We start from the raw sequence: 115,343 nt of genomic DNA on the forward strand, positions 1-115,343 counted from the left end.
AGCCCGACGCTCGCCGAGGCCCGCGCGCGGCTCGACGAAGCGCGACAGAACCACGCGGCCGAAGCCGGCGCGACGATGCTGCCGCGCGTCGATGCGAACCTGTCCGCCACGCGCGAGAAGGTCGACATCACTGCATTCGGGCTGCCCGCCAACGTGCCGAATCCCGGGCCGTTCACGCTGTACGACGCGTCGGTGAGCGTGTCGTACGCGCTCGACGTGTTCGGCGGCAACCGGCGCGCGCTCGAGGCGTTGCGCGCCCAGGTCGACTATCAGGCGTACCTGCTCGACGCCGCACGCCTGACGCTCGCGGGCAACGTCGTCGCGACTGCGATCCTGCGCGCGTCGCTCGCGCAGCAGATCGCGCTCACGCGGCAGCTCGTCGACGCGCAAGCCCGGCAGTTGCGGATCGTCGACGCACGCTTCGCGGCGGGCGGCGTATCGCAGGCCGACGTGCATGCGCAGCGCACGCTGCTCGCGCAGACGCAGGCTTCGCTGCCGCCGCTCGCGGCCCGCTACGCGCAGGCCGGCCACCGGCTCGCGATCCTGCTGGGCGCGCCGCCGTCCGGTGCCGGGCTGCCCGACCTCGCGCTCGACGCGCTCACGCTGCCGCGCACGCTGCCGGTCGCACTGCCGTCGACGCTCGCGCGCGAACGCCCCGATATCCGCGCGGCGGAGGCCGTGTTGCACCAGGCGAGCGCGAACGTCGGCGTGGCGACCGCGAACCTGTATCCGCGTTTTTCGATTTCGGCGGGGATCGGTTCGGAACGCACGCGCATCGCGGATATCGTGAGCGGGCTGAATGTGTGGAATGTCGGCCTCGGCCTGACGCAGCCGCTCTTTCATGGCGGCGAGCTGCACGCGAGGAAGCGCGCGGCCGAAGCCGCGTACGACGCCGCGTTCGCGAGCTATCGGGAAACCGTGCTGCTGGCGCTCCAGCAGGTCGCCGACGCGATGCGCGCGGTCGAACACGATGCGACGGCGCTGCAAGCGCGGGACACGGCCGCACGGGAAGCGGCGGCAGGCAACGCGATCGCCGGCGACCGTTACGCGGCGGGCGGGATCAGCGCGTTCGCGCTGCTCGACGCCCAGCGGCAGGCATTGCAGACCGCGCTCGACCGCACGCGCGCGCAGGCCGACCGGCTGGCCGACACGGCGGCGCTGTTCCAGGCGCTGGCGGGGAACTGGATGGATGATGCGGCGCGGTGATCGACACGACGGCGTCGGCGCCGACCGGGCATTGCCGGCCTGCACGTCATGCACCGCATGAGCGGCACACTTGTCGGGCTCGACAGCCGTCGCCGCGCGCTTCCATTCGACGACCATCCATGACCGAACCCGCATACGCGCAACGCGTGCCGCAAATGGAAAAACCGGCCCGAAGGCCGGTTTTCGTACCGCAAGCCGTAAGCGGCGCTCGCGCGCCGCGCGGCATCAGAAGCGGTGGATCAGGCCGACGCCGGCCGCGATCTGGTTCTGCTTCGAACCTGCGCCCACGCCGTCGCCGATCGACGTCGTTGCATTGACGATGCCGCCGGTCAGGCCGCTGATCGTGTTGCCGGTAGCGTGCTGATACGCTTCAACCGCGTACAGGCCCGTGCGCTTCGACAGGCTGTAGTACTGCGACAGCGTGACCTGATGGTACTTGGCCGAGCTCGAGATGCCGTTCGACTGGGTCGCACGCGTGTACGAGTAGCCTGCCGCGAAGTCCCACTGCGGCGCTGCCTTCCAGTGCAGCACTGCGCCCGCCGTGTTGAAGATCGCCGTATTGTGGAATGCCGACAGGTTGCCCGGGATGTACTGGACGTTCGAGTACGACACCGAGATGTCCCACGCCGGCGTGAACTGGTAACCGGCCGTCACGGCGACACGTTGCTGCGACTGTGCCGTCTTGTAGCCGCCGTTGATCGACGACACGGCCTGCTCCGCACCGTTGCCGCTCGAATCCAGACCGTTTTGCGCGGTCGAGTTCGCGCCCCACACGCCGCCGCCGAGCGTCGCGTTGTTGATGCGCTGATAGCCAACCGCGATGCCTGCCGGGCCGTTCAGGTACTGGACCGCCGCGCTCCAGGTCGAGCCGCGGTTGAAGCTGCCTGCCACGCCGCCGAGCGAGTACGAACCGCCGACCGTGAAGCCGTAGAACTTCGGCGACATGTAGACGAGCGAGTTGTTCGCGCGGTAGCTGGTGTCGAGCGAGTCGATATCGCCCGGGTGCGCGCCGTAGTAACCGGTCAGCCAGGTCGTCGGGCTATACGGCGACAGCAGCGTGTAGTACGCGGTGTACTGGCGGCCGGCCGTCAGCGTACCGTACGTCGCGTTGGTCAGACCAACCCACGCCTGACGCGTGAAGATGCCGTTCGTCCATTGCGACGAGCCGTTGTTCGCGTTGAAGCCGGCTTCCAACTGGAAAATCGCCTTCGTGCCGCCGCCGAGGTCTTCGCTGCCCTTCAGGCCGAAGCGGCTGCCTGCCCAAATGCCGGTGGCCATCTGCACCTTCGAGTGACCGCCCGAAACCGCGCTGGTGGCCGACGAGTTGTTCTGCCAGGCGATAGCGTTATCGACGATACCGTACAGGGTCACGCTGCTCTGGGCGTGGGCTGCGGTAGCGGCTGCGAGACCCGCTGCCGTCATGGCGAAAGCGACGCGCTTTTTCATTGATTCTCCGTCCTCAAAGAATGATTTCTTTTCTGGTGTGGTTTTATGACTGACACATGTGCGAGTACATGCCGGTGCGATTCTGACGGATTACCAATCGTTTCCCAACATGTGCGGTCGGTCATCGTATGATCGACGCAACGCGGGGGTTCACCAAACGGTTACATAACACCTGAAAACGCTTACGCAGCGGGCCTTTCCGACATTTCCCGGTGAAAACCCTAGCTTTACATTTTTACTGGTGCATCGCGACCGTCCAATGTCGTCAGACGCCCTCGGCAACAACCTTCTTACGAATGCGCGAGCGCGGCTGACGCCGCGATTCACGCCGCCGCGCAGGATCGCTGACATTCATGACACCCACGTTTCGGGAAGCGAAATCGTGAAAACGTTTCAGTCCGCGTGCGGACCATCGGACGGGAGACGTGAGCGGCCCGGCGAACGCGGGCCGAGGGGCGATGCCGATGCAGGTCGCGCCACGCGCCGGCATCGTTCAGCGCGATTCAGCGCGCGGACGGCTGCGCGATCCGCGCGTTCACCGCGTCGACGAGCGCGGTGATCCGCGCACGGATCGCGGCGTTCGAACCGACGAGCGCGAGCGACGACGCCATGATCCGGTAGATCCGCTTGCGCGGCACCTTCGCCGGCGTCGCCGGATCGAGCCACGCATCGTGGCCGGCCAGCAGTTCGAGCGTTTCGAGGCCGATCATGATCGGCCACAGGCACGCGAGCCGCAGCCGCACGAAGCGGCGCGGAATCGCGAGCGTGTAGCGGCACGCGTCGCGATACTGGTCGAGCGTCACGCGCAGCAGGTCGACCAGCACGCCGCGCGCGCGCGCCGACGCATCGGGTGTCATCAGGTCGGCGACGCCGACGCCGTATGCGGCCAGCACGTCCTCCGGCAGATAGCAGCGGCCGATCCGCAGATCCTTCGCGCAGTCGCGCAGGATGTTGGTCATCTGCAGCGCCTTGCCGAAACGGATGCCCTTCTCGCGCATGTCCGGCACGTCCCAGCCGCGCGCGGCGCGCGTGTGCGCGCCGGTCATGTCGGTCCAGAATTCGCCGACGCAGCCGGCGACCAGGTACGTGTAGCGATCGAGCTCGGCACGGTTCGGCAGCGACGCGACGCGGCCCGACTGTTCGTCGGGGAACGTGCGCAGGTCGAATTCCATCCCCGACGTCAGCGTCGCGACGACCTTGCGGATCGATGCGCAGTCCGCATCCGGCTGCGCGCGCAGCAGCGCGAGCATCGGCTGCATCGAGCCGAGCAGCACGTGTTCGTGCGAATCCGTCTGCATCCGCGTCACGTCCTCGAGCGAGCGCGACAGCGCCGCGCCGTCGCCGAGCCGCTCGACTTCGTTCCGCAGGTCGGTCAGCAGCGCCGCGCGGCGATCCGGCGCGACCAGCGCCGTGTCGGCGATCGTGTCGGCCGCGCGCGCGAGCAGGTAGGCCAGGCCGACCGGGTCGCGCATGCCGTCGGGCAGCACGCGCAGCGTCAGGTAGAAGGAGCGGGAAACGTTCTTCAGCAGGTCGCCGAGCAGGTAGGCGGGATCGGTATGCGTCGTCATGGGTCGGTAAAAATCGGCCGGCGCGGGCCCCGGACGCACGCGGGCGCCGGGCGCCCGCGCCGGCCCGCGAGTCGCCGCATCGCCGTGCGCGGGCGGGTGTCGGCCCGGCGCGGCGATGCAAAAGTCCCGCAAGTTTAGTGCATCCGGCGACCACGCTCGCGATCCGTCCGACGAAGTGGGCGCGTGACCGCCGAACCGCGTCGGCGCGACGATCGCGGCGCCGGCTGGCGGCGACGGGCGGATCGCACCGTCTCGACCGCGACGTGTTCCCGCAATTCTCGCGCCTGACGCGACAACAAAACAGAAAGGCGCAAGTAATACATATGTAATGATCCGGTGCGACGATCGCGTCCCGTTCGCTCACGCGGCCCCGCATCGCCGGACCGCTTGCCCTTTCACCGACTTCCGTTCCGAAGGTTCATCGACATGCTCTTCCCGCGCCCGACCGCCCTGCGCTGCATCCCGTTCGCCTGTGCCGCCGCCGTCCTGCTTGCCGCCTGCGGCGGCGACGACGTCTCGGCGTCCGATTCCGCCCGGCCGATCTCCGCGAAGGTCCAGGTGGTCGGCCATCGCGGCGCGAGCGCGCTGCGCCCCGAGCACACGCTCGCGTCGTACCGCAAGGCGATCGAGGACGGCGCGGACGTGATCGAGCCCGACCTCGTCGCGACCCGCGACGGCGTGCTCGTCGCGCGCCACGAGAACGAGATCTCCGGCACGACGAACGTGTCGACGCTGCCGCAGTTCGCGAGCCGCAAGGCGACCAGGACGATCGACGGCACGCAGCTGACCGGCTGGTTCACCGAGGACTTCACGCTCGCCGAGCTCAAGACGCTGCGTGCCCGCGAGCGCATTCCGCAGGTGCGCCCGGCGAACACCGCGTACAACGACCAGTTCGAGATTCCGACCTTCGACGAGATCGTCGCGCTCGCGAAACAGATGTCCGCGCAGACCGGCCGCACGATCCACCTGTATCCGGAAACCAAGCACCCGACCTACTTCCAGTCGATCGGCCTGCCGCTCGAGGACCGTCTCGTCGACGCGCTGCAGAAGGATCCGTACACGGCGCGCACGGCGACCGTCTACATCCAGTCGTTCGAGGTCGCGAACCTGAAGGCGATCCGCAACCGGATCAAGTCGAGCCAGCCGAACTGGAAGCTCGTGCAGTTGATGGACGAAGCCGGCCAGCGTCCGTACGACTTCGTGAAAGCGAACGACAAGCGCACCTACGGCGACCTGTCGACGCGCGACGGGATGCGCGAGATCGCGTCCTATGCGAACGGCGTCGGCCCGTACAAGACGTCGATCATCGCGGTGGCCGCGGACGGCACGCTGCAGCAGCCGACGTCGTACGTGCGTGACGCGCACGCAGCCGGCCTCGTCGTGCATCCGTATACGTTCCGTCCGGAGAACAACTTCCTGCCCGCGTCGCTGAAGGACGGCGGTACACCGGCCACGCGCAACACCGCGGGCTCGGTGCGCGAGATCCAGGCCTACCTGCGCGCGGGCATCGACGGCTTCTTCACCGACGATCCGGCCGTCGGCCGCACGGCCGTCGATACGTTCAAGCGTTGAGCGCGCTGAACGTGCCGCATACGATGAGCCGCTGAACATCCGGCAACCGGGCGCGGCGCATCGCGTACCGCACGCCGGTTGCCGCGCCGTGGTCAGATCACGCGGAAGTGGTGCGTGCCGTCCCGCTTCAGCTGGTCGACCAGCCCGTATTCCCAGTCGAGATACGCCTGCATCGCGGCGGCCGCGTTGTCGGTGCCTTCGTACGGGCGCCGGTAGCGATCGACGCGCGGCGACGCGAGGCGTGTCTCGCCGTGCTCGAGCGGCAACCCCGCGTCGATCCATGCGGCCGTGCCGCCGGTCAGCACCGAGATCGCCGCGGAAGCCGGCAGCAAGGCGCGCGCGTCGTCCGCCGCGAACCGCGCGAGCAGGCTCGATCCGCACGTGAACACATAGCGCCGCGCCGGCGGAATCGCGGCGAGCGCGTCGCGCAACTGCGCGCGCACGACGAACCACGCGCCGGGGATATGGCGCTTCACGTAGTTCGCGCTGGCCGTCACGTCGACGATCGCGAGCTCGCCAGCGGCCGCCTCCTTCAGCCAGCCCGCGAGCGTCGCGGGCGACACCTCGCTCACCTGCGGCGTCGCGGGCACGTCGCGCGGCGGCTGGCCGCGCTCGGTGAACGCCGCCGTGCCGGCCGGCTCGAGCACCCGCACGTCCCAGCCCATCTGCGCGAGCCACGACGCGGTCATGTCCGCGCGCACGCCGTCGTCGTCGGCGAGCACGATCCGCGCGCCGCGCACGGCCGCGTGATGGTCGGTCTCCTGCACGAGCTGGCCGCCCGGCGTGCCCAGGAAGCCCGGCAGATGGCCGGCCTCGTATTCCTCCGGCGTGCGCACGTCGAAGCGGTACAGCGTGCGGCCCGGTTCGTCGAGCGCGGCGAGCTCCGCGAGCGCGATGCGCGGCACGCCCGCGCGCTCGGCCACCGCGCGCGCGGCGCGGCGTGCTTCCTCACGCTGCGCGGGTGCGATCTCGTCCGGAAAGCGTCGCGCGGCGCCGTGCTCGAGCGTCTGGCCGGCGAGCGTCCAGCCGATCGTGCCGTTGCGCAGTGCCGCGACCGGGTTCGGCACCCCCGCGTTGACGAGCGACTGCGTGCCGATGATGCTGCGCGTGCGGCCCGCGCAGTTCACCACCACCTGCGTTGCCGGATTCGGCGCGAGCGCGCGCACGCGCAGCACGAGTTCCGCGCCCGGCACGCTCGTCGACGTCGGGATGTTCATCGTCTGGTATTCGTCGAAGCGGCGCGCGTCGACGATCACGACGTCGGCCTTTTCATCGATCAGCGCCCGCACCTCCTGCGCGGACAGCGACGGCGTATGGCGCTCGGCCTCGACCCATTCGCCGAACGACTTGCTCGGCACGTTCACGTCGATGAACAGTTCGCCGCCCGCGGCGAGCCAGCCCGCGAGGCCGCCGTCGAGCAGCCGCACGTCGGTATAGCCGAGCTGCGCGAGTTTCTCGGCCGCGCGCGGCGCGAGATCCTCGCCGCCGGCTTCGCCGAACACGACGATCGGCGTGTCGCGGCGCGGAATGCGCGTCCATGCGTCGAGTTCGAGCTTCGACAGCGGAAAGTTGGCGGCCCACAGCGGGTGGCCCTGCGCGTAGGGATCTTCCTCGCGCACGTCGATCAGCGCGATTTCGTCGCGGGCCAGCAGGCGCGCGCGTACGTCCTGGTACGACGCGACGGGGAAACGGGGAGTGGAATCAACGGATTGCGTCACGATGTCTCTGTCGGATTCTGTTGGAGTCGGTGAAGAAAGCACACGGAAAACGGATGCAGCTCGATGCCCGCGGGCGCGCCCTCGCAACGGGGCGCCCGCGACTTGCGGCGTCACGCGTCCGGTCACGCATTCGAATAGCCGGACACGAACGGCTTCACGGTGCCGTCGTCGAGGAACACCGCACGTTCGACCTGGCCGATGTTCGCGCCGTACACGTGGATGCTGATCGACACCTGGTCGTCGAACGCGTTGGTCACGCGATGGACGTCGCCGATGCGCGGCGACACGGCCTCGACGTCGCCCGGCTGCAGCCGTACCGCGTCGCCCGCCGGCACCGGCCTGCCGGCCGCGTCGAGCCGGTACGGTTGCGAAAACTCGCCGCCGCGCAGCATCCCGATCAGACCCCACACCGTGTGGTTGTGGATCGGCGTCGTCTGGCCGGGCCCCCACACGAAGCTGACGACGGAAAACCGCGCGCCGGGATCGAGATGCAGCAGGTACTGGCGGTAACGCTCGGGATCGGGCTGCGCGAACGCGTCGGGCAGCCAGTCGTCGTGCGCGACGAGCGCGGCCAGCAGCGCGCCGCCCTCGTCGAGGATGCGCGCCTCGTTCGCGCCGGACGCGAGCAGCGCGCCCAGCCCGTCGACGAACGGACGCAGCGGCGTCTGCTGCAACGAAAGCGTACTCATCGGCTGCCTCCTCGAATATGATGCCGAATATGATGGATCGTCATGATGCACCCGAAATACCATGCAGAACAAACATGAAAATTAGCGATATCGATGCTTTTGCAGCGGTCGTTCGCGGCCAGACGCTGAGCCAGGCCGCGGCCGAGCTCGGCATGACGCAGCCCGCGATCACGCGGCGCGTGCAGAACCTCGAGGAGGCGCTCGGCGTCACGCTGCTCGACCGCAACACGAAGCCGCCGCGCCCGACCGACATCGGCCTGCAGGTGTTCGAGCAGTGCCGCGCGATCCTGCGCGAAGTCGACGCGCTGCGCGAACTGACGGCCGGCCAGCGGCCGCCCGCCGGCGAATTCCGCGTCGGCCTCACGCAAGGGCTCGGCGAGCTGATGCTGCCCGGCCTGATCGCGCAGCTCGCCGCGCAATGGCCGGCGCTCGCCACGCAGGTCACGACCGCGTGGGGCGGCATGCTCGTCGAACGCGTCGCGCACCGCGAACTCGACGCCGCGCTGGTGTTTCTGGCCCGCGAGATGGTGCTGCCGCCGCAGGTCGAAGGCGAGCGGCTGCTGGCCACGCGGCTCGTCGCGGTCGGCCGCAAGGGCGACTGGCCGCGCCGCAGCTACCGGCTCGCCGACTGCCATGCGCGCGGCTGGGTGCTCAATCCCGACGGCTGCGGCTTTCGTGCGGGGCTGCGCCGCGCGCTCGACGCGCAGGGGCTGCCGATGCCGGTCACGCTCGACGCCTACGGCCGCGACCTGCAATTGCAGAGCGTCGCGAACGGCTTCGGGATCGGGCTGATGCCGCTGCCGCTCGTCGAAGGCAGCCCGCTGCGCGACGCGGTCGACATCGTCCCGCTCGCCGATTTCAAGCCGCAGATCGATCTGTGGCTGCTGCACCGGCAGGACGCCGCGCGCTTCAAGGCGCCGCTCCTGGCCGTGGCCGCGCATGCGCGCACCGCGTTTGCGCTGCCGGCGGATGCGGCCGGGCACGACGAAGCCGCTTGACCACGCGCGACGGCGCCTGCGCGGCGGCGTTGCGTTTGCGTTTGCGTTTGCGTCGGCCTTTGCGTTGGCCTTTGCGCCCACCATCCCGCCGCCCCGCTCACGCATCGCTGTTGCGCCCGGATGCCGGCGCGTCGCGTGACGTTCCGCCCGCTTCCGCGTTCGCGGCAGCGCGTCGCGCCGCCGCGTCGAGCACGGCCCGTCCGGCGGCCACCGCGATCGCATCGTCCTGCGGCGTATGCACGCGGCTGCACAGCACGTCGCGATAGTGGCGTTCGAGCGGATTGTGGCGGCTCAGCCCGTGATTGCCCGACAGCTTCAACGCATGCTCGACCGTGCGGATCGCCTGTTCCGTCACGGTCCGCTTGACGAGGCCGCTCGTCGTCACCGTCGGCGGGTCGCCCGCATCGGTGCGCGCGATGTGCTCGTCGAGCAGCACGCGGTTCGCATGCAGCCACCCCTCGATCTCGCCGACGGCCTCCTGCACGCGCGGCAGCGTCGCGAGCGGCGCACCGAGCCCGCTCGGCGCGCGCGTCGTCGCGAAATCGAGCAGCCAGTCGCGCGACGCGCGGGCGACCGCGTCGTAGAGGCTGCCGAGCAGCGCGACCATCCAGGCCTGCTGGTCGGCCTGCGCATCGACATCCGCATGACTCGCGGCCGACACGGCCCACGCATCGGGCGCGCGCACGTCCACCGCATGATCCGCGGGCAGCCGCACGTCGTCGAACACCACCTCGTGACTGCCCGATGCGCGCAGGCCCAGGTGATTCCAGCTTTCGATCACGCGGATGCGCGCATCGACTTCCGTGTCGCGCTCGCGCCGCACGAGGAACACGCCGACGCGCGGCTCGGGTTCGTCCGTGCGGGCCCACACGGCCAGCCAGCGCAGCGCAGGAATGCCGGTGCTGTACAGCTTGTGGCCGGACAGCCGCCAGCCGTCGCCGTCGCGACGCGCGATCGTTTCGGGCAGGCCGCCGCGCGACGGCGAACCGAGCGCCGGCTCGACGCGCAGCGCGTTGATCAGCGCGCCGTCGGCAACCGCGCTGTCGAACACCGCACGCCGCAGGCGCGCGGGCCAGCGGTTGTCCGCGCGGCCGAGCGCGCGATGCTGCAGATAGGTCATCGTCAGCACCAGCGCGGTCGCCGGATCGGCGCGCGCGACCGCGGCCACGATCCGGCTCGCCTGCGCGAGCGTCGCGCCCGCGCCGCCGTGCTCGCGCGGCACGACCTGCGCGATCAGCCCGGCGCGATGCAGCCGCGCGAAATTCTCGTGCGGGAAACGGCCGTCGACGTCGTTGCGGGCGGCGTCAGCCGCGAGTTCGGGCGCGAGACGCGCGAGCAGCGCGGTAACGCGCGCATCGTCGGCAGGCAGGTGGCGCAGCGACGACTGGGACGACTGCGGCGATAGCTGCGATAGCGGCGAGGAAGCGGCAAGGCTGGCGGACATCGGTACGGATTCCCTCGGTGACTGGGTAACGGGATAAAACGTCGTGGCGAAGATCGCTCGGCGAATGGCGGCGGTGGCTCGTGGAGACGGCGGCGATCGGCGCTGGATTCGCCGGGGGCGCGTGGCGTGGATCCGAGGTGCTCGCGCACGCATCCGCCGCACACCTCTGCCTTCGACCCGAGCCGCTGCTTCCGAACCCGATGCCGATCCGGCTCCCGTCGTGTTGATCCGGCGCGCAAGCCCCGCTCGACACGCAGCCGGCGCCCCGTCCGGCCCGATCGTGAGCCCATAGCGTATGCGCAACGCACACGCGCCCAAACCATGCAAATCTGATATTCAATTCGGGATTGATTATTTCCGTTCCGCATGATCCCGGCGGTAATCTGCGCTCCATTCCCGCCCGGCCGGCCCTCGCTGGCCGCGCCGGGCCGTCCTTGCATCGGAGACCCAGATGAGCGTCGAATTCATCGGCATGATCCAGAGCCAGAAGCAGTCGGAAATCCATCCGCCTGCCGGCCCCGTCGTCGACCCCGACTACGTGCGCGACTTCGCCCGCGCCCACGAAACGGCCGGCTTCGACCGGATCCTCGTCCCGCACCACTCGACCGGCCCGTCGGCGACGCTGACGATCGCGTTCGCCGCCGCGGCGACCGAGCGCATCCACTTCATGCTCGCGCATCGCCCCGGCTTCACCGCGCCGACGCTCGCCGCGCGGCAGATCGCGACGCTCGACCAGTTCAGCCGCGGCCGGCTCGCCGTGCACTTCATCTCCGGCGGCTCGGACAGCGAGCAGCAGCGCGACGGCGATTTCCTCGACCACGACGCACGCTACGCGCGCACCGACGAATACCTCGGCATCCTGCGCCGCATCTGGACCGACACGCAGCCGTTCGATCACGACGGCGCGCACTACCGCTTCACGCAGGGTTTTTCGGAAGTGAAGCCGTTCCAGAAGCCGCACGTGCCGATCTACTTCGGCGGCGCCTCGGAAGCGGCGCTGGAAGTCGCCGGGAAGCACGCGGACGTCTATGCGCTGTGGGGCGAATCGCTCGACCAGGTGCGCGACCTGACGACGCGCGTGCGCGCCGAAGCCGCGAAGCACGGCCGGCAGGTGCGCTTCTCCGTGTCGTTCCGGCCGATCCTCGCGGCGACCGAAGACGAAGCCTGGGCGCGCGCGCACCGGATCCTCGACGAAACCCGCCGGCTGCGCGAAGCGGCCGGCCTCGCCACCGGCGGCCCGCAGCAGAGCGAAGGCGCGCGGCGCCTGCTCGCCGCGGCCGAACGCGGCGCGCGCGTCGACAAGCGGCTGTGGACCGAGATCGCGAAGCTCACCGGCGCGCGCTCGAATTCGACCGCGCTGGTCGGCACGCCCGAACAGGTCGCCGACGCGCTGCTCGACTACTACGACCTCGGCGTGACGACGTTCCTGATTCGCGGCTTCGATCCGCTCGAAGACGCGATCGACTACGGCCGCGAACTGATTCCGCGCGTGCGCAGCGCCGTCGCGGCACGCGACGCGGCGCGCCGCGCGGCCTGACGCACGGGGAGATGCCGACCATGTCCGCCGTCCTGTCTTCGTCCTCGCCCGTGCGCACCGCGTCGGGCCTCGTCCTCGCCGACACGCCGCGCCAGCATTTCTGGTTCGATCCGCCCGCGCCGCGCTTCGACGTCGCCGCCGAGCGCCGCCACCGGCAGGAGCGGCTCGCGGCCGCGTTCCGCCTGTTCGCGCGCTTCGGCTTCGCGTCGGGCCTCGCCGGCCACATCACCGCGCGCGACCCGGAACTGCCCGACCACTTCTGGGTGAATCCGCTCGGCGTGCATTTCTCGCAGATCAAGGTGTCGGACCTGCTGCTCGTCAATTCGCGCGGCGAAACCGCGATCGGCAACCGGCCGCTGAACAAGGCCGCGTTCGCGATCCACGCGGCGATTCACGACGCGCATCCGCACCTCGTCGCGGCCGCGCATACGCATTCGACCTACGGCAAGGCGTGGTCGACGCTCGGCCGCCCGCTCGACCCGCTGACGCAGGACGCGTGCGTGTTCTACGAGGACCACGCGCTGTTCGACGACTTCACCGGGATGGTCGTCGATACGAGCGAAGGCGCGCGGATCGCGGATGCGCTCGCGAAGCCCGACGGCACCACGCACAAGGGCGTGATCCTGAAGAACCACGGCATCCTGACGGCCGGCCCGACGGTCGAGGCCGCCGCGTGGTGGTACATCGCGCTCGACAACGCCGCGCACACGCAGCTGCTGGCCGAAGCGGCCGGCACGCCGCAACCGATCGATCATGCGACCGCGCGACACACGCACGGCCAGATCGGCGGCCCCGACGGCGCATTGCACGCGTTCGACAGCCTGTTCGCGCGCGTCGTCGCCGACGAACCCGACCTGCTCGACTGAGCGCCCGCCGCACGACCGGAACCGGAGACCACACCATGACCAAAACCACCGCACCCGCGCCGACCGGCGCCCATGACGACAAGCGCCGCCGGCTGCTGCGCGCGGCCGGGGCCGCCGCGCTCGCCGCACCGGCGATCACGCTCGGCCGCAAGGCCTGGTCGGCGCCGCCGCTGAAGAAGCTCACGTTCGCGTGGAACCAGAACGCGTTCTGCCTGACGCCGATCGTCGTCGCGCAGGAGAACGGCTTCTTCGAGAAGAACGGGCTGAAGGTCGAACTGATCAACTACAGCGGATCGACCGACCAGCTGCTCGAATCGATCGCGACCGGCAAGGCCGATGCCGCGGTCGGGATGATCCACCGCTGGCTGAAGCCGCTCGAAGCCGGCTTCGACGTGAAGATCATCGGCAGCTCGCACGGCGGCTGCGTGCGGCTGCTCGGGTCGAAGACCGCGGGCGTGACGACCCTGCAGGCGCTGAAGGGCAAGACGGTCGGCGTCAGCGATCTCGCGGCGCCCGGCAAGCATTTCTTCTCTATCCTGCTCGCGAAGAACGGCATCGATCCCGAACGCGACATCACGTGGCGGCAGTATCCGGCCGACCTGCTCGGCGTCGCGGTCGACAAGGGCGAGATCCAGGCCATCGCCGACGGCGACCCGAACCTCTATCTGCTCGAGAAGCGCAGCAACGGCGCGTACACCGAACTCGCGACGAACCTGTCCGGCGAATATGCGCGCAAGGTGTGCTGCGTGATCGGCGCGCGCGGCGACCTCGTGCGCAACGACCGGCCGGCGGCCGCCGCACTCGCGCGCTCGATCGTGCAGGCCACCGAGTACACGCACGACAACCCGAACGAAGCCGCGAAGGCATTCGCGAAGTATTCACCGAAGATCAACCCCGACGACCTGCGCAAGCTGTACGCGACGCTGACCTACTCGCACCATCCGACCAACGTCGACCTGCAGCAGGAAATCGCGTTCTACGCGGACGACTTCCGCCGCATCAGCGTGCTGAAGAAGAGCACCGACCCGCAGCGCTTCGCGCAGCAGGTCTATGCGAACGTGCTGGGGTGACGCGATGTCGACGATCGAACACGCGTCCGCCGCGCGCACCGCGTCCACCTCGGGCAATGCCGCCACCGCGGCGGCGCCCGCGACTGCCGCGTCCCGTCCCGCGTGCACGGCCTGCGACGCGACGCTCGCGGCCGAAGCCCGCCGGGCACGCAGCTGGCCGACCGGCGTCGTCGCGGCGCTCGCGTGGGCCGCGCTCGGCGCGGTGACCTACGTGTGGCCGAACCGCGTCGTCGGTTTCACCGACTGGGCGTACACCGACACGTTCGGCATCGCCGCGTGGGCGATCGGCGCGCTGCTGCTGGCCGCCGCGACGCTCGGCCATCGCGTGCCGGCCACGCGTGCGCGGCTCGCCCGCGTGCGCCCGGCCGGCCCGTGGCTCGTCGCGCTGCCGCTCGTGCTCGCCGTGTGGGAAGTCGTCACGGCCAAGACCGGCTGGCTGCCGACGCCGTTCTTCGCGCCGCCGCAGGCGCTGATCGAGGTCTACGCCGACGACTGGCCGCGCCTTGCCGGCAGCGCCGGCAACACGCTGAAGCTGCTTTCCCTCGGGTTTGCGTACGGCGTCGCGGTCGGGTTCGCGGTCGGCGTATCGATCGGCTGGTCGCGCCGCATCGGCTACTGGGTGCATCCGGTGCTGCGCGTGCTCGGCCCCGTGCCGGCCACCGCGCTGCTGCCGCTCACGTTCTACTTCTTCCCGACGAGCTATTCGGCCGCCGCGTTCCTGATCGCGCTGTCGACCGGCTTCCCGGTCGCGGTGCTGACGTGGTCGGGCGTCGCGAGCGTAAACCGGCAGTACTACGACGTCGCGCGCACGCTCGGCGCGAACGCGCGCTTCCTCGTGTTGCGCGTCGCGATTCCGGCCGCGCTGCCGCACGTGTTCGTCGGCATCTTCATGGGGCTGAGCGCGTCGTTCACGGTGCTGGTCGTCGCCGAGATGATGGGCGTCAAGTCGGGGCTCGGCTGGTACCTGAGCTGGGCGCAGGGCTGGGCATCGTACGTGAACATGTATGCGGCGCTGATCGTGATGGCGCTGCTGTTTTCCGGGCTGATCGCGCTGCTGTTCGCGGTGCGCGACCGTGTGCTCGCGTGGCAGAAAGGAACCGTCAAATGGTAAGCGCCGCCGTTCTCGAATCGTCCGTTGCCACGCCGCCCGCCGCGCTCGACGCCACGGCGCCGCGCGGCGCGCGCATCGACATCCGCCGCGTGAGCCATGCGTTCGACGGCCCCGGCGGCCCGCTGCCGGTGCTCGACGACGTCACGCTGTCGGTCGCGGCCGGCGAATTCGTCGCGCTGCTCGGCCCGAGCGGCTGCGGAAAATCGACGCTGCTGCGGCTCGTCGCGGGCCTCGACGCCGCACGGCAAGGCACGATCGCGCAGGACGGCACGCCGATCGAGCGGCCCGATCCGTCGCGCATCGTCGTGTTCCAGGATCCGACGCTCTACCCGTGGCGCCGCGTGCGCGCGAACGTCGCGCTCGGCCTCGAAGCGCGCGGCGTGGCCCGCACGTCGCAGCATCGCGTCGACGATGCGCTCGCGCGCGTCGGGTTGCAGGAATTCTCGAACGTGTTTCCGCATCAGCTGTCGGGCGGGATGGCGCAGCGTGTCGCGCTCGCCCGCGCGCTCGTCAACGATCCACGCCTGCTGATCCTCGACGAACCGCTCGGCAAGCTCGATTCATTGACGCGGCTGACGATGCAGGCCGAGTTGACCGCGCTGTGGCAACGCGACGGGTTCTCCGCGCTGCTCGTCACGCACGATGTCGAGGAAGCGCTGTTTCTCGCGCAGCGCGTGATCGTGTTCGGGCCGCGGCCCGCACGCATCGTCGCGGAACTGCGTGTCGACCTGCCGTATCCGCGCCATCGCGGCGACCCGCGTCTCGCCGAACTGCGTCACGAAGCGCTGCGGCATCTCGGACTCGATGCGAGCTGGTAGATGCGCAGTGCCTTTCGCAGGATGGCCGGTGCGCGGCAAGGGCCGCGCCGATGAACGCGCCGCCGTTCGCCGACTGGGCACTCCTGTTCCTGCAACTGCTGTATCGCGCACAGATCGCGTTGGCCCGGGTGCTGCATGCGATCGGCCTGACCGGCAATGCCGACGGACAGGCCGCGTGGCCCTGGGCACACCGCATCGCGCTCGAAACGCTGCGCATCGACGCGGGGCTCACGCGACAGCTTGCATTCGCCGTCGCAATGACCACGCTCGCCGCGGCGCTCGGCTGCATCGCACTCGTGTCGCGCAAGTGGCGGGCGGCAGCGGCGATCGCCGCGCTGGCCGTCGCGTGGTTCGCGCCGTGGCCGCCGGCGTCGCTGTGGCTCGCGCCGGCGGCGCCCACGAGTTTCCAGCGCAGTCCCGCCGCGTTTTCCGTCGTGAACCTGATGCGCGGCGCGCATCTGTATGCGCAGCATTGCGCAGCCTGTCACGGCGCGGACGGCCGCGGCGAGGGCCCGCTCGCGGCGAGCCTCGCGCATTGGCCGCCGACCTTCGCGGGCGCACTGCTTGCCCGCCGGCTCGACGGCGAACTGTATTGGCGCATGCGCCACGGTACGCGCGACGCGCGCGGCGCGGCTTCGATGCCGGGCTTTGCCGCGACGCTCGGCCCGGCGGACACCTGGGCCGTGCTCGATTACCTGAAAGCGCTGTCGGCCGGCAGCGGCGCGCAGGCGGAAGGGGCGTGGCCCGTGCCCGTTCCGCTGCCGGCGCTCGACGTGCGCTGCGGCAGCGCCGCGCCGCAACCGCTCGAGCGCTGGCGCGAAGGCCAGCGTGTGCGCATCGTCGCGCTCGCGCCGGGCGGCACGCCGCCTCGGGAAGACCCGCGCTGGCAGACGCTGCTCGTCACCGCCGGCGATCCGTCCACGCCGCCACCGCCGGTCGGCACGCGCGCGAACTGCGTCGCATCGACGCCCGATGCATGGCAAGCGTTCGCGACGATTGCCGGCGTGCCGCCCGCTGCGTTCGGCGGCACGCAACTGCTTGCCGACCGGCGCGGCTGGCTGCGGGCGCGCGCGTTGCCGGGCAGCGCGGGCTGGTCGGCCGACGACTTGCTGTGCCGCTCCGATGCCGCGGCGCGAGCGCCGGCCGACGCCGCGAACGTCGATCCGCTGACCGCGCTGCTGCTGCGCGTGGACGCTGAACCCGTACGCGACGTGCAGGCCGGGCTCCCGCATTGAATCCCTGAACCGTTTTCCCGACGAACCGAACTTCACGATGAATCCGACCCGACGCCACTTCCTCGCGCAAGCGAGCGCCCTCGCCGCCGCCACCCTCGCCGCCGCGCCGGCCACGCTGCATGCGCAATCGGACGCGCGGCCGCTGCTGCGTGCCGGCGACCAGAAAGGCGGCCTGCGCGCGCTGCTCGAAGCGGCCGGCGAACTGAACGGCCTCGCGTACGACATCGCATGGACCGAATTCCCGGCCGCCGCCCCCCTGGCCGAAGCGCTGAACGCGGCGGCCGTCGACTGCGGGCCGATCGGCGACGCGCCGGTGATCTTCGCGCTCGCCTCGGGCGCCCGCATCAAGGTGATCGGCGCGAACCGGTCCGACCCGTACGGCACCGCCGTGCTCGTGCGGCCCGACGCGACGCTGAAGGACGCCGCAGACCTGAAAGGCAAGCGCATCGGCACCACGCGCGGCTCGATCGGCCATTTCGTCACGTTGAAGGCGCTCGACGCGGCCGGCCTGCCGTCCGACGCCGTCTCGTTCCGCTTCCTGCCGCCGGCCGACACGATGCTTGCGCTCGCAACCGGTTCGATCGATGCGTGGGCGACGTGGGAACCCTATACGGCCCTCGCGGAAACGAGCGGCCGCGCGCGCGTGCTCGTCAACGGCCGCGGCCTGTGGTCGGGCTTCAGCTACATCGCGGCGACCGACGCGGCGATCGCGTCGAAGCGAGAGGTGCTGCACGACTTCCTGCAACGGGTGGTGCGCGCGCAGGTCTGGTCGTACCGGCACGTCGACGCGTATTCCGCGGCACTCGCGCGCATCATCGGCATCCCGCCGGCGGCGGCGAAGCTGCAGTTCGAGCGCCGCAACACGCGCTGGCAGCCGATCGACGCGACGGTGATCGCCGGGCAGCAGCGCACGGCCGACTTCTACCTGAAGGCCGGGCTGCTGCGCCAGCCGCTCGACGTGCGCACGACCTTCGACCTCGGCTTTCCGCTGGCGTGACCGGTCGCGGCCGTGCGGCGGCCGGCCACCGCCCAAACGGCTTTCGCACGATCTGGCACAATCGCGATTCGACCATCCTGCCCATGTCAGCCAGCGTCATGCCAGCCATCTCCGAACTCTTTGTCTACCCGATCAAATCCTGCGCCGGCATCGTGCTGTCGCGCGCGCAACTGCTCGAAACGGGCCTCGCGTACGATCGCCACTGGCTGATCACCACCCCGGACGGGATGATGATCACGCAGCGCACGCACCCGCGCCTCGCGCTGATCCGCACCGCGCTCGAGCACGACGCGCTCGTGCTGAACGCGCCGGGCATGCCCGAGATCCGCACGCCGCTCGACGGCGACGCGACGCCGGCCACGCCGAAGATGGCCGCGACCGTCTGGCGCGACACCGTCGACGCGATCGACACGGGCGCCGCGACAGCCGCATGGCTCACCGAATTCCTCGGCACGCCGCTGAAGCTCGCGCGCTTCGGCGCGGATGCGCGCCGCGGCTGCAACCGCAAATGGACCGGCGACATCGACACGCACACGCAGTTCGCGGACGGCTATCCGCTGCTCGTGATCGGCCAGTCGTCGCTCGACGACCTGAACGCGAAGCTCGTCGCGAAAGGCGCGCCGGCGATTCCGATGAACCGCTTCCGCCCGAACATCGTCGTGTCGGATCTCGATGCGTACGAAGAGGATTTCGTCGAGCATCTCGACGCCGAAGGCGACACACCCGTGCGGCTGCGCCTCGTGAAGCTGTGCACGCGTTGCCCGATGCCGACGATCGACCAGGTGACCGGCGCGCCGAACCCGGCGTGGCCGCACGAGCCGACCGACACGATGCAGACGTATCGCGCGAATCCGAACTACGACGACGCGCTGACCTTCGGCATCAATGCGATCGTGGTCGAAGGCGCGGGAGCCTGGCTGGAGGTCGGGCAATCGCTCGAGGCGGAGATCGGATTCGGCGATTGAGCGACTGAGCGGGGCGGCGGACGGCGCGTCGTATGCATCGCCGCCGAGGGCGATGCGTCGAAGACATCCGCCGCGACGTTGCCGGCGCGCCCACCTCCCTCCCTCGGAGATGCCGCTCGCCGCCATTCGCTCACATTCGCCGCGATTCTCCGCGACCAAGCGAACCAGCCCTTCTACTGCGCCGCCGCCGGCACCGTCGGCAACATCACCGTCACGATCAACCCGCCTCCCGCCGCATCGGCCAGCGTCACGCTGCCCTGATGCACGCGCGCGATCTCGCGCACGATCGACAGCCCGAGCCCCGTGCCTTCGACCGTCTGCGTCTTGCTGCCGCGATGGAAACGCTCGAACACCGCGTCGCGTTCGCCGGCCGGAATGCCCGGCCCGTTGTCGATCACGTCGAGCCGCGCATGGTCGCCATCGCGCGACACGCGCACCGTGATCACCGCGCGGTCGCCCGAATAACGAATCGCGTTGTCGATCAGGTTGCCGATCAATTCGCCGAGCAGGTCCGGTTGGCCGAGCACGTCGACATCCGCCTCGTGCTCGAAGCCGAGATCGATGTCGCGCGCGCGCGCGACCGGCGACCAGTCGAGCGTCACGCTGCGCGCGAGCCGGTGAAGCGCGACCGGCTGGTGCGCGACCGCCTGGCCGCTGTCCGAATCGAGCCGCGACAGCGACAGCAGCTGCTGGACGATCTTCACGGCCTGCCGCACCGCGCCGTTCACGCGCCGCAGATGCACGTTCACGCGCGGCTGCTCGTCCGGCCGCAACGCCAGCTCGACGCCGGCCTGCACCGCCGCGAGCGGGGTCTTCAGCTGATGGGCCGCGTCCGCGAAGAAACGCCGCCGCGCGACCTGCATCCGCTGCGTGCGGCCGATGTACTGGTTGATCGACTCGACGAGCGGCGCGAGTTCGCTCGGCATGCCGCCGGTATCGAGCGGCGTCGGATCGCCGTCGCTGCGCGCGGCGACCGTCGCCGACAGCCGGTTCAGCGGCCGCAGCCCGCGCCCGACGCCGAGCCACACGATCCCGAGCGCGAGCACGACGAGCAGCCCCTCCTGCAGCAGCGAGCCCATCAGGATCTCGCGCGCGAGCGCCTGGCGCGCCTCGATCGTCTCGCCGACCATCACCCACACGATGCGCGTCTGCGCGGTCGGCACGTCGTGCACCGGCACGCGCAGCGCGGCCATGCGCAACTGCTCGCCGCGATAGACGACGTTGTAGTAGCGCGTGACGAACAGCGTGCCGTCGCCCTGCGGCAGCGGCAGGTCCGGATAGCCGGTGATCGTGCGGCCGTTGTCCTCGCGGATCAGGTAATAGATCTTGCCGCCGTCGCCCGACTCGAACATTTCGAGCGCGAGATACGGCAGGTCGACCTCGATCTCGCCCTCGTTGAACCGCACGCCTTCGCGGATCGACTTCAGCGACGACGACAGCGTGCGGTCGAACGCGACGTGCGCGGCGCTCATCGCGCGCTGGTACGTGAGCCACGAGTCGAGCGCGAGCAGCCCGAGCAGCGGCAGCAGCAGCCACAGCGCGACCTGCGCGCGCAGGTTCGGGCGTGTCACCATGCTGCCCGCCGGGCTGCACCGACCAGCGTGGCGGAAAACGCGTGCGGCCTCGCTCCGCGCCCGTGCAGCCGGCCGGCTTTGCCAGGCCGGCCGCGGATGGCTGGCGCGCCCGCGGCAAGCAGCGAACGTGCCGATCCCGCGCAGCGCTTTGGCGCGTACCGCGGCCCCATGCAAAGAAGGCAAGCCCGGCGGTGATTCATCCGGCCGCCTTCGCTTCGAGCAAGTATCCGAGGCCGCGCAGCGTGACGATCGCGACACCGGTGTTCTCCAGTTTCTTGCGCAGCCGGTACACGTAGATCTCGATCGCATCCGCGTTGACCGACTCGTCGAGCCCGAAGATCTTCTCCGACAGCGTCTCCTTGTTGATCGCGCGGCCGTTGCGCAGGACCAGCACCTCCAGCACCGAGCGCTCGCGCGGCGTGAGCGGCAGCGGTTCGCCGGCGAGGTGGAAGCTGCGGTCGATACTGTCATACGAAAGCGGCCCGCACTCGACCCGCGAATGCTCGTGGCCGAGGCTGCGCCGGATCAGCGCGCGGGCGCGCGCCTCCAGCTCGGTCAGCTCGAACGGCTTCGCGAGGTAATCGTCGGCGCCGAGATCGAGCCCCTTCACGCGGTCCTCGACCGAGCCGTGCGCGGTGAGGATCAGCACCGGCACCGGATTGCGGCGCGCGCGCAGCCGCCGCAGCACCTCGAGCCCGTCGAGCTTCGGCAGCCCGAGATCGAGTATCACCAGCGCGTAGTCCTGCGTGCGCAGCACGTGATCCGCCGCCTCCCCGTCCGCCATGTGATCGACCGCGAAGCGCGCGGCACTCAGCGCGTCGTTCAACGACTGCGCAAGGTTCGGGTTGTCTTCGACGAGCAGCACACGCATGGGGACCTCGGGAAATCCATGACACAAAGGACACTATTGTGAACCGAAATGAAAGCAGGCTGAAAGTGCCTCGCAATTAACATCCGCGTCACTCGAACAACACACACGCATAACTGGAGGAAGACATGCCGTTTGCACCGAAGCAGCTCGCCGCCGCGCTGGCGATCGTCCTGGGCACCGCCGCCGGCGCCGCCACCGCGCAGGTTCCGGCCGGGTATCCGGGTAACTACCAAGGTGTCGTCGACGCCGCGAAGAAGGAAGGCAAGCTGATCGTCTACTCGACGACCGACACGGGCCTCGTGCGCCCGCTGATCAAGGACTTCGAAAGCCTGTATGGCGTGAAGGTCGAGTACAACGACATGAACAGCACCGAGCTGTACAACCGCTACATCAGCGAGAACGCCGCGAGCAGCACCAGCGCCGACGTGCTGTGGAGCTCGGCGATGGACCTGCAGGTCAAGCTCGTCAACGACGGCCTGATGACGTCGTACGATTCGCCGGAAAGCGCGAACGTGCCGCAATGGGCGCAATACCAGAAGCAGGCGTACGGCACGACGTTCGAGCCGCTCGCGATCGTCTACAACAAGCGGCTGATTCCCGAGAACGAGGTGCCGAAAACGCGCACCGACCTGATCAAGCTGCTCACGTCGCAACCCGACAAGTTCAAAGGCAAGCTGACGACGTACGACGTCGAGAAATCCGGCGTCGGCTTCAACGCGCTGACGCAGGACGCGCACCTGAACGAGAAGGTCACGTGGGAGCTCGTGAAGGCGATCGGCGCGACCGGTCCGAAGCTGCAGTCGAGCACCGGCGCGATGATGGAGCGCATCTCGTCGGGCGAGAACCTGATCGGCTACAACATCATCGGCTCGTATGCGTACGCGAAGGCGAAGAAGGACAAGTCGATCGGCTACGTATTCCCGAAGGACTACACACAAGTCGTGAGCCGCCTGGCCACGATCTCGAAGAAGGCGAAGAACCCGAACGCCGCGAAGCTGTGGGTCGACTACCTGCTGTCGAAGCGCGGCCAGACGCTGATCGCGAACCAGGCGAACCTGTACGCGATTCGCACGGACGTGACCGGCGAAACGTCGGCCGCGAGCCTCACGAAGGAACTCGGCGATTCGCTGAAGCCGATCCCGATCGGCACCGGCCTGCTCGTCTATCTGGACCAGTCGAAGCGGCTCGCGTTCCTGAAGCAATGGCAGCAGGCGATCAAGAGCTGATCCACTGATCGGCTTCGGCCGACCGACGGCCGCCCGCCGCACGCCGCGCGGGCGGCCCCCTTCCCCTTACCGACTTCCTAGAGGCGGCCATCCGGATGGCCGCAGGGGCGAACTCATGCTTTCAACCAGCACACGCGGAGCGGCGCCGGCCGTTCCGCCCACCACCGGCCAGGGTGGCGCGATTCCCGCGCTGCAGGTCAGCAACCTGCAGCCGCTCGCCGGCATGCTGCGCTGGATCGTCGTCGCGGTGCTCACCGTCGCGGTCGCGCTGCCGCTCGGCTTCATCCTGTTCCAGAGCCTGCTGTCCGCGCCGTTCTTCGACGCGAACAAGACGCTCGGCGTCGAAGGCTTCCGCTTCATCTTCACCGACCCGGACTTCTGGTCGGCCGTGAAGAACTCGTTCATCATCGCCGGCGGCATGCTGTTCATCTCGATCCCGCTCGGCGGCATCCTCGCGTTCCTGATGGTGCGCACCGACCTGCCCGGCCGCCGCTGGCTCGAGCCGCTGCTGCTCACGCCCGTGTTCGTGTCGCCGATGGTGCTCGCGTTCGGCTACGTGGTCGCGGCCGGCCCGGTCGGCTTCTATTCCGTTTGGTTCAAGGAACTGTTCGGGGTGCATAACGTACCCTGGAACGTGTACTCGATCTTCGCGATCACGATGATCGTCGGCCTCACGCACGTGCCGCACGTGTACCTGTACTCGTCGGCCGCGCTGCGCAACCTCGGCTCGGACGTCGAGGAAGCGGCGCGCGTGACGGGTGCGCGGCCGTTCCGCGTCGCGCTCGACGTGAGCCTGCCGATGACGATGCCCGCGCTGCTGTTCGCCGGCGTGCTCGTGTTCTTCCTCGGCTTCGAGGTGTTCGGGCTGCCGCTCGTGCTCGGCGATCCGGAAGGCCACCTCGTGCTCGCGACCTACCTGTACAAGCTGACCAACAAGCTCGGCGTGCCCTCGTATCACCTGATGGCCGCGGTCGCGGTGTGCATCGTCGCGATCACGTTCCCGCTCGTGCTGCTGCAGCGCCGCCTGCTGAAGACCGCGAACCGCTTCGTCACGGTGAAGGGCAAGGCCGGCCGTGCGACGGTGCTGCCGCTCGGCGTATGGCGCTGGGTCGCGCTCGCGATCGTCGCGCTGTGGCTGATGCTGACGGTGATCGTCCCGATCTCGGGCATCGTGCTGCGCGCGTTCGTGACCAACTGGGGCGAAGGCGTCGCGCTCGCCCAAGCGCTGACGCTGCAGAACTTCATCGAGCTGTTCGAGCAGGACAACCTCGTGCGCGCGATCGTCAACACGCTCGGCATCGGCGTGATCGGCGGTGCGCTCGCGATCGGCTTCTACTCGCTCGTCGCCTTCGCCGGCCATCGCCGCAACGACTGGGCGACGAAACTGCTCGACTACCTCGTGCTGCTGCCGCGCGCGGTGCCGGGCCTGCTCGCCGGTCTCGCGTTCCTGTGGATCTTCCTGTTCGTGCCGGGCCTGCGCGAGCTGAAGAACTCGATGTGGAGCATCTGGATCGCATACACGGTCGTGTGGCTCGCATACGGGATGCGGCTCATCCAGAGCGCGCTGCTGCAGGTCGGCCCGGAACTCGAGGAAGCCGGCCGCAGCGTCGGCGCGACGCGCAGCCGCGTGTCGCTCGACGTGACGCTGCCGCTCGTGCGCTTCGGCCTGCTCGCCGCGTGGCTGCTGATCTTCATGATCTTCGAGCGCGAATACTCGACCGCCGTCTATCTGCTGTCGCCCGGCACCGAAGTGATCGGCGCGCTGCTCGTGTCGCTGTGGGCGACCGGCGCCGTCGACCAGGTTGCCGCGCTCTCTGTCATCAACATCGCGATGGTCGGCGCCGGTCTCGGCGTGGCCCTGCGCTTCGGAGTGAAACTTCATGGATAAGCTCATCGTCGACGACCTGCATCTCAGCTATGGCGCCAACCCGATCCTCAAGGGCGTGTCGTTCGAACTGAAGGCCGGCGAAGTCGTGTGCCTGCTCGGCGCGTCGGGCAGCGGCAAGACCACGCTGCTGCGCGCGGTGGCCGGCCTCGAACAGCCGTCCGACGGGCGCATCCAGCTCGACGACCGCGTGTTCTTCGACGGCGCGCGGCACGTCGACCTGCCGGTCGAACAGCGTTCGCTCGGCCTCGTGTTCCAGTCGTACGCGCTGTGGCCGCACCGCACCGTCGCCGACAACGTCGGCTACGGGCTCAAGCTGCGCCGCGTGGCGCCGGCCGAACAGAAGCGCCGCGTGCAGACCGCGCTCGACCAGCTCGGCCTCGGCCACCTCGCCGAGCGCTTTCCGCATCAGCTGTCGGGCGGCCAGCAGCAGCGTGTCGCGATCGCGCGTGCGCTCGTCTACAACCCGCCGGTGATCCTGCTCGACGAGCCGCTGTCGAACCTCGACGCGAAGCTGCGCGAGGAAGCGCGTGCGTGGCTGCGCGAGCTGATCGTGTCGCTCGGGCTGTCGGCGCTCTGCGTGACGCACGACCAGACCGAAGCGATGGCGATGTCCGACCGCATCCTGCTGCTGCGCAACGGCCGCATCGAACAGGAAGGCACGCCGGCCGAGCTGTACGGCGCGCCGCGCTCGCTGTACACGGCCGAATTCATGGGCAGCAACAACCGCATCGACGCGCGCGTCGCGGCCGTCGACGGCGAACGCGTGACGCTCGCCGGCGACGGCTGGGAGCTGCAGGCGCTCGCCCGCGACACGTTCGCGCCGGGCCAGGACGCGCAGGCCGTGATCCGCCTCGAACGCGTGCAGGTCGCCGACGGCCCGGGCGCGAACCGGCTGCAGGCCGACCTCGTCACGTCGATGTATCTCGGCGACCGCTGGGAATACCTGTTCCACTGCGGCGAGATGCGCCTGCGCGCGTTCGGCCACGTGCCGCGCGCGGCCGGCAAGCACTGGATCGAATTCCCGACCAACGACTGCTGGGCGTTCGCGAAAGCCGGCTGACCCGCTTCGCGGCGGCTCATGTGCCTCCGCGCGTGCATTCAACATGCTTTTGCGACTCGAATCGGCGGACGCCTCATGGCGTCCGCCGATGGCGCACCGAGTACGCGTTTTCCGTTTCGACCAACCCACAACAACCAAGGAGACACCGTCAAAATGAAGTCACGCGCAGAACGTTCTATTCGAACAGTAGTCCTCACCGGTTCGGCCGCGGCAGCCTGTCTCGCCGCGCCGGCCGCGCACGCGCAGTCGTCGGTCACGATCTACGGGATCATGGACGCCGGCATCGAATACACGAGCCATGCGGCACCGGATGGCGGCAATTCGTTCAAGCTGAAGTCGGGCAACAAGAACACGTCGCGCTGGGGCTTGCGCGGCGTCGAGGATCTCGGCGGCGGGTTGAAGGCCGTGTTTCGCCTCGAAAGCGGCATCGATCTCGCGAATGGCGCGTCCGACGACGGCCCCGACTCGATCTTCGCGCGCCGTGCGACGGTGGGCCTGAAAGGCAAATGGGGCGAGCTGACGCTTGGCCGCAACTTCACCGTCACGTACGACTACATGATGCCGTTCGACCCGATGGGTTACTCGCAAAACTATTCGTGGGCGTCGTCGTCGATGGCGACCGGCGGGCGCAAGGACGGCATGTTCACGCGCTCGTCGAATGCGGTGCGTTACGACGGTGAATTCAGCGGCTTCAAGTTCGGCGCGCTGTATGGCTTCGGCAACGTGCCGGGCAGCGTGAAGACCAGTTCGAAATACGACTTCGCGCTCGGCTACGAGACCGGCCCGTTCGCGGCGGTGCTCACGTTCGACCGGCAGAACGGCGCGGCCGACAGCGTCACGCCGGCCGATACCGTCAACTACATCCAGGGGATTCACGCGGGCCTGAGCTACGACTTCGGCAACCTGAAGACAATGGCCGGCTATCGCAACTACAAGCGCACGTTTCGCACCGCGGCGGCGAACCAGCTGAGCGATATGTACTGGCTCGGCGGGTCGTACCAGTTCACGCCGACGTTCTCGCTGATCGCGGCCGTCTATCACCAGAACATCAAGGGCGGCACGGATGCCGACCCGACGCTGGTATCGGTTCGGGCGCAATATGCGCTGTCGAAGCGCACGGTGCTGTATGCGGCCGGCGCGTTCGCGATCGCGAAGCACGACCAGAAGGTCGGCGTGTCGCGCGATTTCGCCGGGTATGGCACCACGCAGGTCGGCGTGACGGCGGGGATTCAGCAGCGGTTCTGAGTGTGACGACGCGGGCGGCGGGTGACTTTCATGTCGCGCCGCCCGTTGTCGGTACGCACCACCGCCCGTCTTCGCACTGCACGTTCGCATTCGTCGAACGGCTCAACGCGACGGTGGACGCCCGGCTGCCGATGGTGCGCGCACCGATCGCGTCACGTCCACGGCCTGCGGACGGTCAATCGCCGCGCATCGTGAATACCGGGCGCACCCGACTGTTCGCGTCGCCCCAGTGTTCGCCGACCGCCGACAGCGGCACCGTACGCGTTTCGAGCGTCAGCCCCGCCGGGCCCGCCGCGTCGAATACGCCGCGCACCGAAGCCAGCAACCCCGGCAGCGACACGCTGCCAATACCGCTGCCCAGCAATTCGATCGCGGTGGCACGCAATACGGCGCCCGGCAGCAGCACGTCCGCGCCGCCGATCGAGCCGATCTGCACGAAGCGCAACCGACGGCCGTCGGGCGTCGCCTTCGCGGCGGAAATCAGCAGTGCGAGCGCGCTCGCCCCCCAAAGATAGTCGAGCACGACGTCCACACCCGCGCGGAAATGCGGTTCGAGCGCGCGGGCCAGATGCGCGTCGTCCTGCTGCAGCGACACGACGGCGTCCGCGCCGGCGTTCAGCAACGCGTCCAGCGCGGCCACGTTGCGGCCCGTCGCGATCACCTTCGCGGCGCCCAGATGCTTCGCGATCCGCACCGCGAGCCCGCCCGAGGCGCCCGTCGCGCCGTTGACAAGCACCGTTTCGCCCGCGACCAGCCGCGCACGCTCGGTCAGCGCGGCCCAGGACGACATGCCGGGAATCGCGATCGCGGCGGCCGCCACGTCGTCGAGGTCGTCCGGCAGCGGCACGCACTGCGCGTCGGGCACGATCGTGCATTCGGCCATCGCACCGAACGGCGCGGGCGCGCCGAAGAAATAGACGCGCCGGCCGTCGTCGCCGCGCCCCACGCCGTCGACGCCGACGACGAACGGATAGCCGCCGCCGGACGAATAGTGCGTGCCCGCCGCGCGCGCCTGCGCAAGACGGCTCAACGCGGACGCCGTCACGTCGATCAGACGGTGGCCGGGTATCGCATGCGGCGCTTCGAACTCCATATGAACGGGGCGCTCGCCGGCGCCCGTCACGACTGCTGCTTTCATGCCGACTCCTTGATTGATGGATCTCGATCGACGGTTCCGTCGTGTATCAGCGTGCGTCGAGCCACGCGCGCAGTGCTGGATCGCGCACTTCCAGCACGTCGAACAGGCCGAGCGCACGCAGCGCGGGCAATGCGTCGAGCGCGTCGGCTTCGGCACGGGCGCGCTCGGCGGGCGCCGCATCCGGATCGGTCAGCACGCGCGCATTGACCAGGAACGCGCCGACGGTGCCCTTGCGGATCGTCGTTCCGCCGGCCTTGATCCGGTCGGCATGGTCGGGAAGCATCTGTTCGGCTCGCATCGCGTCGTACTCCGGTTGTCATCGATGGACGCAGTTTAGGCGTGCGCAGCCGGCCGATCTCCGGTATAACAGTCATTCGATACTGAAATCCGGCCATGACCGATCCACTCCTGCCCGCCCGATTCGTCACGTCCGACGACGGCCCGTTCGTCGTCGCCGCCGTGCTGTCGCAGCGCGACCCGCGCATCACGCCGCCGCATGCGCACGCGCGCGGCCAGCTCGTCGGCGCACTGAGCGGCGTGGTGTCGATCGGCCTCGACGACCAGGACTGGGTCGTACCGGCGATTCATGCGATCTGGATTCCGCCGCATTGCCGGCATTCGCTGCGCTCGTTCGGGCCGATTTCCGGCTGGTCGGCGTTCGTCGCCGAAGCGCGCTGCGCGGGGTTGCCTGACGCGCCGCGCGCGATCCGCACCACGCCGCTGCTGCGCGAAGCAGTGCAGCGCGCGGCAAGCTGGGGCGATGCGGAACTCGATGCCGCGCAGGCGCGCATTGCCGACGTGATCCTCGACGAGATCGCGTCGTCACAGGTAGAGGCACTGGGGCTGGTACGGCCGCAGGACCCGCGGCTCATGAAGATCACCGATGCGCTCGCCACGAACCTCGCGAACAACCGGCGACTGGAGGAATGGGCAGCATGGGCCGGCATCGGTGCCCGGACGATGAGCCGCCGCTTCGTCGCCGAGACAGGGCTGACGTTCGCGCAGTGGCGTCAGCAGGCACGGCTGCTGCGGGCGCTGGAGAAAATCGCCGACGGCGTGCCGGTCACGACGATCGCGCTCGATCTCGGATACGACAACGTGAGCGCGTTCATCGACATGTTCCGGCGGGCGACGGGGACGACGCCGGGAAGGTATATGGAAGCGGGACGATAAGGTCGGCGCGATGCGCGGCGATGACGCAAACCGATTTCTCGTATTCCGTGCGATTCAAATCATCGCCCGATCCAACCGGGCAGCTGTCCGGTCGAGTTGCGCAGCGGCCGGGGCTGCCCGGTTGCGCAGCAGATTCCTTATCCCGTCCGCTTCGCTCAATACGTCCCATCCCCCTTCTTCACCACCTCCCCATCGCTCCCCTTGAACAGCGCCGCCAACCGCTCCGCACTCCGCGCCAGCAGCGTCGTATCGACCCCCACCGCAACGAACAACGCCCCCGCTTCCAGATACCGCCGCGCCGCCGCCTCATCCGCGCTGAGAATGCCCGGCGCCTTGCCTGCCGCCTTGATCGCCCGGATCGCGCCGTCGATCGCCGCCTGCACGTCCGGATGCCCCGGATTGCCGAGGTGCCCGAGATCGGCCGCCAGATCGGCCGGCCCGATGAACACGCCATCGACGCCCTCCACCCGCGCAATCGCATCGATCGCGTCGAGCCCGGCACGCGTCTCGACCTGCACGAGCACGGCCATTTCGTCGTTCGCGCGATGCAGATAGTCGCCGACGCGGTTCCACCGAGACGCGCGCGCGAGCGCACTGCCGACGCCGCGAATCCCGTGCGGCGGATAACGCGTCGCGGCCACCGCCGCGCGCGCTTCGTCGGCGCTCTGCACCATCGGCACGAGCAGCGTCTGCGCGCCGAGATCGAGCACCTGCTTGACGATCACCGGATCGTTCCACGGCACGCGCACGACCGGATGCGACGGATACGGCGCGATCGCCTGCAACTGCGCGAGGATCGTCGGCACCGTGTTCGGCGCATGTTCGCCGTCGATCAGCAGCCAGTCGAAACCGGCGCCCGCGACGACTTCGGCGCTGTACGGATTCGCGAGGCCGAGCCACAACCCGACCTGCGCGTCGCCACGCTCGAGCGCGGCCTTGAAGACATTCGACGGAATCTGCATCGCTCGCTCACCTCACGCGAAATAGCACTGGATCGTCCCGAGCGGGCCGTAGTCGACGCTGAACGTGTCGCCCGAGCGCGCCGCGCACGGCCGCGTGAACGAGCCGCCGAGCACGACCTGCCCCGGCTCCAGCGCGACGTCGAAGCGCGACAGCCGATTCGCCAGCCAAGCGACGCCATTGGCCGGATGGTTCAGCACGCCGGCCGCGACGCCCGTTTCCTCGACCACGCCGTTGCGCGACATGATCGCCGCGACCCAGCGCAGGTCGACGTCCTGCGGCCGCACCGGCCGCCCGCCGATCACGACGCCCGCGTTCGCCGCGTTGTCGGCGATCGTGTCGAACACCTTGCGCGGCCGCTTCGTATCGGGGTCGATCGACTGGCTGCGCGCGTCGATGATCTCGAGCGCGGGCACCACGTAATCGACCGCGTCGTACACGTCGAAGATCGTGCAGTTCGGGCCGGTGAGCCGCTTGCCGAGCACGAACGCGAGTTCGACCTCGACGCGCGGCACGATGAAGCGCCCGGCCGGGATCGTGCCGCCGTCGTCGAAGAACATGTCGTCGAGCAGCGCGCCGTAATCGGGCTCGTCGATCTGCGACGTGTTCTGCATCGCCTTCGACGTGAGGCCGATCTTGTGCCCCTTGAGCGTGCGGCCTTCCGCGAGCTTGAGGGCGACCCACGCGCGCTGGATCGCATACGCGTCGTCGATCGTGATGTCGGGATGGTCGAGCGAGATCTGGCGGATCTGCTTGCGTTCGCGCTCGGCGTCGTGCAGACGCTGCGCGAGCTGGTCGATGATGGCGGGTTCGAGCATGGTCGGATCGGGAATGGGGTTCAGCCGGCCCGCTTGTAGCGGGCGTGAATGTTGTTGTGCTTGTACGAGCCACTTTCGCTGAACTCGGTCAGCTCCATCGACAGCGCGAGATAGCGCTTCGCATACAGCTCCGAGAAATGCGCCTTGATCGCATCGAACAGCGCGTCGCACGCGGCCTGCTTGGTCTCGTCGCTGCGGCCCGAGCCGATCTTCAGCGTCACGTGGACGAACGCGTCGTCCTCCGTGCCGTCGGCGACGCAGTAATCCTGCAGCTCGATCGCGCGCGAGCGGATGCCGCCGGTCGGAAACACGCCGCCCTGCGCGATCAGCGTCGCGTTGATCATGCGCAGCAGCGCGGGAATGCGCGCGTCGTCGCGGATGTTCGCGGTGTATTCGACGACGATGTGTGGCATGGCAACGCTCCGGATAAGTGATGTGGCGCTCAGGCGAGCGGGAAGATCGCGTTGATCTGCCCGGTGCCCGAGCTCGCGAAATAGTCGGTGACGATCTCGACGGGCTTGTCGTAACGATCCCAGCCGAGCAGGCCGAGCAGCATCGCCGTGTCGTGCATGCCGCCTTCGCCGTGACAATGCGTGTTGTACTCGGGCAGCATCGCGCAGAAGGTCTTGAAATCGCCCTGCTTCCACAGCTCGACCACGCGCAGGTCGACCTGCCGGAAGAACTCGCGGCTGATCTCGTGAATCGATTCCTCCGGACTGCCGTTGTCGTTGAAGCGATGCGACAGCGAGCCGCTCGCGAGGAACGCGACGTTCGAATCGCTCTTCTCGATCGCCTCGAGCAGCGCCTCGCCGAAGCGCCGGCTTTCGTCGAGCGTATGCCACATGCACCAGCCCGCGATCGACACGACCTTGAAGTGCTGGTCGGCGTTCATGTAGCGCATCGGCACGAGCGTGCCGTATTCGAGTTCGAGGCTGTCGATCTCGTGTGCGCGCGTCGCGATGCCGCGTGCGCTGGCCGTCTCCGCGATCAGGCGGCCGAGTGCCGGGTTGCCCGGATACGCGTACTGCATGTCGCGGATGAAGTGCGGCAGCTCGTTGCTGGTATACGTACCCGCGAACCGCGCATTGCAGTTCACGTGATAGCCGGCGTTGACGAGCCAGTGCACGTCCGACACGACGATCGTATCGACGCCGAGCGCGCGGCAGCGCTCGCCGATCAGCTGGTGGCCGCGGATCGCCGCTTCGCGGCAGCCGTGATGCCTGCCGGGCAACTCCGACAGGTACATCGACGGCACGTGCGTGATCTTCGCGGCGAGGGACAGTTTGCCCATCGTTCAAGTCTCCGTATCGTTCGTTCTTGCTGGCGGCGCCACGACCCGCGCCCGTCACACGCCCCAGCGGGGAATGTGATGCGAACCCATCGAGATGCACACGTTCTTGATCTCCGCGAACACCTCGAAGCTGTACTCGCCGCCTTCGCGCCCGGTGCCCGACTCCTTCACGCCGCCGAACGGCTGGCGCAGGTCGCGCACGTTCTGGCTGTTCACGAACACCATCCCGGCCTCGATGCCGCGCGCGAGGCGATGCACCTTGCCGACGTCCTGCGTCCAGATGTACGACGCGAGCCCGTAGGACGTGTCGTTCGCAAGCCGCAGCCCTTCCTCCTCGTTCTCGAACGGAATCAGGCACGCGACCGGCCCGAAGATCTCTTCCTGCGCGATGCGCATCCGGTTGTCGACGTCGGCGAACACGGTCGGGCGCACGAAATTGCCGTTGCGCAGATGGTCGGCGAGGCCGGCCGGCTTGTCCGCGCCGCCTGCCACCACGCGCGCGCCTTCCTGCTCGCCGATCCGGATATAGCCGGTCACCTTCTCCCAGTGCTGGCGCGTGATCATCGCGCCGAGCTGCGTCGCCTGATCGGACGGATCGCCGACCACCAGGTTGTTCGCACGGCGCGCGAATTCCTGCACGAAGCGGTCGTAGATCGTGCGCTGCACGAAGATCCGCGAGCCCGCGGTACAGCGCTCGCCGTTGATCGAGAAGATCGTGAACAGCGACGCGTCGAGCGCGCGGTCGAAATCGGCATCGTCGAAAATCAGCACGGGCGACTTGCCGCCGAGCTCCATCGAGTATTTCTTCAGGCCCGCGCGCTCCATGATCCGCTTGCCCGTGACCGTGCCGCCCGTGAACGACACCGCGCGCACGTCCGGATGGCGCACCAGCGCGTCGCCGGCCGTCGCGCCGTATCCCTGCACGACGTTCAGCACGCCTGGCGGAATGCCGGCTTCGAGCGCGAGCCGGCCGAGCTGGTCGGCCGTCAGCGGCGACAGCTCCGACATCTTCAGCACGGCCGTGTTGCCGAGCGCGAGACACGGCGCCGTCTTCCACGTCGCGGTCATGAACGGCACGTTCCACGGCGACACCAGCGCGCACACGCCGACCGGCTGGTACAGCGTGTAGTTCAGCATCTGGTCGTCGACCGGATACGTGCGGCCGTTCATCTGCACGCACACTTCCGCGAAGAAGTTGAAGTTCTCGGACGCGCGCGGAATCAACTGCTTGCTCGTCTGCGCGATCGGCAGGCCGGTGTCCTGCGTCTCGAGCGCGGCGAGCATCGGCACGTTCTTCTCGATCAGCTCGCCGAGCTTGCGCATCAGCTTCGCGCGCTCCTTCGCGGGCGTGTTCGCCCACTTCGGGAATGCGTCCTTCGCCGCGCGCACGGCCGCGTCGACTTCGGCCTCGCCGGCCGACGCGACGTCGGTGATCGCGTCGCCCGTCGCGGGATTCAGCGTCGTGAAGGTCTCGCGGCTCTCGACCTCACGGCCGCCGATCCAGTGCTTGATGGTCATGTGCTCTCCTTGGGCGACGGGCTCAGCCGGCGCGATAGTAGTCTGCTTCGCCGACGATCGTGTTCACGAGCCGGCCGATTCCTTCGATTTCGGTCACGACCTCGTCGCCCGGCTTCGTGTCGGCCAGCCCTTCCGGCGTGCCGGTCAGGATCAGGTCGCCCGGCGAGAGCGTCATGAAGCTGCTGATGTGCTCGATCAGCGCGGGCACGTCGAAGATCATGTCGCGCGTGCTGCCGCGCTGCGTCTCCCGGCCGTTCACCGTCGTGCGCAGCGTCAGGTCGCCCGCGTCGCCGATCTCGTCGCGGCTGACGAACCACGGCCCGAGCGGTGTGCAGGTGTCGCGGTTCTTCACGCGCAGGTTCGGGCGGTAGTAGTTTTCGAGGTAATCGCGGATCGCGTAGTCGTTCGCGACCGTGTAGCCCGCGACGTGGTCGAGCGCCTGCGCGCGGCTCACGTTGCGCGCCGGGCGGCCGATCACGACGGCCAGTTCGCACTCGTAGTGCATGTGCGTCGCGTCCGCCGGGCGCACGGTGCGCGAGCGGTGGCCGATGAACGTGTTCGGCCCCTTCAGGAAGATCAGCGGCTCGCTCGGCGCCTTGAACGCGAGTTCCTTCGCGTGGTCCGCGTAGTTGAGGCCGAGCGCGAACGTCGTGCGCGGCGCGACGGGCGGCAGCCACGTCACCACGTCCTCGGTGACCACGCGGCCCGTGTCGAGGCGGATCGCGCCGTCGCCGGCCGGTTCGGCCGCATGCAGTGCGCCGTTGTAGATCACGCGCGCCGTCTTCATCGTGCTTCCTCCGCAATCAGCGTATGCCGCAACGTGCCGATGCCGGCGGCGGTAATCCCGATCGTGCTGCCCGCGCGGGCACGCGGTGCGCGACCCGCGACGCCGAGCAGCAGCACGTCGCCCGCGTCGAACGACATGAACGCCGTCACGTCGGCGATCAGTTCCCGCACCGGGCGGATCAGCGTGGCGGTCGACGCGGACACCACGGCGTCGCCGTCGATCCGCACGGTCAGGCCGATCGCGTCGACATCGCCGAGCGCGGCCGCCGGCACGATCGCCGGGCCCAGCGGGCAGAAGCCGTCGCGACACTTGAAGCGCACGGCCGGACGGTAGTAATCGGGATGCGGGACCGACACGTCGCTCGCGAGCGTGAAGCCGTGCACGTAGTCGAGCGCCTGCGCGGCCGGCACGCGCGTCGCGCGCCGCGAGAACACGACGGCCAGCGACGCGCCGATCTCCAGCGCATCGACGCCCGCGGGCACCACGACGGCCGCGCCATCGGCCGCGTGCGTGTTGGCCGGTTTGATGTAAAGGATCGGCGCCTGCGGCGGACGACCGTAAGGCGGTGCGTGCACGGCATCGCCGAGCGCGTCGAGTGCGGCGCGCTCGTTGAGCAGCGCACCGTAGACGGTACCGATGGCGACCGGCAGCGGCGGCGCCGCGGCGGTCCTGCAAGACAGCTCCATGCGTCATTCCCCTGCCGCGCGTCGCGGCGCATCGTCAATAGTTAACATCTTAAGTAAACAATCGGACACTGGCAACCGCGATTACCCTGATACATGAAATTCAGCACCGTGGGCTGTTAAGATTGATGCGTCCCCGTCCATTCCCCACCCCCGATGAACCGTACGCTCGACCATCGCAACCTGGCCATGCTGCTGCTCGAGGCCCGCGAAACGCTGATGGGCCTGTTCCGCCCCATTCTCAAGGAATTCGCGCTGACCGAACAGCAATGGCGGATCATCCGCGTGCTCGACGGCGAGCCGGCGAATGCGCTCGAAGCGGGACAGATCGCGCGCCGCTGCTGCATCCTCAGCCCGAGCCTCACCGGCGTGCTGGAACGGATGGAGCGCGACGGCCTGATCACGCGCACACGCGCGCAGGAAGATCAGCGCCGGCTGCTGGTGAGCCTGACGCCGCAAAGCAGGAAGCTGGTGACCGAAATCGGCCCGCGCATCGACGAGCAGTATCGCCAGCTCGAAGCGCGTTTCGGCCAGGACGGCCTGGACGACATCTACCGCGCGCTCGACCGGCTGATCGAACTCGGCAACGCGTCGTAGGGCCCGCCGCGGCCGGACCGCGGCGAGCGGCGGCGGGCGAACCCGAACCCGGGAACCGGCAAGCCGCGGATCGCGCGGGCCGTCAGTGCAGCGCCCCGCGCATCAGTTCGGTCACCGCGACGCCGCGGGACGTGCGCATGCATTCCTCGACGTAATCGATGAACGGCAGCGGCTCGAAATCGATTTCGTCGCGCACGCGGCGGTTGTCGAACACGCGATCGACCGTCGCGAACTCCGCGCCACGCTGCAACGCCCGGCCGATCACGCGCTCGAGCGCCGGATCGGACCGCCCGAGCACGTCGCGCACCACGAACGGCAGGTCGGCCGGCGCACACGCGGCGTAACGCGGCGCGCCCGTCATGCCGGCCGCCTCGTCCATCGCACGCACGATCTGCGCGACCTGCGGCGCCTCGTCGCCGGCCGACACGTGGTACACGTCGTGCATCAGCGTCGGCTTCACGGCCAGCAGCATCGTCGCGCGTGCGACGTCGTCGACCGACACGATGTCGATGCGCGTCATCGGCCGTGCCGTGAAGCGGCGCGCCGCGTGCGCGACGCGGAACATCCAGAACGAGTTCGGCGCGGGCCGCGTGCCGAGCACCGTGTGACCGACGACGTGCGACGGACGCACGACGACGAGCGGCAGCCCGAGCGCGCGCAGGCGCTGCTCCGTTTCCGCCTTCGCCTGCAGGTAGCCGGCCGCGAGCACCGCGCCGTGCAGCCCGTCGCTGCCCTGCGCCGCGTCGCTCGCCGCCGCACCCGCCATCTCCTCGTAAACGATCCCGCCGCGGCCCGCATGCGCATAAGCGGTGCCGACGTACACGAAACGCTGCAGTTGCGGTGCGTGCGCGAACCGCTCGGCAAAGCGCAGCGAATCGGCGAGGTCAGCCCGCAGATGCCTGCCGTCGGCCGGCGACGCGTGGCCCGCGCAGTGAATCACGTGCGTCGCGCCGGCGAGACGCGGCGCGTCGGCGCCCTGCCACACGTCGCCGAGTGTACCGACGACCACGTTCGCGTCGCCGAGACGCGATGCCCAGTACGGCGCGAGCCCCGCGCGCAGCGCCGCTTCACGCAAACGCGCGACCGCGTGGCCGCGATTCCCGGCGCGCACGACACACACGATGCGCTCGAGCAAGCCTGCGTTGACGAGCGCCGTCAGCACGGTACTGCCGATGAAGCCGGTGGCGCCGGTGAGCACCAGCCGCCCGACGTTGGCCGCCGCGACCGGTGCGCTGGCCGGCGACACGAGGCTCGTGCGCCAGTTGAGCGACAACGCGGTTTTCCAGATCAGCACGATAGTCTCCTTCGAAGAATCGGCCGGACGGCGCGGCAGCCCCGGATCGCGGCGCTGCGCACGGCGGTCGGCCGGGCCGGGGCCGACGCTCGCCCCGGCAGTCCCGACCGGCTGCGGCCCGCGATCGCGTCGATCGCGTCTCTGACACGAGGCGGCGGCCCGCCACGGACGGACGTCCGCGGCGCAGGATCGGGAAAATCCAAGTGTGGGGCCGGATCGTCCGCAAGTCTGTCCTGAAAGTTTCGTGAAAGTGTGTGGATTTGTGCACGAATGTCGGGGTGTGTCGTGCCGGCCGGCTCGTCAAATCGGTGAAACGCCCGGTCGGGCAGCTTGCGACGGAGGTTCGCCGGCGTGCTGCGGGCCAGCGCTTCGGCGCGACACATCGACGCGCCCCGGCCTAGTCATCGCATATCCCGGGCAGACCCGGAGCGAGGCCGCGGCATGCAGATCGCGGTGTCGTCTGCGTTTGCGCGCGGGGCCGGAATCCGCGCGTATCGTCAGACGTCCTTTCATCCGAGACACCAATAGACACAATGCGGATTTATTGAGGATTATCGCTTGCGTTTCACTGCAGTCTATCTAGACTATCCAAACCAAATCGGTCGAATGTGTCATTTTCTACTTTCCAGGAGACGTTCCAATGCGCCTCACTATCCGGATTAATGGCAGCGAATCGGCAACCCGGCACTCGTACGCGGTGTTGTGGGTCGATACCGACGAGCGGCTGTGGTCGCGCGAGGCACACCAGGGCATCGATCTACCGGCCTGGGGCAAGGTTCGGGACGTGGAAGGCGCGATGGCCCTCTGCGCCGCCGACAGCGGGAATGCCGTGTGCCAGTTGAAGGGCCTGTCGTTCAGCGCGATGCAGCGCGAACAAGGTCCCGCGGTGCTCGCCGGCGAGCACCCCGACGGCGCGTGGCGCCTGCAGGCGGTCGATCGCTCCACGGCGGAGCCGGAATACCACGAATTCATTTCCGTCGCGCGATAGGTATTTTTGACGGCAATCCTCTGCGGTTTTCGGGTTTATTCCGGTTTCCGTGATATTCATTTCGATATTCAGAAATAACGGCGCCTCTCTTCGAGGCGTTTTTATTTTTCCGTCCCGAAAATAATCGGGGCCGGGTTGATTGAGTCGCATCCGCGGTCAAGACCCGCCGCGCCATTCCGATTCGGCGGCGACATCGGGCAATGCCCGCGCCGCCGTTCCTGCCTTCGTTCCTGCCTTCGTTCCTGCCTTCGTTCCTGCCTTCGTTCCTGCCTTCGTTCCTGCCTTCGTTCCCGCCTTCATCCCGCCTTTTCCGCCCGAAGCCCGGCCGCCGACGCGCATCTTTTACGGGGCCGAAGCACAGTTTCCCCACACGACGTTTACTCATTTATTACAATCACATTATTCCGATTGACTTGCCGCCCGTCCGGCGGCCCGACCCGGCCCTTGCATGCGCGTGAAAAAGAAGACCCACCCCGCCGATCCGTACGCCGCCGCGACCAAGCACCCGATGCTCGCGTCGCGCTTGCCGATGTGGCGCTCGAAGCTGGTCGTGATCATGGTGTCCCTCGGTTTCGCCGCGCTGATCGGACGCGCGTTCTGGGTGCAGGTCGCGAACCAGGATTTCTATGTCGGGGAAGGCCAGAAGCGGTACCAGCGCACGATCGAGCTCGACGCGATGCGCGGGCGCATCGTCGACCGCAACGGCGCGATGCTCGCGGTCAGCCTGTCGACCTATGAAATCTGGGCGAACCCGAAACAGGTCGCCGAAATCGACTATCCGCAGATCGCGAAGCTGCTCGACATGCCGCTCGCGGAGGTGAAGCGCCGCCTGCGCAACGACCGTACGTTCGTGCTGCTCAAGCGGCAGATCGACGCCGAGACCGCAAGCCGGCTCGGCAAGCTCGAAATCGACGGCATCACGCAGATCGCCGATTCGAAGCGCTTCTATCCGGAGGGCGAATCGGCCGCGCACGTGGTCGGCTTCACCAACGTCGAGGACAAGGGCCAGGAAGGCGTCGAGCTCGCGGCGAACGGGCGGCTGTCGGGTACGTCCGGGCAGCGCGAGGTGATCCGCGACCGGCTCGGCCGCATCGTGTCCGACACGCGCCCGCTCGTGCCCGCGCAGCACGGCGCGACGATCGAACTGACGATCGACCGGCGGATCCAGCAACTCGCGTTCAGCCAGCTCAAGGCCGCGGTGCTCGAGAACAACGCGGTGGCCGGCAGCGTCGTCGTGCTCGATGCGCAGAACGGCGAAATCCTCGCGCTCGCGAACTATCCGACCTTCGACCCGAACGACCGTGCACGCCTCACGGGCCAGCAGCTGCGCAACCGCGCGGTGATCGACACGTTCGAGCCGGGCTCGACGATCAAGCCGCTCGTCGTCGCGCTGTCGATCGACGAGCGCAAGGTCACGCCGAACACGATCATCAACACGTCGCCGGGCACCTACAAGATCGGCCCGGCCGTGATCCACGACACGTCGAACCACGGCTCGCTGACCGTCTCGCAGGCACTGCAGAAGTCGAGCAACGTCGCGCTCGCGAAGCTTGCGCTGAACCTGCCCGCCGAAACGATCTGGAACAAGTACCAGGAATACGGGATCGGCCGCGCGCCGGAACTGACGTTCCCGGGCGTCGCGTCGGGCCGCCTGCGCGGCTACAAGCGCTGGCGGCCGATCGAGCAGGCGACGATGGCGTACGGCTACGGGCTGTCGATGTCGCTGCTGCAGATCGCGCAGACCTACACCGCCTATGCGGGCGACGGCACGCTGCACCCTGTGTCGCTGCTGAGGAACGGTTCCGACCCGCAGACGATCGAGGCCCATCGCGGCCATCGCGTGACGTCGCCGCAGACCGCGGCGGCGATCCGTTCGATGCTCGAGTCGGCCGTCGGCGAAGGCGGCACGGGGCGCCGCGCGCGCGTCGACGGCTACCGGATCGGCGGCAAGACGGGCACGGCGCGCAAGCAGGTCGGCGCAACCTATGCGAAGGGCAAGTACCGCGCACTGTTCGCGGGGATGGCGCCGATGAGCAACCCCCGCCTGATCGTCGCGGTGATGATCGACGAGCCGCGCGGCAAGGGTTATTACGGCGGCACGGTGGCCGGCCCGGTGTTCTCGTCGGTCACGAGCGGCTCGCTGCAGCTGCTCGGCGTGCCGCCGGACGCGCCGGTCGAGCCGACACCGAATGCGCCGCTCAAGGCTGCCGCGCCGCAAAAGACGGTCGTGGCGCCGAAGGCCGCCGTGCAACCAAAGACGGCAGCCGGGCAACAGGCGTCGGCACCTGTGAAAACGGCCGCGCAATCCGGCACGGCCGTACAGACGAAGGCGGCGGGCTGAAGCCGCCTGGGCGTTGGTGAAGTCGCCGGGGCGTGGCGCGGCGGCGAACAGGTCGGCTGACCGATCGAGATCGGCTATTCGCTACGTAGAACCCGCCGCACGCGCCGTTCCGAGAGGCCGGCGCAATCCTGTAATCCCGGCGATCCGCGCAGTCGCAGCGATCCTGTCGATCCGAGCGATCCCGGCCGCTAACCATCAATGCGCGGCCGCCACCGGCTTCGCCATCCTGCCGAGCACGTGCTCGGTCATCCCGCGCGCGAGTTCGCTCTCCCCCATGAACACGATGCCGATGCCCTCGCTCGACAGCAGGTCGGCCTCGTCGCTGCTGTTCGTGCACAGCACGACCTCCAGCGCCGGATTGAGCGTGCGCGAGATCTCGACGATCTGCCGCACGTCGAATACGTCCGGCAGCGTGACGACCAGCATCCCGGCGCGCGCGATATGCGCCTGCACGAGCACGATCGGCTCGATCGCGTCGCCCGACACGGCCGCGACGCCGTCCGCGCGCAGCTTCTCGACGAGCTCGCGATTCTGCTCGACGACGACATAGGCGATCCCGCGCTCGTCCAGCGCATGCGCGATCCGCGTGCCGACCTTGCCGTAGCCGACGATCACGACCTGGCCGGTCAGGTGCGTCTGCGGCGTCGACATCGGCAGCGCGGCGAGCGGATCGTCGCGTGCCTCGAGCTTGCGCGCGAACGCCGAATGCTTGCGGATCCATACGAGCGCCGGATCGATCATCGCGAACAGCAGCGTGTTCATCGCGATCGAGATCAGCGCGACCGCGAGAATCAGGCTTTGCCCCTCGGCCGACAACAGCCCGAGCGCACGGCCGAGCCCCGCGAGGATGAACGAGAACTCGCCGATCTGGGCGAGGCCGGCGCCGACCGTCAGCGCGGTGTTCAGCGGATAGCGGAACGCGATCACGAGCGCGACCGCCGCGAGCGTCTTGCCGATCAGCACGATCGCCGCGACCTCGATCACATGCAGCGGCTCGGCGAGCAGCACCTTCGGGTCGAACAGCATCCCGACCGAAATGAAGAACAACACCGAGAACGCGTCGCGCAGCGGCAGCGTCTCGTCGGCGGCACGCCGGCTGAACTCCGACTCGCGCATCATCATCCCGGCGAAGAACGCGCCGAGCGCGAACGACACGTCGAACAGCTTTGCCGCGCCGAACGCGATGCCGACCGCCGCGGCGATCATGCACAGCGTGAACAGTTCGCGCGAACCGGTACGGGCGACGAGCCACAGGATGCGCGGGAACACGCGCTTGCCGACCACGAGCATCAGCGCGATGAACGCGGCGACCTTCAGCATCGTGACGCCGAGCGTGCCCCACACGCTGCCGCCGGCCGCGTGCGCATCGCCGGGCGGCGTGCCGCCGAGCAGCCCCGCGACGGGCGGCAGCAGCACGAGCACGAGCACCATCACGAGATCCTCGACGACGAGCCAGCCGACCGCGATGCGTCCGTTGACCGTCTCGACGAGCCCGCGCCCCTCGAGCGCCCGCAACAGCACGACCGTGCTCGCGACCGACAGCGCGAGCCCGAACACGAGCGCCGCGCCGAGGCTCCAGCCCCAGGTGAGCGCGAGCCCGCCGCCAAGCAGCGTCGCGACGATAATCTGGACGACGGCCCCCGGCAGCGCGATCTTCCTCACCGCGAGCAGGTCGCCGAGCGAAAAATGGAGGCCGACGCCGAACATCAGCAGCATCACGCCGACTTCCGCGAGCTGCTGCGCGAGCGACAGGTCGCCGACGAAACCGGGCGTGCCGGGGCCGATCACGATCCCGGCGAGCAGATAGCCGACGAGCGGCGGCATTTTCAGCAGCGACGCGAGGTAACCGAAGATCATCGCGAGACCGAAACCGGCCGCGAGCAACGCAATCAGGCTGATGTCATGAGGCATCCCCCCTCCCGAGTTCTTGTAACGATTTAGTAAGGTTCAAGAATGGAAGGATAAGGGATGAGGCGAAAAATTGGCGCGCCACGGCGAAAAATTCACGCGTCGGCACGCCAGTGCGGGGTACAACCCCGGGCGGGCGGAACACGCCCCGCGGGCCGGTGGGCGCCGCGAGGCGGATCGATCGGGCGGGGCCGGATACCCCGCCGCGTGCGTCAGCGCGACGCCTGCGGGAACCGCGCGCCCGGCGGCGGCTCGGGCCGCGTCGACGGCGTGCCCTTGCGCACCTTCGCGACCTGCGCGGCCGTGATCGGCGCGCCCGTATTGCCCCAGCTCGTGCGCACGAAGTTCGACACGTCCGCGACTTCCTGGTCCGACAGGCGCCAGCCGAACGGCGGCATCGTGAAGGTCGACGGCGCCGTATGGGTGCCCTGCAGCGCGCTGCCTTCCAGCACGACGTGGATCAGCGACGTCGGATCGTCGCCCTGCACGACCGGGTTGCCGGCGAGCGCCGGGAACACGCGCGTGTAGCCGTGGCCGTCGCTGCGGTGGCACGCCATGCAGTTGTCGCGATAGACGGCGGCGCCCGGCTTGCTCGCGTCGCCGGTCTGCAGCGCCTTCGCCGCGGCCGCGTCGTACACGTGCGGCTGCTCGCCCTGCACGCGCGGCGGCAGCGTCTTCAGGTAGCGCGCGATCGCGGTCAGGTCGCCGTCGCTCATGTGCTGCATGCTGTGGCCGACCACGTCCGTCATCCCGCCGAACGCGGCCGTGCGCAGCGTGCGGCCGGTCTTCAGGAACTGCACGATCTCCGTTTCGTTCCACGTGCCGAGCCCGGTGCGCGGCTCGCCGCGCAGGCTCGTCGGCACCCAGCCGTCGATCGCCGCGCCGCCGGCCAGGAAGTCGAGGCCGCCCGCGTCGGTCAGCGCGCGTTCCTGCATCGTCGCCGCGCGCGGCGTGTGGCACGCGCCGCAATGGCCGAGCCCCTGCACGAGATACGCGCCGCGCGCGACCACCGGATCGCTGTACGGCGCCGCATCGAACGGCTTCGGCGCCGGCGCGAACATCTTGCGCCAGAACGTCAGCGGCCAGCGCATCGACAGCGGCCACACGATGTCGACCGCGCGGTTCGCGTGCTCGACCGGCGCGACGCCGTGCATGAAGTACGCGTACAGCGCCTTCATGTCGTCGTCGGTCAGGCGCGCATAGGACGGGTACGGCATCGCCGGGTACATCGTGTCGCCGTTCTTGCGCACGCCCTCGCGCACCGCGCGGGTGAAGTCCTCATACGTCCAGCCGCCGAGGCCCGTCTTCGGGTCCGGCGTGATGTTCGTCGAGTAGATGCCGCCGATCGGCGTGTCGAACTTCAGCCCGCCCGCGAACGGCTTGCCGCCGCTCGCGGTGTGGCACGCGATGCAGTCGCCCGCGCGGGCCAGATATTCGCCGCGCTTGACGAGGTTGGCGTCGGCAGACTGCGCGACCGGTGCGGCGGCCGGGCCCGAAGCCGCGGCGGGCGCGGATACCGGCTGCGCGAACGCGGCGCCGCCCGCGAGACCGAACGCCGCCCATGCCGTGCCGATCGCCAGTGCGCGCCGCAGCGGGGAAATCCGGCGCGCGGCGTTGTGGTGGTTCACTGTCCTCTTCATACGGTCACCAGCGGGGCGGGATTTTTCAGGTATTGCTCGCGGATCGCACGTGCCGACCAGTAGGCCAGCGCCGCGATGATCCCGGTCGGGTTGTAGCCGATGCCCTGCGGCAGCGCCGACGCGCCCATCACGAACACGTTGTGCACGTCCCAGCACTGAAGGTAGCGGTTCAGCACGCTCGTCTTCGGGTCGGTGCCCATGATCGCGCCGCCGACCAGGTGGGTCGTCTGGTATGCGCGCGAATCGAAGTGCTTGCCGAACTCGCGCGTCGACACGCCGATCGCCTTCGGCCCCATCGCCTCCGCGATCTTCTTCATCTGTCCGGTCACGTATTGCGCCATCCTGATGTCGTTGTCCTTCCAGTCGAACGTCATCCGCAGCAGCGGCTGGCCGTACGAATCGCGATAGGTCGGATCGAGGTCGAGGTACACGTCGCGATACGACATGTTCGTGCCGTGCGCGTCCATCGAGATCGTGTGCGCGTAGTTGTCCTTCACGGCCTTCTTCCACGCCGAGCCCCACTGCGGTGTGCCCGGCGGCGTCGCGATGCCGCTGATCGGCTTCACGCCGGCCTGGTTCACCCACAGCGGCGAGCCGCCGACGAAGCCGAGCGGGCCGTGGTCGAAGTTGTCCGCGTTGAAGTCGTCCACCGCGACGCCGTTGCCGCCCGCGCCGATGAACGGGTTCGTGAAGGTGTCCTTGTCGAAGAACGCCTTGATCGTCGACAGGTTCTGGTACGCGAAATTGCGGCCCACCACGCCTTCGCCCGAGATCGGGTCGTACGGCTTGCCGATGCCCGACAGCAGCAGCAGGTGCACGTTGTGATACTGGAACGCGGCGACGATCACGAGATCGGCCGGCTGGTGCACTTCACGGCCGGCCGGGTCGACGTAGGTGACGCCCGTCGCGCGCTTCTTCGTGTCGTCGAGGTCCATGCGCAGCACGTGGCACTTCGAGCGCAGCTCGAAGTTCGGCACCTGCTTCAGCGCCGGGAGGATGTTCAGGTTCGGCGATGCCTTCGAGTACATGTAGCACGCGTAGCCGCTGCAGTAGCCGCAGAAGTTGCACGGCCCCATCTGCACGCCGTATGGGTTCGTGTACGGACCCGACGTGTTCGCCGACGGCAGCCGGTACGGATGCAGCCCGAGCGACTTCGCGGCGTCGGAGAAGCGCTGCGCCGAATACGTATTGAGCTGCGCGGGCAGCGGGAAGTTGTCGCTGCGGTTCGCCTCGAACACGTTGCCGTCGCCGACCACCTTGCCGCCGACCTTGTACGCCTGCCCCGACGTGCCGAACACCTTCTCGGCGAAGTCGAAATACGGCTCGAGTTCGTCGTAGGTGACGCCCGTGTCCTGGATCGTCATCCCTTCGGGGATGAACTTCTTGCCGTAGCGCTCTTCGTAGTGGCTGCGCAGGCGCAATTCTTCGGGCGTGATCCGGAAATGCACGCCCGACCAGTGCAGCCCCGCGCCGCCGACGCCCTCGCCCGGCAGGAACGCGGCGAGCTGCCGGTACGGCAGCGCGGTGTCCTGCACGCCGTGGCGGATCGACACGGTCGTCTTCGACAGGTCGAGGAAGAGCTTCTTGCGGACGTTGTAGGTCAGCTCGTCGATCGTGTTCGGATACGCGCCGTCCGGATAGGTGTCGCGATACTCGCCCCGCTCGAGCGCGACGACGTTCAGGCCCGCTTCGGTCAGTTCCTTCGCGAGAATCGCGCCGGTCCAGCCGAAGCCGACGATCACCGCATCGACGTGCGGCTTCTTTTCTGCGGCCATCAGGTGCGCTCCCCGTTGATCGAGACGGGGCCGTACGGATAGGGCTTGCCGTTCTGATTGACGAAATCCATGAAGTCGGCGCGCGCGCCCGGAAAACCGATCATCTTCCACGCGGCCATGTCGTGATTGCCGCCGTGCACCGGATCGCAGAAGTAGCCTTCGCGCGTGTTCTGCAGCAACAGGCCGAAGAACACCGCGGACGGCACGTCGTCGATCTGCGCGCCGCCTTTTTCCAGTTCGCCGAGCACGGTGTCGCGGGTCGGCGAGTCGAGGTCGGCGAACGCCTTGCCGTGGGCCTTTTCGCAATAGCGGTTGACCGCCGCGATGCCGAGCCGGTAGATGTCGCGCGGCACGAGCTTGAGCTGGTAGCCGAGCTCGGGCACGCCCTGCTGGAACGGCCCCTGCATGTACCACGTCGCGCCGTGCGCATACGGGGTTTCCATCTGGCGGTCGATGAATTCGGGCACGCCCGATTCGAGCGCGCCGGGGCCTTCGGCATCGGCCGGGATCAGCCGGTCGACGGCGGCCTGGACGAATGCCCACTCCTTCGCATCGAAGAAGGTCGGCTTGTACGGCGCGCGTTCGGCGCCGGCCGACGCAGTGGAGGCATTGCCGGCCGCGGTCGAGGACGACGACGAGCGCAGGTCGCAACCGGCGACCGACGCGATCGGCACGAGCGCGACCGACGTGCGCAGGAAGCGGCGACGCGAGTTGGGTTTGTCGGGTGGCGTGGACATGGTCGGATGTTGATCGTTGGGGAGCGTGATGCGGGAACCGCATTCCGGATGCGGCATGCCCGACACGGCAGCCATGCCGCGCGCGGCCGGCCGTCCTTTCTTGCGATGTTGCGAGCAAGCTCGATGCAGGCGCCGGCCGCGCACTGCGCGGTGGCGCCCGTCATGCAGCCGCGCGGCGCGCCGGTTCCGGCAGCCGCGCGGGGTCGACCTCTTCGCGGGTCTTATCGTCGGACAAATACGGGCTTGCCGCCCGCATCTGGCCCTCATCGCCATGGCCTATTCAACTTAGACGCCGCGCCGGCCGACGGCAAGCGCAACGTGCACGACCCTCATTTCGGGCCCGGCGACAAATGCCGCGAATTATAGATGGAACCGGTTCCATTTCCAAAGAGTTCGGTGCAATTCATTACATCGAAAATCGCAATAATGAGGAAATCGTTTTCCGGAATACGCAAGAGCCGTGGCGCGGCCGCGGCGTCGATCGCAGGGCCGGACGCACGCGCGGACGTCGCCCGACCGGCGCCCGTCGTTTTTCAGGGTTGCCGTGCCCGCGCCGCTCGGTGCTTTCCGATGCGGCGCCCGCGACGCGCGTTACCGCTTGGCTCGCGGCAAAACGGCCGTCCCGCTCGCCGCAGTGCTCACCACGGCCACAGCATCGACGCGATCGACAACGAAAGTGCCAAACACAGCGGCGAGTAACAGAGGCTGTCCATGCGCGCGAAACGCGACCCGCGAACCCGCTTGAAGAAGCCGACGTAGCGGAAATCGCCGACGGCGCGCACCGCGAAGATCAGTGCGAGCGCAACGATCGCGAACGCGATCGCGCCGGGATACAGGTTCTGCCACAGCCAGCCCGCGCGCGACGCCACCGCGCTTGCGCCGGCCAGCAACGCCGCCGCGACGGCGAGCGTGCCGGGCACGGTCGGCCGCAGCAACGGTACGCCGTCCTGTTCCGGAATGGCCGCACGCTTGCCGAGCTGTCCGCCGAACGCCCAGTAGACGTGAACGAGTGCGATCGCACAAAGCGTCGGCACGCTGAAATACGCGCCCGTCATGTCGGTAAGCTTCCTTGTCTCATCGTGTCGTCGTGTCGTGATCCAGCCGGAAGGAATCCGGCGCGCGGCCCCGCTCCGCGCCACACGAGACGATACCCAAACCGCGTGCCGCATGCAGTGCGACGTCCGGTCGCAATACGCCATGCCGCGTGTTGCGGTGCAGTGCGCGCGCCGTCGCATCGGGCCGCCGCTTGACTTCCCTCCGGGCACCGCTACCCTCTTATTCCAGTACGGCACGCGAACCGTGCATGCGCAACCGTCGCACACGTGCCGTTCGCCGGCACGCACGATCGGACGATCGCGGCGCGCCCGGGCACGACAACCATGACAAATACCCATGGAGACAACTCATGCTGATCGGTGTGCCGAAGGAGATCAAGAATCACGAATACCGCGTCGGCCTCACGCCGGCCGGCGCACGTGAGCTCACGCGACACGGCCATCGCGTGCTCGTGCAGCGCGGCGCGGGCACGGCAATCGGTCTGCTCGACGACGACTACACGGCCGCCGGCGCCGCACTGTGCGACGACGCGCGCGACCTCTTCGCGCGCGCCGACATGATCATCAAGGTCAAGGAGCCGCAGGCGGCCGAGTGCGCGATGCTGCGGCGCGGACAGATTCTTTATACGTATCTGCATCTCGCCCCCGATCCCGAGCAGGCGGCCGCGCTCGTGAAGTCCGGCGCGGTCTGCATCGCGTACGAAACCGTGACGGGCCCGGGCGGCGGACTGCCGCTGCTCGCGCCGATGAGCGAGGTCGCGGGCCGCATGTCGATCCAGGTCGCGGCGACGCACCTCGAAAGCCCGCGCGGCGGCCGCGGGGTGCTGATGGCCGGCGTGCCCGGCGTGCCGGCCGCGCACGTCGTGGTGCTCGGCGCGGGCGTGGTGGGCACCGGTGCGCTGCAGATGGCGGTCGGCCTCGGCGCGCGCGTCACCGTGCTCGACACGAACGTGGGCCGGTTGCGCCAGCTCGATCTGGTCTTCGCGAACCGGATCGCGACCGTCTGCTCGAACGCGCATACGATCGACGAAGCCGTGCGCGACGCCGACGTCGTGATCGGCGCGGTGCTCGTGCCGGGCGCGTCGGCGCCGCGGCTCGTCACGCGCGACATGATCGCGACGATGCGCACGGGCGCCGTCGTCGTCGACGTCGCGATCGACCAGGGCGGCTGCTTCGAGACCTCGCATGCAACGACGCATGCGCAGCCGACCTTCGTCGTCGACGGCGTCGTGCATTACTGCGTCGCGAACATGCCTGGCGCGGTCGCGCGCACATCGACGTTCGCGTTGAACAACGCGACGCTCGGCCATGCGCTCGCGCTCGCCGACAAGGGCTGGAAACGCGCGATGGCCGACGACCCGCATCTGCGCGCGGGCCTGAACGTGTGCGACGGCCACATCACGTACGAGGCCGTCGCGCTGGCGCTCGGGCTGCCGTACGTACCGGCGGAAGACGTGCTGGCCTGACTTCGGCATGCGTAACGGCGCGCACGTGCGCCGTCACGCGCGCTTCGGGCGGCCGCGCTTCGACGCGATGCTTGTGCCGGTTGTGCCACTCGCACCACTAGCACCCATCGTGCGCGCCAGCAGCGGCCGCAGTTGCGCGAGCGTGCGCGTGTTGAGCACGTCCTGTCGCGTGAGCCACCCGCGCCGCGCCTGGCCGATACCGTATCCAAGATTGTCCAGATCGTCCGCGCACCGCGCGTCCGAGCCGATCGCCACCGCGACGCCGGCCTTGGCGGCCTCGCGGCACCAGACGTCCGGCAGATCGAGCCGCCGCGGGTCGCCGTCGAGTTCGACGAAGCAGTGGCGCGCGGCGGCCGCGGCGAGCACGCTCGGCACGTCGAGTTCGCATGCGTCGCGTTCGCCGAGCAGCCGGCCGGTCGGATGCGCGAGGATCGTGAAATACGGGTGATCGATCGCGCGCAGCATCCGCTCGGTCTGCGCGTCGCCCGGCAGGTCGAAGCGGTCACGTACCGCGCCGACCACGAGATCGAGCCGGCCGAGCACGTCGTCGGCCACATCGAGGCTGCCGTCCTCGCGAATGCCCGCCTCGACGCCCTTCAGCAGCACGAAGTCGTCGAATGACGCATTGAGGCGGTCGATCTCGTCGATCTGCCGTACGAGCCAGTCGGCATCGGTACGGCCGCCGCCGGACTCCGGCGTGCGATCGGTGACGGCCAGATACGCGAGCCCGCGCGCACGCGCCGCGTCCGCCATCGCGCGCAGGCTGTCGCGCCCTGCCGATGCGTCGGTATGCGCATGCAGATCGCCATGAACGTGCTTGCGTTCGACCAGCGCCGGCAGCGCGCCGACGCGCGACGCGTCGATCTCGCCGCGGCCCTCGCGCAACTCGGGCGGCACCCAGTGAAGGCCGATCGCCTCGTAGACGGATGCCTCCGTCGCGCCCGCGATCCGCTCGTCGCCGCGGAATACGCCGTATTCGTTGATCTTCAGCCCGCCGGCCTGCGCGATCCGGCGCAGCGCGATGTTGTGCGCTTTCGATCCCGTGAAGTAGACGAGCGCCGCGCCGAACGCGTCGGCGTCGACGACGCGCAGGTCGACCTGCAGCCCGTTGCCGAGCACGACGCTCGAACGCGTCTTGCCGTTCGCGAGCACGCGTGCGACCTCGCCATAGCCGACGAACGCATCGGCCACGGCGGCCGGATCGCGTGCGGTCACGAGGATGTCGAGATCACCGACCGTCTCGCGGCAGCGGCGAAAGCTGCCGGCCGGCACCGCTTCGCCGACGCCGCCCACCTTGCGCAAGCGCTCGAGCAACGGCATCAGCGATTGCGCGGCATCCGGCAGCAGAAAGCGCTGCGGCTCGCGCTTCAGGCGCTCGTCGAGCGCGTCGAGCAGGTGCGCTTCGGTCTTCGCGCCGAAACCCGGCAGCGCGCGCACGTGCCCGCTCTTCGCTTCGACGCGCAGTTGCTCGAGCGAGTCGACGTGCAGTGCGTCATGCAGCGCCTTGACGCGTTTCGCGCCGAGCCCCGGCACGTCGAGCAGTTCGACGATCGCGCCCGGCAACGCATGGCGCAGCGTTTGCTGCAGTTCGCAGGTACCGGTCGCGGCGATCTCGCGCAGCTTCGCCGCGAGATCGGCACCGATCGATGGAATCCGGCCGAGATCGCTGCCGCTCTCGATCATCGCCGGAATGTCGCGCCCGTAGTCGGCGATCGTACGGGCCGCGTTGCGGTAGGCACGCACCCGGAACGGGTTGGCGCCCTGGATCTCGAGCATGTCGGCGATTTCGGTGAAGACGGCCGCGCACTCGGCATTGTGGATCGGCATGATCGGCGTGGCTCCCTTCCACGTGGATGGCGCCGTGCGCCGGCGTGCCGGCGTCGGCCCGCCCGGCGCCGCATGTCGACGGCGGCGGGTGCCCGTTGGTCATCCTGCGCCGATTGCCCGTGTCGTTCCGCGCGGGGCTCGCTGCTTGCGTGGCCCCTGCACCGACGTCACAGCGATGCGCGCGGTGTCGTCGCGTAGCGCCGCTCGTATATCGACTGGCAATGCGTGCAACGCTCGGCGGTCGGGCGCGCGAGCAGTCGCTCGTAGCCGACCGGTGCATCGCAATCGATACACTCGCCGTAGCTGCCGTCGCGCATGCGCTGCTGCGCGCGCCCGATCGCGCGCAACTCGGCCAGCTTCATCCCGATCAGCGCGTGATCCATGTCGACGAACAGATCGGCATTGGCCTCGTCGCCCTCGTCCGGCGCCGCGCCGGCAAGCTCCGCATAGGACTCCGACGCGCGCTGGTCCTCGCTCGTCCGGATCTCCGCACGCAACGCCAGCTCGCTCTCGGTCAGCCGTCGCTGCAGCGTCTGCCGTTGTTCTCGATCGAGCGCCATCGCCGTCCCTCCTTTTCCGGGTTCCGCGCAATGAGGCATGCGGCGCGCGGTTGTCGCGCCGGTGCACGGCGGCCCGGGATGCCCGGCTCGTCGTGCCCGGATGCGCGTCCGGCCACATGAAGTGCGGGACGCATTCGACGCAGCATAAACCCAATGCACACGCGTGTGTTGACCGGCGTCAGCGCCCGCATCGCGCATCAGAAACCGGGGACCGATGCGAAAACCCCGCGGAGCAGCATTCGTCTGACGCAGCCGCCGTTGAGGTCGATCAATCCCCTGTAAAAAGTTGCGTCGTAGATTGAGAGCATGCGCGGCGAATCCGCGGCTTTCCGGGAGAACGTCATGTTGTTCGGCGTCGTCATCTGGGTGGCCCTTGCGGCCCTGTTCCCGACGATGGTCGTGCCGACGATCCAGCACGCCATCCAGCCGTCGAGCGCGCAAGCCGCGCCCGACGCCAGCCCCGCCGTCTCGCCCGCTGCGTTGCCGGCAGCCGCTCAGCCGCCGGCGCACAGCTGAAGCGCGGCTGCGGGACGCGTCGTATCGAGGCCGGAAGCACGAGTCGACGCTCGATACTTCGCAATCCTCTTCATCAAAATGCGTTGCGCCCGACGAAGCCGCGCACGACCGTCATCAGGATGATCTTCATGTCGAACCAGAAGCTCCAGTTCTGCATGTAGAACAGGTCGAACTTCACGCGCGCGGCCATCGCCTCGACCTTGCGCGTCTCGCCGCGATAGCCGTTCACCTGCGCCCATCCCGTGATTCCCGGCCGGACGCGATAGCGATACATGTAGCAGTCGATCAGTTGCCGGTAGAAGTCGTCGTGTTCGATCGCGTGCGGACGCGGGCCGACCACCGACATCTGGCCGAACAGCACGTTGAAGAACTGCGGCAACTCGTCGAGCGACGTGCGTCGCAGGAACGCGCCGACCGGCGTGATGCGCGCATCGTTGCGCGAGGCCTGTCGCACGATACCGGGCTGTACGCGATGCACGCGCATCGTCCTGAACTTGAGGATATGGAACTCGCGCCCGTCGGCGCCCTTGCGGCGCTGCCTGAACAAGACGGGCCCCGGCGACGACAGCTTCACCGCGATCGCCAGCGCCGCGAGCAGCGGCAGCAGCGGAATCAGCACGGCGCCGGCGAACAGCCGGTCGAACGCGAACTTCGCCCACAGTTCCGGCGCGGAACGCGGCGTGGTCGCGAGGTTGATGGCCGGCATGCCGAGCACATCGGTCGCGGATCGCTCGACGACCGCCATCTGCCGCACGTCCGGCAACAGCCGCAGCTCGACGAACTCGTCGCGCAGTTCGCGTACGATGCGCTGGATGCGTGACTCGTGCGACATCGGCAGCGTAAGCCACACTTCGTCGATCTCGCCGCCGCGGATCATGCGCCGCAACGCGCCCCAGTCGTCGATCACCGGCACGCCGCCGATCCCGTCAGTCGTGGCCACGGCCGGTGCATCGTCGTCGAACACGCAGGCAGCCGCGAACGGCCCGGCCGGTTCGAGCTGCATGCGCTCGATCGCCACCCGTCCGTAAGCGGTCGCCCCGACGACCGCAACCCGCCGCTGCCGCGTGCGCGGATCGCCACGCTTCATCGCCAGCACGCAGAGTGCCAGCCTGCCGAGCAGCAGTGCCGCGTCGCCGGACAGCACCGTCCGCGCGATCCAGCGCGTCGTGACCGTGCCGCCGCGGTTCATGATCCACATCGTGCCGGCCACCGTCAGCGTGCCCACGCACACGACGGCCACCACCGTGCGCGTCAGCACGGCACCGCCGTCGTGCGGCGACGCCGCGCCGCGCGTCACGCGCACGCTGCGCGGCAACAGCGCGACGGTCAGCACGCACAGCAATGCGACCGTGCCGCGCTGCGCGTCCGACAGATCGTGCCACGCGAGCCCCATCGCAGCCTGCGCGGCGAGCGCACCTGCCAGCACCAGCGCAACGTCGACCGCGGCGATCGCGGCGCGTCGCATCGCATTCGTTCCACCCGCCATCGCATGCATCGTCACACACCGTGCGCGGGGAAACCGCCGTGCAGGTCCTGCATGCGCGGCCGCACCGGCAACGCACGCGTGCCGGCCCGCGTGCCGAGCAGCCGGCGATAGTCCGCGCGAATCAGCTCGTAGCACTCGCATGCCTGGCGCTCGAGACCGTCGCGATCGAGCACGGTGATGCGGCCGCGACGCTGACGGATCAGCCCGGCTTCCTGCAGGTTGCCGGCCGCTTCCGTCACGCCTTCGCGACGCACGCCGAGCATGTTCGCGATCGTCTGCTGCGTGACAGCCAGTTCGTCGCCGTCGATCCGGTCATGCGCGAGCAGCAGCCAGCGGCTCAACTGCTCGCTGACCGAGTGATGCCGGTTGCACAACGCGCTGCGCGAAATCTGCGCCATCGTCGCCTGGCAGTAGTTCAGCAGCAGCCGATACGTCGCCGGCGAACGTTCGAATTCCGAGCGCATCACGCAGGTCGGCACGCGGTAGGCCATCCCGCCGATACGGACTTCGACGCGATTCGATACCGCGGTGCCGCCGACGAGCGTCGCCAGGCCGACCACACCTTCGCGGCCGACCACGGCGACCTCGACCATCGCTCCGTCCTCCATCAGGTGCTGCACCGACATCATGGCGGTGGTCGGGAAATGCAGGTGGCGCATCGGTTCCCCGACACGGTCGAGCATGCCGGCCTTGATCCGGACCAGTTCGAGGTGCGGTGCGATGGCACGGATGCTGTCCTCCGGAAGGGCATCGAGGATGGCATTCGCCGAGTAGCTCGAGTGAAGATGAAGCATGTCTGTATCCCTTTTATCGTCCGCGCCGCATGCAGCCGCGTCAGCGGAATTCGTTATCGCGATGCGCGCCCGGACGGCGACGCGGGTTGCGGCCCACAACCCTCGATCCAATCGACCCACAGCGTCTCGCCGCTGGATCGAATCGGCAGTCCCGTTTCGACACGCCCGTTTCGATAAGCGATTTACGTGCCAATACCCGCTCCATCCTTAATATATAAATGACTTGCGATTTAGCGCCCCCGAATAGCCGGTCGAAAACCGCAAAAAACGTCTCATTTCCGGACACCCGCTTGCGTCGCGGACGCAGCCGGCAATTCGACTGATCATTGAGCGCGGGGCCGGCAGTGGAACCGGCAGCGGCGCGGGAGTCTTATCGTTCAATAACTTACACCCTGTTTTCAATTGTTTCCATGATGTCTCAAACGGGCCAGAGTGGCGTGCCGCACGCTCGAATGGTCGTTTGAAACTGTCTCAAATATGAATCGCTGGATTAATTTACAACACTGTAATCAAACGCACATATCTCACGCAACACCATGATTCAATTAATAAATCATACCCACGAATCTAAATTGTCAAATAATGTTCAATGCATTCTAGATATTTTTCTTGTACGATGCACTTCGTTGCCGGATTGATTCTCGATCAGCACCGAATTCGCGATTCACCCTCCAGTGCAATTAATTCATACGAAGACGATCTTCAAATACCTATAACCTTTTCATTTACCCCAAATCGTCAAACATTGTGAAGTGACGTAATGCGCAATTTATCGAATTGAATTGCGTGCTAGCCTTTTCCGCCATCGGCATTCGAATTTCTATGAACACGAATCCGCACGTGCGTGCTAAATCCCCGTGGATGGCGTCGCGCGATGTGCGATCGCTCCCTACGAGGATCCGCCGTGACCCACCAGGCCAATGACGCCGTCGCCCATGCGAGCGGCATGATCGAGCTTTCCCACAGCTTCGACGCCAACCGGTTCCTCGCGGCCCTCGACCGCGACGAACGCGCGACGCTGATTGCCAACCTCCAACTCGTTCACCTGAAATCGGGCCAGGTGCTGTGCGAACCGGGTGAAATGCTCACCGCGGTCTACCTGCCCGTCACGACGGCGATTTCGCTGCAGTACGTGTCGTCCGGCGGCATGACGCTGGAAGTGGCCGAGATCGGCAGCGAGAGCGTCGTCTGCGACGACGTGATCGGCGGCAGCGGCCGGATGCCGTGCCGTGCCGTCGCATGCCGCGACGGCTTCGTCTACCGGCTCGACCGGCGCATCTTCGCCGCCGCGTTCGACGCGTCGCCGGTGATTCGCCATCTGGTGTTCGTCTGCGTGCGGCTGCTGATGGCCCAGGTCTCGCAGATCACGTTCTGCAGCCGACATCACGTGCTCAAACATCAGTTATGCAGATGGTTCCTGCTCGCGTACGACCGGTCGCGCAGCATCGAGATCCAGATCACCCACAGCATGCTCGCGCAGATGCTCGGCGTGCGGCGCGAGACGGTCACGGATGCGGCCGGGGAGATCCAGAAACTCGGCCTGATCCGTCAGTACCGGAGCTCGATCGAGCTTGCCGACCTTGCGGGCCTCGAGAAAATGTCGTGCGGCTGCCGCGCGATCGTGCGCGACGAGATGAAGCGCATCCTGTCGGCCGACTCGGGCGTGAGCGCCGCGGCACGCGCGTGATGCGCACGGCGTGTCGTCGCACGCGTGCGACGCGAGTCAGCCGATTGTAGGGTGGCGAACAGAACGCCGGGCGTGCGAATGGTCTACTGATGCCGGACTGCCGGGGGGATGTCAGCGCGCTGCGCGCGTCCGCCCTTGCGGACGACACCTCACACGCCGGAGCAGCACGTGAAAAACGAAATCAGAACCATCCTCAAGCACGTCGCCCACCTCGAAGCCGCGATCGACTCGATCGGTGACGGGGATGACCTCTACGAAGCGGGCCTCTCCTCGCTCGATACGATCCAGCTGATGCTCGCGATCGAGAAGCAGTTCAACATCGAGATTCCCGACGAGATGCTGAACCGCAATCTGTTCCGCAGCGTCGACGCGCTCGCGGACACCATTGCGACCCTGCAGCGCGCCGAGCATTCCGCATGAGCGCGCTGCTTCCCGAACTCGCGGCCGACGACGAACCACGCCGGCTCGACGAGGCCGCGCACGCCGTCGCGCAAATCGCCGCCCAGCACGCGGATGCGGTCGACCGGGACGCGCGCTGCCCTGTCGAGGCGATCGAGGCCATGCGTGCGCGCCGCCTGCTGAGCGCAATGGTCCCGACCCGGCTCGGCGGCGCCGGCGCGTCGCTGGCCGACGTCGCATCGGCATGCTCGATCCTCGGCCAGGCCTGCGCGTCGTCGGCGATGGTGTTCGCGATGCACCAGATCCAGGTGGCCTGCATCGTCAATCACGCGGCCGACCAGGGCTGGCACAAGCTGTTCCTGCAACAGCTCGTGCGCCATCAGTGGCTGCTCGCGTCGGCGACGTCGGAGGACGGCGTCGGCGGCAACCTGCGCGCGAGCCAGTGCGCGCTCGAGACCAACGGCGGCGAATTCCGGCTGCACAAATCTGCGCCGACGATCTCGTACGGCGACTACGCGGACGGCATCCTCGCGACCGCGCGGCGCGACGCCGACGCGCCGGCGTCCGAGCAGGTGCTCGTCACGGTGCTGCGCGACGGCTATACGCTCACGCGCCGCGGCGAATGGGACACGCTCGGCATGCGCGGCACGTGCAGCAACGGCTTCGTGCTCGATGCACAGGGCACGACCGTGCAGTGCCTGCCCGTGCCGTTCGCGCAGATCGCCGAACAGACGATGGTGCCGGTTTCGCACATCCTGTGGGCGGCGGTGTGGATCGGCGTGGCCGGCGACGCGTTCCATCGCGCGCACCAGTTCTTCCGCACGCAGGCGCGCCAGACCGACGGTGCGCCGTCGCCCGCGTCGCGGCGCATCGCCGAATCGCTTGCGCTGATGCAGGCAATGCAGGCCCGCGTCGACAGCGTGCTGCGCCTCTATGCCAGCGCGTCGCCCCGCTCGTGGTCGGCCGGCATGGCCTGGGCGGCCGAGATCAACACGCTGAAGACCTATGTGTCGTCGACCGCGCTCGAAGTCGCCCAGCAGGCGATGATGATCTGCGGGATGGCCGGCTACAAGCACGGCACGCCGTTCAGCATCGGCCGCCACCTGCGCGACCTGCACGCGGCGCCGCTGATGATCAGCAACGACCGCATTGCCGCCAATACCTCGAGCCTGCTGCTCGCACTGCGTCCCGCGACGCTGGAGAAACATTCGTGAACGATCGCCTCTCCGTGCCTTCCGCCGCCACCCCGTCCGACGCGCCGCTCGACCGCGCGGGCGTCAATCCGCTGCGCGACGAGCTGATCGATGCGGGACTTCTCGTGTCGACCGGCATCCAGGGCCTGTTCGGCCGCAGCGAGCGGTTCGAGCGCGTCGTCGAAGCGCTCGACGCCTTCGTCACGCGCCTCGGCGCCGACCAGCAGGCCGAAGTGCTGCGCTTCCCGCCGGCGATGAGCCGCACCGAATTCGAGCGCAGCGAATACATGAAGAGCTTCCCGCAACTCGCGGGCAGCGTGCATGCATTCTGCGGCGACGAACAGCGGCACCAGCGCTTGCTGCAGTGTCTCGACCGCGGCGAGGACTGGACCGAAAGCCAGAAGCCGACCTACGTCGTGATGACGCCGGCCGCCTGCTATCCGGTCTATCCGGTCGTCGCGCGCGCCGGTGCGCTGCCCGACGACGGCCGCATCGTCGACGTGTTCTCGTATTGCTTCCGCCACGAGCCGTCGCTCGACCCGACCCGCATGCAGCTGTTCCGGATGCGCGAATACATACGCATCGGCACGCCCGAGCAGATCGTCTCGTTCCGCGCGACGTGGATGGAGCGCGGCACACGGATGATCGAGGCGCTGCAACTGCCGAACGCGATCGATCTCGCGAACGATCCGTTCTTCGGGCGCGGCGGCAAGATCGTCGCGAACAGCCAGCGCGAGCAGAACCTGAAGTTCGAGCTGCTGATCCCGATCGAGCACGACGACCGCCAGACCGCGTGCCTGAGCTTCAACTACCACATGGATCACTTCGGGCTGCTGTGGGACATCCGCACCGCGACGGGCGACGTCGCGCATACGGGCTGCGTCGGCTTCGGCCTCGAGCGGCTGACGCTCGCGCTGTTCCGTCATCACGGTTTCGACCTCGACGCATGGCCGGCCGACGTTCGCGACGTGCTGTGGGGTACGCGATGAAATTCGTGTCCCGCGACGGCGAGGACGCGTCGTTCGAGGACGTGCGCCACCGCGCACGCCACTATCGGCCGCACCCGCTGCACAGTCAGGAGATGGTCTGGAAACAGACCAACTGCTATGTCGACATGTGGCTCGAGGTGCTCCGCTGGTGGGGCCTCAACCCGTACGCGGCGCTGCCGTTTACGATCGCGCTCGACTTCGAGGGTGACCAGTTCACGTTCTTCAAGTTTCCGCACGACGAACTGGAGCGGCTGTACGGCATCGTCGTGCAGGAACACTCGATCTACGAGCCGCTCGACCAGCACATCGAGACGCAGGTCGCGCGCGGTCACCTGATGATCGTCGAGGTCGACGCGTGGTTCCTGCCGGACACGCGCGGCAGCAGCTACCGTACGCAGCATACGAAGACGACGATCGGCATCGACTCGATCGATCGCACGCGCCGCCAGATCGGCTACTTCCACAACAGCGGCTATTACGTGGCCGAGGACTTCGACTACAACGGGCTCGTCGGCGGCTGTTCGCCGATGCCGCTGCCGCCGTACGTCGAGTGCGCGAAGCGGCGTTTCGCACCGCTCGACGAGCGCGCGCTGTGCGAGGTCTCGCTCGCGTCGCTGCAGCGGCATCTGCGCCGGCTGCCGGTCGTCAATCCGGTCACGGCGTTCCGGCGCCAGCTGCAGCTCGATGCGAAATCGCTCGCCGATTCCCCGCTCGAACGCTTCCACGCGTACTCGTTCAATTCGGTGCGGCAACTCGGCGCGAACTTCGAACTGTTCGGCCATTACGCGCGCTGGCTGCAGGCGAGCGGCTGCGTCGGGCCGTTCGCCGAGATTCGTACCGCCTGCGACCGCATCGCATCCGAGGCGATGGTACTGGAGTTCCGGCTGGCGCGGGCGTGTGCGCGCGGCAAGGAAGAGCGCGGCGACGCGACGCTCGAAGCGATCGAAGCGGCTTACGCGGACCTGATCGACTGCGCGCGGCAGATCGCCCCGCCGCTGCAGCACGCGGCGCCCGTGCGCGTCGACGCGGCCGCCGTGCCGTTGGTGCGGTGACGCGCGCGCATGCCGCGCTCGCGTGGTCGCTGCTCGCCACGCCCGCGGGTGCCGCGCGCGGGCCGCTCGATCTTCCGGCCGACGGCTGGATCGCCGCCCCCGTCCCCGGCACGGTCGCGCAGGCGCTCGCGCTGGCCGGCCGGGCCGACGATACCGCGTCGCTCGACGAGCGCGACCACTGGTATCGCGTCGAACTCCACGGGCACGGGCCGCGCGTGCTGCGCTTTCACGGCCTCGCGACGCTCGCCGAGGCATGGCTCGACGACACGCCGATCCTGCGCTCGGACAGCATGTTCGTCGCGCACGACGTGCCCGTGTCGCTCGACGGCACGCACCGGTTGACCGTCTGCTTCCGCGCCCTCGCGCCGCACCTGCGCGATGTGCGCGCACCGCGCCGCGCACGCTGGCGCACGCGGCTCGCCGAACCGGCGACGTTGCGCACCGTTCGCACGGCGCTGCTCGGGCACATGCCCGGCTGGTTTCCGCGCTGCGTGCCGACCGGTCCATGGCGGCCCGTCGACGTGCTGGACCCTGCCGACGGTCCCGTTCTCGTTCATTGCGACCTGCACGCGCGCCTCGACGGCGATACCGGCTGGCTCGATGCGGCACTCACATTCGCTGGGCCGCTGCCCGAGGCGTTTGCGGCCCGGCTGTCGTGCGGCGAGCACCACGCGACGCTCGAACGCCGCGGCGCCGACCGGCTCCATGCGACCGTCGCGGTGCCGAACGTGCGCCGCTGGTGGCCGCACACGCATGGCGAACCGGTGCTTTACGACGTCGCATTGCACATCGGTGCCGAACGGCGGCCGCTCGGCGCGACGGGCTTTCGCACGATCGAACCGGACGCTGGCGACGACGGCAAGGGGTTCGGGTTGCGCGTCAACGGCGTGCGCGTGTTCGCGCGCGGCGCATGCTGGAGCAGCGCCGCACCGCTCGCGCTGCACGCCGACGACGCGACCTACGGCCGCCTGCTCGGATACGCGCGCGACGCCGGCTTCAACATGATTCGCGTCGGCGGCACGATGACCTACGAGGCCGACGCATTCCATGCGTGGTGCGACCGGCTCGGACTGCTCGTCTGGCAGGACTTCATGTTCGCGAACTTCGACTATGCGCTCGACGATCGTGCCTTCGCGGACGCCGTCGGTCGCGAAGCCGAGCAGTTCCTCACGCGCGTACGCGCGTCGCCGTCGCTCGCGGTGCTGTGCGGCGGCAGCGAGATTGCGCAGCAGGGCGCGATGTCGGGTCTCGGGCCGAAGCAGCGCTTCCTCGAACTGACCGCCGAGCGCCTCGCCGACCACGCGGCGGCACGGCGGCCCGACGCGCTGTACGTCCCCGACTCGCCCGACGGCGGCGTGCTGCCGTTCATGCCGCGCGAGCGCGTGTCGCACTATTACGGTGTCGGCGCGTACCTTCGCCCGCTCGACGACGCGCGTCGCGCCGACGTGCGCTTCGCGAGCGAATGCCTCGCGTTCGCGAACGTGCCGTGCGATGCGATGCTCGCCAGCCTCGGCTGGCCGGGCGTGCACGAGCCGCGGTGGAAAGCGGCCGTGCCGCGCGACCCCGGCACGTCGTGGGATTTCGACGATATTCGCGATCATTATCTGCAGACGTTGTACGACGTGGCGCCCGACCGCCTGCGGCGCGAGGATCCGTCGCGCTACTTCGAGCTATCGCGCGCGGTGATCGCGGAACTGATGCGGGACACGTTCTCGGAGTGGCGGCGCACCGGCTCACGCTGCGCGGGTGCGCTCGTCTGGCAGTTCCAGGATGTGATGGCGGGCGCCGGATGGGGCTTGCTCGATGCGGCGCATCGGCCGAAATCGGCGTGGTATGCGCTGCGCCAGGTACTTCAGCCCGTGCAGGTCCTGCTCGTCGACGAAGGGCTGAACGGGCTCGACGTGCACGTGATCAACGAGCGGCCGGCGCCGCTGTCGGCGGCCGTCGAGCTGGTCGCGCTGCGCGACGGCCGCACGCCGCTCGCGCGTGCCGGCGCTCCGGTCCGGATCGCCGCGCACGACACGGTGCGGCTCGATTCGGCCGAATTGCTCGGCCGCTTCTTCGACTGGACCTACGCGTATCGCTTCGGCCCGTGCGAGCACGATACCGTCGTCGCGACACTGCGCGCCGACGACGGCACGCTGCTGTCGCAGGCGTTCTACTTCCCGTCCCGCACGCACCCGGCCGTGTTCGCCCGTCGCGAACCCGGCATCGAGGCATGCGTGTCGCGCACCGGCGACACGTGGCACGTCGACATCGGCACGCGCCACGTCGCACGTCACGTGCAGATCGATGCACCGGGCTTCGTGCCGCGCGACGACTGGTTCGATCTCGCGCCCGGCACGCCGGCGCGTGTCGCGCTCGTGCCGCTCGCGAACACCGGCGGCCATGCTGCCGCCGGCGCGCCACCGACCGTCGAAATCCGCGCGGTCAACGCCGCGCGAACCGTGCGTGCGGCGTTGACCGGCTGACGCGAGCGGGCGCGGGACGGGGATCACGCACGCGCACACGCTCGCGCGGCCGCACCGCGCGCGTCAGTCCGACGACCCCGTGCTGCGCGGCCGCTCGATGCCGTACGCTTCCATCCAGCGATAGAGCGTTGCACGCGACACGCCGAGCTCGCGCGCGGATGCGGCGACGCGTCCGCGCGTGCGCAGCAGCGCGGTTTCGATCGCTTCGCGCTCGATCGACTTGCGGATGTCGGCCACCGACGGCGACGCCGCGTCGAGACAGTATTCGAGCTCGAGGTCCTGCGCGGTGATCAGGCGCCCTTCCGTCATCACGACCGCGCGCCGCACGCGGTTGATCAGTTCGCGCACGTTGCCCGGCCAGTCATGCTTGTAGAGCGCCGTGATCGCATCCGTCGAAAAGCCGCGCACGCGATGGCGCGCGTCGCCGCGAAAGCGTTCGAGCATGTGATGCGCGAGCAGCTCGATGTCCTTGCCGCGCGCGCGCAGCGGCGGCTGGTCGATGCGCATCACGCAAAGGCGGTGGAACAGGTCCGCGCGGAAACGCCCTTCTTCCATCGCTTCGCGCAGGTCGACGTGCGTCGCGGAAACGATCCGCACGTCGACCGGCACCGGGTCGCTGCCGCCGAGGCGATGGATCGCGCGCTCCTGCAGGAAGCGCAGCAGGCTCGCCTGGCTCTCGTGCGGCAGGTCGCCGATTTCGTCGAGCAGCAGCGTGCCGCCGTTTGCGGCTTCGACGTAGCCGATCTTGCGCGCGTTCGCGCCGGTAAACGCGCCGCGCTCATAGCCGAACAGTTCCGATTGCAGCAGGTGGGGCGGGATCGCTCCGCAGTTGACCGCGACGAACGGGCCGTTGCGCCGTTCCGAATGACGATGGATCGCGACGGCCGTCAGTTCCTTGCCGGTTCCCGTCTCGCCGAACACGAACACGGGCGCGTCGGTGCGCGCGAAGCGCCGCACCGTATCGAACAGCCGCAGCATCGCGCTGCAGGTGCCGACGATGCCGTTCTCCTGCGATTCGAGGCGTTCCCGATCGCGCGCGAACAGGCATTCCATTCCGTACGCATGGCCGACCGTATCGGCAATGCGTTGGTGCGACGCGGGCAACGTGATGTAGTCGAAGCAATAGTCGCGCAACAGCGCGCGCACGTTCGGCGAGGCGGTCTGGCCGGTCTCGACGAGCGCGACCCACACGACGTCGCGCATCGACGCGCAGGTCGACGCGATGCTGCCGATCGCGTCGGCGTGACCGCCGCTCAGGTCGAGGATGCCGCAGGTGATTTCGCCGGAGGTATCGCGCAATTCGCTGGCGTGCGCGACGAGCGTCACTTTCCAGTCGCGTCGCGCGAGTTCCTTGCGCAGCATGACGGACGGCGACTGGGTCCAGTAAATCAGAGGACGCTGCCCGGTAATCCTCTCCCCGCCGGCGCTCTTATCGCGCGTTATTGGCATATTCATAGCGAACCATCACTTTCTCCACTCCGCGAACCGTTCGCGTGCGCTGCGGCCGGCGGCGCATGGCCACCTGTCCGCGCTGCGTTTCCGCAGCTTTGGCGAAGATCGAAACTGCACACGGCGAGAGCCCCCGGAGGTCGAGCCGAATGTCATCCGGCCTCGTTGTCATCGAACTCGAAGGGAACGCGCGGCCGCGGGAGCCGCGGCGTTCCGGCTTTCATACGACGCGCCGTCAGGCGGAGCGCGTCGGCAAACGGGATTTCCGTCCGCATTTGCGTCGCGTCGTACACGACAGCCGCGCCCGATGCTGAACCGGATGGCCGCCAACCCGCTTTCGGAATGGTGGCCTCATTTCATCCGTTCCTGAATCTACACCCCGTATCGAGATGGCCTTGTTACCAAAAGATAAAATCGATTCAGCCGATTACGCTGCCGCCCCGGCGCGCGCGGCGCGCGTTTAGCGCCTCAGATTTGATTATCCACGACCATTCCCGTCAATCAGTGCCAAATACCACTTTTCCGCAAGATCGGCGCCTTCCATTGCCCCCGATTCTCGCTTGAATCGCGCAAATAATCCGGGAAGCGTTTTCATCCGTGGATAATCGCGCGCCCCGTGCGACGCCGCCATCACGCATCGAACGCGGGCGAACCGCGCGTGTTCGTTACAACATCGTAACGAAGCAGCCGGTCGTGCCGTCCGTCTCCTGACGCGATGCAGCATGGCGTCCATGCGTGTCGTGCCACCCATGATCGCTGCCGACAGGCCGGCGCGACGGGCACTGTGCTGGTGCAGGGCCGCATGCAGCGCGAAAGCATCGGGCAGCGCACCGTCGCAAGTATGCGCGTGTTGGCCGGCGCGTCGAAACGATTGCGTCCCGATGAAGGATGCGCGCATCGCGACGACATCGACGATGCGGCGGATGCCGGCCTGCGAGCAGCCGGTCGCGATGCGCGGCCGACCCGCCGTGAACGATCGCAATCTCAAGTACAGCCCCCGATTCTTCAATCGCGTTCGATGCGGACTGCCCGCTGCGCTGTTCGCAGCGGACAATCGCGACGAATCAATTATGGGAAAGCCGGCATGCGGCCACTGTGTGATACCGCACAGTGCCCCGCTCACGTCACGGCCCGTTTCGCGCTGCCGGCATCGCCCGCACGAAACGCGCATAACGAGAGTGTGAGTATGCTTTCGAACAGACCGGCGCGCCCCGCATCCGCATCATGGACATCGGCGAGCCGCACCGGACAAACGCGTTCATGCGGCTCGGCGTGCTGAAGGCTTCACACGAGGACCGCATCATGGAATGGCATTGTTGTGAATTCGAACATCTGAGCGCCGTCGATCTCTATGCAATCCTGCGCTCGCGCAACGCAGTGCTGGTGGTCGAGGATGCGCATACGTATCTCGACATCGACGGCAAGGATGCGCATGCGCTGCACGTGTTCGCGTGCATGCACAAGGGCGACACGACGGAAGTCGTCGCCTACGCGCGCGTGCTGCCCGGCGACGACGCCGATCCGGACGTCGTGATCGACAAGGTGCTGACGAGCGAGGCATGTCGCGACGACCGCACCCTCGAGCAACTCATGCAGCGTGCGCTCACGGCCGCGCAGGCCGCATGGCCCGACGTGGCGGTGCGCACGCACGTTCCCGCGCAACGCCAGTCCTTCTACAAACGTTTCGGATTCCGCAAGGCCTACGGTCCCTATCTCGAACAGGGCGCGCCGTTCGTCGGTCTCGTCCGGCCCGCCGACCGCGCCGCCGGCGCGCTGCGTCAGTTGCTGTCTCGGACCGTCTCGGCGCCGCGATCGCGCAACGAGGACACGCGCGTCGACGGCCGCGTACACAACCGGCTGCCCGCCGATACCGGAGCTAATCGATGAACGCCAACCTTCGCCCGGTTCCCGATCCCGAGTTGCCCTGCGTCCTGCCCGTCATACTCGCCGGTGGTTCCGGCACGCGCCTCTGGCCGCTGTCGCGCGAGCAGTATCCGAAACAGCTGATCGAGCTGACCTCGAACGAATCGCCGCTGTCGGCGACCGCGCGCCGCCTGAACGGCATCGCGAACGCGGCGCTCGGCGACACGCTGCTGCTGGTGTGCGGCGAACAGCATCGCATCATGAGCGCCGCGCAGGTGCTCGGGCGCGCGGCCCCCGCCCGCATCCTGCTCGAACCGGCCGCGCGCAATACGGCGCCCGCGCTGACGCTCGCGGCGCTCGACGCCAGCGTGCTCGCGGACGATCCCATCCTCGCGGTCATGCCGGCCGATCACGTGATCGGCGACGTCGCCGCATTCCAGGAAGCGGTCGGGCGCGCGGCGCGCTACGCGCAGGAAGGCGCGGTCGTCACGCTCGGCGTGCTGCCGCGCCGCGCGGAAACCGGCTACGGCTACATCCAGGTCGGCGAACCGCGCGCCGGCCGCCTCGGTGGACAAGGCGGCTATGCGATCGGGCGCTTCGTCGAGAAGCCGAACGCGGCGCTCGCCGAGCGCTACCTGCATTCGGGCGATTACTGGTGGAACAGCGGGATTTTCGTCACGCGCGCATCGACCTGGCTGAAGGCGATCCGCGCGCTCGCACCCGACATCCATGCGGCCTGCGACGCGGCATGGCGCGCGGGCACCGCCGAGCATCCGTTCTTCCGGATCGACGCGGCGGCCTTCGACGCGTGCCCGTCCGACTCGATCGACTACGCGGTCATGGAACGCCTCGCGGAGCACCCCGAACTCGGCATCGAAGGGATCGTGGTACCGCTGTCCGCAGGCTGGTCGGACGTCGGCACCTGGGATGCGATCTGGGAAATCATGCCGAAGGACGATCAGGGCAACGTCGCGCGCGGCCCGATCGTGTTCGAGGACACGCAGGACAGTCTCGTGCGCTCGGAGGGCCGGCTGATTGCGTGCGTCGGGATGAAGGACGTCGTCGTGATCGAGACGCCCGATGCGGTGCTGGTCGCGAACAAGCACGACGTGCAGCGCGTGAAGAACATCGTCGCGCGCCTGAAGACCGAGCAGCGCCCGCAGGCGAGCGAACACCGCAAGGTGCAGCGGCCGTGGGGCCACTACGATTCGATCGATCTCGGCGAGCGGTTCCAGGTGAAGCGGATCGTCGTCGAACCCGGCAAGCGGCTGTCGCTGCAGATGCACTATCACCGCGCCGAGCACTGGATCGTCGTGCGCGGCACCGCGAAGGTCACGCGCGGCAACGAGACCTTCCTGCTCAGCGAAAACGAATCGACCTATATCGCTGTCGGCGAGGTCCACCGCCTCGAGAATCCCGGCCGGATTCCGCTCGAGATCATCGAGGTGCAGTCGGGTGATTATCTCGGCGAAGACGATATCGTGCGGTTTGATGATCAGTATGGAAGGCCGGTCGTCGAGAGCGTGCGGCAGCGCCCGTCGATCGCCTCGCGCGAACCGGACGAGGAAGCCTCGGAACGCAACGTCATCCGGTAAGCGCATGCGGATCGAGGCGGCGTGCGCGATGGCGATGCGCGCCGCCGCGCGAACAAGGGGTGGCCGCCTATTCGCCGCATGGCGTCGCCGAACCGCGGCCCACCCGACGCACGATCAGTCGATGCCGCCTTGCGACCAGCGCGCTTGCCTGACCGATTCGCGCACGCGCGGCAACAACGACGTATCCGCGCCGATCGCGTCACCTGCCGCCGACAACGGCTGACGCGCGGCCGCACACGGCGCGCCCCTCGCCTGCCCTCCCGACGCCCCCGCCGGTCGGCCGGTCGCGCAATCGTGCGCGGGGTCGACCCGGACCGGCATTCCGCCGATCCCCGACAGTTGATTGTCCGCGAGCCGCACACCCGACACGTTTCCCCACAGGCGAATGCCGTCGAATCGCGCATGCGACACACGGTTGCCGATCACGGTCACGCGCGACACCGAACCCGACCACGTGCTGACCTCGATCGCCGCCTGCTGCGTGACCGGACGAGGATCGGCCCGGCCCGTCGCTGTCTGGATATCCGCGATCGAGTTGCCCTCGATACGGATGTCGGACGAGCCGGCAGTTCGATTGCTGTCTTCCTGCGCGACGAGAATGCCCGAGCTCACCTGTACGTTGCGCACGATATTGTTCGAGATGGTGACGTTCGCACCGCCGACCACCGTGATGCCCCGGCCCCACGGGTTGCCCTCCAGCGAGTTGCCGGTAATCAGCACGTTGCGCGTCAGCACGCCTTCCGCCTGGTAACTCACCACGGCGATCATGTCGTCGCCGGTCCCGCGCACGACGTTGCCCTGCACGAGCACGTTGTGCGAGCCGTGCGTCATGTGAATGCCGTCGGCCAGCGTCGACAGCACCTCGTTGCCGACGATCGCGACGTCAGCGCCGCCGAACACGAAGATCCCGCCGCCCGCGCCACCGTCGATGACGTTGTCGAGCACCTGCACGCCGCGCCCCGTCACCTCGACCTTCGAAGACTCCGGCGTCGTGAGGCGTGCCGTGCCGGTTCCGGTGAGCCGAAAACCGACGAGCGTCGTACCCTCGCCGCGCATCTCGACCGTCTGGTCGCCGGGGGTTGTCGCGATCAGCGTCGCGCCGTAGCCCGACAACACCACATTCCGCTGCCGCACGACCAGCGACCGGCCGACCACATACCGCCCCGGCGCGAACACCAGTCGCTGGCCAGGCTGCAACGCGTCCAGCGCATGTTGCAGCATGTCGGCCTGATCGGCCGCGTCCGCAGCGGGACGAACGTACGCATCCGGTACAGCCGAACGAAACGCACCAGGCGCAGGCGTGCTGGATGCCGCCGCGGCACTGCCCGGCCAAGCCAGCCCGCCTGCCACGCACATCGCGGCAAGCGCCACACGCGCAAGAATCGGGCCGTGTGATCTATGCATGTCGAGTCGACTCCCTGGAATGACTTCGCGCGCGTCCGCCGGCGCGCCCGAATCGCTGCATGCCGGCCGAGTTGTCGGCCCGCGATACCGCCAAAACAGGCGGTGTACTACGTTCGATTGGATCATTCGAACCCGCCGCGTTTCAGTGCGTCAACAGACCAATACATCCCGTCTGCGCGGCGGATCCGACATGCCGTTGACGATTCATCGCGCTTCCAATGAAGCGAATCGCGGAACGGTAGGCTCGCGAACCGAGTGCCGGTCTGCGACACGTATCATGGCCACCATGCGACGCGACCGTGCGCCGGGATCGCCCGACAGCACCGGTCGCACCCGATCCCGCGTCGCGGTCTCGGCGTGCCGTGCGCCGGGGCACCGAACCCTGCCCGCCGGGCCCCCGGATCGTCCGCACTTCGCTCGTCCAGAATCCGTTCATGACCGACCTGACCATCGCAATCTGCAACTACAACCACGGCGCATACCTGCGCTACGCGATCGATTCGGCGCTCGCGCAGGGCGCGCACGGTGTACGCGTGCTGGTCGTCGACGACGGTTCGACCGACGATTCGCGCGACATCATTCGCTCGTACGGCGAGCGCGTGACGGCGGTGTTCCAGGAGAATCGCGGTCAGGTCGCCGCATACAACCGCGCGCTCGAACATGTCACGACGCGCTACGTGATCCTGCTCGACGCTGACGACCTGCTCTATGCCGACGCCGCGGCCCGCGTGCTCGCCGCGTTCGCGTCCGGCGACTTCGTGAAGGTGCATTTCCGGCTCGACGTGATCGCGCAGGACGGTGCAATGACCGGGGCGAGCGTGCCGCAGTCGGCCGTCGACACCGATTGCGGCCGCCTGTTGCGCGCGGGCTGGCTGTACCCGTCGCCGCCCGCATCGGGCAACGCGTATCGGGTCGATGCACTCAAGCGCATCTTTCCGGTACCCGTCACCCCGGACAACCTGCATGGCGCGGATTTCTATGCGATCTACGGTATCGCGTTGCTCGGCGCCGTACACATGATCGATGCAACGCTCGGCGGCTATCGCGTCCATCAGCAGCCGGGGACGCGCCCGTCCGCCGACACGCCGGCCCTCGCCCTCACCAATTCGGAAGACGCCGCGACAGGCGCGCTGAAAGCCGAACGCCGATGGGCGACGCTGCGCATGCTTGCCGGCACACGGCTGCACGAAGCATTGCCGATCGCGCCGCTCGACTTCGCGATCGAGAAGGCCCGCTTCGCAAGCACGCTCTATCACGCCCCACTCGTGCGGCGCTGGCGCTGGTTCCTGTGCGAATCCGGGCGCTACTGGCAAACCGTGCTGCGCAACCCGTTCTGGGGGCCCGCCAAGAAAACGGCCGTGGCCGGGCTGTCACTCGCATGCTTGCTGCCGTCGGCAACGCTCAGCAACCGTGCGATTCGCTATATCTCCAATCCGCTCGCGCGCGTGCGGAAGTCATCCGGCCATCACGCCGACGCTCGATAGCGTCGCCGAGTCGCGCCTTCGGTAAGCCATCGCACCCAGCGGGTCGCGCATGCGCTGCACAATGATCCGGACCAGTGGATTCACGCGCACTGACCGGATTTCGTCGTTGTCTCGTCTCCAGTCGTCGTAGTCGAACGCCGGTATCCGATGTTCGGAGGAATCGAGCCGACACGTAGAACGCGGCATTGGTTCGTCACGCTGCGTCGTGTTCGGCACGCTCCGGCAACGTCGACCCGATATTCCATCGGCGGAAACCATCCGGCTGCCTCGTCAGCTCGAACAAGTGACTGCGACAGCAGGATCCAATGGCCACGGCAGCCATGCATTTATCAATCAGGAATGCATAGTTTAACGAACTCGACACCGAGACAACACGATTCGCGGGCGGCTCATCGTCACAACGGGCGATGAATGTGCGATCGGATCGCTAGACCGAAAGATGACCCAAGAAAAGATCGTTCATATCGCCGAAGCGTTTGGTGGCGGCGTGCTTTCGATGCTGACCCATCTCGCCAACCATGCCGCGGCGACCGGCGTCGACGTGACGGTTCTGCATTCGATCCGACCGGAAACCCCGACCGATTTTTCAACGCTGTTCCTGCCTGACGTGAAGCTCGTGTACGTCGACATGGCGCGCGAGGTGAGCGTCAAACAGGATCTGCGGAGCTTGCGTGCGCTGGTCCGGAACCTGCGCGACTGCAAGCCGACCGCGATTCATCTGCACTCGTCGAAGGCCGGCGTGCTGGGGCGAATCGCCGCCCGGATCGCCGCCCCGAATGCGAAGGTCCTCTACTCGCCGCACGGACTCTCGTTCCTGCGCCGCGACGTGTCGCGCATGAAGCAGTACGCCTACCTGAGCTTCGAGCGCATCGCGGCGCACATCGGCGGAACCATCGTCGCGTGCTCCGGCAGCGAACTCGCCGAGATCCGGGGAAAGGTCCGGGCGAAGTCGGCAGTCCTGGTGGAAAACGGCGTCAATGCGGCTGAGATCCCACCGCGTCGAACGCGCGACGATCGCAAAGTCGTCATCGGGATGAGCGGCCGGGCGTCGTTCCAGAAAAATCATGAAGCATTCGTGCGCCTTGCCGACACGCTGCACGGCGCGGACGTCGAGTTTCTCTGGATCGGCGGCGATGCCGCCGAGATTCCGGACCCCGGCCGGCGCCGGGCAGTCGTCTGCAGCGGCTGGGTCACCCGCGCACGCGCGCTCGCGCTGACGTCGGAACTGGATATCTACGTCCAGACCTCCCGATGGGAAGGCATGCCGGTCGCGTTGATCGAAGCGCAGGTCGCCGGCATACCGGCCGTGGTGACGGATGTCGTGGGCAATCGCGACGTGGTGATTCACGGCGTGACCGGCTATGTCGCGTCGAACGCCGACGAGATGGCCGCATATCTGACCCTGCTGCGCGACGACCGGCAGCTTCGCGAGGAAATGGGCGCAGCTGCCCGGCAACGGGCGATTCAGCGATTTTCGATGAACGCGATCTTCCGTCAGTGGCACGCCCTTTACGGACTCGACACCGACGGGGCGCGAGTCGACACGCACGACTTCAAGCCGGTTGTTCCCGATCACGTCAAAGCCTGATTCCGATTTCGACATCCCCTTATCGACATGATCGCTTTCAAGAAACCGAAGCAACTCGTATACAACGGCCGATTCACCACGCAGAAGACGACCGGCGTGCAGCGCGTCGCGCGCGAGCTGATCGCCGCACTGATCAAGTTTCAGCCTCAGGATCCGGTGACCGTGCTGGTGCCTCCGCAGCCCGGCGTCGAGGTAAGCGGTGCGAGGACGGTCAAGGTCGGTTTTTACAAGGGCGTGGTCTGGGAGCAGCTGGTGCTCCCGCTGTTCGCTCGCCGCGGACGCATCGTCAATCTCAGCAATTCGGCATCCATTTTCATCGGCAACCAGATCATCTACATGCACGATGCGGCGGTGTTCGACACGCCCGCGCATTTCTCCCGGCCATTTCGCGTGTGGTACCGGATCATGTTCTGGATCCTGGCGCGAACCTCCGTTTGCGTGCTGACCAACTCCTATTTCTCGCGGGATCGCCTCGCGCATCACTGCGGCGTCTCCGCGGAGAAGATCAGCGTCGTGCCGCTCGGTGCGGATCATCTCGATGCCCTGGAAGCGGACGCGAGCGTGCTCGCCAAGCATGCGCTGACGCCCGGCCGCTTCGTGCTCGCGGTCAGCAGCATGAATCCGACCAAGAACTTCGGGCGGCTGATCGCGGCATTCCGGCAGATCGACGATCCGTCGGTCGATCTCGTCATCGTCGGCATGCAGAACGCCACCGTGTTCGGCAAGCAGGATCATCTCTCGGCATCCGAGCCGAACATCAAGTACGTGGGCTACATCAGCGACGAGCAATTGAAGGCGCTGTATCAGAACGCAGCGTGCTTCCTTTATCCGTCGATCTACGAAGGCTTCGGCATACCGCCTCTCGAGGCGATGCGCTACGGCTGTCCGGCGGTTGTCGGCAAATCGGCCGCACTGCCGGAAGTCTGTGCCGATGCGGCGCTGTACTGCGATCCGTTTTCGCAGGACGACATCGCGCAGAAATTGCGGAGCCTGCTCGATTCCGCCGAGCTCAGGGCCGAGCTCAAACGCAAGGGAAGCCTGCACGCGGAGAAATATCGCTGGAGCCGAAGCGCCGAGATGATGACGGAGATCTTCGAGGGGCTGTAAAAGCGACTCCCGCACTCCGGCGCCACAACGACGCCGGCGTGCTGCGCGAACTGCTCCGTTTACCCGACGTTGACCGGGTTGCCGGTGGCGGCCCGATGATTTCCGAACATGCGCGTGCCCAGATACGACCTGATCGGTTCTTCAACAAATTTCGCCAGGATGGCGGCGGACACGATCGAAAGAGACGCGGCGATCATCGCGGTTCGGACAACGTGGATGTCGGCCTGTGGCGCATACGCGAACACCAGCCTTCCGATCGGATAGTGCACGCAATAAAGCGGATACGAGATCCAGCCGAGGAACGCGCTGAGCCTTGCAATCGTCTTGCCGCTCGGCGCGAGCATGGCCCCCCGGTAAACCAGCGCAGGTGCGACGAACAGCAGGATAGCCACTGAATACATCCCCTTGATCGACGACGGAAACGCGACGACCAGCAGGAAAACGACAAACAGCATGTAGTCGTTCTTTATGAGCCTGGCGACGAACCAATGCGGCTTCGCCGGAAGATCCGATTCGTACATCTTTCCAATCGCGATGCCCAACAAGAACCCGTAGCCCACCCTGAAGAAGCCGCCGACGAAGTTATCCGCCGCCCAGCCCTGGTTCATCATGATCGCCAGCTTGGCGTTATCGAGACTGGCAAGGAACCCATATACGAGGAATGCGACGAGACAGGCGTAGGCCCATCTCGACAGATTCCGCGCGGTCATCTTGATTGCCGCGATCAGGATGACGCTCGCGAACAACTCGAAGAACAGCGACCAGGCAGGTGGATTCAGCGGGAATACGCCAGGATCATTGACGGACGGCAAGCTGTGATTCGCCGCGCCGACGAAACCCGACACCGAAAAGCGACCGAGGTATGGAACGAGAAAAAAATTCTGGCCGGTGGCGGCCGCCAGGTTGCCCAATGAGAACCGGGCGGACGAATTGGCCTGCATGACGATCAGGCTCGCGAAGCCGATCGCGAACCCGATGAAAATCATCGGGTACAGGCGTATTAACCTGCGCTTCAGATACTCGCCACGCCATGCGTCCTGGCGTAATCTTTCACCATAGGAATACGAAAGAATGAAGCCGCTCAGCATGAAAAACATGTCGACGGAAAGATAGGCACCCTGCAGGATCGTGCTCGATAGTTCCTGCAGGAAATGCATGAACATCACGCTTATCGCAGCGATGCCTCGCAAGCCGTCCAGGATTTCGAACTTCTGCTTGTGACTGGCCATGAAAGTGAGTGGCTCCGGGAAATATCGATCTTGCAGGTTCGGCGCGCGTCGGCGCACACTTCACGTTTCCGGCGACCCGGCACCCTACGATCGCCGTGCCGCCGCCGCGGGTCAGAAAGTCTTGTAGACGATGTCCGGCGCGGGCGAATCGGAAATGACCAGCACCAGCACGGTCACGACCGCCAATACCGTGCACCACGAGGTACGGGCGTAACGCGACAGGAACAGTCCGGCCATGCCGCCTTGCGTCACACGCTCGTATACAGCGTTGAGCAAGGCAAGCGTCACCGTCGCGCCCACGAATACCAGCAGCCATACGAACGCGACGAGCGCCGGGCCGAGCGTCGTCGCGATAGTCTGGATTTCGCTCCAGGTCGACCAGAACCACAACAGGCTGAATGCGAAAAACGTGAACGTCAGCCCGCGCGCGCAATGGGCGTAGAGCGGCGTGTTGCACAGCGCGACGTACCGTTTCTTGCCAAGCCATTTGGTCATGCGGATCTGATACAGCTTGTTGACGCTGACGCCCCCGCCCTGCAGGACACCGAAGAACAGAAACATCGACGTCTGGCCGTGCCAGGCGCCGACCAGGAAGAACGTCACGAAGAACGCGACGACACCCAGATACGGCTCCAGTGAGCGCGACGGAAAGCGACGCATGAGTGTCATCAGCAGCGGGTTGTATACGTAGGTCTTGAGCCAGCCGGAAAGCGTGATGTGCCAGCGACTCCAGAATCCGATGAAGTTGGTCGACGAGAACGGCCGGTCGAAATTCTCCGGCAGTGAGATCCCGAAGAAGCGCGCTACACCGACGACCGCATCCGTGTAGCCGGAGAAGTTGAAATACAGATAGACCGGGTAGATCGCGGCGATCGCCAGCCCGGTCAGCATGCGCTCGCCGAGCGGTTGCATCGGCGACAGTTGCGCAAGCGCCTGATGATGGAGGTGCGACAGTGCCGCCGACACGATCGCCACCTTGAAGAATCCCACGATGATGCGCTCGAGCGCGACGCCGTAGTCGATTGCATCCGGTCCCGGCCGCTCGCTCGTCTGCGTCACGCTGTAATCCTGAAAGCGTTGAATCGGCCCCGACACGAGCGACGTGAAGTTGAGCACGTAATTCAGATACACCACCGGCGTCACGCGAACCGACAGGCCCGGACTGCGAGCGTCGATGATGAGATGGAGCATCCGGAAAAAGATGTAGGACACGCCGATCGTCGCGTAAGGGTGCGACAGCAGCAACGCGGACGGCACGAACGTATAGCGTTTGAGCCAGAAGAACAGCGCGATCACGATCGCAACGATCGGCGCGAACGCAGCCAGCCACTGCTTCGTTTGCATGCCCCGGACGCTCAGATAACCGACGAGCAGGAATGCGGCGAACGGAATCCACGCGACCGGATCGCGGGAAAACGTCGCCAGGAACAGCAGATTGACGACGAGAAATACCGCGTTTTGCCAGGTCAGCGAGCGAGACAGGTTGAAGATCAGCGCGGCGACGGCTGCAAAGGCGAAGAACTGGAAGGATGGAATATTCATCGGACGGCCTGAAAACGGTTCGAAACGATGGCGACGTCATGCGCCGCCAGGTTCAATGTGACCCGCATGCCGACAACGCGGGTGCCCCGCCGGCGGTAAGCGCCGTCACCATGCTTCGCGCGACAACGCGCGCGCCGGCGGCGTTCAGATGGTTGTCGACCGGGTAGTAGTAATCGGCCGGGTTCGCCGACTGCTTCAGGCTCGAAGCCAGATCGATGTAGCGCATGCCGTGCTTCGCGGCGATTTCGGCCATCGCGTGATCGAGCGCCAATGGATCGATGCCCGTCGGCAGCGATTTCGCGGCCAGGAGCCCGGCCTGCGTCCGTTGCGGAATCAGCATCAGCGCCACCGGCACGCCCGTCGCGCGAAACCTGTCCGCGACTGTTTCGGCCACTTTGTCGAACGTCTCGAGCCGCTCGCGCCAGGCGGTCGAAAATGGCGGCCGAAGGAAATCGGCCTTGTCGCCGTATTTCAGATACATCGGCACCTGAATGTCCGGATTTTCGAACATGTAGTGCTGTGCGACGGCGACGGCACGGCTGCCGCTCAGCCAGCCCTTGGCACGCGCCATCAGGTCGCTGCGCGGTTCCGGCGCGACGGTAGCCGCGGGCGCATCCGCGACGTCCGGCAGATTGATCTTTTCCAGATCGAACGGCGCAACCGTGAGTACCGCTGCATCCGGCTGCAAGGCCAGCGCCGGCCCGATCCGGTTCAGCACCTTGCGGAACGGCAGTTCGTAGACACCGAGATTCTGGACCTCCACCGGTGCGCCACACATCCTGCTCAGGTCATGTTCCGCCAGCGCCGCGAACGATTGGTCGTACGGGAGGCTCGTGCCTTCGGCAAACGACGTGCCGAGCAACGCAACGCGTCGCGTACCGGCCGGCTTCGGTCCGCAACCCTCGGTCGAGCGGAAACCGCAAGCGTTGTAGTGGTAAGTGATCCACGGCGTTTCCGGAGTCTTGACCGTCATCGTGCAGTTCGGGACGTTGCGCATGCCCTCCCTGGCATCGGCCACATGGCATTCGCCCCCGCGCGTACCCGCGCTCCAGATCGCCCTCGTCGCGAATTCGGCGGCAACGAAAAGGCAGACCACCGTCGCCACGACGATCAACGGCAGCAATACATAGTCACGGCGCGGCAGCTTGCGAGAAGCCGCAACGTCATCCGTCTCGCGCAACGACGTGAGTGATACGGTGTTTTTCATGATTCAGGCGGCAGCAATCGTATCGAAACCCGCCCGCGTCACGGCGAAATGACCCGGCGCGATCTCGCGGTCGCTGGCCATTTCCCAGACCGTCGTGCCGTCCGGCTCTTCGCTCACGGCTTCGAAACCGAGCTTCGCATAATGATCCTTGACCAGCGCATTGCGGTCGGTCGGGATGTAACGCCCGATCACGCGCGTGACATCGCGCTGGCGCGCATGCTGCAGCACTTCGCGCAACACCATCTGCTCGACCTGGCGCCCCAGCACGCGGCAGCTCATCAGCCACGAATCGATCTGCCAGGTACTCGGCGCACGTTCGTCGGGCCGGCAAATCACGACCGAGATCATGCCGTTGTCGCCGAACGTATCCGTCAGGCGAACCTGCAGCGTGAAAACCCGCCCGTCGCCTTCGAGCGCGTGGATCTCCGCGTCGGTATAGCGGCGCGTCGTCAAATTGAACTGGTTCGACTTGTTGATCAACTGAACAATGCGTGCCCGTCCGGTATCGTCGAACGGTGCGAAATCGATCTTCATGTCGAGCGAACGCAGGTACGCATCCATGTCGCCGGCCTGACTGCGCAGCGCCACGCGGCGCGCATTGTCCTGGTACATGTCGGCGCGCTTCTGATCTTCCGGCAAGAACGCGAGGGACTCGAAATAGCCCGCGGCGGCAAGGGTCCGCGCGTACAGCGAAGGATCATCGGGCAACTCGGGAACGGCGACTTCGGGCAACGTCGTACGGACCAGATTCCGCTCGACCGGATTGTCGTCGAGGAACACCATCGAATCGATACCGAGCGACAGCTCGTCGGCAATCGCGCGAATATTGGTAGCCTTGTCGTTCCAGTTGGCCTGGAACACCGCAAAGTGTTGCTCACGCAACAGCATTTCAGGGTGCTTTTGAAACGGCAGACGCGCCGTATCGTCGTTGTTCTTCGACGACACCGCGAGCACGATGCCGCGCGCCCTCAGCGAAAGCGCGAGCTGCTGTACAGCGAGATGGGCTTCACCGACCGCATCGCCCTGCGCCACCTTGATGCCTTCGAGCAAGTCGTCGCCGATCACCCCGCCCCAAAGGGTGTTGTCGAGATCGAGTACCAGCACACGCCGGCTCTTGCCGCGCGCCGCGCCCAGCAGCCGGCCCACGTGATCCGCATAGAGCGGCACGTAGTCGCCGGCAAACGGATACTTGGCCAGATTCCATTGGGCGGGCGAATGCCAGTTCGCCAGTCCGACCGTCCCCGCGACATGCGCAACGTCGAACAGGATGTCATTCGATTCCGCCACACGCTGCGCGAGCGCTCGATTGAAACGTTCGACGAGATTGAGCGGCGTGCCGGCAATCAGCGCATCCCGATTGCCGAACAGCGTGTCGGACGGCGGCGCGAGCGTCTGGACGATCGACGGCGCATTGCCGTGCTGCCTGAAGCCGGCCCGCAGTGCATCGATCTGATCCAGTGCCGCAGCCACGCTGTGCTGCGCCGCTTCCTCGTCGCCCGGTTGCGCGTTGAGCGGCAACCCACGGTAGTCCAGGGCCACCAGCACGGCATCGACTTGCGCGCGATTGATCGTCGAATCCGGCGCAAGGGCTTCCTGCATGACCTGCCCGTAGTGCCCCGACACGATCTCCAGCGCGACGCCATGACGCGCGGCGCTGGCGACGAGCGGCAACACGAGATGATCGAGCGTGCCGTTGCCGACCAGCCCGAGCCGGAACGGCGTGAGCGGCGCGAGCGTGCGCCCCGCGCCCTGCAAGGCAACGATCGCGCGCCCCAGCTTGATCAACTGATTTTCGCCGAGCGCGCAGTTGGCCAGTTGGCGTAAGCGGCGGCCCAATCCGGCACCCGGATCATCGTCGATCGATTCGACGAGCGTGCGGCATCGCGCGGAGAAATCGTCAGGCGGGCGCGGCAACCAGGCCAGCGCAGTGTACAAATCATCTTTCATCGAAGGGCGCTCTCGGCAAAGCGGGTTCTGGACGGGACATGCGGGCCGACCTGCATCATGCGGCGTGGCGCTTGCTGATCAGATCTGCAAATTCACCGACGTTCTTGAGGCCGGAAATATCGGCTGCGGCAAGCTTGATTCCGAACGCGCGCTCGACGCTCAGAACCAGGCGGATGTGCGACAGGCTGTCCCAGCCGTCGACGTCAGCGGCGGTCAGTTGAGGCGTTGCCACCAGCTCGTCGTCGTCGAATACGTCACGCAACACGTCGGTCAACTTGGCATAGACGGCAGATTGGCTCACGGCGAAGGCATCCTTTGACGTAGGGAAAAATGAACGATGCGATGTGCTCGGTCGAGGTTGTTCGCGTGCAGGTCATCGCATTGCATCGGTCAGCGGTCCGTGGTCCGCAGCGGCACGACAACCTCGACCATCGTGCAAATGCTAGCCCGGCGATCGAATCATTAACGTGCGAAAAGCTACTTTTCCGGGAGGTGACCTGGCTGGAACGCAGGTTTCGACTCGCGAACGCGATGTCGAACGGGCACGCGGCTGCCCGCCGTTTCGCGCACGACAGGCACCGCGACGCGAGGCCGAACGTCGACTGGTCATCGGCGGCATTCGTGCTGCGATACGCTGCGAACCAGGCCGTCGATCGACACGTCAGCGCGCCCGCGTGCGCCTCACGGTGCGGCAGGATGGGTGGCCGGCGGGACCGATGCCGGTCGCTTGACGAAATAGCGGAACACGGCGATCAGCAAGACAATCGGCACGAAATTCCGTCCGCTGAACAAATTCGGAATTCGAAGAATCTCCATGATCGAAACGTAGAGCACGGCATGCGCGCAACACCAGAACCCGGCTCCGCTCCGCCAGCCTGCGTAGCTCCGTCCGAACACCCAGCCGAGGACAACCGCATCGAGCAGCCCGAACCAGCCCCATTCGTAAAAGTGAACGAAGATCCCGGAGGGATTGTTGAATTCCGGGTCGGCGTAGCTGTTCAGGAACACGGTGATGCTGTCGGTCGAGTCGAGCCACGGCTGCAACGGTGCGCCGATGATCGGAAAATGCAGCAGCCAGTCGAAAGTGAACATCGGATGGCCGCGGTCCCAGCCGAGCACGCTCAGTATCCCCGCACCGTTGTTCAGCGCCGTCGAGTAATAGAGGCCGAGACGTTCGAGCGCGAAATCGAAAAGGTTGTCGTAGATGGTGACGTAATAGGCTTCCCACGACCGGTTGTACTCGTTCGCGATGAAGAGCCCGAACAGCAACGGAATCGCGGCGTACGGCCCGAGCGTCAGCAGTCGCGAGAACCGGCCGCCGAGCCGGAACCGCACGATCATGAGCGCGCATGGCAGCGCCACCTCGATCAACGCGAGCCGCTCGGCAAAGATGAAGCTGCGCAGCAGCGTCAGCACCGCGAGCACGCCCAGGTAAACCTTGTAGCGGTTCACCCCTTTGACCGACGTCTTGAACACGTAGAAATACAACGCGACGTACGGCGCGGCTGCCTGCGTGAACGAGCTCAGGCCCGTGAAGTGCCCTTTCTGCTCGAGCATGACATACGCATTCGCTTCGCCGTGCAGGAACGCCAGCAACAACGCCGGACGCGCGAGAATCCCGCCCAGCAGCATGAGATTGCCGAACAGCGCGAGCACGAACACGAAATCGAGTACGCCGGCGGGCAACTCGGCTGGCGCGGCCGGCGGCCCCCGGCGCGACTGCGCCTCGGTCGTCGCCAGCCACGCCGTCACCACGACGACCAGCAGGAACAACGCGCCGACCAATGCGTAATAGCCGTCGAAGTAGAGCCGCGCGATCGATTTCTGATTGACCAGCAGACTCAGCGACAACATCCCGTACAACGGCAGGATGAAGATCAGCACGAGGCGGGCGGGATCTTCCCACCAGTAACCTGTGTAAGCACCTGCCTCGCGACGGACACGCGCCGCCCTGCGCGCCGTCGCCCCGCTCTGTCGCGGACGGAGCCTGCCGTCGCCCGCACGCCGCCGTCTCATGAAGCCCGTTCCATCTGTTGTCGCGATACCGCCATTCCCTTGGCGACCGCCGCGGCCTGATGCGTGTTCGTATCCGCATAGCCGTAGTCGTACCGTCCCGGCGCGCCCTTGTAATCGTTCAGGACCACGCCGCGCACGTCGATATGCGCCTGTTCGAGCCGTCGTGCGCTTTCGTCGAGTTCCGCCAGTGTCGTCACGCCGCTGCGCGCGACGAGGAACACGGTTCCCGCGAGGCGGCCGAGCACCAGCGCATCGGCCACCGGCAGCAACGGCGGGCCGTCGATCACGACCATGTCGTAGCGCGATGCGACCTGCTCGATCAGTTCGGCGAGCGCGGGCTGCAGCAGCAGCTCGCCCGGATCGGGCACGACGCTGCCCATCGCGATGAAATCGAGGCCCGGCACGATGCCGCGCTTGATCGCCTCGTCGAGCCGATGGGTGCCAGCCACCACGTCCGACAGGCCCGGTGCGCGGCTGTAGCGGAATCGTTCGTGCAGCGACCCCTTGCGCAGGTCGGCATCGATCAGCAGGACTCGCCGCTTCGCCGCGCCGACGAGCGACGCGATATTCGCGGCGACGAACGACTTGCCGACACCCGTCGTCGGCCCGGAAATCAACACGACGGGATTCGACGCGTCCGGCATCGACAGTTGCAGTGCCGCACGGAAATTGCGCAGGCTTTCGAGCGCCGCGTCCTGCACGGCGACCGACGGCACCTGCGCGCGCGCGCCACGCCGTCCGGCCTTCGGGCGCAGCTCCGCTTGCGCCGCGCCCGGGCTGTGCGGCACGGTCGCGAACACGGGCAGTCCCGTCGTCCATTCGATTTCCTCGGCATCGCCGATCGTGCCGACGATGCGCTGCCGGACGATCACGATTGCCGCGCCTGCCAGCAGGCCCACCATCAGCAGGGCGATCACGGCGACCCCGCGATGCGGGCCGATCGGCTGCTCGGCGACCTTCGCCGTATCGACGATCCGCACGGTGCCGGTCTTGCTGGCCCGCGCGAGGATCATCTGCTGGCGCGTGTTGAGCAGGTTCGTGTACAGCGCCGTGTCGACGGCCACGTCGCGCTGCAACTGCAGCACGCCCTGTTCGACGGTCGGCAGTTGCTGGATCTGCTTGCGTGTCGTGTCGAGCGAACGCTGCGCGTCGGAGAGCTGAGCATCGACGGCCACCACGGCCGGATGCTTCGGCATGAAGCGCGTCAGCAATTCCTCGCGCCGCTGCTGCAGCGTCTGCACGCGCGTCTCGATGTCGACCGACTGCTGGCGCAACGCCAGCGCCTCGTCGCTCGTATTGACCGTCCCGTGCGAGGCCCGGAACGCGTTGAAGCGGCTTTCCGCCTTTTCGAGCTGCGCCTTGAGCTGCGGCAACTGGGCGTCCATGAAGCGGATCAGCTTGTCGGCCGCCTCGGACTTGCGCTGCGTGTTCTGCGCCAGGTATGCGTCGCCGATCGCGTTCAGCACGCGGCTGTCGTGCACGGGATCGGTGCCGTCAAGCGTCACGCCGACCATGTTCGACTGCTTGCCGCGCTCCGAGATCAGCGCGTTCTTCTGCAGCCAGGCCGTCGCCTCCTCGTCGCTGTAGCGCGTCAGGTCGAAGCGTGCGCCGGGCTTGCCGGCCACACCGCGTACGAATATGTCGAGCGGCCCCTGCGGCGTCTCGACATGTAGCGGCTGCCCGATGCGGCCCTGCCATGCGGGCCCCTTGCGGCCGAACCAGCCCGTACCCTGCAGCGTGTAGGCGCCGTCGTCGCCGACGGTCAGCGCGAACCGCTTGCCGAGCAGGCGCTTCGGCACGTCGAAGGTCGGCACGTCGATGCGCTCGGTGCCGTACACATAGCCGCCCGGCAGCGGCGACGACAGCCCGTCGGCCGCGTTCACGAACCGCCAGCCGATCAGCGGCAGGTAATGCGGCCTGGCGTCGACGGCCAGATTGGTGCTGTCGATCGCGCGATCGAGCACCGCGCGGGATTTCAACACTTCGATCTCGGTCGACGCATCCGTCTTCAGGTCGAATACCGACGACGGATCACCGGTCGGCGACGTCGATTTCGAGTCAGTCGGGCTTTGCTCGACCTGGAACAGGATGTCGGTCCGGTAGACGGGGGCCGCACACAGCGCATACACGGCGCCAACGAGTGCGCCCGCGAGCGCCGTGCCAAGGATCAGGCGCCGGCCGCCGTACAGCATGCCCCAGTAGCGGCGCACCGGATAGGACGGCCGCAGGGCGGGCCCGCTGTGCGGGTCGGGCAGGGTCGAGGAAGTCATACGGCATCAGTCCCGTAGGCGCGACGCGCGGTCGCGATGACGAAATGGGTCATGAGGGTCACGGCGAAATCGCCTTGGCCGTCAGCGCACCCTGCGCGGACGACGGAATCAGCAGGTTGACGACGCGGCTCCAGCGCACCAGCGACGACGCATCGACGAACACGACATCGCGACGCTCGAGCGGAAACTGATCGGCCAGCGCGAACGACGCGGGCGAACTGCCGTCGAGGTGGTACACCCGCGGGCGGTTGTCCGGGCCACGACGCACGACGAACACCTGGCGCGCGTCCGACGTGTACTGGCTCGCGCCGCCCGTGTCGCCGAGTGCTTCGCCGAGGCTCATCCGGCCGTCGGTCAGCGTCAGCGTCGCGGGCCGCGACACCTCGCCGAGCACGAACACCTTCGCGTCGCTCGCCGCGCGCACGCGCACGAGATCGCCGTCGCGCAGCAGGATGTTCGACGGGTTCACGCCCGCGGCGATCAGCGCCGGCAGGCTCACGTTCACGGTCTTGTCGCCGCGCGTCACCGAGACCTGCGAGCGATCGGCCGTCGGGGTAAAGCCGCCCGCGCGGTCGATCGCCTCGGGCAACGTCATCGGCATGTCGTTGACGATCTGCAGACCCGGCGTGCGCACCTCGCCATCGAGATAGACACGCTTGCTGCGATAGGTCTGCACGCGCAGCGCGATCTGCGGCTTGCGCACATATTCGCCGAGACGCTTCGTCAGCAGCGCGCGCGCCTGCGCCTCGGTCAGCCCCGCCACGTGCACGAGGCCGGCATACGCGAACTGCACGTTGCCGTTTGCGTCGACCGTGTAGCCGGTCGCGACCGAACTGGCACCGACACCGTCGCCGCCCGCCGTCGTCTGCGTCGTCGGCAGGTTCAGTTCGGGGTGGTCCCATACGACGATGCCGAGCACGTCGCCGGGGCCGATCGTGTACGGCTTCGGCTTGCCGAACAGCTGGCGGATTTCCGCATCGACATCGGCCGGCCGGCTCGCATGCTGCTGCGCGACGAACGCCGGCGTGATTTCGATCAGCTCCTCGCTCGACACGTTCTGCACACCGTCGAGGCCGCCCGCGCCCGATGCATCGGCGCTCACGCGCGCATTCGCGTCACGGTCGGCAGGCGCCCGGTACGTCATGCCCGGCGACAACGCACATGCGCTCAATGCGCACGCGGCCGCCACGATCGCCATGCGCGACAGCCACGGTGCGCGACGGGTGCCGGCCATGCGTGCCTGCAACGCTCCGTGCGTCGATTCGGGTTGCGTGGTGATTGACATCGTGCCCTTCCAAAACTGTGCGGTAACCCGCCGAACGCGGCGAATTCCGGCATTACGCTTGCCGGCGCGGCTCGCATCACGGTGCCACGCCTCCCTCTACACCGCACGTCAAACCGTACGATTCGTCATGAACTGCTCTTCGTCGCTTTCGTTACTCGTCTGCATCGCCTCGGCCGGCATCGTCCGCGCCGTCGATGCGCAGACGTTGCCCGCCGTCCCGGCCAACGCGCCAACGTTCGCATCGGCGGCGGCGCTCCCGCCCGTACCGCTGCAGCGATCGGCGCAAGCCGCCGCGACAAGCGACGCCGTCGAACCCGCTGCAGCCGCCTCCGGAGTCGCGATGTCCGCTTCCGCGCGTCCCGTCGCCAGCACCGCCGTCCAGCCCGAAACGCGCGCTCGCGGCGCGCTGCGCCGGCCGCTCGTGCCGGGGCGGCCGCATCGCCCGCAAGCGGCCAGTGCACCCGCCGACGACGTATGGCGCAGCGACAGGTTGTATGCGTCGCCCTACGCGAAGTCGCCCTATGAGCAACCGGACGATCCGGACTGAAGCATCCCGGCCGGTCATGCCTCGGCATGACCGGCGATGCACCGATACGGAATTGGACACCACGGCGAACGGCACGTCTGTGAGGGACCCCACCGAACGCCGATCTTCATGCGTAGAGGGGATCGCACCCCGATGCGCCGCCGCGTGCGACGCGGCGCGCATCACGACCGGCCGACGGACACGCTCGTGTACGATCGCGCGGCCGCTTCCGGTGCGGCCGGATCGGCGACGCGCGCGACCGGCCGGATCGCGTCGCGACCGAGCGCCTGCATGCACCGGTCGATCACGATGTCCGTGCCCACCGCGCCGTACACCGCATGGTCGACCTGCGGCTCGAGGTACAGACGCACGTGACGCGAGCACCGGAACGCGCGCTCGATTGCACCGAAGTGACGCCGGACATCGTCGATGCCGGGATCAAGCGCGCCGTACACCAGCGTCGTCCATACGTTGCGCTGCGCAAGCTCGTGCATCACGCCGCGCGGCGTGCCGATGCCCGGCTTCCAGCCGGCGCGCGCGACAAGCGCCTTCGCCGGCACGCTGACCCGCGCGATCGCATTCGCGGCCACCGCCCGCACGATCGGCCGCAGGTCGCGCCGATCCCGCACGAGGCGCTTCCATTTCTGCCAGTCGCGCACCGAAAGCCAGTAACCGCGCACCGAGTTGTTCCGCTGCTTCTGCACTGCCTCGAGCGAGAGTCCGGCCGGCCACACGAAGCGGGCGAGATTGATCGCGATCACGCCGCCGAGCGACGGCGTCTTCACGGCCGCATGCAACGCCGCATAGGCGCCGGAACAAATGCCCGCCGCGGCCACCTCCGGGTGACCGAGCGCGCGCAGCCAGTCCGCGGCAGCGGCCACGTCGTCGCTCGACCGCGCCGAATACACGACGCCCGACTGGTCGTCCAGCGCGGCGGGCCCGCTATCGCCGACGCCATGCACGTCGATCCGCAGTGTCGTCACGCCGGTGCGTGCCAGCGCGCGCGCGAGGCGCACGCTGAAGCGCCCTTCGCCGCTGCGCGGGTTCGTCGACGTGTTCGCGATCACGAGCGCCGGGCCGACCGGATTCGCCGGCCGCGTGTCGGCGGGACGGCACAGCACGCCGACGAGCCGGTCCGGACCGACCGCGACGACCTGCTCGGTCATGTCGTGTAGGTCCAGCGCGACGGCCGACTCGCCATTCCACGCCGAATCCGTTTGCATCGGGGTTTCGGCGCCAGCCGACATACGCGGCGCGCGTTCGGCGATCCAGTTCGCGAGCGTGTCGATCGCCGCGAGCGGCAAGCGCGAGCGCGTGCCGTCCAGCATCGTCGTCGGCCATTCGCGGAATTCATCGCTCGCCACGTCCACACCGCGCTCGAACAGCGCTTCGCGCAATGCCGGCCCGTCGCCCTGATCGGGCTGGATAAGCAGCATCGCGCCAGGCAATGTCGGCGCATCGCGCACGACGTCGCACAGATCGACCGCCTTCAGCGCATCGACGAAGTCGTCGGGAAACCGGTGTCCGAGCACGTTCATGCACGGTTCGTCGCGATGCGCGGCGCGGATCGCGGGCGACGTGATATCGAGCCACTGGCGATGCACGAACGACAGCTCGCGCAGGTAGGCGCGACCGCGCACGACCGGCGCCAGCGCCACCAGTGCGTCGACGCGCGGCGCCGGGCGCGGGCCCACGCCCGCGGCGGCCAGCATCGCGAACAACGCGCCCGCACGGATCCCGACGAGCGTCAGCGTGGTTACGCCAACCTGATCGCGCAACAGGTCGATCGCGTCGTGAATGCTGGCGATGCTCGCGACATACCGACCAGCGTCGCGATCGTCGCCCGCCGAGTCGCCGGTGCACGGGTAGTTGAATCGCAATACCGTGACACCCTCGCGGGCCAGCCGCTCTGCGATCGCCCGCATGAGCTTGTGCGTCCACGATGCCTCGTGACCCAGCGACTCGCACAGGATCACGCCTTGTGTCGTATGTCCTTCGTGCAGCCACCCCACGCAGCTGCCGAACGTTATCGGCTTCAATCGGTACTCCTCGGCTCGGTATTTGTTATCGGATGCGGACACGCGTCCGGCGGCACACCGGAATCGGCCACTCCACGGTCGTGTGACCGCTCTACGGCGCACGGCCTTCACGCAACGGACCTCCGCCGCGCCCCTGCGCAACCCGTCCCTTCGCGATGCGTTGCCCTGCCCCGTTGCCTGGCGGCGGCAGGTTGCCGGCCCGAGTCGTCGTCAAGCCATGTCTGCCGCGCACGCAAACAGTCGTTCGATTAGAGCACTCGGCCCGAGCGCCCTTCGGTGCGCCAGCTTACAAATGCATTCATTACCGTGGCGATACAACGAGGCGCCCGCTGTTCCGATTCGCGCCGCGCGTGTGCGCCGAATCCGCGAAAGGTAGGCTCGCGAACACAGTCGTCCCGCTCGCCCCGTATCATGACCGCCATGCGATGTGGCCGTGTCCGGCATCGCCGGACGAAACCGGCGCCAGCCGGAACGGGCCGCGAACCCACGCAGCCGGGTCAGCGCCGACCGGCCGCGCGAGCGCACGGCGGCCCGCACCTCGCCACCCTGCGACACCCACGGCGCCGACCAAGCGAATGTCAAACCTCAAGAAGAATTTCCTGCTGCTGCTGACGCTGCAGATTTCGATGTATGCGGTGCCGCTGCTGATCGCACCGTTGCTCACGCACGCGCTGGGCCCGGAAGGCTACGGGCAGCTCGCGTTCTCGCTCGCGGTCATCGCGTACCTCACCAACTGTACGAGCTACAGCTTCGACCTGACCGCCACGCCGCGCATCGCGCTCGCGCGCGACGACCGCGCCGAACGCTCCCGCATCTTCTGGGCGACGCTGTATGCGCAGATCGGCATCGCGGTGATCTGTTTCATCGTGCTGGTCGGGCTGATCGTGCTGGTCGGCCGCTTCGGCGAAGACCGCGACCTGCTGCTGATCGGCTTCGGGATGGTGGCCGGCGTGGCGTTCACGCCGGGCTGGTATTTCCAGGGCATGGAGAAGTTGCGCGCGCTGAGCGTGATCCTGTTCGTTGGCCGCATCCTGAGCCTGCCCGCGATGTTCGCGCTCGTGCACAGCCCGGCGGACATCGACCGCGCGATGATCGTCAACGCGGCCGTCCCGACGCTGTCAGCGCTCGTACTGGCCGTCTATCTGTATGCCCAGCGCGAAATCGACTTCGTTCGCGTAGGTTTCGCCGACATCGCCGAATCGCTGAAAGGCGGCTGGCAGGTGTTCCTCGCATCGACGTCGATCGCGTTCTATGCGTCGACCAACACCGTGCTGCTCGGCTTCGTGTCGGGCAACGTCGCGGCCGGCTACTTCGCCGCCGGCGACAAGCTGATCCGCGCGGCGCTCAGCATGCTCCAGCCGCTGAAGGCCGCCACCTATCCTCGCATCAGCTATCTGATGCGGCATGCGCGAAACGACGCGTTCTCGTTCCTGCGCAAGCTGTTCGTGGTGCAGGTCGCGATGGTGCTCGGCATCTCGCTCGCGATCTTCTTCGGCGCGCCGCTCGCCGTGCGCATCCTGTACGGCCCTTCGTACGAACCGACGGTCCAGGTGCTGCGCTGGATGGCCTTCATTCCATTCATGGCCGGGATGACCGACCTCTTCGGTGTGCAGACGATGCTGCCGCTCGGAATGAAGTCCGAATTCACGCGTGTCCTGATGTCATCGGGCATTCTGAACATCGTGCTCGTGCCGGTGCTCGCGAAGTACTTCGCCGAACTGGGCGCCGCCGCCGCCGTGCTGACGGCCGAGGCTGCGGTCGCAGCGGCGCTCGCGACCGTCGTCTATCGTGCCGGGATTCCGCTGCCGGGCAGTCCCGTCGCTCGGCGCGGTTAGCTGGCGCAGCGTCCGTGCTGCCGGTTTTCCCCGAGGCGACCGGAATTCGACGGGGTTCCATTCGATGCACACGCAACGAATCCCCCACAAGCCTCCCGTCGCCGCCCCCGATCCGCCTCCCCTCGAAACGACCGCCCGCGGGTACTTCTTACCCTGCTGCACACGCACAATCAGGAACGCTTACCGGCTTTTCCCCACATCGCACACCCGCATCGAAAAAAGATCATACGTATCAGTAGAAACACCGATGCTGTAGTCAAACTACATTCGTACGATTGGCCACTGCAGAGAATCGCTACATCCGATTCGGCAGTGTCGGACGGTCCGCGTCGCCGTCCGCGTTGTTCGATCGGGCCCAACCGGCCGTAACGATTCCCCGCCTGGCCTGGCATGCCGACGCGCAACTACCCTGCATCGCCAGCCGAATGCGTCCGGTGCGAATCCACCGGACGTGCGCAGCTCCAGACATCATCCGAACAACAACCGGCAATACGATCATGGAGAGCAACATGCGGGACAAACACTGGCCGGCCGTCGTGCTGGCAGCGACCCTCTGCACCACCGCCTACGCAGGCAACGCCGATTTCAATTCACAGGGCGACGCCGCCGACGCATTCGCGTCGTCCGCCGCGCAGCGGCGCGCCGACGTCCTCGTGCGCAAGATGACGCTCGACGAGAAACTGCAGTTCATCCATTCGCAATACGAAATGTCGAAGGTGCCGAACGGCGGTGCCGGCTACATCCAGGGCGTGCCGCGGCTCGGCATTCCCGATCTCAACATGGTCGACTCCGCGACCGGCTCCGGCAGCACGTCGCTCGCGAGCACGACCTTCCCCGCCACGATCGCCGTCGCCGCGAGCTGGGATCGCCGCCTGTCGTACGACTACGGCAAGCAGGTTGCGATCCAGTTGCGCGCGCAAGGGTTCGGCATGGGTCTCGGCGGCGGCACCAATCTCGCGCGCGAGCCGCGCGGCGGCCGGCTGTTCGAGTATCTCGGCGAGGATCCGTTGCTCGCAGGCGACCTGCTCGCGGAGCGCACGCTCGCCACGCAGCGGCAGAAGGTCATCGCGACCATCAAGCACTATGCCGGCAACGAACAGGAGCATGGCCGGATGGGCGGCAACACGCAGATCGACGAACGCACGCTGCGCGAGCTCTACCTGCTGCCGTTCGAGATCGCCGCGAAGCGCGGGCAGCCCGGCAGCGTGATGTGCAGCTACAACCGCCTGAACGGCGCATACGCGTGCGAGAACACGCATCTGCTGAACGACGTGCTGAAGAACGAATGGGGCTTCCAGGGCCAGGTGCAATCCGACTGGGGCGCGACGCACAGCACGGCCGCCGCGATCAACGCCGGGCTCGACGAGGAAGAAGACGTCGGCCCGTCGGTCTACCTGACGCCGGCGGCCGTCAAGCAGGCGATCGCGAACGGCTCGGTATCGACCGCGCGCCTCGACGACATGGTGCGCCGCAAGCTCGCGGTGATGATCCGCGTCGGCGTGATGGACGATCCGGCCAAGGGCGGCGGCACGATCGATTTCGCGGCCGCGAACCGGTTCGCGCAGAGCGTCGCCGAGCAGTCGATCGTACTGCTGAAGAACGACGGCAACCAGTTGCCCTTGGCGGCGGCGGCCTTGTCGCGCATCGCGGTGATCGGCGGCCACGCCGACGCGGCCGTGCTGTCGGGCGGCGGCTCGGGCAACACGCGCGATCCGGTCACCGGTTCGTTCGCGGGCTGCGGCGGCCTGACGTTCGGGGCGTCGACCGGCTGCAGCTGGTGGCGCAATCCGTGGCTCAAGGTCGACGTGCCGATCGTCGCGGCGATCCGCGCGCTCGCGCCGGCGGCACAAGTCACGTTCGCGGGCAACAGCGACCAGCAGTCGCCGTTCCGCGCGTACACGCAGCAGGAAATCGACCAGGCCGCGGCGCTCGCGGGCCGCTCGGACGTCGCGATCGTCGTGGTCGCGCAGCCGGCCGGCGAGGATTTCGGCGATCTGCAAAGCCTGAGCCTCGCGAATCCGTCGAATCAGGATGCGCTCGTCGAAGCGGTCGCGCGGGCGAACCCGCACACGATCGTCGTCGTCCAGAGCGGCAACCCGGTGCTGATGCCGTGGAAGGACAACGTGTCGGCAATCGTCGAGGCGTGGTATCCGGGCGAAGGCGGCGGCAAGGCCATCGCGAACGTGCTGTTCGGCGCGGTCAACCCGTCTGGCAAGCTGCCCGTCACGTTCCCGGCGCGCGACCAGGACACGCCGACGTGGGGGCAAGGCGGCGCATTCGACAACGACCCCGTCTACGCGGAGAAGCTGAACATGGGCTACCGCTGGTACGACGCTCGCAACATCAAGCCGATGTTCGAATTCGGCCACGGGCTGTCGTACACGCACTTCGCGTATTCCGGGTTGTCGGTGTCGCGGCAACGGGACGGCTCGCTGAGCGTCGCGTTTACCGTGCGCAACGACGGGCGTGTCGCCGGCGCGGAAACGCCGCAGGTCTATCTCGGCGTGCCGTACAAGGACGAGCCGCCGAAGCGGCTGGTCGGCTGGGAAAAGATCCGGCTGAACCCGGGCGAGGCACGGCATGTCCGCGTGACCGTGTCGCCGCGGATGCAGAGCGTGTGGGATACGTCGCGCAATGGCTGGAAGGTCGTGCCGGGCGGGACGGTGTATGTCGGCGCGTCGTCGCGCGATATCCGGCTGCAGGGTAGCTAGGCAGCCGGCCTGACGATGCCGGTGTCGGGTGGAACGCCGCCCGACACCCGCGCACAACGCGTCGATTCGTACGATTAAAGAGGCGCCACCGGCTGGCAAACGATGCACAATCGCCGCGTTTCGTTCACATTGTCGACCAGGTGTCGGCAATGCGTGCGCGATGCGCACATGAATGAAAACCGGGAATGCCATCCATGCCCGGATTGACTTGCTCGTGCGCCCCGTTCGGCTACGATGTGAACGTGCGATTTACCGGACTTCGTGCCGGCCGCCCACCGCACGAATGTGATAGCGTAGTGAAGCCGCAGCACGGTCTCGTCGCCGATGGTCGGAGAAGAACATGTCGGCAGGTCCGCGGGCGCGCTTCGTCGTCAGTCGTCATTGCAAAGGAGTTCTCCTATGTGGACCAAACCTGCCTACACTGATCTGCGACTCGGTTTCGAAGTCACGATGTACGTGTCGAATCGCTGATTCGGGCACGCCATCCGGAAAGGAAAGCCTCGGTCTGCCGAGGCTTTTTCTTTGCTTCGCACCCCGGCCCCTCGTCGCACCGACATGCTCATACACATCCTCGGATCCGCCGCGGGCGGCGGCTTTCCGCAATGGAACTGCAACTGTGCGAACTGCGCGGGTTTTCGCGCGGGCACGATCGACGCGCAGGCCCGCACCCAGTCGTCGATCGCGCTGTCCGACGACGGCACGAACTGGGTGTTGTGCAACGCGTCCCCCGACATTCGCGCGCAGCTGCAAGCCTTCCAGCCGTTGCAGCCGGGCCGCGCGCTGCGCGACACCGGCATCGCCGCCGTCGTGCTGATGGACAGCCAGATCGACCATACCGCCGGCCTGCTGAGCCTGCGCGAAGGCTGTCCGCTGCAGCTGTGGTGTACCGACATGGTCCACCATGACCTCGTCAGCGGCTTTCCGCTGTTCAACATGCTCGCGCACTGGAACGGCGGGCTGGTCTGGAACCGCATCGTGCTCGGCGACAGCTTCACCGTGCCGGCCTGCCCGAACCTGCGCTTCACGCCGCTGCCGCTGAGCAGTGCGGCGCCACCCTATTCGCCGCATCGCTTCGATCCGCATCCCGGCGACAACATCGGCCTGCTCGTCGAGGATCGCCGCACCGGCGGCACGTTGTTCCATGCACCCGGGCTCGGCACGGTGGACGACGCGCTGCTGCAACGGATGAACGACGCGGACTGCGTGCTCGTGGACGGCACGCTGTGGGACGACGATGAGATGCTGCGACGCGGCGTCGGTGTACGCACCGGCCGCGAAATGGGTCATCTCGCACTGAACGGTCCGGGCGGCATGCTCGACGTGCTGGCCCGGGTGCCGGGCCCGCGCAAGGTATTGATTCACGTCAATAACACCAATCCGATCCTCGACGAAGGTTCTCCCGAACGCGCGGAATTGCGGCAGCGCGGGATCGAGGTCGCCTTTGACGGGATGGACATCGTGCTATAAAAAACGCATGGTCCCGCTTCCGCGACGCACATCGTGACGCATACGACGTCGATTGCGGTACGACGCACGCCCTTCCAGTGTCCCCAACGTCATGGAACCGTCGATGAGCCAACCCGCTCTCACTCCCGCCCAGTTCGAGCAGGCGCTGCGTGCCAAGGGCGCCTTCTATCACATCCACCACCCGTACCACGTCGCGATGTTCGAAGGCCGCGCGACCCGGGAGCAGATCCAGGGCTGGGTCGCGAACCGCTTCTACTATCAGGTCAGCATTCCGCTGAAGGACGCGGCGATTCTCGCGAATTGCCCCGACCGCGAGGTTCGCCGCCAGTGGGTCCAGCGCCTGATCGATCACGACGGAACCGCCGGCGACGAAGGCGGTATCGAGGCGTGGCTGAGGCTCGGTGAAGCGGTCGGGTTGGACCGCGCGCAGTTGCGCTCGCAGGAACGCGTGCTGCCCGGCGTGCGTTTCGCCGTGGACGCCTACGTGAATTTCGCGCGCCGCGCGAACTGGCAGGAAGCTGCGAGCAGCTCGCTCACGGAACTGTTTGCGCCGCAGATCCACCAGTCGCGCCTCGACACCTGGCCGCGCCACTACCCGTGGATCGATCCGGACGGCTACGCGTATTTCCGCACGCGCCTCGGTCAGGCGCGCCGCGACGTCGAGCACGGGCTCGACATCACGCTGCGGCATTACACGACCTACGAGAGCCAGCAGCGGATGCTGGATATCCTGCAGTTCAAGCTCGACGTGCTGTGGACGATGCTTGACGCGATGTCGATGGCCTACGAACTGCACCGGCCGCCTTATCACACCGTCACCGACCAGCCGGTCTGGCACAAGGGAATCGCACCATGAATTTCGACAGGAATCGCGTGCCGCGCTGGCGGCCGGGTTTTCGCTTCCAGTTCGAGCCGGCCCAGCATGCGCACGTGCTGCTGTACCCCGAAGGCATGGTCAGATTCAACGAAAGCGCGAGTGCGATCGGCGGGCTGATCGATGGCACGCGCACCGTCGCGGACATCGTTGCGCATCTCGAACGGCAATTCCCCGACGTGCCCGAACTCGGTACCGACGTCGAGGATTTCATGGAGACCGCCCGTGCCCAACACTGGATCGAACTCGCGTGAGCCGGTGACGCCCGACGCCGCGCGGGCGGCAACCGGATTGCCGCTGTGGCTGCTGGCCGAACTGACGTACCGGTGCCCGCTGCAGTGCCCATACTGCTCGAATCCGCTCGATTTCTCGCGCCAGGGCGCGGAGCTCGACACGGCACAGTGGTTCAGGGTCATGGCCGAAGCGCGCGAGATGGGCGCCGTGCAGATCGGCTTCTCGGGCGGCGAACCGCTCGTCCGTCCGGATCTTGCCACACTGATCGGCGAGGCGCGCCGCCTCGGTTACTACACGAACCTGATCACGTCGGGTATCGGCCTGACCGAACAGAAGATCGATGCGTTTCGCCAAGCCGGCCTCGATCACATCCAGATCAGCTTCCAGGCGAGCGACGCGACGGTCAACGACATGCTGGCCGGATCGGAAAAGGCATTCGCCCACAAGCTCGCGATGGCCCGCGCGGTCAAGGCGCACGGCTATCCGATGGTGCTGAACTTCGTCACGCACCGCCACAACATCGACGACATCGACCGCATCATCGAGCTGTGCATCGCGCTCGACGCGGACTACGTCGAGCTCGCGACGTGCCAGTATTACGGATGGGCCTACCTGAACCGTCAGGCGCTGCTCCCCACCCGCGCACAGCTCGAGCGCGCGGAGCGCATCACGAACGCGTATCGGGCGAAGCTCGCCGCCGCGAACAACCCATGCAGGCTGATCTTCGTCACGCCCGACTATTACGAGGAGCGGCCGAAGCCCTGCATGAGCGGCTGGGGCAGCCTGTTCCTGATCGTCACGCCGGACGGCACCGCACTGCCGTGCCACGGCGCGCGGCAACTGCCGATCGCCTTTCCGAACGTGCGCGATCACGACCTGCGACACATCTGGTACGAATCGTTCGGCTTCAACCGCTTCCGCGGCGACGACTGGATGCCCGAACCCTGCAAGTCGTGCGACGAGAAGAAGAAGGACTTCGGCGGGTGCCGATGCCAGGCGTATCTGATGACGGGCGATGCAAGCCTCACCGATCCCGTCTGCGGCAAGTCGCCTCATCACGGCCTGATCGAGAAAGCACGCGAGGCCGCGCTCGCGCCGCTGCAACCCATGACGCAACTCGTGTTTCGCAACGTACGCAATTCGCGTGAATTGACGAAGACCTGAACGGCGCCGCGCGCTCGCCGCCGATCGCCGGTGTTTCCTGATTTGGAACGCAATGTTCGCGCATCGCGTCGGGCCGGCTCACTATAATTCGTTCGATCGAAAGCGATCGTCAGACCCATTACCGGAGCAGACCATGAACGACCTTCATATCGTCGCCGTGCTGTACGCCAAGGCGGGGCAGGAGGCGCAATTGCGCGAAGACCTGATCGCCCTTGCCGGTCCGTCGCAGAATGAAGAAGGCAATCTGCGCTACGAGGTGCATGTCGACAGCGAAGATCCGCGCCGGTTCGTTTTTGTCGAACATTGGGCAGATCCCGCCCTGCGCGAAAAGCATCACACGCAAGGCGCACACATCCTGAATTTCCACGCCAACGGCGTGAAGAATGTCGAGCGCTCGGAAGTCTTCAAACTGTCTCGCCTCGCCTGACCCTCCTTTCCCGCGCTGACCACCGTTTCATGCGCGTGCGCGCGACGCCGGACATCTCGCCGCGCGCCGCGTCGTCGCCCCGGATTCAGCGAGGAGCGACGCGGTGTCCGGCAACCCATCGAATCCGTTTTTGCAACGTTGCGCACCGACGGCCCGTCACGCGCCGGCTACCGCCCATGGCGCGGCAGCGAGGCGCTCCGCCAGATAGTCCAGGAACGCGGTCACGCGCAACGGCCGCAAGCTGCTCGGCGGCGTCACGAGATTCACGCCCACCGGATCGATCCGCCACTCGGGCAATACGTCCACCAGTTCGCCTCGCATCAACGCGTCCCTGACGACGAACTCGGGTTGCAACGCGACGCCCCGGCCAGCCAGCAGCGCGGGAACGATCACGTCGGCGCTGTTGCTGCGGATGATGCCGCGCACCGTGACTGCGAACGCGTCTCCGCACGTATGACGGAATTGCCATAGCTCGGGCGTCGCCAAGCCCGTGTAGACGAGACACGCATGCCGGGCCAGGTCGCGAGGATGCGTCGGTCGCCCCCATCGTTTCAGATAGGCCGGCGAAGCCACCAGCGGGTGATTCACCGCACAGAGCCGGCGCGCCCGCAGCGACGAATCGGCGAGTTCCGCGATGAGCACCGCCACGTCGAACCCGCCGCCGACCACATCGACGATGCGGTCGGTGACGCAAAGGTCGATCTCCACCTGCGGATAGCGTTCGAGAAAGGCGGGGATCAACGGCGCGACGTGGCGGCTCGCGAACGACATCGGCACGGCAACGCGCACCAGACCGCGCAGTTCCGTCGCGTGCGACGACGCCTCGGTCTCCGCCGCCGCGGCTTCGCTGAGAATGCGAATCGCTCGCGATTTGGCGATTTCGCCGGCGGCCGTCAGCGAAACCTGACGCGAGTTTCGATAAAAGAGCGCCGTGCCGAGCCGGCGTTCGAGTCGGGAAATGGCTTTCGACACGGTCGGCTGCGAGAGGTCGAGCGCCTCCGCGGCCCTGACGAAAGAGCCCGTTTCGAGCACGTGCGCGAAAATCGCCCACGCCTCGAGGTCAGGAAGTATCTGCATCAGACAGCAAGCCTCCGGTTGGCCGATCCGGCCGGTTTCCTGCCGATACCGGTGCCGCGCCCTGCAGCGTTCGCGCTGCATGAGCACCGCCGCCGACACCGGCTGCGCGATGTGCACACCGCTAGAAAAGCGTATGAAGGCCGATGCGGGCAATGGCCTGGTTCGCGCCGGACGACGCGCCATCCGGATCCATCACACCGTTGATTTGCGCCCGGGCACCGCTGCTTGCCCGCTGCCACACACCGGTCGCGTACACCATCGTTCGCTTCGACAGCGTGTACTGCACCGTCGCCGTGACCTGGTGAGCGTGGTCGTTGTCGAGCGCCGCATTGCCCTTCATGTACATGTAATCCGCGCCGATCCTGACCGGACCGGAGAGTTGCCAGGTACCGCCCGACTCGGCCATCCACACCGAGCCACCGGACGCAGCGTTATGAACGGTCGTCACCAGCGCGCTCAGGTTCGCCCGTCCGATCCGGTAGTGCGCCCCTGCGCCCCAGTTACGCACACTCGTCGCGACGGAGCCCGGCTGTGCGCCATATTTCTCGTTGGTGTACGCGGCGGCGGCGCCGAACGGTCCAGCCTCGTAGTCGAGACTGGCGCTCACCGTATTGCCCGCGCCGATCGAGCCCGGCACGCCGCCGAACGCATAAAGCGCACCCGCCTTCAGCCCATGGATGACCGGGCTCACGAACTTGACGGCGTTCGCTACACGCTGACTGCCCGCCATCCGGTCCCAGTCGAACGCGCCGGTCGGGTTGCCGGGCAGCGCGAGCTTGCGAAAGGGTCCGTTGCGCAGGTTGTACAGTCCGGCGACATCGGCCGCCGCGTCAGTGCCGCTGAAGAACAGCGTATCGGCCATGAATTCATACTGGTTGCCGAACGTCAGCGTGCCCAGCCGGTCGTTCTGCACACCGACGTACGCGGTACGCGCGAACAGGCCATTGCCGATCAGCGCGCCGGTACCCGGTGAAATCTGGCTGACCAGCTGGAAAATGACCTTTGAGCCACCGCCGACATCTTCGCTTCCGCGCAAGCCGAGCAGGCTCGGCGTAAAAATCCCGTCGTCGAATTTCGCATTGCCGTGGCCGCCTTCGTTACTGACGTAACTCAGTCCCACGTCGAGCGCGCCGAACAACGTGACACTGCTCTGCGCGCACGCGATCGGCACATGCGCAATCATCAACAGGGCCGGGGCATAGAGACGCTTTCCGAACATGAACCGCCTTCTTCATTGCTTCGCAATCCGAATCACAACGACCGGACCTTTCAATCATCCCGCGCAATGCAGGTAGGCACGCGCACGCCGCCGTCATGCCCGATCGCGCGACAGGCGGCACGCATCGACGGCACGAGTCTAGCGCACGGAATGACGCTTCGACGTTCGGCCCGCGAGAACACAATGTTCTGCATCTCCCGGCTACGCAACGCATCGCGGTTCGCCTACACTCGTTCGGTGCATCGGCAGATGCGCCGCGATTCGAGCCACGACCCGAGCCGCGATCCGTCGCCGACGAGAATCGATTGCGCATGCGATCGCGACACCCTCCGCCGCGCCCGATGCTTCGCGCTCAGGTCGAGCCGACCGGCGCACGCCAGGTCCCCACTTGCCAGGCCCGGAACTCCTTCCTCCGGCTTTCGTCCTCCGGAAAGTCCAGACCGCGCTTCACGTCCGATGTTTGAACCCGGGCGAAGCGCTCCATTAAGCGATCGTCACCCGGCGGTCGCGTTCGTCGCACGCGTTTTCACGCTCCGGAGCGGCCGGCGCGGCAACCGCGCCGAATCTCTCGACGCGCGCCACGGTAAAATTCCGTCGTGACCCGTTGCTCATCCCGTTCAGGCGCCCTGCCGGGCCTGCTGCGGCATGCATCGCCTGCCATCAGGAGCGCGCCGCACAGGAGCCCCTATCTCCTTGATTCCTATACATTCACCGTTTCCCGGAACATGACTTACTCGCTTGCCACCCTGTACACCCGGGAACTCGAGATCCGCAAGAGCCGCTTCATCGCGTTCGCGATCCCCGTCGAGGACCGCGATGCCGCGATGCAGGCGCTGCAGCGCCTGCGCGACGAACACCCGGCGGCCACCCACGTGTGCTGGGCCCTGCTCGCCGGCGGCCAGTCCGGCATGTCCGACGACGGCGAACCGTCGGGCACTGCCGGCCGACCGATCCTCGAAGTGCTGCGTCATCACGATCTCGACGGCGTGCTCGGCGCGGTAGTCCGCTACTACGGCGGCGTGAAGCTCGGCGCGGGCGGCCTGGTGCGCGCCTATACGGATGCGATCGCGTCGGCGCTGCTCGACGCCGAGCGCGTCGAACGCATTCGCCACACGCGGATCGCGATCGAAATCGGCTACCCGGACGAAGCGCGGGTGCGCCGCTGGATCGAGCAGGCGGGTTACGCGCTGGTGGACAGCGCGTACGGGATGACGGTGAAGCTCGTGATCAAGCTGCCGGAAACGGCCGAGGCAGCAGCGAAGACCGAACTGTTCGACCTGACGCAGGGGCGCTCGGGCTTCCCCGACCTGTGAGGATCGGGCAACCCGCCCGGCCTCGCCGCCACGGGTTTCACACAGATTCCCGTGAAAATTCAGATGCGTCCGATAGAAAACCCGCGCGCCGAAGCTTAATCTCCTCCGTGTTCCTCGCGACGCGTCCTGCAAACGCCTGGCCGGGCGTGCAGACATGCGGCACACCGCGCGTCGCCAACGATCGCCAACAATCAGAATTCAGCTACGGGGATATCGGACGCATGCAACTGCAAAAACTGCAAGCCCAGCTCGCGGAACTCGATCGACGCATCCGGGTGGCGCGCCGCCGCGAACGCCAAGCGGCACTGGTGCAGGTACGCCAGCTCGTGACGGACCATGCGCTGACCGCGCGGGAAATCTTCGGGCAGGGTTACAGCGATCGCGTAAAGCTGTTCACGATGGGCACGAAATATCGCGATCCGGCGACGGGCGCGACCTGGAGCGGCCGCGGTCGTGCGCCCGCCTGGATCGCCGGGCGCGACCGCGCCGCGTTCCTGATCCGGGATTAACGCGCGCCGCGTTGCACGGCGCGCCTCCGTGGTCGATGCAGTCGACCCGAACCGCTCAATAAACGTCCGGGACGATCATGCTGTCCGGCGTCGGACGGCGAATGTAGTCCTCGTGATGCTCGCGCTGAGGCAGATCGATCGTCGGCCGCGGCACCTCGTGATACGGCACCTGGGTCAGCAGGTGATGGATGCAGTTCAGGCGCGCGCGCTTCTTGTCGACCGCCTGCACGACCCACCACGGCGCCTCGGGGATGTGCGTGCGCAGCATCATCTCTTCCTTCGCGGCCGTATACGCTTCCCAGCGGCGGCGGCTCTCGAGATCCATCGGGCTCAGCTTCCACTGCTTCAACGGATCCTCGATCCGGCTCTGGAAGCGCAGCTCCTGCTCATGGTCGGTGATCGAGAACCAGTACTTGACGATCTGGATCCCGCTGCGCACGAGCATTTTCTCGAACTCGGGCACCGAGCGGAAAAACTCCTCGTATTCGTCGTCGGTGCAGAAATTCATCACGCGCTCGACGCCTGCGCGGTTGTACCAGCTGCGATCGAACAGCACGATCTCGCCGCCGGCGGGCAGATGCGCGACATAGCGCTGGAAATACCATTGCGTGCGTTCGCGATTGTTCGGAGCCGGCAGCGCCGCCACGCGGCACACGCGCGGATTCAGGCGCTGCGTGATGCGCTTGATCGCACCGCCCTTGCCTGCAGCGTCGCGCCCCTCGAAAATCACGACGAGCCGGTGCCCCGTGCTCACGACCCAGTCCTGCAGCTTCACGAGTTCGCCCTGCAGCCGGAACAGCTCGCGGAAATACTGCTTGCGCGCTTCGCGGCGCTCCGGCGAGAACAGCAGATCCTCGTCGTTGTCGAAGCGGCGGTCGTCGAGCTCCATTTCGAGTTCTTCGTCGTACGCGTCGACGAGGTCTTCCTCAAAACGGCGCTGGCGCGATTCGAGCGATGCCGTATCGGTGAAGTCGTCGGACTCGGTGCGGGTATCGTTATCGCCCATGGGGCCTCCTTCCTTCAATTGGCGCAGCCAAACACCACCATTATCCCAGCGTCTCGCGTCAAATTGATGAAAAAGGGGTCGATCCGCCCCTCAGAAGCGGAATCCGGGCCGCGCTCGCCGAGAGCGTACTTGAACGCGGTCTAACCGCTCCCGAGCAGAACGGGAGCGCACATGCGCCGCTGACGCGGTGACGCCCGCCCGCTGGCGATGCATCAACCGGGCGGCGGCAGCACGACCGTGTCCTCGGGCCCGAGCACGCGGCCGTCCTGCGAGCGAAGCTCCAGTTTCCTGACGGGCAAGCCGGTCTTGCGGTCGACGAGAAGCACGTGCGCCTCGTCCGGTTCGAAGAAGAAATCCTCGCCCCACTGCCGCAGCGCGACGAGCAGCGGAAACAGGCCTCGCCCCTTTTCGGTCAGTACGTATTCGTGATGTGCGCCGCCGTCCGCGGCCGGCACCATGTCCATGATTCCGTGCGCGACGAGGTTGCGCAAACGCGCGGCGAGGATGTTCTTCGCCAGGCCGAGATTTTTCTGGAATTCGCCGAAACGGCGCAGCCCGTCGAATGCATCGCGGACGATCAGCAGCGACCACCAGTCGCCAATCGCATCCAGCGGGCGGGCAACGCCGCAAGGGGAATCTTCGTGGGTGGTTCGTCTGGTCATCGATGGAAGTCGAACGGCGGATGGTGCCATGGGCAATGAAGGTTTCAATATAAAACCAACAATACTGAAAATCAATCGCCGTGCGTCCATTGTTCGAGGAGCACGAACGAAACCGGGTTCCTCATCGGAATTGGTTAGTCGGGGTTAGTCTGGTCATGCATTTCGATGCCAAAAATTGCCGAATTTTCGATTTTTCTTACCTGAAGTCATCCCGTCGTCGAGGCGTTCGACCGTGTCCTGATCATTCATTCAGTTGCAACTTGAAACCTCATGTCCTACGCTCCAAATGGTTTCAACATGAAACCACTATCCACGACCATACGAAGGAGCGCTCGATGATTTCATCCGATGCCACGTTCGACGGCACCTTTCCATTCGCTCCGCACTTCAGCGACGCGCCCGGTTTCCAGATGCACTACGTGGATGAAGGCCCGCGCGACGGCGAAACGGTTCTGTGCCTGCATGGCGAACCCACGTGGGGTTACTTGTTCCGCCACCTGATCGCGGCACTGAGCCCGACACACCGCATCGTCGTGCCCGACCACATGGGATTCGGCAAAAGCGCGACGCCGCAGGATCGCAACTACGGGTTGCAGGACCATATCGACAACCTGGAGCGCTTCGTTCTCGCGCTCGACCTCGAGCGCTTGACGCTCGTGATGCACGACTTCGGCGGCCCGGTCGGCATGGGGCTCGCCGCGCGGCACCCTGACCGGATCCGGCGCATCGTGTCGGCGAACGGGCCGACGCCGTTCGGCCAGCCCGATCTGGTCGAGCGCGTGACCGCGAACGGTCGCGACGCACCGTGGTTCCAGTGGATCGTGCGCGCGGCGGCAGACGACACACTCGAAACGGTGCTCGGGCAGCTAGGCTTCAACATCCTGAGTACGCTGAAGCTCAACGGTTTCGAGAATCATGCCGTCATCGACGATACCTGGATCGCCGCATACGGTGCGCCGTTCGCGCAACCGGCCGACTGTATCGGCGCGATCGGATGGGCGCGCGGATTTGCCGACGGCATGCACCGGTTCGAGGAGCCCGATGCTGCAGCGGTACGCGCGATACGCGACAAGCCCGCGCTCGCGATCTGGGGAGACGCCGATCGCACCCTCGGCGCCGAGCACTTCCTGCCGCTGTTCACTGCGCTGTTTCCGTCGGCGCCCGTCGAGCGGCTGGCCGGCGTCGGGCACTATTGCTTCGAGGATGCGCCCGACGCGGTGACCGACCGGATCGCCGGATTCATCCGCGCCACCGCCTGAGCGCGTTGCACCGCGCGTCCGAGCCATCCGACGCGGCTACCCGCCCGGCACCGGACTGCATGCCGGCCGCGGAACCGCGTGCGCGACCGCTTTCGCGCACGCGTCACTCACCCGCTACTCGACGTCACCGAATGATCCGCGTGACCCCGCGCCCACGCGGATCGGCCATCGCCTCCGGCGTCCTGCCGTCGATCTTGATCACCTGGATGTCGCCGCTGAAGTCCTGCCCCGTCAGCGTGTAGCCGCGGGCCTCGATCTGTTTCGCGAGTTCGCCTTCGATCGGGTGGTACGGCTCCCAGAAGATCGTGTTCGGCGGCAGCAGCTGATGGTGGAAACGCATCGCGCCGACGGCCTCCTTCAACGGCATCCTGAAGTCGTAGATGTTGTTGATCACCTGGAAGATCGACGTGAAGATCCGCGAGCCGCCCGGCGTGCCGATCACGAGCGACACCTTGCCGTCCTTCGTCATGATCGTCGGCGACATCGACGACAGCGGACGCTTCTTCGGCTCGATCGCGTTCGCGTCGCTGCCGACGACGCCGAACATGTTCGCGACACCCGGCTTCGCGGAGAAGTCGTCCATCTCGTCGTTCAGCACGATCCCGGTACCGTCGGCGACCACCCCCGAACCGAAATAGCCGTTGATCGTGTACGTGTTCGACACCGCGTTGCCCCACTTGTCGACGACCGAGAAGTGCGTCGTCTCCGCCTTCTCCGGCATCGACGTGCCGAGGCCCGGCTGCACGCTCTTCGTGTCCGACGGTTCCTTCGGATTGACCTCCGCCGCGCGCTTCGCGATATACGCGTCATCGGTCAGCTGCGCGACCGGCACCTTGTAGAAGTCGGGGTCACCGAGATACTGCGCGCGATCCGCGAACACGCGCTTCTCGATTTCCGCGACGAGGTGGATGTATTGCGGCGAGTTGAGCTTCACGCCCTCGAACTCCTGCTTGAGATCGGCCTTCATCTTCAGCAGCTGCACGAGGCCGATGCCGCCCGAGCTCGGCGGCGGCGCGGTGATCACGTCATAGCCGTTCCACTTCGCCTGCACCGGCTGGCGCCACACCGCGCGGTATTGCGCGAGATCCTCGGTGGTGATCAGCCCGTTGCCGTCGCCGGTCTTCATCGACGCGGCGATCAACTCGGCCGTCTTGCCCTTGTAGAATCCTTCCGCGCCGCCATCCGCAATGCGCGTGAGCACCGCCGCGAGATCGGGCTGCTTGAAGTTCGTGCCGGCCTTCATCGACGCGAAGTACTTGTCGAAGTTGGTCTTGCCGCCGAATTCCTTCGACGCGTCGACGCCGCGCTGCGCCAGCTGCTCGTCGACGACGAAGCCGTCGCGCGCATAGTGGATCGCCGGCGCGAGCACCTGCTTCCACTTCAGCTTGCCGAAACGCTTCTGCGCTTCCCACATGCCGGCGACCGTACCCGGCACGCCGGCCGCGCGCGGGCCGTACAGGCTCATGCCCTTGACGACGTTGCCGTCCTTGTCGAGATACATGTCCTTCGTCGCGGCGAGCGGCGCGCGCTCGCGATAGTCGATGAAATACGGCTTGCCGTCCTTGTAGATCGTCATGAAACCGCCGCCGCCGATGTTGCCGGCTTCCGGGTATGTAACCGCAAGCGTGAACGCGATCGCGACGGCCGCGTCGATCGCGTTGCCGCCTTCCTTGAAGATCCGCTCCGCGGCGTCCGCGCTGTACTTGTCGGCCACCGCAACCGCCGAGCTCGTCAGGACCGCCGGCTGCGGCCCTTTCGCGTAGGCCGGCGTGTTCGGCAGGAAGCCGATGCCGGCCATCGTCGCGAGCACGACGGCGGATGATTTGAAGCGATTCAGCATAGACATTGCATGTCCCCCATGTAGGTCTCCGGCGGGCTGGAAATAGCCCCTGATCCGCTTATAGCCGCTGGCGCACGGTCAGCCCTATGCCGGTTTCGTAGTGAATCGGGGAATGCGGCCGGAAAACTCGCGGCACACTACGAATTGCCGTGGATCGTGTACGGTCGGTCACACGGCGGAGCAAAAAATGAGCCGGCGGATCAGTCGAAATGGCATGCGGCGGATTCGCAGCGCACCCGCGCGATCGGAAATCACGGCACGCGCCGCATGCGCGGCTCCGGCACATGTAAAAAAATGCGATCGAACCGCCCGCTGAGCAGGCCGATCTGAGAAGATAGCGCCCCGCTTTCGCGCCCGATCGTTCGCGCTCGTCCGCGGCCGCTTCACGCTTCTTCGTCTCGTTTCCTATGGCATCACACAATGCGCATCACGCGTCCGGCTTCGCGGCCGGCGTCGCCGCCGCCGTCCTCGTCGCGCAAACCGGCGCGACCGGCCCCTGGCACGCGGGCCTGCTCGCCGCGTTCGCGGCCGGCGTCGCGGGCGGCACCGCGCCCGACTGGCTCGAAGTCGCGTGGTGGACCCGCAAGCGCCGCTTGTGGATCACGCACCGCACCATCACGCACTGGGGCATCGGCTGGATCGCGTTGCTCGCGCTCGGCTGGCACGGGCTCACGCATCATCCGCATCCGCTGTGGGCGGCGCCGCTGTTCGGCTTCGCGTGCGGCGGCGTGATGCACCTGCTCGCCGACTGGCCGAATCCGCTCGGCGTGCCGTGGATCTGGCGGCGCCATTCGCTGAACCTGTGGAACAGCGGACATTGCGACCTGATCGTCGTGGCCGCCGCCTGGGGCGGCACGCTGTGGCTCGCGCAATCGCTGTGGACGCGCGCGCCGTTCCTCGAACACTGGCTCGGCTGGCTGCATCGCGTGTAGTGACACGTCGTAGCGCATAGTCGCGCGCCGATACATGTCGTCACGACTCGTGCTCCGCACCCGCCCGGCGCGCGTCGAACCCGACTTCCTTCTCTCCTCGATCCAGCACCCGCGAACGAGCGGGTTCCGTTACGCACGCACGCCCGTTGAAATGCCGGCGCCGCGCCTCATCTGAATCTCCGGCGCGCGCATTCCCGCCGCGCGCGGTGCCCGGCACGCGCACGCGACGTCTGGCACACTGACGATTCGCACGCGGCCGCCCGCGCGCTCGCACCCCATTTCAACGCTCCGATGGACGTCACAGCCACCCGCCCCGCACACGCGCTCGACGTGTTCCACCCGGCCGTCGCCGCGTGGTTCCGCCGCACGTTTGCCGCGCCGACCGGCGCGCAGGCACTCGCATGGCCGCACATCAAGGCCGGCCGGTCGACGCTCGTCGCCGCGCCGACCGGCTCCGGCAAGACGCTCACCGCGTTCCTGTGCGCACTCGACGACCTCGTGCGCGATGCGCTCGCGCACGACGGCGCGCTGCCCGACGCGACGCTCGTCGTCTATGTGTCGCCGCTGAAGGCGCTGTCGAACGACATCCACGTGAACCTCGACGCGCCGCTCGCCGGCATCGCCGACTCGCTCGCGCAGCTCGGCCTGCCGGTGCCGGCGATCCGCACCGCCGTGCGCACCGGCGACACCACGCAGGCCGAACGCGCGGCGCTGCGCAAGCGCGCGCCGCACATCCTCGTGACGACGCCCGAATCGCTGTACGTGCTGCTGTCGTCCACGTCGGGGCGGCAAATGCTGTCGAGCGTGCGTTCGGTGATCGTCGACGAGATCCACGCGCTTGCGTCGTCCAAGCGCGGCAGCCACCTCGCGTTGTCGCTCGAACGCCTCGACGCGTTGACGGGCCGCGCGTTGCCGCGCATCGGGTTGTCGGCCACGCAGAAACCGATCGACGCGGTCGCGCGCTTCCTGGTCGGCGGCCCGGCCGATGCGCCGCGCGACTGCACGATCGTCGATACCGGTCACACCCGCGAACGCGACCTCGCGCTCGAACTGCCGAACGTGCCGCTCGAGCCGGTGATGGCGACCGACGTGTGGGAACAGGTGTACGACCGGATCGCCGCGCTTGCCGCCGCGCATCGCACGACGCTCGTGTTCGTGAACACGCGGCGCACCGCGGAACGCATGGCGCGCCATCTCGCCGACCGTCTCGGCAAGGACGCGATCGCCGCCCACCACGGCAGTCTCGCGAAGGAGCATCGCTTCGACGCCGAACAGCGGCTCAAGCGCGGCGAGCTGAAGCTGCTGGTCGCGACCGCGTCGCTCGAACTCGGCATCGACATCGGCGACGTCGATCTCGTGTGCCAGGTCGGTTCGCCGCGCGGGATCGCACCGTTCCTGCAGCGTGTCGGACGCTCGGGGCACCATGTCGGCGGCGTGCCGAAGGGCCGCCTGTTCCCGCTGTCGCGCGACGAGCTGGTCGAATGCGCGGCGCTGCTCGATTGCGTGCAACGCGGCGAGCTCGACACGTTGCGGATTCCCGAGGCACCGCTCGACGTGCTCGCGCAGCAGATCGTCGCCGAAGTCGCCTGCGCGGAATGGCAGGAGGACGCGCTGTACGCGAGCTTCACGCGCGCGGCGCCCTACGCACGCCTGTCGCGCGAACGCTTCGACGACGTGATGAAGATGCTCGCCGAAGGCTTCACTAGCCGCCGCGGCGTGCGTGGTGCGTACCTGCATCGCGACGTGGTCGGCGGCACGGTGCGCGGGCGCCGCAACGCGATGATGACCGCGACGACGTCGGGCGGCACGATTCCCGACATGGCCGACTACGCGGTGCTGCTCGAACCGCAGGGTATCCAGGTCGGCACCGTCAACGAGGATTTCGCGGTCGAGAGCCTCGCGGGCGACGTGTTCCAGCTCGGCAACCAGTCTTACCGGATCATTCGCGTGGAAACCGGCCGTGTGCGCGTCGAGGACGCGCAAGGTCAAGCGCCGGGCATTCCGTTCTGGCTCGGCGAGGGGCTCGGGCGCAGCGACGAGCTGTCGGCGGCGGTCGGCCGGCTGCGGGCGCGGCTCGACGGGCTGTTCGCCGAAGGCGATCGGCACTCCGAGGCCGGAGCACGCAAACGCGCGAGCGACGACGCAGCGGGCAAGACGGGCACGCGCGGCAAAACCGGCAAGGCGGCCGCCGAAGCCGACGCGTTGGCCGACTCGCGCAGCGATAACGGCGGCACCGCGATCGCCCCGCCCGCAAGCCGCCTCGCGCCGGCGCTGCGCTGGCTCGTCGACGATCTCCGCCTGTCGCCCGACGCGGCCCGCCAGATCGCCGACTACCTCGCGCGCACGCGCGCGGCGCTCGGCGCCCTGCCGACGCAGGACACGCTCGTGATGGAGCGCTTCTTCGACGAATCGGGCGGCACGCAGCTGGTGATCCATTCGCCGTTCGGCAGCCGTATCAACCGCGCGTGGGGGCTCGCGCTGCGCAAGCGCTTCTGCCGCACGTTCAATTTCGAGCTGCAGGCCGCCGCGACCGACGACGCGATCATTCTTTCGCTGTCGCTCGCGCACAGCTTCGCGCTCGACGAAGTGTGGCGCTACCTGCGCTCGGCGAGCGCCGAGCACGTGCTGGTGCAGGCGCTGCTCGACGCACCGATGTTCGGCGTGCGCTGGCGCTGGAACGCGACGACCTCGCTCGCGCTGCCGCGCTTCACCGGCGGCCGGCGCACCGCGCCGCAACTGCAGCGGATGAAGAGCGACGACCTGCTCGCGACCGTGTTCCCCGACCAGGTCGCGTGCGTGGAGAACGTCGTCGGCGAACGCGAGATCCCGCACCATCCGCTCGTCGACCAGACGCTCGACGATTGCCTGCACGACGCGATGGATACCGACGGCTGGCTCGCGCTGCTGCGCCGGATCGAAAGCGGCGCGATCGAACTGATCGCGCGCGACCTGCCCGCGCCGTCGCCGCTCGCGGCCGAGATCCTGAACGCGAAGCCCTATGCGTTCCTCGACGACGCGCCGCTCGAGGAGCGCCGCACGCAGGCCGTGCAGTCGCGCCGCTGGAGCGATCCCGAATCGGCCGACGATCTCGGCGCGCTCGACGCCGATGCCATCGATGCGGTGCGCGACGAAGCGTGGCCGCTCGTACGCGATGCCGACGAAATGCACGACGCCCTGCTCACGCTCGCGTGCGTCGCCGACGGCGAAGCGCACGCGCACGAAGGCTGGCCCGAACGGCTCGCGGAACTGGCCGAGCGCCGTCGTGCGACGCAACTCGTCACGCCGGACGGCGCCGTGCTGTGGGTGCCGGTCGAACGGCTGGTCTGCATGCGCGCGCTGCATCCCAATGCACGCGTCGTGCCCGCGCTGAAGGTGCCGGCCGCCTGCGCGCAACCCTGGGAAGCCGATGCCGCGCTCGTCGACGTGATCCGCGCGCGGCTCACCGGCTTCGGGCCATCGACGCTCGACGCCATCGCGCAGCCGCTCGGCCTGCCGTCCGCGGCGATCGCGACCGCGCTCGCCGCACTGGAGCGCGAAGGCTACGTGATGCATGGCCGCTTCACGCCGGGCGCCACGACCGACGAATGGTGCGAACGCCACCTGCTCGCGCGCATTCATCGCTACACGGTCAAGCGGCTGCGCCGCGAGATCGAGCCGGTCGAGCGCGCCGATTTCATGCGCTTCCTGTTCCACTGGCAGCACCTGACGCCCGACACGCGCGGCACGGGCCGCGACGCGCTCGCGGCCGTCGTCGAGCAGCTCGAAGGCTACGAAGCCGCGGCGAGCGCATGGGAAGACGCGCTGCTGCCCGCGCGCCTGACCGACTACACGGCCGGCGGCCTCGACGAGCTGTGCCGCTCGGGCAAACTCGTGTGGACCCGCATCGGCGCGCCGGCGCGCGCGGCCGGCACGCCCGTGAAAACGACGCCGATCGTGCTGCTGCCGCGCCGCCACCTCGGCGCATGGCAGGCGCTGCGCGACCCGGACGCGCAGCCGGCGCTATCCGCGCGTGCGACGCAGGTGCGCGATGCACTTGCCGCACACGGCGCGATGTTCTTCGACGCGCTGCTCGACGAACTGCACATGCTGCCGGTCGAACTCGAGCAGGCGCTCGGCGAACTCGTGTCGGCCGGCCTCGTGAATGCAGACAGCTTCGCCGGGTTGCGCGCGCTGTTGAAGCCCGCGGTCAAGCGCAGCGCGACCTATGCGCCGCGCACGCGGCGCGGTGGCGCGCTGATCGGCGGGATGGACGACGCCGGCCGCTGGGCGCTCGTGCAACGCATGTCGGCGCCGGACGATGCGCCAACCCCGGCACCGAAGCGCGGTGCGCCCGCGATCGATCCCGATGCGCTCGAACACATCGCGTGGACGCTGCTGCGCCGCTATGGCGTGGTGTTCTGGCGGCTGCTCGAACGCGAAGCCGACTGGCTGCCGAGCTGGCGCGAACTCGTGCGGGTGCTGCAACGCCTCGAAGCGCGCGGCGAGATTCGCGGCGGCCGCTTCGTCGCGGGGCTCGCGGGCGAGCAGTTCGCGCTGCCGGAAGCGATCCCGGTCCTGCGCGAGCTGCGTCGCCAACCGGGCGACGGCCAGTACGTGTGCGTGACGGGCGCCGATCCGCTGAACCTTGCCGGCACGCTGTTGCCCGGCGACAAGGTGCCCGCGCTGGCCGGCAATCGCGTGCTGTTCCGCGACGGCGTGCCGGTCGCGTCGCTCGTGGCGGGCACGTTCCATTACGCGCCCGAGCTGCCGCCTGCCGCGCGCGAGGATGCGCGCCTGCGGCTCGCACGCCGCCACTGACTCCTGACATCGGCTGACACACGGCACATCGCGGACTACTAAACGCCGCGCGGCAGCACCGCGTACGTTCGGGTAGCATCGAACGATTCATTGCGCGCCCGAGCGTGCCCATAACGAGCCTTCAGGAGACTGCCTTTCATGCCCTCGCATGCCGATTCGCCCGCCGTTCATCACGCGGGCTCGCTGACGATTTTCCAGGGCGCCGCGCTGTATATCGGCGCGGTGCTCGGCACCGGCGTCATTGCGTTGCCCGCGCTCGCGGCCGAGGTTGCAGGCCCTGCATCGCTGCTGGCGTGGGCCGCGCTCGTCGTGCTGTCGGGGCCGCTTGCCGCCACCTTCGCCGCACTCGGCGCGCGCTATCCGGACGCGGGCGGCGTATCGACCTACGCGCGACGCGCATTCGGGCCGAAGGCCGCGGCAATCGTCGGCTGGTGTTTCTATTTCGCGGTGCCGGCCGGTGCGCCGGCCGCCGCGATGTTCGGCGGCGCGTACGTCGCCGCCGTCACGGGCGGCGGACACGTCACGGTGATCGTCACGGCTGCCGCGCTGATCGCTACGGTGTCGGCCGCGAATGCGTTCGGCGTCACGGTGTCGGGCCGCATGCAGCTCGTGCTGTCGGCGCTGCTCGTCACGCTGCTGCTGGCCGCCGTGCTCGCGTCCGCGCCGCATGCAAGCACGGTGAACCTGCATCCGTTCGCGCCGCATGGCTGGCTCGCGGTCGGCCAGGCTGCCGCACTGCTCGTGTGGAGCTTCGCGGGCTGGGAAGCGATCACGCACCTCGCGGCAGAGTTCCGACGGCCCGCGCACGACATGCCGCGCTCGGCCGGGATCGCGGTCGTGGTCGTCGGCTTTCTGTATCTGTCGGTCGCGGCCGCGAGCGTCACGGTGCTCGGGCCGTCGGCCGGCGCGTCGGGTGCGCCGCTCGCGGAACTGATCGCGGGCGGCATCGGCGGTCACGCGCAGGTGCTGGCGGCAGCGGCCGCGCTGCTGCTCACGCTCGGCACGATGAATGCGTATTTCGCGGGCGCGGCGAAGCTCGGCGCAGCGCTCGGGCGCGACGGCGCACTGCCTGCGTGGCTCGCACAAGGCAGCCAGGTCGGCGGCGTGCCGCGCCGAAGTCTTGGCGTGATCGCGGTGCTGGCCGTCGTCGCGCTGGCCGCGACGACGCTCTCGGACGTCGGGCCGAAGCCGCTCGTGCTCGTCACGTCCGGATGCTTCGTGATGGTGTACGGGCTCGGCGCGGCGGCCGCGCTGAAACTGCTGCCGCGCGGCGGCATCGCATATCGCTGCGCGTGGATTTCGCTGGTCGCCGTCGCCGGGCTGTTCCTGACGACGGGGTGGTTCATCTTGTGCCCGCTGCTGCTTGCGGGCGGTGCGCTGCTTTATCTGCGGATGGCCGGGCGACGCACGTGATCGCGTGCCGGCGCCCGTGTGCGGACGAGCAAACGGGCGCTCGCCGCGCTGCGCCGGCACACCGCGAACCGGCCGCGCACCGCTGCGCCGCGGGCGTCAGGCCGGCACCAGTTCGAAGCTGAGCCGCTTGCCGAGTGCGGTGGCCGCGCTCGCGAGCGTCGCGAGCGTGAGGCTCGTGTCGGTTTCGTCGAGCAGCCGGTTGAGCGCGGCGCGGCTGGTCTTCATCCGCGCGGCCATCGCGGTCTTCGTGATGTGCTGCGCCTTCATTTCCTGGCCGATCTGCCACGCGATCACGCGCTTGATCGCGGTGGCGGTGGCCGCTTCGAGATGGCCTTCGTCCTCGAGGAAGCTGTCGAAATCGCTGCCGATATGCGGGTTGTTCGTGGTCGTCATGGGTACTCCAGTGCATGGCGTGGCCGGCCGGCACATCGCCGATCGCATGTGCCGGCGCAGCCGGAGGAATTCAGATGGCGCGCGTCAGCGCTTTCAGCCGCGCGACGGTCACGTCGAGATCGTCGGACGGCGTGGCCTGCGACTGCTTGAAGAACGCGTGCAGCAGCACCATCGTGTCGCCGACGACCGTGAACAGCGCGCGCGCTTCGCTGCGGCAACATCACGCGGATTTCCCACAGATCCTGCGACATCTTCCGGACCAGCGGCATGCCGAGCGGCCAGCCGAGTTGAACGGTCTTGATCTCTTCGCCGATCACCCTGCGCTCGACCTGCCCGAGCGCCGTGAGCCATTCGCGCACCGGCTCGTTGCCACGCGCGGTGCGGGAGAACCGCACGTCGAGCGTGATCTGAATCTGCTGTCTCGCCATCGTCGTGTCATCGAGTGTATCAAAAAAGGTACGATACGCCAAGCACGACGACACCCGCTACTGACCGGATGGCTAACGAATGACGGTGAGTGAGCGGCAGCCGGACGTCATCCATCCACGCCCTGCCCGGCGTCTCGACGCTGGCGGCGAGCCGGCTTGCGCGCGCTACGGGGGGCGCGATGGGTGTGCGCATCGGCGAACCGCGCCTGCGCGATGTCGCGCACGGCGTCGATCAGCGTCCGGGCGACGGGAGACGGTTGCGCATCGGTGCGCAGCACGAGCCCGACCGGCTCGTCGGTGCCCGCGGAAGGCAGCGGCAGCCGCGCGAGCGCGCCGGCCGACAAGTCGTATTCGGCCGCATAGAGCGGCACGAACCAGACCGCGTCGTTCTCGAGCGTGAGCGCACGCGCGACCGACACCGACAGCACCTCGATGAACGAATCAAGCGGCGGCGCGCCGCACGCGCCGAGCAGTTGCTCGGCCGACTGGCGGATCAGCGTGCCGAACGGCGGCAGCACGACCGGATAGCGCGCGAGCTCGGCGGCCGGCGCGGCACTCGCCAGCAGCGGATGGCCGGCGCGCACGACCGCGACGAGCGGTTCGTTGTACAGCTGCTCGAACGCGAGCCCGATCATCCGTTCCGGCTCCGACAGGCGCCCGATCGCGCATTCGATCGCCCCTGCCTTCAGACGCTCCAGCAGCTCGGTATTGGCAGCCGTCGCGATCCGCACCACGATGCGCGGCCAGCGTGCGGTCAGCGCCTTCATCAGCGCGGGCGCGAGCGATGCCGCGACCGTCGGCAGCATGCCGATTTCGAGCGTCGCCGCGGCCGCGCCGCCTTCGCGCGCGAGCAGCCCGACACCCTGCCGCAGCGCCAGCACGCACGCGTTCGCGTGCGGGATGAACAGTTGGGCTTCGCGGGTCGGCTGCGCGCCGTGCCGCCCGCGTTCGAACAACTTCACGCCGAGGATCGACTCCAGTTCGGCGATCGTCTTCGACACGGCCGGCTGCGTGATCGACAGGCTTTCGGCCGCCTTCTGCACGCCGCCCAACTGCGCGACCGCGAGAAAACACTGCAGGTGCCGGAATTTGACGCGGCCGTCGGCGATACGGTTATTCATAACGGGCGGTTATGCGAATGGTGATATCACGCCATTTTGCATAACTTTCCGGAAACGCCCAAGCATTCGGCGCGGCGTCACGCATGACGCCGCCGCGCATGGACTCCGGTCGCCGGGCAGCAACGCGATCACGCCGCTGTCCGGCGGATTTCCATGGGCGCCGCCGAACATAACGAACGGTTATGCGATTCGCGAAAAAAGGTCATTTTGCATAACTTTCCGGATTGGCTAAAGTCTTGCCATCCACTTCGCGAAATACCTGACAGGAGACGCCCGATGGATTCCCCCACGATCCTCACGCCGCGCGACTGGCCGTCGCATCCCGCGTATATCCACCCCGAGTACCGTTCGTCGGTCAAGCGCGGCCCGACCCGCCCGCTGATCCCGTTGAAGGAAAAGCTGCGCGACCAGTACGTGCCCGTCTACGGCACCGACGATCTCGGCGCGCTCGACCACGACCTGACGAAGAACGCCGTGAAGAACGGCGAACCGCTCGGCGAGCGCATCGTCGTCACCGGCCGCGTGCTCGACGAAGGCGGCAAGCCCGTGCGCAACACGCTCGTCGAGGTATGGCAGGCGAACGCGGCCGGCCGCTACGTGCACAAGGTCGACCAGCACGACGCGCCGCTCGACCCGAACTTCCTCGGCGCAGGCCGCTGCATGACCGACGCCGAAGGCCGCTACCGCTTCCTGACGATCAAGCCCGGCGCGTATCCGTGGGGCAACCATCCGAACGCATGGCGCCCGAATCACATCCACTTCTCGCTGTTCGGCGACTACTTCGGCTCGCGCCTCGTCACGCAGATGTACTTCCCCGGCGATCCGCTGCTCGCGTACGACCCGATCTTCCAGGGCACGCCGGAAGCGGCGCGTGACCGCCTGATCTCGCGCTTCTCGATGGACATCACCGAAGAAGGCTATGCGCTCGGCTACGAATTCGACATCGTGCTGCGCGGCCGCGACGCCACCCCGATGGAGCGCTGAACCATGACGACGCTGAAGCAAACCCCTTCGCAGACGGTCGGCCCGTACTTCGCGTACGGCCTGTGCCCGCAGCAATACGACTACGACCTGAAGAGCCTGTTCACGCCGGTGATCGCCACGCCCGACGCCGAAGGCGAGCACGTGCTGCTGGTCGGACAGGTGTTCGACGGCGACGGCAACGTCGTCAGCGACGCGGTGCTCGAATTCACGCAGGTGGACGGCGCGGGCCGCTATCCCGCGTCGCGCGACGACATCGCGAAGTCCGGCTTCACGGGCTTCGCACGCGTCGGCACGGGCACCGATGCGCAGCACCGCTTCGTTATCCAGACGGTCAAGCCGGGCCGCGCCGCCGCCGACGAAGCGCCGCACATCAACGTGACCGTGATGATGCGCGGGATCCTGACCCACGCGTTCACCCGCGTGTATTTCGACGACGAAGCCGCGGCGAACGCGGCCGATCCGGTGCTGAACCTCGTGCCGGCCGAACGCCGCGCGACGCTCGTCGCGAAGCGCGACGCGCCACCGGGCCGGCCCGTCGTGTACCGCTTCGATATCCGCATGCAGGGGCCGGACGAGACCGTGTTCTTCGACGTGTGACGCGTGAGCCGGCGCACGCCGGCTGCCCGCACCGAACCGCCGTGTGGCGCGATACCGACAGGCATCGCGTCGTGCGGCGGTTTTCGCTTTCGGGCCCCCACATTCGATGCCGTGCCGCAGCACGCCCGATCGGGACGGCCGACGCCCTTGGTTGACTGCTCCCGCCTCCGGCATCAAACGCGCGATTGAAACGCATGCTGCGACAGCACATGAATCGTCGGGCCCGCACGATATCGTTTGCGCGTTACACGGCGTATGCTTTGCTATCCGCCCGACACCGACG

95 protein-coding genes and 1 pseudogene (1 of these 96 cut by a window edge) are annotated in these 115,343 nt (G+C 67.6%); 50 read left to right on the top strand and 46 right to left on the bottom strand.

What is annotated here, in order from left to right; all coding sequences use genetic code 11:
• Nucleotides 1–1,206 carry the 3' portion of an efflux transporter outer membrane subunit gene (locus tag DIE12_RS01505; RefSeq protein WP_124519546.1) on the top strand. Its footprint begins 285 nt before the window's first position, so only the last 1,206 of its 1,491 coding nucleotides appear in the window; its start codon lies off the left edge, out of view; the stop codon is at nucleotides 1,204–1,206.
• A gap of 225 nt (nucleotides 1,207–1,431) precedes the next feature.
• Here the strand turns inward: DIE12_RS01505 and DIE12_RS01510 are convergent, their stop codons facing one another.
• Nucleotides 1,432–2,652, bottom strand: coding sequence for a porin (locus DIE12_RS01510; protein WP_044842995.1), 1,221 nt, complete (start codon nucleotides 2,650–2,652; stop codon nucleotides 1,432–1,434).
• A 503-nt stretch (nucleotides 2,653–3,155) separates the two neighbouring features.
• A complete protein-coding gene (locus DIE12_RS01520) occupies nucleotides 3,156–4,220 on the bottom strand; it encodes a phytoene/squalene synthase family protein (RefSeq protein ID WP_124484928.1) in 1,065 nt (354 codons plus the stop codon).
• Between the two features lie 426 nt (nucleotides 4,221–4,646).
• Between DIE12_RS01520 and DIE12_RS01525 the strand changes: the two genes are divergently transcribed.
• A complete protein-coding gene (locus tag DIE12_RS01525) occupies nucleotides 4,647–5,792 on the top strand; it encodes a glycerophosphodiester phosphodiesterase (RefSeq protein ID WP_044842993.1) in 1,146 nt (381 codons plus the stop codon).
• A gap of 92 nt (nucleotides 5,793–5,884) precedes the next feature.
• Here DIE12_RS01525 and DIE12_RS01530 read toward each other — a convergent pair whose 3' ends face one another.
• Together DIE12_RS01530 and DIE12_RS01535 are read right to left on the bottom strand one after the other, a co-directional pair.
• A complete protein-coding gene (locus tag DIE12_RS01530; protein WP_124519549.1) occupies nucleotides 5,885–7,510 on the bottom strand; it encodes a rhodanese-related sulfurtransferase in 1,626 nt (541 codons plus the stop codon).
• A 122-nt stretch (nucleotides 7,511–7,632) separates the two neighbouring features.
• The gene (locus tag DIE12_RS01535) at nucleotides 7,633–8,199 is read right to left on the bottom strand and encodes a cysteine dioxygenase (RefSeq protein ID WP_124519551.1); all 567 of its coding nucleotides are present in this window, start codon (nucleotides 8,197–8,199) and stop codon (nucleotides 7,633–7,635) included.
• A gap of 74 nt (nucleotides 8,200–8,273) precedes the next feature.
• Between DIE12_RS01535 and DIE12_RS01540 the strand changes: the two genes are divergently transcribed.
• Entirely contained in the window at nucleotides 8,274–9,197 is a 924-nt protein-coding gene (locus tag DIE12_RS01540) for a LysR family transcriptional regulator (protein ID WP_124519553.1), read from the top strand.
• A gap of 97 nt (nucleotides 9,198–9,294) precedes the next feature.
• Here DIE12_RS01540 and DIE12_RS01545 read toward each other — a convergent pair whose 3' ends face one another.
• Nucleotides 9,295–10,641, bottom strand: coding sequence for an acyl-CoA dehydrogenase family protein (locus DIE12_RS01545; RefSeq protein ID WP_124519555.1), 1,347 nt, complete (start codon nucleotides 10,639–10,641; stop codon nucleotides 9,295–9,297).
• 451 nt (nucleotides 10,642–11,092) lie between these two features.
• Between DIE12_RS01545 and DIE12_RS01550 the strand changes: the two genes are divergently transcribed.
• From DIE12_RS01550 to DIE12_RS01585, 8 genes are all read left to right on the top strand, one after another.
• Nucleotides 11,093–12,178, top strand: coding sequence for an LLM class flavin-dependent oxidoreductase (locus DIE12_RS01550; protein ID WP_044842988.1), 1,086 nt, complete (start codon nucleotides 11,093–11,095; stop codon nucleotides 12,176–12,178).
• Nucleotides 12,179–12,198: 20 nt separating this feature from the next.
• Complete coding sequence (locus tag DIE12_RS01555; protein ID WP_124484933.1) at nucleotides 12,199–13,044, top strand: class II aldolase/adducin family protein; 846 nt, start codon at nucleotides 12,199–12,201, stop codon at nucleotides 13,042–13,044.
• Between the two features lie 35 nt (nucleotides 13,045–13,079).
• Complete coding sequence (locus DIE12_RS01560) at nucleotides 13,080–14,114, top strand: ABC transporter substrate-binding protein (RefSeq protein WP_124519557.1); 1,035 nt, start codon at nucleotides 13,080–13,082, stop codon at nucleotides 14,112–14,114.
• Nucleotides 14,115–14,118: 4 nt separating this feature from the next.
• Entirely contained in the window at nucleotides 14,119–15,225 is a 1,107-nt protein-coding gene (locus DIE12_RS01565) for an ABC transporter permease (RefSeq protein WP_124519558.1), read from the top strand.
• Entirely contained in the window at nucleotides 15,219–16,043 is an 825-nt protein-coding gene (locus tag DIE12_RS01570) for an ABC transporter ATP-binding protein (protein ID WP_124484935.1), read from the top strand. Before DIE12_RS01565 ends, DIE12_RS01570 begins: the two co-directional genes overlap by 7 nt.
• 50 nt (nucleotides 16,044–16,093) lie before the next feature.
• Nucleotides 16,094–17,278, top strand: coding sequence for a cytochrome c (locus DIE12_RS01575; protein ID WP_124519559.1), 1,185 nt, complete (start codon nucleotides 16,094–16,096; stop codon nucleotides 17,276–17,278).
• A 37-nt stretch (nucleotides 17,279–17,315) separates the two neighbouring features.
• Entirely contained in the window at nucleotides 17,316–18,275 is a 960-nt protein-coding gene (locus tag DIE12_RS01580) for an ABC transporter substrate-binding protein (RefSeq protein WP_124519560.1), read from the top strand.
• Between the two features lie 98 nt (nucleotides 18,276–18,373).
• The gene (locus tag DIE12_RS01585; RefSeq protein ID WP_124519562.1) at nucleotides 18,374–19,240 is read left to right on the top strand and encodes an MOSC domain-containing protein; all 867 of its coding nucleotides are present in this window, start codon (nucleotides 18,374–18,376) and stop codon (nucleotides 19,238–19,240) included.
• A gap of 173 nt (nucleotides 19,241–19,413) precedes the next feature.
• Here DIE12_RS01585 and DIE12_RS01590 read toward each other — a convergent pair whose 3' ends face one another.
• Both DIE12_RS01590 and DIE12_RS01595 read right to left on the bottom strand, forming a co-directional pair.
• Nucleotides 19,414–20,814 carry a sensor histidine kinase gene (locus DIE12_RS01590; protein WP_124519563.1) on the bottom strand — a complete coding sequence of 467 codons (1,401 nt, stop codon included), beginning with the start codon at nucleotides 20,812–20,814 and terminating at the stop codon, nucleotides 19,414–19,416.
• A 196-nt stretch (nucleotides 20,815–21,010) separates the two neighbouring features.
• Entirely contained in the window at nucleotides 21,011–21,685 is a 675-nt protein-coding gene (locus tag DIE12_RS01595) for a response regulator (RefSeq protein ID WP_124519565.1), read from the bottom strand.
• Between the two features lie 125 nt (nucleotides 21,686–21,810).
• Between DIE12_RS01595 and DIE12_RS01600 the strand changes: the two genes are divergently transcribed.
• From DIE12_RS01600 to DIE12_RS01615, 4 genes are all read left to right on the top strand, one after another.
• Nucleotides 21,811–22,911, top strand: a complete 1,101-nt coding sequence (locus DIE12_RS01600) for an ABC transporter substrate-binding protein (RefSeq protein ID WP_044842979.1) — start codon at nucleotides 21,811–21,813, stop codon at nucleotides 22,909–22,911.
• A 115-nt stretch (nucleotides 22,912–23,026) separates the two neighbouring features.
• Entirely contained in the window at nucleotides 23,027–24,799 is a 1,773-nt protein-coding gene (locus DIE12_RS01605) for an iron ABC transporter permease (protein ID WP_124519567.1), read from the top strand.
• A complete protein-coding gene (locus DIE12_RS01610) occupies nucleotides 24,792–25,859 on the top strand; it encodes an ABC transporter ATP-binding protein (protein ID WP_059450179.1) in 1,068 nt (355 codons plus the stop codon). Before DIE12_RS01605 ends, DIE12_RS01610 begins: the two co-directional genes overlap by 8 nt.
• Before the next feature lie 153 nt (nucleotides 25,860–26,012).
• Nucleotides 26,013–27,104 (top strand): porin, encoded by a 1,092-nt coding sequence (locus tag DIE12_RS01615; protein WP_124519569.1) that lies wholly within the window; start codon nucleotides 26,013–26,015, stop codon nucleotides 27,102–27,104.
• Between the two features lie 175 nt (nucleotides 27,105–27,279).
• On the opposite strand, the gene DIE12_RS01620 is transcribed toward DIE12_RS01615, so the two are convergent.
• Both DIE12_RS01620 and DIE12_RS01625 read right to left on the bottom strand, forming a co-directional pair.
• A complete protein-coding gene (locus tag DIE12_RS01620; protein ID WP_124519571.1) occupies nucleotides 27,280–28,242 on the bottom strand; it encodes a zinc-binding alcohol dehydrogenase family protein in 963 nt (320 codons plus the stop codon).
• 46 nt (nucleotides 28,243–28,288) lie between these two features.
• Nucleotides 28,289–28,540 carry a hypothetical protein gene (locus tag DIE12_RS01625; protein ID WP_124519573.1) on the bottom strand — a complete coding sequence of 84 codons (252 nt, stop codon included), beginning with the start codon at nucleotides 28,538–28,540 and terminating at the stop codon, nucleotides 28,289–28,291.
• 95 nt (nucleotides 28,541–28,635) lie between these two features.
• Between DIE12_RS01625 and DIE12_RS01630 the strand changes: the two genes are divergently transcribed.
• Nucleotides 28,636–29,415 carry a helix-turn-helix domain-containing protein gene (locus DIE12_RS01630; protein ID WP_044842973.1) on the top strand — a complete coding sequence of 260 codons (780 nt, stop codon included), beginning with the start codon at nucleotides 28,636–28,638 and terminating at the stop codon, nucleotides 29,413–29,415.
• Nucleotides 29,416–29,570: 155 nt separating this feature from the next.
• On the opposite strand, the gene hpaI is transcribed toward DIE12_RS01630, so the two are convergent.
• The 7 genes from hpaI to DIE12_RS01665 are packed head-to-tail and all read right to left on the bottom strand — an operon-like array spanning nucleotide 29,571 to nucleotide 35,475.
• On the bottom strand, nucleotides 29,571–30,377 hold the full coding sequence (gene hpaI, locus DIE12_RS01635) for a 4-hydroxy-2-oxoheptanedioate aldolase (RefSeq protein WP_124519575.1): 807 nt from the start codon (nucleotides 30,375–30,377) through the stop codon (nucleotides 29,571–29,573).
• Between the two features lie 12 nt (nucleotides 30,378–30,389).
• Nucleotides 30,390–31,193 (bottom strand): 2-oxo-hept-4-ene-1,7-dioate hydratase, encoded by an 804-nt coding sequence (gene hpaH, locus DIE12_RS01640; RefSeq protein WP_124484945.1) that lies wholly within the window; start codon nucleotides 31,191–31,193, stop codon nucleotides 30,390–30,392.
• A 20-nt stretch (nucleotides 31,194–31,213) separates the two neighbouring features.
• Nucleotides 31,214–31,606 (bottom strand): 5-carboxymethyl-2-hydroxymuconate Delta-isomerase, encoded by a 393-nt coding sequence (locus tag DIE12_RS01645; RefSeq protein ID WP_124519577.1) that lies wholly within the window; start codon nucleotides 31,604–31,606, stop codon nucleotides 31,214–31,216.
• A 29-nt stretch (nucleotides 31,607–31,635) separates the two neighbouring features.
• On the bottom strand, nucleotides 31,636–32,484 hold the full coding sequence (gene hpaD, locus DIE12_RS01650) for a 3,4-dihydroxyphenylacetate 2,3-dioxygenase (RefSeq protein ID WP_124519579.1): 849 nt from the start codon (nucleotides 32,482–32,484) through the stop codon (nucleotides 31,636–31,638).
• 54 nt (nucleotides 32,485–32,538) lie between these two features.
• Complete coding sequence (gene hpaE / locus DIE12_RS01655) at nucleotides 32,539–34,002, bottom strand: 5-carboxymethyl-2-hydroxymuconate semialdehyde dehydrogenase (RefSeq protein WP_124484947.1); 1,464 nt, start codon at nucleotides 34,000–34,002, stop codon at nucleotides 32,539–32,541.
• A 22-nt stretch (nucleotides 34,003–34,024) separates the two neighbouring features.
• Complete coding sequence (locus tag DIE12_RS01660; RefSeq protein ID WP_124519581.1) at nucleotides 34,025–34,789, bottom strand: fumarylacetoacetate hydrolase family protein; 765 nt, start codon at nucleotides 34,787–34,789, stop codon at nucleotides 34,025–34,027.
• The gene (locus DIE12_RS01665; protein ID WP_124519583.1) at nucleotides 34,786–35,475 is read right to left on the bottom strand and encodes a fumarylacetoacetate hydrolase family protein; all 690 of its coding nucleotides are present in this window, start codon (nucleotides 35,473–35,475) and stop codon (nucleotides 34,786–34,788) included. The genes DIE12_RS01660 and DIE12_RS01665 overlap by 4 nt, the downstream gene beginning before the upstream one ends.
• Before the next feature lie 153 nt (nucleotides 35,476–35,628).
• Between DIE12_RS01665 and hpaR the strand changes: the two genes are divergently transcribed.
• Nucleotides 35,629–36,069, top strand: coding sequence for a homoprotocatechuate degradation operon regulator HpaR (hpaR, locus tag DIE12_RS01670; RefSeq protein WP_044842965.1), 441 nt, complete (start codon nucleotides 35,629–35,631; stop codon nucleotides 36,067–36,069).
• Between the two features lie 82 nt (nucleotides 36,070–36,151).
• Here the strand turns inward: hpaR and DIE12_RS01675 are convergent, their stop codons facing one another.
• The gene (locus DIE12_RS01675; RefSeq protein ID WP_124519586.1) at nucleotides 36,152–37,363 is read right to left on the bottom strand and encodes an SDR family oxidoreductase; all 1,212 of its coding nucleotides are present in this window, start codon (nucleotides 37,361–37,363) and stop codon (nucleotides 36,152–36,154) included.
• Nucleotides 37,364–38,003: 640 nt separating this feature from the next.
• Here DIE12_RS01675 and DIE12_RS01680 point away from each other — a divergent pair.
• The 3 genes from DIE12_RS01680 to DIE12_RS01690 all read left to right on the top strand — a co-directional run bounded on the left by DIE12_RS01680 (nucleotide 38,004) and on the right by DIE12_RS01690 (nucleotide 40,692).
• A complete protein-coding gene (locus DIE12_RS01680; protein ID WP_044842963.1) occupies nucleotides 38,004–38,351 on the top strand; it encodes a DUF3564 family protein in 348 nt (115 codons plus the stop codon).
• A 139-nt stretch (nucleotides 38,352–38,490) separates the two neighbouring features.
• On the top strand, nucleotides 38,491–38,763 hold the full coding sequence (locus DIE12_RS37910; RefSeq protein WP_185640811.1) for a hypothetical protein: 273 nt from the start codon (nucleotides 38,491–38,493) through the stop codon (nucleotides 38,761–38,763).
• Nucleotides 38,764–38,799: 36 nt separating this feature from the next.
• Nucleotides 38,800–40,692, top strand: coding sequence for a penicillin-binding protein 2 (locus tag DIE12_RS01690; RefSeq protein WP_124519590.1), 1,893 nt, complete (start codon nucleotides 38,800–38,802; stop codon nucleotides 40,690–40,692).
• 195 nt (nucleotides 40,693–40,887) lie between these two features.
• Here DIE12_RS01690 and DIE12_RS01695 read toward each other — a convergent pair whose 3' ends face one another.
• The 5 genes from DIE12_RS01695 to DIE12_RS01720 form a co-directional block, all read right to left on the bottom strand.
• Entirely contained in the window at nucleotides 40,888–42,603 is a 1,716-nt protein-coding gene (locus DIE12_RS01695) for a cation:proton antiporter (protein ID WP_124519592.1), read from the bottom strand.
• A gap of 209 nt (nucleotides 42,604–42,812) precedes the next feature.
• On the bottom strand, nucleotides 42,813–44,240 hold the full coding sequence (locus DIE12_RS01700) for a cytochrome c (protein WP_124519594.1): 1,428 nt from the start codon (nucleotides 44,238–44,240) through the stop codon (nucleotides 42,813–42,815).
• On the bottom strand, nucleotides 44,237–46,015 hold the full coding sequence (locus tag DIE12_RS01705; RefSeq protein ID WP_124519596.1) for a GMC family oxidoreductase: 1,779 nt from the start codon (nucleotides 46,013–46,015) through the stop codon (nucleotides 44,237–44,239). The genes DIE12_RS01700 and DIE12_RS01705 overlap by 4 nt, the downstream gene beginning before the upstream one ends.
• Complete coding sequence (locus tag DIE12_RS01710; protein WP_124484955.1) at nucleotides 46,015–46,752, bottom strand: gluconate 2-dehydrogenase subunit 3 family protein; 738 nt, start codon at nucleotides 46,750–46,752, stop codon at nucleotides 46,015–46,017. Before DIE12_RS01710 ends, DIE12_RS01705 begins: the two co-directional genes overlap by 1 nt.
• Before the next feature lie 638 nt (nucleotides 46,753–47,390).
• Nucleotides 47,391–47,807: a DUF3995 domain-containing protein gene (locus DIE12_RS01720; protein ID WP_124519598.1), complete on the bottom strand. Its 417-nt coding sequence runs from the start codon at nucleotides 47,805–47,807 to the stop codon at nucleotides 47,391–47,393.
• A gap of 350 nt (nucleotides 47,808–48,157) precedes the next feature.
• On the opposite strand from DIE12_RS01720, the gene ald reads away from it, so the two are divergent.
• A complete protein-coding gene (gene ald, locus DIE12_RS01725) occupies nucleotides 48,158–49,273 on the top strand; it encodes an alanine dehydrogenase (RefSeq protein ID WP_124484957.1) in 1,116 nt (371 codons plus the stop codon).
• 33 nt (nucleotides 49,274–49,306) lie between these two features.
• Here ald and polX read toward each other — a convergent pair whose 3' ends face one another.
• Together polX and DIE12_RS01735 are read right to left on the bottom strand one after the other, a co-directional pair.
• The gene (gene polX, locus DIE12_RS01730) at nucleotides 49,307–51,100 is read right to left on the bottom strand and encodes a DNA polymerase/3'-5' exonuclease PolX (protein WP_124519600.1); all 1,794 of its coding nucleotides are present in this window, start codon (nucleotides 51,098–51,100) and stop codon (nucleotides 49,307–49,309) included.
• A 167-nt stretch (nucleotides 51,101–51,267) separates the two neighbouring features.
• Entirely contained in the window at nucleotides 51,268–51,660 is a 393-nt protein-coding gene (locus DIE12_RS01735; protein WP_124519602.1) for a TraR/DksA C4-type zinc finger protein, read from the bottom strand.
• 342 nt (nucleotides 51,661–52,002) lie between these two features.
• Between DIE12_RS01735 and DIE12_RS37915 the strand changes: the two genes are divergently transcribed.
• Nucleotides 52,003–52,176 carry a hypothetical protein gene (locus DIE12_RS37915; protein ID WP_185640812.1) on the top strand — a complete coding sequence of 58 codons (174 nt, stop codon included), beginning with the start codon at nucleotides 52,003–52,005 and terminating at the stop codon, nucleotides 52,174–52,176.
• A 73-nt stretch (nucleotides 52,177–52,249) separates the two neighbouring features.
• Here DIE12_RS37915 and DIE12_RS01740 read toward each other — a convergent pair whose 3' ends face one another.
• Both DIE12_RS01740 and DIE12_RS01745 read right to left on the bottom strand, forming a co-directional pair.
• Nucleotides 52,250–53,641 carry an undecaprenyl-phosphate glucose phosphotransferase gene (locus DIE12_RS01740; RefSeq protein ID WP_185500281.1) on the bottom strand — a complete coding sequence of 464 codons (1,392 nt, stop codon included), beginning with the start codon at nucleotides 53,639–53,641 and terminating at the stop codon, nucleotides 52,250–52,252.
• Between the two features lie 32 nt (nucleotides 53,642–53,673).
• Nucleotides 53,674–54,456, bottom strand: a complete 783-nt coding sequence (locus DIE12_RS01745; RefSeq protein WP_124519605.1) for a Crp/Fnr family transcriptional regulator — start codon at nucleotides 54,454–54,456, stop codon at nucleotides 53,674–53,676.
• 904 nt (nucleotides 54,457–55,360) lie between these two features.
• Here DIE12_RS01745 and DIE12_RS01750 point away from each other — a divergent pair.
• The 6 genes from DIE12_RS01750 (at nucleotide 55,361) to DIE12_RS01775 (ending at nucleotide 62,247) form a co-directional block, all read left to right on the top strand.
• The gene (locus tag DIE12_RS01750) at nucleotides 55,361–56,143 is read left to right on the top strand and encodes a Crp/Fnr family transcriptional regulator (RefSeq protein WP_185500280.1); all 783 of its coding nucleotides are present in this window, start codon (nucleotides 55,361–55,363) and stop codon (nucleotides 56,141–56,143) included.
• 168 nt (nucleotides 56,144–56,311) lie between these two features.
• Nucleotides 56,312–56,563 carry an acyl carrier protein gene (locus tag DIE12_RS01755; RefSeq protein ID WP_044842951.1) on the top strand — a complete coding sequence of 84 codons (252 nt, stop codon included), beginning with the start codon at nucleotides 56,312–56,314 and terminating at the stop codon, nucleotides 56,561–56,563.
• The gene (locus DIE12_RS01760) at nucleotides 56,560–57,756 is read left to right on the top strand and encodes an acyl-CoA dehydrogenase family protein (RefSeq protein ID WP_124519607.1); all 1,197 of its coding nucleotides are present in this window, start codon (nucleotides 56,560–56,562) and stop codon (nucleotides 57,754–57,756) included. The genes DIE12_RS01755 and DIE12_RS01760 overlap by 4 nt, the downstream gene beginning before the upstream one ends.
• Complete coding sequence (locus DIE12_RS01765) at nucleotides 57,753–58,724, top strand: amino acid--[acyl-carrier-protein] ligase (RefSeq protein ID WP_124519609.1); 972 nt, start codon at nucleotides 57,753–57,755, stop codon at nucleotides 58,722–58,724. Before DIE12_RS01760 ends, DIE12_RS01765 begins: the two co-directional genes overlap by 4 nt.
• Nucleotides 58,721–59,776 (top strand): DUF1839 family protein, encoded by a 1,056-nt coding sequence (locus DIE12_RS01770; RefSeq protein WP_124484966.1) that lies wholly within the window; start codon nucleotides 58,721–58,723, stop codon nucleotides 59,774–59,776. Before DIE12_RS01765 ends, DIE12_RS01770 begins: the two co-directional genes overlap by 4 nt.
• Nucleotides 59,773–62,247, top strand: coding sequence for a glycosyl hydrolase 2 galactose-binding domain-containing protein (locus tag DIE12_RS01775; protein WP_124519612.1), 2,475 nt, complete (start codon nucleotides 59,773–59,775; stop codon nucleotides 62,245–62,247). Before DIE12_RS01770 ends, DIE12_RS01775 begins: the two co-directional genes overlap by 4 nt.
• A 63-nt stretch (nucleotides 62,248–62,310) precedes the next feature.
• Here DIE12_RS01775 and DIE12_RS01780 read toward each other — a convergent pair whose 3' ends face one another.
• Nucleotides 62,311–63,702, bottom strand: a complete 1,392-nt coding sequence (locus DIE12_RS01780; protein WP_185500279.1) for a sigma-54 dependent transcriptional regulator — start codon at nucleotides 63,700–63,702, stop codon at nucleotides 62,311–62,313.
• A gap of 472 nt (nucleotides 63,703–64,174) precedes the next feature.
• Nucleotides 64,175–64,705, bottom strand: coding sequence for a hypothetical protein (locus DIE12_RS01785; RefSeq protein WP_124519614.1), 531 nt, complete (start codon nucleotides 64,703–64,705; stop codon nucleotides 64,175–64,177).
• A 293-nt stretch (nucleotides 64,706–64,998) separates the two neighbouring features.
• On the opposite strand from DIE12_RS01785, the gene DIE12_RS01790 reads away from it, so the two are divergent.
• Together DIE12_RS01790 and DIE12_RS01795 are read left to right on the top strand one after the other, a co-directional pair.
• A complete protein-coding gene (locus tag DIE12_RS01790) occupies nucleotides 64,999–65,583 on the top strand; it encodes a drug:proton antiporter (protein ID WP_124485079.1) in 585 nt (194 codons plus the stop codon).
• Entirely contained in the window at nucleotides 65,580–67,154 is a 1,575-nt protein-coding gene (locus DIE12_RS01795) for a mannose-1-phosphate guanylyltransferase/mannose-6-phosphate isomerase (RefSeq protein WP_124519616.1), read from the top strand. Before DIE12_RS01790 ends, DIE12_RS01795 begins: the two co-directional genes overlap by 4 nt.
• 114 nt (nucleotides 67,155–67,268) lie before the next feature.
• On the opposite strand, the gene DIE12_RS01800 is transcribed toward DIE12_RS01795, so the two are convergent.
• Complete coding sequence (locus DIE12_RS01800) at nucleotides 67,269–68,558, bottom strand: nitrous oxide reductase family maturation protein NosD (protein WP_124519618.1); 1,290 nt, start codon at nucleotides 68,556–68,558, stop codon at nucleotides 67,269–67,271.
• A gap of 434 nt (nucleotides 68,559–68,992) precedes the next feature.
• Between DIE12_RS01800 and DIE12_RS01805 the strand changes: the two genes are divergently transcribed.
• The 3 genes from DIE12_RS01805 to DIE12_RS01815 all read left to right on the top strand — a co-directional run bounded on the left by DIE12_RS01805 (nucleotide 68,993) and on the right by DIE12_RS01815 (nucleotide 72,737).
• Entirely contained in the window at nucleotides 68,993–70,042 is a 1,050-nt protein-coding gene (locus DIE12_RS01805; RefSeq protein ID WP_124519620.1) for a glycosyltransferase family 2 protein, read from the top strand.
• Nucleotides 70,043–70,481: 439 nt separating this feature from the next.
• Nucleotides 70,482–71,630 (top strand): glycosyltransferase, encoded by a 1,149-nt coding sequence (locus DIE12_RS01810; protein WP_124519622.1) that lies wholly within the window; start codon nucleotides 70,482–70,484, stop codon nucleotides 71,628–71,630.
• Nucleotides 71,631–71,657: 27 nt separating this feature from the next.
• Nucleotides 71,658–72,737, top strand: coding sequence for a glycosyltransferase family 1 protein (locus DIE12_RS01815; protein ID WP_124519624.1), 1,080 nt, complete (start codon nucleotides 71,658–71,660; stop codon nucleotides 72,735–72,737).
• A gap of 59 nt (nucleotides 72,738–72,796) precedes the next feature.
• Here DIE12_RS01815 and DIE12_RS01820 read toward each other — a convergent pair whose 3' ends face one another.
• The 8 genes from DIE12_RS01820 to DIE12_RS01855 all read right to left on the bottom strand — a co-directional run bounded on the left by DIE12_RS01820 (nucleotide 72,797) and on the right by DIE12_RS01855 (nucleotide 84,233).
• Nucleotides 72,797–73,966 carry an acyltransferase gene (locus DIE12_RS01820; RefSeq protein ID WP_124519626.1) on the bottom strand — a complete coding sequence of 390 codons (1,170 nt, stop codon included), beginning with the start codon at nucleotides 73,964–73,966 and terminating at the stop codon, nucleotides 72,797–72,799.
• A 111-nt stretch (nucleotides 73,967–74,077) separates the two neighbouring features.
• Nucleotides 74,078–75,508 (bottom strand): MBOAT family O-acyltransferase, encoded by a 1,431-nt coding sequence (locus DIE12_RS01825; protein ID WP_124519628.1) that lies wholly within the window; start codon nucleotides 75,506–75,508, stop codon nucleotides 74,078–74,080.
• Nucleotides 75,509–75,560: 52 nt separating this feature from the next.
• Nucleotides 75,561–76,481 carry an SGNH/GDSL hydrolase family protein gene (locus DIE12_RS01830; protein ID WP_185640941.1) on the bottom strand — a complete coding sequence of 307 codons (921 nt, stop codon included), beginning with the start codon at nucleotides 76,479–76,481 and terminating at the stop codon, nucleotides 75,561–75,563.
• Nucleotides 76,482–76,718: 237 nt separating this feature from the next.
• Nucleotides 76,719–78,662 carry an HAD family hydrolase gene (locus DIE12_RS01835; protein ID WP_124519632.1) on the bottom strand — a complete coding sequence of 648 codons (1,944 nt, stop codon included), beginning with the start codon at nucleotides 78,660–78,662 and terminating at the stop codon, nucleotides 76,719–76,721.
• 55 nt (nucleotides 78,663–78,717) lie between these two features.
• Nucleotides 78,718–78,963 (bottom strand): acyl carrier protein, encoded by a 246-nt coding sequence (locus DIE12_RS01840; RefSeq protein ID WP_059666713.1) that lies wholly within the window; start codon nucleotides 78,961–78,963, stop codon nucleotides 78,718–78,720.
• 380 nt (nucleotides 78,964–79,343) lie between these two features.
• The gene (locus DIE12_RS01845) at nucleotides 79,344–80,678 is read right to left on the bottom strand and encodes an oligosaccharide repeat unit polymerase (protein WP_124519634.1); all 1,335 of its coding nucleotides are present in this window, start codon (nucleotides 80,676–80,678) and stop codon (nucleotides 79,344–79,346) included.
• Nucleotides 80,675–82,948 carry a polysaccharide biosynthesis tyrosine autokinase gene (locus tag DIE12_RS01850; protein WP_124519636.1) on the bottom strand — a complete coding sequence of 758 codons (2,274 nt, stop codon included), beginning with the start codon at nucleotides 82,946–82,948 and terminating at the stop codon, nucleotides 80,675–80,677. Before DIE12_RS01850 ends, DIE12_RS01845 begins: the two co-directional genes overlap by 4 nt.
• 58 nt (nucleotides 82,949–83,006) lie before the next feature.
• Nucleotides 83,007–84,233, bottom strand: a complete 1,227-nt coding sequence (locus DIE12_RS01855; protein WP_124519638.1) for a polysaccharide biosynthesis/export family protein — start codon at nucleotides 84,231–84,233, stop codon at nucleotides 83,007–83,009.
• Between DIE12_RS01855 and DIE12_RS01860 the strand changes: the two genes are divergently transcribed.
• A complete protein-coding gene (locus tag DIE12_RS01860; RefSeq protein WP_260427819.1) occupies nucleotides 84,220–84,780 on the top strand; it encodes a hypothetical protein in 561 nt (186 codons plus the stop codon). The two genes, DIE12_RS01855 and DIE12_RS01860, sit on opposite strands and share 14 nt — an antisense overlap.
• A gap of 161 nt (nucleotides 84,781–84,941) precedes the next feature.
• On the opposite strand, the gene DIE12_RS01865 is transcribed toward DIE12_RS01860, so the two are convergent.
• Nucleotides 84,942–86,798: a serine aminopeptidase domain-containing protein gene (locus tag DIE12_RS01865; protein WP_124519640.1), complete on the bottom strand. Its 1,857-nt coding sequence runs from the start codon at nucleotides 86,796–86,798 to the stop codon at nucleotides 84,942–84,944.
• A gap of 575 nt (nucleotides 86,799–87,373) precedes the next feature.
• On the opposite strand from DIE12_RS01865, the gene DIE12_RS01870 reads away from it, so the two are divergent.
• The 8 genes from DIE12_RS01870 (at nucleotide 87,374) to DIE12_RS01905 (ending at nucleotide 95,510) form a co-directional block, all read left to right on the top strand.
• On the top strand, nucleotides 87,374–88,633 hold the full coding sequence (locus DIE12_RS01870; RefSeq protein WP_124484981.1) for an oligosaccharide flippase family protein: 1,260 nt from the start codon (nucleotides 87,374–87,376) through the stop codon (nucleotides 88,631–88,633).
• Nucleotides 88,634–89,142: 509 nt separating this feature from the next.
• The gene (locus DIE12_RS01875) at nucleotides 89,143–91,344 is read left to right on the top strand and encodes a glycoside hydrolase family 3 C-terminal domain-containing protein (protein ID WP_124519642.1); all 2,202 of its coding nucleotides are present in this window, start codon (nucleotides 89,143–89,145) and stop codon (nucleotides 91,342–91,344) included.
• Nucleotides 91,345–91,743: 399 nt separating this feature from the next.
• On the top strand, nucleotides 91,744–91,815 hold the full coding sequence (pqqA, locus tag DIE12_RS01880; RefSeq protein ID WP_124485082.1) for a pyrroloquinoline quinone precursor peptide PqqA: 72 nt from the start codon (nucleotides 91,744–91,746) through the stop codon (nucleotides 91,813–91,815).
• Between the two features lie 84 nt (nucleotides 91,816–91,899).
• Nucleotides 91,900–92,811 (top strand): pyrroloquinoline quinone biosynthesis protein PqqB, encoded by a 912-nt coding sequence (pqqB, locus tag DIE12_RS01885; protein ID WP_124519643.1) that lies wholly within the window; start codon nucleotides 91,900–91,902, stop codon nucleotides 92,809–92,811.
• A 103-nt stretch (nucleotides 92,812–92,914) separates the two neighbouring features.
• Nucleotides 92,915–93,667: a pyrroloquinoline-quinone synthase PqqC gene (gene pqqC, locus DIE12_RS01890; RefSeq protein WP_044843142.1), complete on the top strand. Its 753-nt coding sequence runs from the start codon at nucleotides 92,915–92,917 to the stop codon at nucleotides 93,665–93,667.
• On the top strand, nucleotides 93,664–93,939 hold the full coding sequence (gene pqqD / locus DIE12_RS01895) for a pyrroloquinoline quinone biosynthesis peptide chaperone PqqD (protein ID WP_044842933.1): 276 nt from the start codon (nucleotides 93,664–93,666) through the stop codon (nucleotides 93,937–93,939). The genes pqqC and pqqD overlap by 4 nt, the downstream gene beginning before the upstream one ends.
• A complete protein-coding gene (pqqE, locus tag DIE12_RS01900) occupies nucleotides 93,911–95,083 on the top strand; it encodes a pyrroloquinoline quinone biosynthesis protein PqqE (protein ID WP_185500276.1) in 1,173 nt (390 codons plus the stop codon). Before pqqD ends, pqqE begins: the two co-directional genes overlap by 29 nt.
• A gap of 133 nt (nucleotides 95,084–95,216) precedes the next feature.
• Complete coding sequence (locus DIE12_RS01905) at nucleotides 95,217–95,510, top strand: putative quinol monooxygenase (RefSeq protein ID WP_124484984.1); 294 nt, start codon at nucleotides 95,217–95,219, stop codon at nucleotides 95,508–95,510.
• A gap of 156 nt (nucleotides 95,511–95,666) precedes the next feature.
• Here the strand turns inward: DIE12_RS01905 and DIE12_RS01910 are convergent, their stop codons facing one another.
• Together DIE12_RS01910 and DIE12_RS01915 are read right to left on the bottom strand one after the other, a co-directional pair.
• A complete protein-coding gene (locus DIE12_RS01910) occupies nucleotides 95,667–96,587 on the bottom strand; it encodes a LysR family transcriptional regulator (RefSeq protein ID WP_124519703.1) in 921 nt (306 codons plus the stop codon).
• A 121-nt stretch (nucleotides 96,588–96,708) separates the two neighbouring features.
• Nucleotides 96,709–97,770, bottom strand: coding sequence for a porin (locus tag DIE12_RS01915; RefSeq protein WP_409333434.1), 1,062 nt, complete (start codon nucleotides 97,768–97,770; stop codon nucleotides 96,709–96,711).
• A gap of 761 nt (nucleotides 97,771–98,531) precedes the next feature.
• Between DIE12_RS01915 and DIE12_RS01920 the strand changes: the two genes are divergently transcribed.
• Both DIE12_RS01920 and DIE12_RS01925 read left to right on the top strand, forming a co-directional pair.
• Entirely contained in the window at nucleotides 98,532–99,119 is a 588-nt protein-coding gene (locus tag DIE12_RS01920) for a YigZ family protein (protein ID WP_124484987.1), read from the top strand.
• Nucleotides 99,120–99,340: 221 nt separating this feature from the next.
• The gene (locus DIE12_RS01925) at nucleotides 99,341–99,628 is read left to right on the top strand and encodes an H-NS family nucleoid-associated regulatory protein (RefSeq protein WP_124485084.1); all 288 of its coding nucleotides are present in this window, start codon (nucleotides 99,341–99,343) and stop codon (nucleotides 99,626–99,628) included.
• A 55-nt stretch (nucleotides 99,629–99,683) separates the two neighbouring features.
• On the opposite strand, the gene ppk2 is transcribed toward DIE12_RS01925, so the two are convergent.
• A complete protein-coding gene (gene ppk2 / locus DIE12_RS01930) occupies nucleotides 99,684–100,634 on the bottom strand; it encodes a polyphosphate kinase 2 (protein ID WP_124484988.1) in 951 nt (316 codons plus the stop codon).
• Nucleotides 100,635–100,846: 212 nt separating this feature from the next.
• On the bottom strand, nucleotides 100,847–101,296 hold the full coding sequence (locus DIE12_RS01935; RefSeq protein ID WP_124519704.1) for a helix-turn-helix domain-containing protein: 450 nt from the start codon (nucleotides 101,294–101,296) through the stop codon (nucleotides 100,847–100,849).
• Nucleotides 101,297–101,631: 335 nt separating this feature from the next.
• Here DIE12_RS01935 and DIE12_RS01940 point away from each other — a divergent pair, with 335 nt between their 5' ends.
• Nucleotides 101,632–102,555 (top strand): alpha/beta fold hydrolase, encoded by a 924-nt coding sequence (locus tag DIE12_RS01940; RefSeq protein WP_124519705.1) that lies wholly within the window; start codon nucleotides 101,632–101,634, stop codon nucleotides 102,553–102,555.
• Nucleotides 102,556–102,679: 124 nt separating this feature from the next.
• On the opposite strand, the gene ggt is transcribed toward DIE12_RS01940, so the two are convergent.
• Entirely contained in the window at nucleotides 102,680–104,401 is a 1,722-nt protein-coding gene (gene ggt, locus DIE12_RS01945) for a gamma-glutamyltransferase (RefSeq protein WP_124519647.1), read from the bottom strand.
• Nucleotides 104,402–104,802: 401 nt separating this feature from the next.
• Between ggt and DIE12_RS01950 the strand changes: the two genes are divergently transcribed.
• The 3 genes from DIE12_RS01950 to DIE12_RS01965 all read left to right on the top strand — a co-directional run bounded on the left by DIE12_RS01950 (nucleotide 104,803) and on the right by DIE12_RS01965 (nucleotide 111,537).
• On the top strand, nucleotides 104,803–105,327 hold the full coding sequence (locus DIE12_RS01950) for a metal-dependent hydrolase (RefSeq protein WP_044842922.1): 525 nt from the start codon (nucleotides 104,803–104,805) through the stop codon (nucleotides 105,325–105,327).
• A gap of 291 nt (nucleotides 105,328–105,618) precedes the next feature.
• The gene (locus tag DIE12_RS01960; protein ID WP_124519650.1) at nucleotides 105,619–110,124 is read left to right on the top strand and encodes a DEAD/DEAH box helicase; all 4,506 of its coding nucleotides are present in this window, start codon (nucleotides 105,619–105,621) and stop codon (nucleotides 110,122–110,124) included.
• A 138-nt stretch (nucleotides 110,125–110,262) separates the two neighbouring features.
• Complete coding sequence (locus tag DIE12_RS01965; RefSeq protein WP_124484993.1) at nucleotides 110,263–111,537, top strand: APC family permease; 1,275 nt, start codon at nucleotides 110,263–110,265, stop codon at nucleotides 111,535–111,537.
• 96 nt (nucleotides 111,538–111,633) lie between these two features.
• Here the strand turns inward: DIE12_RS01965 and DIE12_RS01970 are convergent, their stop codons facing one another.
• From DIE12_RS01970 to pcaQ, 3 genes and pseudogenes are all read right to left on the bottom strand, one after another.
• Complete coding sequence (locus DIE12_RS01970) at nucleotides 111,634–111,930, bottom strand: XRE family transcriptional regulator (protein ID WP_044842919.1); 297 nt, start codon at nucleotides 111,928–111,930, stop codon at nucleotides 111,634–111,636.
• A gap of 70 nt (nucleotides 111,931–112,000) precedes the next feature.
• Nucleotides 112,001–112,358 (bottom strand): annotated as a pseudogene (locus tag DIE12_RS01975) (type II toxin-antitoxin system RelE/ParE family toxin).
• Between the two features lie 107 nt (nucleotides 112,359–112,465).
• Complete coding sequence (gene pcaQ, locus DIE12_RS01980) at nucleotides 112,466–113,479, bottom strand: pca operon transcription factor PcaQ (RefSeq protein WP_124519651.1); 1,014 nt, start codon at nucleotides 113,477–113,479, stop codon at nucleotides 112,466–112,468.
• 276 nt (nucleotides 113,480–113,755) lie between these two features.
• Between pcaQ and pcaH the strand changes: the two genes are divergently transcribed.
• Together pcaH and pcaG are read left to right on the top strand one after the other, a co-directional pair.
• Nucleotides 113,756–114,463 (top strand): protocatechuate 3,4-dioxygenase subunit beta, encoded by a 708-nt coding sequence (gene pcaH, locus DIE12_RS01990; RefSeq protein ID WP_124484995.1) that lies wholly within the window; start codon nucleotides 113,756–113,758, stop codon nucleotides 114,461–114,463.
• A gap of 3 nt (nucleotides 114,464–114,466) precedes the next feature.
• A complete protein-coding gene (pcaG, locus tag DIE12_RS01995) occupies nucleotides 114,467–115,060 on the top strand; it encodes a protocatechuate 3,4-dioxygenase subunit alpha (RefSeq protein ID WP_124519653.1) in 594 nt (197 codons plus the stop codon).
• Nucleotides 115,061–115,343: the final 283 nt, after the last annotated feature.

The organism is Burkholderia sp. Bp9015, from assembly GCF_003853505.1.
Lineage (GTDB): Bacteria > Pseudomonadota > Gammaproteobacteria > Burkholderiales > Burkholderiaceae > Burkholderia.

Coding starts and splice junctions, on each gene's coding strand:
- DIE12_RS01510 (WP_044842995.1), bottom strand. CDS start 2,652: ATGAAAAAGCGCGTCGCTTTCGCCATGACGGCAGCGGGTCTCGCAGCC.
- DIE12_RS01520 (WP_124484928.1), bottom strand. CDS start 4,220: ATGACGACGCATACCGATCCCGCCTACCTGCTCGGCGACCTGCTGAAG.
- DIE12_RS01525 (WP_044842993.1), top strand. CDS start 4,647: ATGCTCTTCCCGCGCCCGACCGCCCTGCGCTGCATCCCGTTCGCCTGT.
- DIE12_RS01535 (WP_124519551.1), bottom strand. CDS start 8,199: ATGAGTACGCTTTCGTTGCAGCAGACGCCGCTGCGTCCGTTCGTCGAC.
- DIE12_RS01540 (WP_124519553.1), top strand. CDS start 8,274: ATGAAAATTAGCGATATCGATGCTTTTGCAGCGGTCGTTCGCGGCCAG.
- DIE12_RS01545 (WP_124519555.1), bottom strand. CDS start 10,641: ATGTCCGCCAGCCTTGCCGCTTCCTCGCCGCTATCGCAGCTATCGCCG.
- DIE12_RS01550 (WP_044842988.1), top strand. CDS start 11,093: ATGAGCGTCGAATTCATCGGCATGATCCAGAGCCAGAAGCAGTCGGAA.
- DIE12_RS01555 (WP_124484933.1), top strand. CDS start 12,199: ATGTCCGCCGTCCTGTCTTCGTCCTCGCCCGTGCGCACCGCGTCGGGC.
- DIE12_RS01560 (WP_124519557.1), top strand. CDS start 13,080: ATGACCAAAACCACCGCACCCGCGCCGACCGGCGCCCATGACGACAAG.
- DIE12_RS01565 (WP_124519558.1), top strand. CDS start 14,119: ATGTCGACGATCGAACACGCGTCCGCCGCGCGCACCGCGTCCACCTCG.
- DIE12_RS01570 (WP_124484935.1), top strand. CDS start 15,219: ATGGTAAGCGCCGCCGTTCTCGAATCGTCCGTTGCCACGCCGCCCGCC.
- DIE12_RS01575 (WP_124519559.1), top strand. CDS start 16,094: ATGAACGCGCCGCCGTTCGCCGACTGGGCACTCCTGTTCCTGCAACTG.
- DIE12_RS01580 (WP_124519560.1), top strand. CDS start 17,316: ATGAATCCGACCCGACGCCACTTCCTCGCGCAAGCGAGCGCCCTCGCC.
- DIE12_RS01585 (WP_124519562.1), top strand. CDS start 18,374: ATGCCAGCCATCTCCGAACTCTTTGTCTACCCGATCAAATCCTGCGCC.
- DIE12_RS01590 (WP_124519563.1), bottom strand. CDS start 20,814: ATGGTGACACGCCCGAACCTGCGCGCGCAGGTCGCGCTGTGGCTGCTG.
- DIE12_RS01595 (WP_124519565.1), bottom strand. CDS start 21,685: ATGCGTGTGCTGCTCGTCGAAGACAACCCGAACCTTGCGCAGTCGTTG.
- DIE12_RS01600 (WP_044842979.1), top strand. CDS start 21,811: ATGCCGTTTGCACCGAAGCAGCTCGCCGCCGCGCTGGCGATCGTCCTG.
- DIE12_RS01605 (WP_124519567.1), top strand. CDS start 23,027: ATGCTTTCAACCAGCACACGCGGAGCGGCGCCGGCCGTTCCGCCCACC.
- DIE12_RS01610 (WP_059450179.1), top strand. CDS start 24,792: ATGGATAAGCTCATCGTCGACGACCTGCATCTCAGCTATGGCGCCAAC.
- DIE12_RS01615 (WP_124519569.1), top strand. CDS start 26,013: ATGAAGTCACGCGCAGAACGTTCTATTCGAACAGTAGTCCTCACCGGT.
- DIE12_RS01620 (WP_124519571.1), bottom strand. CDS start 28,242: ATGAAAGCAGCAGTCGTGACGGGCGCCGGCGAGCGCCCCGTTCATATG.
- DIE12_RS01625 (WP_124519573.1), bottom strand. CDS start 28,540: ATGCGAGCCGAACAGATGCTTCCCGACCATGCCGACCGGATCAAGGCC.
- DIE12_RS01630 (WP_044842973.1), top strand. CDS start 28,636: ATGACCGATCCACTCCTGCCCGCCCGATTCGTCACGTCCGACGACGGC.
- hpaI (WP_124519575.1), bottom strand. CDS start 30,377: ATGCAGATTCCGTCGAATGTCTTCAAGGCCGCGCTCGAGCGTGGCGAC.
- hpaH (WP_124484945.1), bottom strand. CDS start 31,193: ATGCTCGAACCCGCCATCATCGACCAGCTCGCGCAGCGTCTGCACGAC.
- DIE12_RS01645 (WP_124519577.1), bottom strand. CDS start 31,606: ATGCCACACATCGTCGTCGAATACACCGCGAACATCCGCGACGACGCG.
- hpaD (WP_124519579.1), bottom strand. CDS start 32,484: ATGGGCAAACTGTCCCTCGCCGCGAAGATCACGCACGTGCCGTCGATG.
- hpaE (WP_124484947.1), bottom strand. CDS start 34,002: ATGACCATCAAGCACTGGATCGGCGGCCGTGAGGTCGAGAGCCGCGAG.
- DIE12_RS01660 (WP_124519581.1), bottom strand. CDS start 34,789: ATGAAGACGGCGCGCGTGATCTACAACGGCGCACTGCATGCGGCCGAA.
- DIE12_RS01665 (WP_124519583.1), bottom strand. CDS start 35,475: ATGGAGCTGTCTTGCAGGACCGCCGCGGCGCCGCCGCTGCCGGTCGCC.
- hpaR (WP_044842965.1), top strand. CDS start 35,629: ATGAACCGTACGCTCGACCATCGCAACCTGGCCATGCTGCTGCTCGAG.
- DIE12_RS01680 (WP_044842963.1), top strand. CDS start 38,004: ATGCGCCTCACTATCCGGATTAATGGCAGCGAATCGGCAACCCGGCAC.
- DIE12_RS01690 (WP_124519590.1), top strand. CDS start 38,800: ATGCGCGTGAAAAAGAAGACCCACCCCGCCGATCCGTACGCCGCCGCG.
- DIE12_RS01695 (WP_124519592.1), bottom strand. CDS start 42,603: ATGCCTCATGACATCAGCCTGATTGCGTTGCTCGCGGCCGGTTTCGGT.
- DIE12_RS01700 (WP_124519594.1), bottom strand. CDS start 44,240: ATGAAGAGGACAGTGAACCACCACAACGCCGCGCGCCGGATTTCCCCG.
- DIE12_RS01705 (WP_124519596.1), bottom strand. CDS start 46,015: ATGGCCGCAGAAAAGAAGCCGCACGTCGATGCGGTGATCGTCGGCTTC.
- DIE12_RS01710 (WP_124484955.1), bottom strand. CDS start 46,752: ATGTCCACGCCACCCGACAAACCCAACTCGCGTCGCCGCTTCCTGCGC.
- DIE12_RS01720 (WP_124519598.1), bottom strand. CDS start 47,807: ATGACGGGCGCGTATTTCAGCGTGCCGACGCTTTGTGCGATCGCACTC.
- ald (WP_124484957.1), top strand. CDS start 48,158: ATGCTGATCGGTGTGCCGAAGGAGATCAAGAATCACGAATACCGCGTC.
- polX (WP_124519600.1), bottom strand. CDS start 51,100: ATGCCGATCCACAATGCCGAGTGCGCGGCCGTCTTCACCGAAATCGCC.
- DIE12_RS01735 (WP_124519602.1), bottom strand. CDS start 51,660: ATGGCGCTCGATCGAGAACAACGGCAGACGCTGCAGCGACGGCTGACC.
- DIE12_RS37915 (WP_185640812.1), top strand. CDS start 52,003: ATGTTGTTCGGCGTCGTCATCTGGGTGGCCCTTGCGGCCCTGTTCCCG.
- DIE12_RS01740 (WP_185500281.1), bottom strand. CDS start 53,641: ATGCGACGCGCCGCGATCGCCGCGGTCGACGTTGCGCTGGTGCTGGCA.
- DIE12_RS01745 (WP_124519605.1), bottom strand. CDS start 54,456: ATGCTTCATCTTCACTCGAGCTACTCGGCGAATGCCATCCTCGATGCC.
- DIE12_RS01760 (WP_124519607.1), top strand. CDS start 56,560: ATGAGCGCGCTGCTTCCCGAACTCGCGGCCGACGACGAACCACGCCGG.
- DIE12_RS01770 (WP_124484966.1), top strand. CDS start 58,721: ATGAAATTCGTGTCCCGCGACGGCGAGGACGCGTCGTTCGAGGACGTG.
- DIE12_RS01780 (WP_185500279.1), bottom strand. CDS start 63,702: ATGAATATGCCAATAACGCGCGATAAGAGCGCCGGCGGGGAGAGGATT.
- DIE12_RS01790 (WP_124485079.1), top strand. CDS start 64,999: ATGGAATGGCATTGTTGTGAATTCGAACATCTGAGCGCCGTCGATCTC.
- DIE12_RS01795 (WP_124519616.1), top strand. CDS start 65,580: ATGAACGCCAACCTTCGCCCGGTTCCCGATCCCGAGTTGCCCTGCGTC.
- DIE12_RS01800 (WP_124519618.1), bottom strand. CDS start 68,558: ATGCATAGATCACACGGCCCGATTCTTGCGCGTGTGGCGCTTGCCGCG.
- DIE12_RS01805 (WP_124519620.1), top strand. CDS start 68,993: ATGACCGACCTGACCATCGCAATCTGCAACTACAACCACGGCGCATAC.
- DIE12_RS01810 (WP_124519622.1), top strand. CDS start 70,482: ATGACCCAAGAAAAGATCGTTCATATCGCCGAAGCGTTTGGTGGCGGC.
- DIE12_RS01815 (WP_124519624.1), top strand. CDS start 71,658: ATGATCGCTTTCAAGAAACCGAAGCAACTCGTATACAACGGCCGATTC.
- DIE12_RS01820 (WP_124519626.1), bottom strand. CDS start 73,966: ATGGCCAGTCACAAGCAGAAGTTCGAAATCCTGGACGGCTTGCGAGGC.
- DIE12_RS01825 (WP_124519628.1), bottom strand. CDS start 75,508: ATGAATATTCCATCCTTCCAGTTCTTCGCCTTTGCAGCCGTCGCCGCG.
- DIE12_RS01830 (WP_185640941.1), bottom strand. CDS start 76,481: ATGACGGTCAAGACTCCGGAAACGCCGTGGATCACTTACCACTACAAC.
- DIE12_RS01835 (WP_124519632.1), bottom strand. CDS start 78,662: ATGAAAGATGATTTGTACACTGCGCTGGCCTGGTTGCCGCGCCCGCCT.
- DIE12_RS01845 (WP_124519634.1), bottom strand. CDS start 80,678: ATGAGACGGCGGCGTGCGGGCGACGGCAGGCTCCGTCCGCGACAGAGC.
- DIE12_RS01850 (WP_124519636.1), bottom strand. CDS start 82,948: ATGACTTCCTCGACCCTGCCCGACCCGCACAGCGGGCCCGCCCTGCGG.
- DIE12_RS01855 (WP_124519638.1), bottom strand. CDS start 84,233: ATGTCAATCACCACGCAACCCGAATCGACGCACGGAGCGTTGCAGGCA.
- DIE12_RS01870 (WP_124484981.1), top strand. CDS start 87,374: ATGTCAAACCTCAAGAAGAATTTCCTGCTGCTGCTGACGCTGCAGATT.
- DIE12_RS01875 (WP_124519642.1), top strand. CDS start 89,143: ATGCGGGACAAACACTGGCCGGCCGTCGTGCTGGCAGCGACCCTCTGC.
- pqqB (WP_124519643.1), top strand. CDS start 91,900: ATGCTCATACACATCCTCGGATCCGCCGCGGGCGGCGGCTTTCCGCAA.
- pqqC (WP_044843142.1), top strand. CDS start 92,915: ATGAGCCAACCCGCTCTCACTCCCGCCCAGTTCGAGCAGGCGCTGCGT.
- pqqD (WP_044842933.1), top strand. CDS start 93,664: ATGAATTTCGACAGGAATCGCGTGCCGCGCTGGCGGCCGGGTTTTCGC.
- DIE12_RS01905 (WP_124484984.1), top strand. CDS start 95,217: ATGAACGACCTTCATATCGTCGCCGTGCTGTACGCCAAGGCGGGGCAG.
- DIE12_RS01910 (WP_124519703.1), bottom strand. CDS start 96,587: ATGCAGATACTTCCTGACCTCGAGGCGTGGGCGATTTTCGCGCACGTG.
- DIE12_RS01915 (WP_409333434.1), bottom strand. CDS start 97,770: ATGATTGCGCATGTGCCGATCGCGTGCGCGCAGAGCAGTGTCACGTTG.
- DIE12_RS01920 (WP_124484987.1), top strand. CDS start 98,532: ATGACTTACTCGCTTGCCACCCTGTACACCCGGGAACTCGAGATCCGC.
- DIE12_RS01925 (WP_124485084.1), top strand. CDS start 99,341: ATGCAACTGCAAAAACTGCAAGCCCAGCTCGCGGAACTCGATCGACGC.
- ppk2 (WP_124484988.1), bottom strand. CDS start 100,634: ATGGGCGATAACGATACCCGCACCGAGTCCGACGACTTCACCGATACG.
- DIE12_RS01935 (WP_124519704.1), bottom strand. CDS start 101,296: ATGACCAGACGAACCACCCACGAAGATTCCCCTTGCGGCGTTGCCCGC.
- DIE12_RS01940 (WP_124519705.1), top strand. CDS start 101,632: ATGATTTCATCCGATGCCACGTTCGACGGCACCTTTCCATTCGCTCCG.
- ggt (WP_124519647.1), bottom strand. CDS start 104,401: ATGTCTATGCTGAATCGCTTCAAATCATCCGCCGTCGTGCTCGCGACG.
- DIE12_RS01950 (WP_044842922.1), top strand. CDS start 104,803: ATGGCATCACACAATGCGCATCACGCGTCCGGCTTCGCGGCCGGCGTC.
- DIE12_RS01960 (WP_124519650.1), top strand. CDS start 105,619: ATGGACGTCACAGCCACCCGCCCCGCACACGCGCTCGACGTGTTCCAC.
- DIE12_RS01965 (WP_124484993.1), top strand. CDS start 110,263: ATGCCCTCGCATGCCGATTCGCCCGCCGTTCATCACGCGGGCTCGCTG.
- DIE12_RS01970 (WP_044842919.1), bottom strand. CDS start 111,930: ATGACGACCACGAACAACCCGCATATCGGCAGCGATTTCGACAGCTTC.
- pcaQ (WP_124519651.1), bottom strand. CDS start 113,479: ATGAATAACCGTATCGCCGACGGCCGCGTCAAATTCCGGCACCTGCAG.
- pcaH (WP_124484995.1), top strand. CDS start 113,756: ATGGATTCCCCCACGATCCTCACGCCGCGCGACTGGCCGTCGCATCCC.
- pcaG (WP_124519653.1), top strand. CDS start 114,467: ATGACGACGCTGAAGCAAACCCCTTCGCAGACGGTCGGCCCGTACTTC.